The sequence below is a fragment of the Kitasatospora sp. NPDC058115 genome (assembly GCF_042884635.1).
Classification (GTDB): Bacteria; Actinomycetota; Actinomycetes; order Streptomycetales; family Streptomycetaceae; genus Kitasatospora.
Window position 1 is genome coordinate 1 of record NZ_JBHVTL010000015.1, and the last position, 111,457, is coordinate 111,457.

Genomic DNA, 111,457 nt, shown 5'->3' on the forward strand with positions numbered 1-111,457 from the left:
CCGCAGCACCGCGAGCCCCCGCAGCGCCGCGCCGAGCCGCCGCGCGAGGCGCCCCGCGAGGCGCCGCGCCGCGAGCCGCGCCCGCGCGGCCGCAACCGGATGTACATCCCGGGCCTGGGCTGCCTGAAGGGCTGCCTGATGGTCCTGCTGGTGCTGGCGCTGGCCGTGGTGGCGCTGTGGAACTTCACCCCGCTGCCGGAGTACTGGGCCGAGGTCCAGGACTGGTTCTCCAGCGCGAAGGACTGGGCGACGAACCTGTTCGACAGCGCGAAGAACTGACGGGCCGGACCCCGGGGACCCCGCGCGGGGTCCCCGGGGCCGGACCTCGCGGTGATATTGACGCTTTGTCGACAATTCACGAGAATTCCCGCCGTCCGGTACCCGCCAGGCGCCCTCAGGCGGCCCGCGGAGGGCGGTCGGGCGCGTAGGTTGGTCGCTGTTGTCCCGCCCCACCGAGCGCCCCGGACCCTCCCGGAGCGCTCCCGCCGCCCACGGAGCAGCATTGGCACGCAAGATCGGCAGCCGCTACACCGTCCACCAGGTGATCGGCCGGGGCTCGGCCGGGACGGTCTGGCTGGGCGAGGGCCCGGACGGTCCGGTCGCGGTCAAGCTGCTGCGCGAGGACCTGGCCGCCGACCAGGTGCTGGTCGGGCGCTTCGTCCAGGAACGCGCCGCGCTGACCGGCCTGGACCACCCCCGGGTGGTCGGCGTGCGCGACATGGTCGTCGACGGCAGCGACCTCGCCCTGGTGATGGAGCTCGTCCAGGGCACCGACCTGCGCTCCCGGCTGGAGCGCGACGGCGCGCTGCCCCCGCAGCTCGCCGCCTCGGTCATCGCCGACGTCGCCGACGGCCTGGCCGCCGCGCACGCGGCCGGCATCGTGCACCGGGACGTCAAGCCGGAGAACGTCCTGCTCGACCTCTCCGCCGCCCCCGGCCCCGGCGGCGCCCCGCGCGCCAAGCTGACCGACTTCGGCGTGGCCCGGCTGGTGGACGCCCCGCGCCGCACCCGCGCCACCCGGATCATCGGCACCCCCGACTACCTCGCCCCCGAGATCATCGAGGGCCTGGAGCCGCGCGCCGCCGTCGACATCTACGCCCTCGCCACCGTGCTCTACGAGCTGCTGGCCGGCTTCACCCCGTTCGGCGGCGGCCACACCGGCGCCGTGCTGCGCCGGCACGTCACCGAGCAGGTGCCGCCGATCCCCGGCCTGCCCGACGGCCTGTGGCGGATCATCGCCGAGTGCCTGGCCAAGGCCCCCGCCTCCCGGCTGCGCGCCGCCGAGCTGGCCTCCCGGCTGCGCGAGCAGCTGCCCGCCCTGGCCGGGCTGCCGGTGCTGGCCGTCCCGCAGCAGGGCCGGGCGCCCGTCGAGGAGCAGCTGACCCCGGGCGAGGCGGTGTACGCCGAGGTGGACGCCGCCCCCGGCACCCACAAGCGCCGCCGCGGCCCGGCCGTCCCGCTGGTGCCCGGCATCGCACCGGACTCCACCCGGGACACCCACACCAGCCTGCGCCGCCCCTCCGCGCACGAGCTGGCCTCCTACGCGGCCGAGTCGCGGGCCCAGCGCACCGCCCCGGGCGCGGGCCACCGCCGGGACCGCCAGGCGCTGCTGCGCCGCCGCCGGGTGCTGGCCGTGCTGCTGGCGGTGGTCCTGCTGCTGGCCGGCGCCGCCGCGGCCTGGACCGCCTTCGCGGCCACCGCCCCGGACCCCGGCTCCGGCTCCCGCCCGGCCACCGTCTCCACGGCGCCACGGGCCCCGTAGCGGGCCCGTCGGGGGCCCGCCGGCGGGTCGTGTGCGCCCCGGACGCCCCCGCGGTCGTCAGAAGCCCCCCGGGAACCATTACCCTGGGGGCGTGGCAGCCGTCGATCCTTCCGAAGAGCTCAAGAACCTCGAAACGACCATGGGGTCGATCGAGGCCGTCCTCGACCTGGACAAGATCCGGGCCGACATCGCGCGCCTGGAGGAGGAGGCAGCCGCCCCCGACCTGTGGGACGACGTCGCGAACGCGCAGAAGGTGACCAGCAGGCTCTCCTTCCTCCAGGGCGAACTGCGCAGGGTCGAGGGCCTGCGCGGCCGCATCGAAGACCTGGGCGTCCTGTTCGAGCTGGCCGAGGCCGAGGACGACGCGGACACCCGCGCCGAGGCCGAGGCCGAGCTGACGTCCGTCGCCAAGGCGGTCGAGGAGCTGGAGGTCCGCACCCTCCTGTCGGGCGAGTACGACGCCCGCGAGGCGCTGATCAACATCCGCGCCGAGGCCGGTGGCGTGGACGCCGCCGACTTCGCCGAGCAGCTGATGCGCATGTACCTGCGCTGGGCCGAGCGGCACGGGTACCCCACCGAGGTGTACGACACCTCGTACGCGGAGGAGGCCGGCATCAAGTCCGCGACCTTCACCGTCAAGGCCCCGTACGCCTACGGCACCCTCTCGGTCGAGCAGGGCACGCACCGCCTGGTCCGCATCTCCCCGTTCGACAACCAGGGCCGCCGGCAGACCTCGTTCGCCGGTGTCGAGGTGCTCCCGGTCGTCGAGCAGTCCGACCACGTCGACATCGACGAGTCGGAGCTGCGCGTGGACGTCTACCGCGCCTCCGGCCCCGGCGGCCAGGGCGTCAACACCACCGACTCGGCGGTGCGCATCACGCACATCCCGACCGGCATCGTGGTGTCCTGCCAGAACGAGCGCTCGCAGATCCAGAACAAGGCGTCCGCGATGAACGTCCTCCAGGCCAAGCTGCTGGAGCGGCGCCGCCAGGAGGAGAAGGCGGCGATGGACGCGCTCAAGGACAGCGGCAGCTCCTGGGGCAACCAGATGCGCTCCTACGTGCTGCACCCGTACCAGATGGTCAAGGACGTCCGCACCGAGTTCGAGGTCGGCAACCCGCAGGGCGTGCTGGACGGCGACATCGATGGCTTCATCGAGGCCGGCATCCGGTGGAGGAAGCAGCGGGAAACCGCGAGCTGAGCGTGAGGACGCCGGTCTCGATGAACATCAAGCACAGCATCGAGGCCGGCATCCGGTGGCGCAAGCAGCGCGAGACCGCCGCGCAGTAGTCCGCGGTCCGCACAGGACGGAACGAAGGAAGGCCCCCGACCGGTTCACCGGTCGGGGGCCTTCCCGTGTACGTACGTCTCAGGCCAGCGCCTGCCGCGCGATCAGCGCCACCGCGAGCAGTCCGGCCAGCACGGCCAGCAGCATCGCGGGGGAGAGCGCGGCGAACGGGCCCTGCTGCTCCTGCAGCCGGGCCCGGGTGGCACGGCACGCGGGGCAGCGGCCCTCGCTGACGCGGCCGTTGCAGTGGGCGCACACCAGATGGTCGCAGGTCATGCGATCTCCTCCTCGCTGCTACTGCAAACGCACCGGACCGGGCCTTGGTTCCTTCTCGTGCCCTGTGCGGCGGAGCGGTCGTGCCCGACCGCACCCTCCACTGTGCCAGGTTCCGGGCGTTCCGGCCCCCGGGCTGTGAGATGGCTCCCAATTTTCGGGGCATACCAGGGCATTTTCCCCCGGCCCCCCGCCCCTGTCGCGGCCGGACCTGCGGGCCGGGCGCCCGTTCGCGTATGGTCCCAAGCCGGGAGCGGCCGTTCCGCTCCCCTCGCCCGCCCCGGGCCGGGCATGCCGAGGGGCGGACCGACCCAGGACTGGCGCCGCCTAGGATGGCCTCCGTGATGCAGCCGTGATCAGATTCGACAACGTCTCCAAGACCTATCCCAAGCAGAACCGTCCCGCCCTGGACAACGTCTCGCTGGAGATCGAGAAGGGTGAGTTCGTCTTCCTGGTCGGCTCGTCCGGCTCGGGCAAGTCCACCTTCCTGCGCCTGTGCCTGCGCGAGGAGCGCCCCAGCAGCGGCGAGGTGCACGTGCTGGGCAAGGACCTCGGCAAGCTGTCCAACTGGAAGGTGCCGCACATGCGCCGCCAGCTGGGCACCGTCTTCCAGGACTTCCGCCTGCTGCCCAACAAGACGGTCGCGCAGAACGTCGCCTTCGCACTGGAGGTCATCGGCAAGCCGAAGAGCGCCATCGGCAAGGTGGTGCCCGAGGTGCTCGACCTGGTCGGCCTCGGCGGCAAGGAGGACCGCATGCCGGGCGAGCTGTCCGGCGGTGAGCAGCAGCGCGTCGCGATCGCCCGGGCGTTCGTCAACCGCCCCATGCTGCTGATCGCGGACGAGCCCACCGGCAACCTCGACCCGCAGAACTCGGTCGGCATCATGAAGCTGCTCGACCGGATCAACCGCACCGGCACCACCGTGCTGATGGCCACCCACGACCAGGCCATCGTCGACCAGATGCGCAAGCGCGTCATCGAGCTCGACAAGGGGCTGCTGGTCCGCGACCAGGCCCGCGGCGTCTACGGGTACCAGCACTGACCGCTCGGCGCTGACCCCGTGGGCCGCCCGCCCGCCTCGCCCGACCAGCAGTACCGACCCTGGAGTTGTTGAACGCATGCGCGCCCAGTTCGTCCTGTCGGAGATCGGTGTGGGTCTCCGCCGCAACCTGACGATGACCATCGCGGTCGTCGTCAGCGTCGCGCTCTCCCTCGCCCTCGCCGGTGCCTCCCTCCTGGTCCGCGACCAGGTCAACTCGATGAAGGGGTACTGGTACGACAAGGTCGAGGTGAGCATCTACTTCTGCACCAAGGCCGATGCCCGCAACTCGCCCCAGTGCGACAGGGGCGCGGCCACCGACCAGCAGATCGCCGACATCAAGACCCAGCTCGACAAGATGGACTCGGTGGTGCAGTCCTCGACCTTCGAGAACTCCGCCGAGGCGTACAAGCACTGGAAGGAGATGAACCCGGACAACCCGCTCATCTCCGTCCTCGGCCCGGAGGCCATCCCGCAGTCGTGGCGGGTGAAGCTCAAGGACCCGACCAAGTACGACGTCATCCAGAGCGCCTTCGCCGGCAAGCCCGGCGTGAAGTCGGTCGAGGACCAGCGCAAGATCCTGGAGAACCTCTTCGGCCTGCTGAACGGCCTCCAGACGGCGGCCTTCGTCATCATGGTGCTGATGCTCTTCGTCGCCCTGCTGCTGATCGTCAACACCGTCCGGGTGTCGGCGTACAGCAGAAGGCGCGAGACCGGCATCATGCGCCTGGTCGGCGCCTCGAACTTCTACGTGCAGATGCCGTTCATCGCGGAGGCCGCGTTCTCCGCGCTGCTCGGTGCGGTGATGGCCTCCGGCCTGCTGCTCGGCGGCCACTTCTTCGTCCAGAACTGGCTCGCCGAGCGGGTGCAGTTCATCCACTTCATCGGCCTGTCCTCGGTGCTGGCGGTGATACCGCTGCTGGTCGTGGTGGGTATGGGCATGGCCGGCATCGCGGCCTTCTTCACCCTCCGCAAGTACCTCAAGGTCTGAGTCCGCGACGACCCGGACGGCCCCGGCGGCCCCGGACGGCACTGCGCCGTCCGGGGCCGCCGGCGTTCCGCCGCCACCGCTTCCGGGCTGCGGCGTTTCCGGGAGGTTCTAGACTCCGGTCCATGCCCGTCACTCCCCGCGCGGTACGTCAGGTGGCCACCCTCAGCCTGGTGTTCGGCGTGGTCCTGCTGGCCGGGGCCGCCACCGGCGCCTGGGGCGAGCCCGGCGCGACGCCGCGTCCGCCGTCCGCCGACACCGCCCGGGCCGCCGCCGCGACCATCGGCGCCGGCCAGGACCCGGCCGGCGCCGACCTCTCCGAGCAGCAGGCCGAGCACCTGATCGGTGCCACCGGCGACCGCTGGGGCGCGTACTACAGCGCCCAGGAGTACGCCGAGTTCAGCCAGGGCCTGGACGGCCGCTACCTCGGCGTGGGCCTGTCCGTGGGCCGCGGCGAGGACGGCGTCACCACCGTCTCCCAGGTGCTGACCGCAGGCCCGGCCGCGGCCGCCGGGATCGCGGTGGGCGACCGGCTGTTGCGGATCGGCGACGACCCGGCGGACCGGCTGCCGGTCACCGAGGTGGTCGCCCGGCTGCGCGGACGCGAGGGCGCCGAGCGCCGGCCCGGCTCGGAGGTGGTCCTGGCCGTGCAGCGCGAGGAGGGCGAGGAGCGCGAGGTCCGGCTGCGCCGCGCCCTGCTGGACAGCCAGCAGGTGACCGTGGAGCACCTGGCGGGCGGCGCGGTGCGGATCGCGGTGCGGGCCTTCACCTCCGGCGTGGCCGAGCAGGTGCGCGCCGCCGTGCGCGGCGCACGGGCCGGTGTGGTGCTCGACCTGCGCGGCAACTCCGGCGGGCTGGTCGACGAGGCGGCCGGCACCGCCGGGGTCTTCCTGGACGGCGGCCCGGTCGGCTCGTACCAGGACCGCGGCGGCACCCGGGAACTGACCGCCCCGCCCGGCGGCGACCAGCGCACCCCGCTGGTGGTGCTGGTCGACGGCGGCACGATGAGCGCCGCCGAACTGCTCACCGGGGCCCTCCAGGACCGCGGCCGGGCCGTGGTGGTGGGCGGGCGGACCTTCGGCAAGGGCACCGTCCAGCAGCCCAGCCGGCTCGCCGACGGCGCGGTGCTGGAGCTGACCGTCGGCCGCTACTACACCCCGGCCGGCCGCTCCCCGGAGGGCACCGGACTGGCCCCGGACGTCCCGGCGGACGCCTCCGAGGACGCCGCGGCGCTCGCCCTGCGGGTCCTGGCCGGTCTCGGGACCCGTGCGTAAAGGGGCTGCTCGGCACGGGGCGGAGGTGCGAGAATGACCGCGCTATGGCAAAGGAAACCGGACACAAGCTGATCGCGCAGAACAAGAAGGCGCGACACGAGTACACCATCCTCGACACCTACGAGTGCGGTCTCGTGCTCACCGGCACGGAGGTGAAGTCACTGCGCGAGGGGCGGGCCAACCTGGTCGACGGCTACGCCTACATCCAGAACCACGAGGCGTGGATCGACAACGTCTTCATCCCCGAGTACACCCAGGGGACGTGGACCAACCACGCGGCCCGGCGCAAGCGCAAGCTGCTGCTGCACAAGCTGGAGATCCGCAAGATCGAGACGAAGGTCCGGGACGCCGGCCACACCCTCGTCCCGCTCTCGCTCTACTTCAAGGACGGCCGGGTGAAGCTCGAACTGGCGCTCGCGGTCGGCAAGAAGCTGTACGACAAGCGGCAGACCCTGCGCGAGAAGCAGGACACCCGCGAGACGGCGCGCGCCGTGGCGGCCGCCCGGCGACGCCAGCGTTAATCGGCTGGACCCTCGCTGGTCGCCTCGCGTACCATGGGCCCAGCACCACGGACGGGAGACCGTCCGCGCTGTTTCTCAACAAAACATGGGGATGATCGGTTTCGACAGGGGATGTTGAAACAGGGGAAGCGAGCCGAGGAACGCGGCAATGATCTCGTTAACCACGTGTCGCAAAAAAATAATCGCCAACTCTAAGCGCGATTCCCAGCAGTTCGCTCTCGCTGCCTAATAAGCACCGATAGCGCTTGGGTGTCAGACCGGGGGGTTCCCGACCCGGACCCTGGCATAATCTAGGGAACTCAACCGTCCGCCCGGGCTGCGGGGGCGGATGGGAAATCAAACAGCAGCTGGGCCTGTTGGCGGCTTGTCCGTGTGACCGCCAGGGCCGAGAAAAGCACAGCGGACTGCGCTCGGAGAAGCCCTGAATTGACTCCACTGGACCCGGGTTCGATTCCCGGCATCTCCACCACCCCATGTTGACAGTGTGAAGGCCGTCCACCGCGTTGCGGAGGGCGGCCTTCACGTTTCCCTCGGCCGGGGCGTAGGATCGTCCGTCCGCTCGTTTCCCGGAGCCGGATTCCGCCGCAACCACCGAGGCCATGCAGAGCAACACGGACACCAGCACCACGGACACCGCCGCCACCGACCACGAGACCGTGCGCGAGCGCGAGATCGCCGGCGAGCAGCGTCACCTCGACACCGTCTACCGGCGGCTGGAGGAGAAGCTCGCCGAGGCCGAGTACATCCTGGAGGACGCCGCCAAGCGCGTGCACGTCGGCACCCCCGGCGCGCTCGCCGAGCGCGACGCCCAGGTGTACCGGGCCGGCGCCCACCTCCAGCGGCTCAACAACGAGTTCGAGGACTTCCTGTTCGGCCGCATCGACCTCCAACGGGCCGACGCCCCGGAGGAGCACGGCATCCCCTCCAACACCCCGCTCGACCCGGCCGACCCGGCCGTCGCCGAGACCCTGCACATCGGCCGGCTCGGGGTGCTGGACGCCGAGTACGGTCCGCTGGTGATCGACTGGCGGGCCCCGGCCGCGGCGCCGTTCTACCGCTCCACCCCGCTGGAGCCCGGCCGGGTCGTCCGGCGCCGGGTGATCCGCTCCAAGGGCCGCAAGGTGATCGGCGTCGAGGACGACCTGCTGCGTCCCGACCTCACCCCCACCCTGGACGGCGAGGAACTGGCGGTGGTCGGCGACGGCGCGCTGATGGCCTCGCTCGGCCGGGCCCGCAGCCACTCGATGCGCGACATCGTCTCCTCCATCCAGCGGGAGCAGGACGAGGTGATCCGCGCCGCCGCGGCCGGGGCCACCCTGGTCACCGGCGGCCCCGGCACCGGCAAGACCGCGGTGGCGCTGCACCGGGCGGCCTTCCTGCTCTACCAGGACCGCCGCCGCTACGCGGGGGGCATCCTGGTGGTCTCGCCGACCCCGCTGCTGGTCTCCTACACCGAGGGCGTGCTGCCCTCGCTCGGCGAGGAGGGCCAGGTCGCCATCCGCGCGGTCGGCTCGCTGGTCGACGGCATCGAGGCCGGCACCTACGACACCCCGGAGGCGGCCCGGATCAAGGGCTCGGCCCGGATGGTCCAGCTGCTGCGCCGGGCCGCCCGGGCCGCGCTGGAGCTGGGCGCGCCGCAGGAGCTGAAGGTGGTCGCCCGCGGCGAGGTGCTGAAGCTGGACGCGGGCCGGCTCAAGGCGGTGCGCGGCAACGTCGTCGGCTCCGGCGGCACCCCGCTCAACCTGCTGCGCCCGCGCGCCCGCCGGCTGCTGCTGGACGCGCTGTGGCAGCAGGCCACCCGGCACCTGCCCAGGCCCGCCGACCACTACGCCCGCGAGCAGCGCCAGGAGGAGAAGGAGGCCTTCGACGAGTACGTCTCCGACGAGGCGCCGTTCCTGGACTTCCTGGACGCCTGGTGGCCCGCGGTCACCCCGCGCCGGGTGCTCGGCACCCTGAAGCACGCCCGGCACATCAACCGGATCGCCCGCCGCGCGGTCACCCCCGACGAGGCGAGGGTGCTGGCGGCCTCCTGGCGGCACCTGTCGCAGCGCGGTGAGGGCGCGCTGTCGGCGCACGACGTGGCGCTGGTGGACGAACTGCAGGTGCTGCTCGGCGAGCCGGCCCGCCCGAAGGTCCGCGAGGTGGACGCGGTGGACCTGCTGAGCGGCCTGGAGGAGGTCACCACCTTCGCCGACCGCTCCGCCCGGCAGCGCGAGCGCGTGCCCGTGGAACGGGTCGAGTACGCGCACGTGATCGTCGACGAGGCGCAGGACCTCACCCCGATGCAGTGGCGGATGATCGGCCGCCGCTCCCGGATGGCCACCTGGACCATCGTCGGCGACCCGGCGCAGTCCTCCTGGCCGTTCCCGGAGGAGGCGAAGGCCGCGCTGGACGAGGTGCTCTCCGGCAAGCCGCGCCGCCGCTTCACGCTGACCGTGAACTACCGCAACCCCGCCGAGATCGCCGAGGTGGCGGCCAAGGTGCTGGCGCTGGCCGCGCCGGGCACGCCGTCGCCGAGCGCGGTGCGCCGGGTGGGCGTCGAGCCGCGCTTCGCGGCCGTCACCGACCCCTCGCCGGAGGCCTTCGGCGCGGGCGCCCGGGCCGAGCTGGAGCGGCTGCTCGGCGAGGTGGACGGCACGGTGGCCGTGGTGGTGCCGATGGACCGGCGGGCCGAGGCGGCGGGCTGGGCCGAGGGGCTGGGCGACCGGGTGGTGGCGCTGGGCAGCCTGGAGGCCAAGGGCCTGGAGTACGACGCGACCGTGGTGGCCGACCCGACCGGGATCGCCGGCGAGTCGGAGGCGGGCCTGCGGGTGCTGTACGTGGCGCTGACCCGGGCGACCCAGCGGCTGACCGTGCTGTCCGGTCCGGACGACCTGCCGGACGCGGCCGGGGTGCCCGCGCTGCTGCGCGACTGACGCCGGGGCCGGGGGCGTGCGGCCGGGCCGCACGCCCCCGGCCGGGCGCGACCACGGCGCGTGACCACGGCGAAGGCCCCCCACCCGGCGGGTGAGGGGCCTTCAGAAGCTACGACACCGACCCGCCATGCTCGCCTCGCGGCAAGTGGTCCCTCGAAGGGACGAAGGTTGGGCCCGGGGGCTTGGATCGAGCCGGTGTCCCGTCCAATGTAACGCATCGGGCCGTGGAGGCAAGAAGTTGTCGGGTCCGCACACTCAATGAACGTTATTTCTGACTACGCCCCGGTTGGTGCGACCATCGATGTCTAGCATGCGCAAGCGAGGGACTTCAACGAACTGTTGACCTCGTGGACGGACGGACGGAAGAAGGAACGTCGATGGCGACGGTGCCCAGTGTCTCGAACTCGATCACGGTGCGGCTGGAGGTGCCGGCCAGAGGCAACGCCGTCAGCGCGATCACCACGGCCGTGGAGTCCTCCGGGGGCTCGGTGACCGGCCTCGACGTGACCGCCTCCGGTCTGGAGGCGCTGCGGATCGACGTGACGGTGGCCGCCTCCTCGGTGGCGCACGGCGAGGAGATCGTCGAGAAGCTCCGGGCGATCGACGGCGTCACCATCGGCAAGGTCTCGGACCGCACCTTCCTGATGCACCTCGGCGGCAAGATCGAGATGTCCTCGAAGCTGCCGATCCGCAACCGTGACGACCTCTCGATGATCTACACCCCGGGTGTCGCCCGGGTCTGCATGGCGATCGCCGAGAACCCCGAGGACGCCCGCCGCCTCACCATCAAGCGCAACAGCGTCGCGGTGGTCACCGACGGCTCCGCCGTGCTGGGCCTGGGCAACATCGGCCCGGCCGCCGCGCTGCCGGTCATGGAGGGCAAGGCGGCCCTGTTCAAGCGCTTCGCCGGGATCGACGCCTGGCCGATCTGCCTGGACACCCAGGACACCGACGAGATCGTCGCCATCGTCAAGGCGATCGCCCCGGGCTTCGCCGGCATCAACCTGGAGGACATCTCCGCGCCGCGCTGCTTCGAGATCGAGGCCCGGCTGCGCGAGGCCCTGGACATCCCGGTCTTCCACGACGACCAGCACGGCACCGCGATCGTGGTGCTGGCGGCGCTGATGAACGCGCTCAAGGTGGTCGGCAAGGAGATCGGCGACATCCGGGTCGTGATGTCGGGCGCCGGCGCCGCCGGGACCGCGATCCTCAAGCTGCTGATGGCGGCGGGCGTCGAGCACGCCACCGTGGCGGACGTGAGGGGCGTGGTCCACGAGGGCCGCGACGACCTCAACGACAGCCTGCGCTGGATCGCCGAGCACACCAACCGCTCGGGCCGCACCGGCAGCCTCAAGGAGGCCGTGGCCGGCGCCGACGTCTTCATCGGCGTCTCCGCCCCGAACGTGCTGGACGGCGACGACCTGGCCACCATGGCCCCGGACGCGATCGTCTTCGCGCTGGCCAACCCGGACCCGGAGGTCGACCCGGCGGTGGCCCGGCAGACCGCCGCGGTGGTCGCCACCGGCCGCAGCGACTTCCCGAACCAGATCAACAACGTGCTGGTCTTCCCCGGCGTCTTCCGCGGCCTGCTGGACGCCCAGAGCCGCACCGTCAACACCGAGATGATGATCGCCGCCGCCCGGGCCCTGGCCGCCACCGTCGGCGACGACGAGCGCAACCCGAACTACATCATCCCCAGCGTGTTCCACAAGGACGTCGCCAAGACCGTCGCCGCCGCCGTCCGGGAGGCCGCCCTGGCCGCCGCCTCGGAGGAGCCCGCTCCGGCCCGCCCGACCCCGGGCATCGTCGGCACGCTCGACACCGCCTCCTTCCCGGCCGTGAAGCTCTGACGCCGGACCGCGCCGCCGGATCCCTGCGCCGGACCCGGCGGCACGCCCCCGCGGCGGCCGGTCGCGATGTGTCGCGGATCGGTCAAATGTCCGATTAGCGGTCGTACCCGCCCGTTCCCGCCCCGAACCCTTGCGACACAAGGGCGAGGGGCGTGTTTGGGCTTGTCGGACCTAGGGCGTACGGTAGCCCTGCACGGGGCAGGCGTGTCCGACAAGTACGGAACGTCCCCCTGGTCTTCCGGCGCGTCCTCCCGACCGCCGCCCGCGCCCGGTCCGCCGGAGCCGACGGAGCGTCACACCTCCGGCGGGCGGGCGCTGTTCGGGTCGTGCCGCCGGGGCCCGATTGGCATTCTCGGGGCCGGTCGGGGCAGGATTCGTATCCGGGCAGGCAGGCGGGCCTTCGACGGCACGGCGCGCGGCACTGGGTGCGGACCCGGCTCGCGACCACGCATTGCCTGCATGAGCACAGTGTGCGGACCTGCGGCCCATCCGGGTGCCCCCGGTGGGAGCACCGATGGGCCCCCGTACACCGCAAGCGAACAGACCACAGGAGTACACATGAACCGCAGTGAGCTGGTGGCGGCGCTGTCCGAGCGCGCCGAGGTGACCCGCAAGGACGCCGACGCCGTTCTGGCCGCCTTCGCCGAGATCGTCGGCGAGGTCGTCGCCAAGGGCGACGAGAAGGTCACCATCCCCGGTTTCCTGACCTTCGAGCGCACCCACCGTGCCGCTCGCACCGCCCGCAACCCGCAGACCGGCGAGCCGATCCAGATCCCCGAGGGCTACAGCGCCAAGGTCAGCGCCGGCTCCAAGCTGAAGGAAGCCGCCAAGGGCGCCTGAACCACCCCTTGAACGCCCGGGAGGCCGGGTCCCCGTCGCGGGGGCCCGGCCTCTCGCCGTCGGCGGAGGGCGCCGGTCAGGCGTCGACCAGTTCCTCGCTGGACCGCTCGCTCGGCAGCTCGACGTGGGCGCCGAGGTCGCGCAGCTTGTCCATGAAGTTCTCGTAGCCGCGGTTGATCAGGTCGATGCCGTGCACGGTCGAGGTGCCCTCGGCCGCCAGCGCCGCGATCAGGTAGGAGAAGCCGCCGCGCAGGTCCGGGATGACCAGCTCGGAGCCGATCAGCTTGGACGGGCCGGAGACCACCGCGGAGTGCAGGAAGTTGCGGGCGCCGAAGCGGCACGGGGTGGCGCCCAGGCACTCGCGGTAGAGCTGGATGTGCGCGCCCATCTGGTTCAGCGCGCCGGTGAAGCCCAGCCGCGACTCGTACACCGTCTCGTGCACGATGGACAGCCCGGTCGCCTGGGTCAGCGCGACCACCAACGGCTGCTGCCAGTCGGTCTGGAAGCCGGGGTGCACGTCGGTCTCCAGCGCGATCGCCTTGAGCTCGCCGCCCGGGTGCCAGAACCGGATGCCCTCGTCGTCCACCTCGAAGGCGCCACCGACCTTCCGGAAGGTGTTGAGGAAGGTCATCATCTCCAGCTGGCGGGCGCCGCGGACGTAGATGTCGCCCTTGGTGGCCAGCGCCGCGCAGGCCCAGGAGGCCGACTCCAGGCGGTCCGGCAGCGCCCGGTGGGTGTAGCCGTCCAGCTCGTCGACGCCGGTGATCAGGATGGTGCGGTCGGTGCCCAGGGTGATGATCGCGCCCATCTTCTGCAGCACGCAGATGAGGTCGACGATCTCCGGCTCGATGGCCGCGTTGCGCAGCTCGGTGACGCCCTCGGCGAGCACCGCGGTCAGCAGCACCTGCTCGGTCGCGCCGACCGAGGGGTAGGGCAGCTCGATCTTGGTGCCGCGCAGCCGCTGCTGGGCGACCAGGTAGGTGCCCTGCGGGTGCTTCTCGATGGTGGCGCCGAACTGGCGGAGCACCTCGAAGTGGAAGTCCACCGGGCGCCCGCCGATGTCGCAGCCGCCCAGGCCCGGGATGAAGGCGTGGCCGAGGCGGTGCAGCAGCGGGCCGCAGAACAGGATCGGGATGCGCGAGGAGCCGGCGTGCGCGTCGATGTCGGCGACGTTGGCGCTCTCCACGTGCGAGGGGTCGAGGATCAGCTCGCCCTCCTCGTCCCCGGTGCGCACGGTGACGCCGTGCAGCTGGAGCAGCCCGCGGACCACCTTGACGTCGCGGATGTCCGGGACGTTGCGCAGTCTGCTGGGACCCTGCCCGAGCAGGGCGGCGACCATGGCCTTGGGCACCAGGTTCTTCGCACCGCGGACGCGGATCTCGCCTTCGAGCGGGTTTCCGCCGTGGACCAGCAGGACGTCGTCGGTCATCGTTCTCGCAATCCGGGGTGCCAGAGGAGTGGGTGGGGCTCGGCGACGAGCCATGCGGTGGAACGGTTGCACGGGCGCGTCGGGCCCCCGGCGTGACCGAATCGGCACCGTGGACGGGCGTCCACCATCAGTAGATGGTAGTGGTCGTGCCGATGGTTCCCGTGAGCCTCTCCCGTGATGGTGCTCTCCCCGGGCCGCGCGGCGCGCGCCGGTGCGTCCGTACGGGTGTTCGCGGCGCATTCCCCGGCCCGCCGGTTTTCGGGTGTCCGCCGCCGGGGGTTCTGCGGGATCATGTGGGCATGACGGCGGCCCATTCGCACGCAGGCCGGTCCCACACCGGCCGTCTGCTCGTCGCGACGCCCGTGCTCACCGACCCGAACTTCGCCCGGGCGGTGGTGCTCCTCCTCGACCACGACGCCGAGGGGGCGCTCGGCGTCGTCCTGAACCGGCCGACCCCGGTGGAGGTCGGCAGCGTGCTGGACGGCTGGGGCGTGCTGGTCGGCCGGCCGGCGGTGGTGTTCCAGGGCGGGCCGGTGGCCCTGGACTCGGCGCTCGGCCTGGCGGTGGCGCCGGGGGAGCCGGGCACCGGGGAACCGCTCGGCTGGCGGCGGGTGCATGGCGCGATCGGCCTGGTGGACCTGGAGGCGCCGCCCGAGGTGCTGGCCGGCGAGCTCGGCGCGCTGCGGATCTTCGCCGGGTACGCGGGCTGGGCGCCGGGACAGCTGGAGACGGAGATCTCCACCGGGGCCTGGTACCTGGTGGACTGCGAGCCGGGGGACATCTCCAACCCCGAGCCGGAGCGGCTCTGGCGCGCGGTGCTGCGCCGCCAGCGCGGTCCGCTGGCCCTGCTGGCGAGCTACCCGGACGACCCGACGCTCAACTGAGGCGGCCGCCGCACGCGGCATGACACGGGCCGGGGCCGCGACACTGGCCCGGTCTCGCGGGGCGCCCATAGACTTGGCACCCATGAGCACTCTTGAGCCCGAGCGCGGCCTCGGCACCGGCACCCTGGTCGAGCCCGTCCCGCAGGTGTCCCACGGGGACGGCGACCACGAGCGCTTCGCGCACTACGTCCAGAAGGACAAGATCATGGAGAGCGCCCTCTCCGGATCCCCCGTGGTGGCGCTCTGCGGCAAGGTGTGGGTGCCCGGGCGCGACCCGAAGAAGTACCCGGTCTGCCCGATGTGCAAGGAGATCTACGACGGCATCGGCAAGCCGCAGGGCGGCGACGACAAGGACAAGTAGGCCGTTCCGCTCCTCGCACCGCCGTTTTGCATAGCGCGGCGATTGCCGGGTGGTCTATGCCAGTCGTCCGGGTCGGGGGAGGATGGCGCAATGGACCTCATTCCCGCCCCCGTGAGTTCCGTCCGCCTCCCGGACCAGGACTTCCCGCTCGACTCGACGACCACCCTGACCGCGCCGCCGGAACTGGCCGGGGCCGAACGGTGGCTGCGTTCCTCGCTGACCGCCGCCACCGGCCTGCCGCTCGCCCCCGGGCGGCCCGGTGAGGGAGTCGAACTGGTCCACGACGACGCGCTGGCCGCGGAGGCGTACCGGCTCTCGGTGCGCCCCGGCCACGCCGTGATCACCGCCGGCGGCCCGGCCGGTGCGCTCTGGGGTGCCCAGACGCTGCGCCGGCTGCTCGGTCCGGACGCCTACCGGCGCGCCCCGCTGCGCTCGGAGTGGGTGCTGCCCGGCGTGGACATCGAGGACGCGCCCCGGTTCGGCTGGCGCGGCGCGCTGCTGGACGTCGCCCGGCACTTCCTGCCCAAGGCCGACGTGCTGCGCTTCGTCGACCAGCTGTCCGCGCACAAGCTGAACGTGCTGCACCTGCACCTGACCGACGACCAGGGCTGGCGGGTGGAGATCAAGCGCTACCCGCGGCTCACCGAGGCGGCCTCCTGGCGCGAGCGCTCGATGGTCGGCTACCGGGCCGCCCAGCGCCGCGACGACCGCCCGCACGGCGGCTTCTACACCCAGGCCGACCTGCGCGAGATCGTCGCCTACGCGGCCGAGCGGGGCATCACGGTGGTGCCCGAGATCGAGCTGCCGGGCCACACCCAGGCCGTCGTGGCCGCCTACCCCGAGCTGGGCAACACCGACGTGGTGGACACCTCGGCGCTCGGCGTGTGGACCGACTGGGGCGTCAGCCACAACGTGCTCAACGCCTCCGAGGCCACCCTGCGGTTCTTCGAGGGGGTGCTGGAGGAGGTCCTGGAGCTCTTCCCGTCCGAGTTCATCCACCTCGGCGGCGACGAGTGCCCCAAGGAGCAGTGGAAGGACAGCGCCGCCGCGCAGGCGCGGATGCGCGAGCTGGGCCTGGCCAACGAGGACGAGCTGCAGAGCCACATCATCCGGCACTTCGACCGCTGGCTGGCCGAGCGCGGCCGGCGGCTGATCGGCTGGGACGAGATCCTGGAGGGCGGCCTGGCCCCCGGCGCCGCCGTGTCGTCCTGGCGCGGCTACGGCGGCGGGATCGCCGCCGCCGAGGCCGGGCACGACGTGGTGATGTGCCCGGAGCAGCACGTCTACCTCGACCACCGGCAGGCGCCGGGCGAGGACGAGCCGATCCCGGTCGGCTTCGTGCGCACCCTGGAGGACGTCTACCGGTTCGAGCCGGTGCCGCCCCAGCTCGACGAGGCCGCGGCCCGCCGGGTGATCGGCACCCAGGCGAACGTGTGGAGCGAGTTCATGCACAGCGCCCGGGACATCGACTACCGGGTCTTCCCGCGGCTCGTGGCCTTCGCCGAGGTCGCCTGGTCGGCGCTGCCCACCGACCCGGCCGCGCGCGACTTCGCCGGCTTCGAGCGGCGGATGGCGGGCCACCTGGAGGTGCTGGACGCGCTCGGCATCGAGTACCGCCCGGCGGCCGGTCCGCACCCGTGGCAGACCTGGCCCGGCGTCCAGGGACGGCCGATCGAGGGGCTTCCGCCGGTCGTCTGACGGCACGCCGGGGGCGGACGGACGTCGCGCACGGGAACTTCCGAACGGGCGTCGGACGTCAAGAACAGATGAACATCCGACCCGGTCCGCCACGGACCGGGTCGGATACCGCCCGGTATCGGTCCCAATCGGGCAGTACCGTTCGCCCGTCCCGAAATGATCATCGAGCATTGTGTGCCAGAGTTGCCCAACCCGGCCCGATCGCCCGTACCCTACGGGCCAGGCCGGGCTGCCGGAGCGGACACCCGGTCCAGGGCCGCGGGCGGCAGGCGATCGATGAGCAAGTGGAGCACGGTGGGACCCAGGTGAACCGGACGATCATGCTGCCGGCCTCCCTCGACGAGGCCGTCGAAGCGCTGGCCGCTCACCCGGCCGCGGTGCCGGTGGCCGGCGCCACCGACCTGATGGAAGCCGTCAACGCCGGGCGCCTGCGCCCCGCCTCCCTGGTGGGCCTCGGCCGGATCACCGAACTGCGCGGCTGGCGCTACGAGGACGGCGGCACCGCCGTGCTGGGCGCCGGGCTCACCCACGCCCGGATGGACCGCCCCGACTTCGCCGCGCTCATCCCCGCGCTCGCCGACGCCGCCCGCACCGCGGGCCCCCCGCAGGTGCGCAACGTCGGCACCCTCGGCGGCAACATCGCCACCGCCGCCCCAGCCGGCGACACCCTCCCGGTGCTCGCCGCACTGGAGGCCAGCGTCACCCTCGCCCGGGCCGGCGCCACCCGCGAGGTCCCGGTCAGCCACCTGCTCACCGGCCTCGACCCGCTGCGCCCCGGCGAGCTGCTCACCTGGGTGCGCGTCCCGCTGCTGCACGCCCCGCAGGTGTTCCTCAAGGCCACCGGCCGCAGCGGCCCGGCCCGCGCCACCGCCTCGGTGGCGCTCGTCCTCGACCCCGCCCGGCGCGCTGTGCGCTGCGCCGTCGGCGCCGTCGCCCCGGTGCCGCTGCGGCCGCTGGAGGCCGAGGCCTGGGTGGCCGGCTGCATCGACTGGGACGGCTCGCGGGAGATCGACCCCGCCGCGACCGCCGCCTTCGGCGACTACGTGGCCGCCGCCTGCGTCCCCGACGGCTACGGCGCGGAGGGCGCCTGGGAGGCCGTCACCGAGGGGCCGAGCGCGGCCGCCGTCCGTCTGCGGCGTACCGTAGCCGTGCTGGCCCGCCGGGCACTGGGAAGGGCGCTCAAGTGACCACAGACCACCCCATCGAGGCCCTGGACGCGGGGCTGCTCGACCACGCGCACGACCACGCGCCGCAGGTCAGCCGCGAGCTGCGGCCGACCACCTCGTACACCCTGCGGGTCAACGGCTTCGAACGGCCCGTCAGCGACGCCTGGATCGGCGAGAGCCTGCTCTACGTGCTGCGCGAGCGGCTCGGCCTGGCCGGCGCCAAGGACGGCTGCGAGCAGGGCGAGTGCGGGGCCTGCTCGGTGCAGGTCGACGGGCAGCTGGTGGCCGGCTGCCTGGTGCCCGCCGCGCTGGCGCAGGACAGCGAGATCAACACCGTCGAGGGCCTGTCGGCCGGCGGCGGCGCCAGCGACGTCCAGCAGGCGCTGGCCGAGTCCGGCGCGGTGCAGTGCGGCTACTGCGTGCCCGGCCTGGCGATGGCCGTGCACGACCTGCTCCAGCGCAACCACCGGCCCACCGAGGTCGAGGCGCGCCAGGCGCTGTGCGGCAACCTCTGCCGGTGCACCGGCTACCGGGGCGCGCTGGCCGCCGTGCAGAGCGTCGCCGACGCGCGCGCGGCGGAGGCCGAGGCGGACGCCGCGTCCGCCGCCGAGGAGGGCGACCGGGCCGCCGCGGCCCCCGCCCCCGTCCCCGCCCCCGTCCCGGACCAGGCCCCCGCCGCCGCGCCCGGGCCCGCCGCGGACGAGCCCGCGACCGCCGCCGACCTGCCGGTGTACACCGACGGCGACGCCTGGATCGAGCACGTCCCGCAGCCGCCCGCCGGGCCGGCCGCCCCCGCCCCCGGCGCGCCGTACGGCACCCCCGACGGCCCGGGCGGCTACGACAGCGGGGTGTACGACACCACCGTGCTGGCCCCGGTCCGGGACGTCCCGGCGCCGCCGGCCGACGGCTCCACCGGCTTCCACCCGGCCCACCCCGGCGCCCCGTACCCGGCGGACACCACCCCGGCGCACGGCACCTACCTGCCCGGGACCGGCTACCCCGGGGCGGCCGGCCACCCGCAGCAGCCCGGTTACGACCGGGCCCGCGCCTACGACGGTCCGGTCTACGACGGCCAGGCCTACGACGGACCGGTCTACGAGACCCCGGCCGCCGGCACCCCCGCGCACGGCACCCCGCTCCCGGGCTACGACACGGCCGGCTACCCGCAGCAGCCCGGCCACGACGGCGGCACCCCCGCCCACGGCACGCCGTACATCCCCACGCCCCCGCACGGCGTCCCGGCCGAGGGCACCGCCCCCGCCGGCGTCCCGTACGGCGCCACCCCCGCCCACGGCATCCGGCTCCCCGAGGACGACCACGCATCATGACGTCGCCTACCGACATCGGCGCAGCACTCCAGCAGGACGGCGACGCGGGCGGCACGACGGAGCCGTTCGGCCTGGGCAGCTCCCCGCTGCGCAGCGACGCCCTGCCCAAGGCGCTCGGCATCTACCCGTACGCCGCCGACCTGTGGGCCGAGGGCCTGCTGTGGGGCGCGGTGCTGCGCTCGCCGCACCCGCACGCGCGCATTCGCGGCATCGACACCTCGGCCGCGCTGGCCCTGCCCGGCGTGCACGCCGTGGTCACCGCCGCCGACCTGCCGGCCGGCCCCGACGGCCTGCCGGACGGCGCGCCGACCGGCCCGATCGTCGCCGACCGTCCGGTCCTCGCCGCCGGGGTGGTCCGCCACCACGGCGAGCCGGTGGCCGCGGTCGCCGCCGACCACCCCGACACGGCCCGGCTCGCGGTCGGCCTGATCACCGTCGACTACGAGCCGCTGGACGCCGTCACCGACCCCGAGCAGGCCTTCACCGCTCCGCCGCTGCACCCGGACGGCAACCTCTTCCGCCACCTGCCGCTGCGCACCGGCGACCCGGAGGCGGCCGGCGAGATCGTCGTCGAGGGCCTGTACCAGGTCGGCCGCCAGGACCCGGCGCCGCTGGGCGCCGAGGCGGGCCTGGCCGTGCCGCGCCCGGACGGCGGGGTCGAGCTGCACCTGTCCTCCACCGACCCGCACGGCGACCGCGACCGCACCGCCGCCTGCCTGGGCCTGGAGCCGGACCGGGTGCGGCTGGTGGTCACCGGCGTGCCCGGCGCCACCTCCGACCGCGAGGACCCGTCCTTCCAGGTCACCCTGGCGCTGCTGGCGCTGCGCACCGGCCGCCCGGTGAAGATGACGCTCACCCGCGAGGAGTCCTTCCACACCCACGCCTCGCGCCACCCGGCGCTGCTGCGCTACCGCCACCACGCGGACGCCGAGGGCCGGCTGGTGAAGGTCGAGGCGCAGATCCTGCTGGACGGCGGCGCCTACGCCGACGTCTCGGCCGAGGCGCTGGCCGCCGCGACCGCCTTCTCGGTCGGCCCGTACAACTGCCCCAACGTCTTCGTGGACGCCTGGGCGGTGCGCACCAACAACCCGCCGGCCGGCCGGATGCGCGGCGAGGGCGCGGTGCAGGCGTGCTTCGCCTACGAGTCGCAGCTGGACCAGCTGGCCGCCCGGGTCGGCATCGACCCGGTGGAGGTCCGCCGCCGCAACGTGATGGCGACCGGCGACCCGCTGCCCACCGGACAGGCCGTCACCTGCCCCGCCCCGGTGGGCGCGCTGCTGGAGGCCGTCGCCGCCGAGCCGCTGCCGGCGCTGCCGGTGGACGACCCGGACGCCGAGTGGCTGCTGCCGGGCGGGCCCGGCGGCGCCGGGGACCCGGCCGCGGTGCGGCGCGGCATCGGCTACGCGCTGGGCATGGTGCACATGCTGGGCGCCGAGGGCGAGGACGAGGTCGCCACCGCGACCGTGCGGGTGAGCGGCGACCACGCCACCGTGATCTGCGCCGCGGTCGACGCCGGCCAGGGCTTCGCCACGCTCGCCCGGCAGATCGTGCAGAGCGTGCTGGGCGTCGGCGAGGTGTACATCGCCCCGGCCGACAGCGACCAGTCGGTGGCCGGGCCGTCCGCCCGCGGCCGGCACACCTGGGTGTCCGGCGGCGCGGTCGAGCGGGCCGCGCTGATGGTCCGCCACCAGCTGCTCCAGCCGATCGCCGCGAACTTCGGGATGTCGGCGGAGCTGCTGCAGATCGCCGACGGCAAGATCACCTCGTACGACGGGGTGCTCGGCATGCCGGTGGCCGAGGCCCTGGAGGGCAAGGAGCTCTGGGCGACCGCGCAGTGCCGCCCGCACCCGACCGAGCCGCTGGACGAGGCGGGGCAGGGCGACGCCTTCGTCTCCATCGCGTTCTGCGCGATGCGCGCGGTGGTCGACGTGGACATCGAGCTGGGCGCGGTCCGGGTGGTCGAGGTGACGGTGGCCCAGGAGGTCGGCCGGGCGCTGAACCCGCGGCAGATCGAGGACCGGATCGAGGCCGGGGTCGCCCAGGGCGTCGGGCTGGCGCTGCTGGAGGACCTCCGCACCGAGGGCGGTCTGCTGGCCAACCCCTCACTCACCGGCTACCGGCTGCCGACCGCGCTGGACACCCCGGAGATCCGGGTCGCCGCCCTGCTGGAGGAGCGCGACGTGGTGGCGCCGTTCGGGGCCAAGGCGGTCAGCGCGGTGCCGGCGGTGACGGCGCCGGCGGCGGTGGCCGCGGCGGTGCGCGCCGCCACCGGTCTGCCGGTGGGCCGGCTGCCGATCCGCCCGGAGGACGCCGTGACCGCCTGAGCGGCCGGTCCGGGAATTCGGCGGGAGGGCCCGCCGAATTCCCCGGGAAATGCATGACGAATTGCCGGTGGGCGCTTTTCGCGCCGACCGGCAATTCGCTTTCGGAGGCCATGACGGGAATCGAACCCGTGTACACCGCTTTGCAGGCGGTTCCCTCAACCACTCGGGCACACGGCCATGGGGGTGGAACTCGTGACAGGCTGGACTGCGGGGGCGCCTCAGGCGCGGCAGCAGCGACAGGCGCGACAACACAGGGGAGCGGGGGCGCAGGTGCGGGGCGCGGGGGCCGCCGTCTTCCTGTCCATGTCCGACTCCTGTCGTCGTTCGCCGTGTTGGTGAATTCAGTTTGGCGGAATGCCGGGCGGAACGTCAATATCCTTTTGTAAATTCCGTGTGGCGGGCTGTGTGCTACCGTCGGGGACAGGTGGTCCCGCGCGGGCCGCCCCGGACGAGCGCGTCGTACCCGGTCAGGACAAGACGGCGCAGTGACAGCGGCAACCCGGCCGCTGCCGACTGCGGAAGGTGCGACCGTCATGGCTTGGCTCGTTCTGGTTCTCTCCGGCCTCCTGGAGACCGTCTGGGCGGTTGCCCTGGAAGCCTCCAAGGGGTTCTCCCGGCTGGTCCCGACCGTGGTGTTCGGGGTGGCGCTGACGCTCTCGATGGGCGGACTGGCGTACGCGATGCGCTCGATCCCGATCGGCACCGGCTACGCGGTGTGGGTGGGCATCGGCGCGGTCGGCACCGCGCTCTACGGCATGGCGGTGCTGGGCGACGCGGTGACCCTGGCCCGGATCGGCTGCCTGCTGCTGATCGTCTCCGGCGTGGTGGGCCTCAAGGTGCTGCACTGACCCCGCACCGGCGAGGGCCTAGGTCCGTGGTCGGAGCCGGAATCCCGACCGGGGTCAGGGTTCAACGGCCCGGACGCGCCTTACGATCATACGTATGACCACAGCCTCCGCCGCCTCGGCCGACACCGGCACCGACCCCGTCCCGATACCGACCGACCCCGGCGGCGGGGTGCTGGGCGACCGCTTCCGGGCCCTGACCCTGGGCATCGTCTCGGTGGTCCTGGTGATCGCCTTCGAGGCGACGGCCGTCAACACCGCGATGCCGGTGGCCGCCCGCGAGCTGGACGGGCTCGGGCTGTACGCCTTCGCCTTCTCCGGCTACTTCACCACCACCCTGTTCGCGCTGGTCGTCTCCGGCCAGTGGTGCGACCGCAGCGGCCCGCTGCAACCGCTGTTCACCGGCATCGCGGTGTTCGGAGCGGGCCTGCTGGTGGCGGGGGCGGCGCCGGGGATGTGGATCTTCGTCGGCGGCCGGGCGATCCAGGGCCTCGGCGGCGGCCTGGTGATCGTCGCGCTCTACGTGGTGGTCGGGCGGGCCTACCCCGAACGGCTGCGGCCGTCGGTGTTCGCCGCCTTCTCCTCCGCCTGGGTGCTGCCGTCGATCGTCGGCCCGGTGGTCTCCGGCGCGGTCACCCAGCACCTCGGCTGGCGCTGGGTCTTCCTCGCCGTACCGGCGCTGATCCTGCTGCCGCTGGCCGTCATGGGCCCGGCGCTGCGCCGCTCGGAGAAGGAGCAGCCGGTGCTCAGGGGCGCCGCGTTCGACCGCCGCCGCACCGGGCTGGCCGCGATGGCCGCGCTCGGCGCCGGTCTGCTGCAGTACGCGGGCCAGCGGCTCGACCTCCTCGGCCTGCTGCCGGCCGTCGCCGGGGCGGCGCTGCTGCTCCCCGCGGTGCTCGGCCTGCTGCCGGCCGGGACGCTGCGGGCCGGGCGCGGACTGCCGACGGTGATCCTGCTGCGCGGGGTCGCGGCGGGGGCGTTCTTCGCGGCCGAGGCGTTCATCCCGCTGATGATGGTGACCGAGCGCGGACTGTCGCCGACGCTGGCCGGGCTCACCCTGACCAGCGGCGGGCTGTCCTGGGCGCTCGGCTCCTGGATCCAGGGCCGGCCGGGGGCCGAGCGGTACCGCACGCTGATGATCCGCGGCGGCTTCGTGCTGACCGCGGTGGCCATCGCGGGGGCCTCGCTGGTGCTCGTCCCGGCGGTGCCGGCCTGGGTGGCGGCGGTGGCCTGGGGCGTCGGCGGGATCGGCATGGGCCTGGCGGTCGCGAGCGTCAGCGTGCTGATGATGAAGCTGTCGACGCCGGAGGACGCCGGGGCCAACTCGGCCTCGCTCCAGGTGAGCGACGCGCTGGGCAACGTGCTGCTGGTGGGCCTGTCCGGGGTGCTGTTCGCGGCGCTGGGCGGCGGCTCGGTGGCCGCCGCCCACGACGGCGCCGCGGGCACCGGGTCGACCGGCGCGTTCGCGGTGATCTTCCTGACCATGACCGGGGTCGCGCTGCTCGGCGCGCTGGTCTCGGGGCGGGTCCGGAAGGCCGGCTGAGGCGCTGGCCGGCGGCGGGGGCCCGGCGGGCGGGGCGTCAGAAGCTCTCCCAGCCGCCGGCCGGGGCCTGGCCGGGGCCGAGGGTCTGCAGTTTGCGCAGCACCGCCGGGTCCTGGGCGTCCAGCCAGTCCACCAGTTGGCGGAAGGAGACCAGCCGGACCTCGGGCCGTCCGGCGATCGCCCCGAGCACCTCCTCGACGGCGTTCATGTAGATGCCGCCGTTCCACTCCTCGAAGTGGTTGCCGATGACGAACGGCGCGCGGTTGGTGGTGTAGGCGCGCTCGAAGCCCATCAGATAGGCGTCCCGGGCCTGGGTCTGGAAGCCGGGGTGGAGCGACGGGTCGGCCTTGGTGTTGCTGCCGCACTGGTTGAACATGATGTTGTAGTCCATCGACAGCACCTGGAAGGTGTGCCCGGGGAACGGGATGGACTGCAGCGGGAGGTCCCACAGCGCGCCGCCCTGGATCTTCTGCGGCCAGGTCTGAGTGCCGTTGCCGCTGCTGTCGTAGCGCCAGCCGCGCTTGACGGCGGTGGGCAGCAGGTTGCGCTGCCCCTCCAGGCAGGGGGTGCGGCTGCCGATCAGCTCCTTGCGGTAGTCGAACGGCAGCGCCGGCAGATCGGTGAAGCCGGTGTTGGTCCGCCAGTTCGTCACGAAGTCCATCGCCTGCTGGATCTCGCTGTCCCACTCCTCCGGGGACCACCTGCCGACGCCGGTGGCGCCGCAGAAGTGGCCGTTGAAGTGGGTGCCGATCTCGTGGCCCTCCGTCCAGGCGGCGTGCAGGTTCTCCAGGGTGTCGCGGATGTGCTGGTCGCTCAGGTAGCCGATGTCGGAGGCGCCGGCCTTGTGCTGCGGCGGGCGGTAGAGGTCCTTGCGGGACTCCGGCAGCAGGTAGAGGCCGCTGAGGAAGAAGGTCATCGAGGCGTTGTGCTCCCGGGCGAGCCGGCGGAACCGGGCGAACAGCCCGTTGTCGAGCTCGCCGGCGCCGTCCCAGGAGAAGACCACGAACTGCGGCGGGCGCCCGCCGGGCCGCAGCACGTCGGGCACGGGCTGGTGCGGCTGGGGGCCGGTGTCCGAGGTGGAGCCGTCGCCGATCAGGGTGACCGGGGGCTTGGCCGCCTCGGTCGGCACCACCGCGTGGTCCTCGGCCGGGGTGGCCGGTGCCGGCGCCGGGGCCGGAGTGGTCGCCTGCCCGTCGCCCGGGTCCCTCCGGGCCCCGCAGCCCGCCGCGAGGGCGGCGGCGCCGGCGGCGCCCGCGGCCAGCAGGGTGCGACGGGAGAGGGCGTCCATGGTCACTCCGTTCGTGGGGCGTGCGCGGGGCGGGGCACGGCAGGCGCGGCGCGCGGTCGTCCGGGCGGACCGGGGCCCGGTCGGACAAGTGCGGTGATAGGCCTGTGAACGGGGTCAGCATGGCATGCGATCGGGATCGATCAATGCCGCACCACGGACGGTCGGAACTGATCGCCCGAAGGATGCAACCGGGACGGCGTTCCTGAGTGTCCGATGAAGAGATCGTCGTCATTCCTGGAAGCCGCCGGGTGACCGGAGAGTGGCGTGACGGTGACGTCTCACCCCTTGGGGCAGGGTGATGCCCCCTTGGCCCTGCCGATCGGCGGGAGTGAGTACGACCAACGTATGAATGTGGCATAGGGTCCGATCCGGTTGCATGGTTCCCAGGAACTTCCCAGGAACCGGTGACCGGTCCGACGTCAGCAGAGGGGAGCGCCGGTGGGCGCCCAGCAGAGCAGGAGCCCGTGGCCGGGCACCCTGGCGGCCGGTGCCGCGCTCGTGCTGGGGGCGTGGCTGCTGCACGACGGCCCGTCCGCCGTGCTCCCCCCGGCCCCCGGCGCCGGGCAGGCCCTCACCGGCTTCGCCCCGGTCTCGGTGGTGCCGCCGCTCAGCCCCTCCCGGCCGACCCGGATCCGCATCCCCGCCGTCCGGCTCGACGCCCCGGTCACCGGCCTCGGTCTCGACCGGGACGGCCGCCTCCAGACCCCGCCGCAGGAGGACCGCAACCTCGCCGGCTGGTACCGGGACGGCGCCGCCCCCGGGCAGCGCGGCACCGCGATCATCGCCGGCCACGTCGACAACGACAGCGGGCCCGCCGTCTTCTACCACCTGGGCGCCCTGCACCGCGGGGACCGGATCGAGATCCTCCGCGAGGACGGCCGGACCGCCGTCTACCAGCTCTACGCCATCGAAGTGCACGACCGAAAGGACTTCCCGGACGAGCGGGTGTACCGCCAGGCCGCCGACGCCCAACTCCGGGTGATCACCTGCGGCGGAGGCTTCAGCGAGGAGCACGGCTACGACGGCAACGTCGTCGCCTACGGCTTCCTCGCCGGCACCACGCGTCCCGGGAAACCGGTATGACCTCCCTCGCCCTCACCACCGCCGCCACCGAACTCGCCGTTCGCTGGAACCCGCTCGACTGGCCGCTCACCCGCGGCCCGATCCCGTACGCCGTGCTCGCCGCCGGCTGCGCCTCGCTGGTGCTGCTGTCCCTCTCCCGCGACCGGCGCTGGCTCGGCCTGCGCCCGGCCGGTGCCGCGCTGCTCACCGCCGCCGTCACCGCCGCGATCAAGATCGTCGTGGACGGGTGGTGGCACCCCTTCCCGGAGGGCACCCCCGACTACGTGCTCGGCTGGGTCGCGCTCGCCGTCTTCGCCCTGGCCCTGGCCGGCTTCCGCGCCCCGCTGCTGCCCGGCCGGCGGCGGTTCCTGGCGGCCGGCGGTGCGGTCCTGGTGGTGCTGATGGCGGCCTCGCAGGTCAACCGCGGCTTCGACCAGTACCCGACGGCCCGCGTCATGCTGGCGCCGAGGACCCAGGCGCTGACCACCGGCAAGGCGCCCGAGGTGGTCGCCGTGCCGGCCGGCAAGGTGCTGGAGGAGGTCTGGCAGCCCCCGGCCGGCCTGCCGGAGAAGGGCACCGTCTCGACCGCGCCGATCCCCGGGAGCAAGTCCGGCTTCGAGGCCCGCGACGCCTACGTCTACCTGCCCCCCGCCTACCAGGCCAGCCCCCGGCCGCTGCTGCCGGTGCTGGTGCTGATGGCCGGCCAGCCCGGCAACCCGTCCGACTGGGTGAACTCCGGCGGCATGCAGGAGCGGCTGGACGCCTTCGCCGCCGAGCACCGGGGCCTCGCCCCGATCGTGGTGATGGTGGACCAGATCGCCACCATGTGGGGCAACAGCCTCTGCATGGACTCCAACGTCGCCCGGGCCCAGACCTACCTCGCCGAGGACGTGCCCGACTGGATCCGCGGCCACCTGCAGACCGCCGCCGGCCGCGGCGCCCTCGCCATCGGCGGCGCCTCGCTCGGCGGCACCTGCGCGCTCCAGCTGGCCGTCAACGCCCCGCACGTCTACGGGTCGTTCATCGACATCTCCGGCCAGGACGAGCCCACCCTCGGCAGCCACGGCGAGACCGTCGAGAAGGCCTTCGACGGCGACGAGAAGGCCTTCGCGGCCGTCGACCCGGCGCAGCTGATGGCCACCCGCCGGTACCCGGACACCGCCGGCGTCTTCGCGGTCGGCGCCGGTGACGACGACTTCCGCCCGCAGCAGGAGACCATGTACGCCGCCGCGCAGAAGGCAGGGATGAAGGTGGAGTTCCAGCCGATCCCCGGGGGCCACAGCTGGACGGTGTTCCGCGAGGCGCTCGACCGCAACCTGCCCTGGCTCGGCCGGCAGACCGGGATGACCCGGTGATCCGGCTCGGCGCCGCGCCCGCCCGCGGCCCGGTGGGCGAACGGACGTCGCGGCGGGACGGCGAACCGCCGGGCCCCAGGGTCCCCGAGCAGTCCCGCGGCACGGGCTCCGCCCCCGCCCCGGACGCCCCCGGCCCCGGGGCCCCCGCACCGCGCTCCCCGCGGCGCCTCGCCGGCGCCGCCGCCGGACTCGGCGCCCGGGTGGCCGTCCGGCTCGGCGAGGCCCCGCTGACCCTGGTGCTGCTGGTCGGCCTCTGGGCCGTCGGCGCCGCCACCGGCAGCCTCGGCCTCGGCCCGTCCGAGGCCCTGCTGGAGCAGGTGGGTGTCGGCACCCCCACCCTCGGCGCGGGCCGCTGGTGGACGCCGTTCACCTCGCTGTTCTGGTGCTCCGGCACCGGCGCCTACGTCTTCACCAGCCTGCTGCTGCTCCTGGTCGCCCCGGCCGCCGAGCGCCGGCTCGGCCCGCTGCGCACCCTCGGGGTGGTGGTCGCCGGGCAGCTGGCCGGCACCCTGGCCGGCACCGGCGTGGTCGCGGCCGGGGCCGCGTTCGGCGAGCAGTGGACCGCCTCGGTGGTCGGCCAGACCGCCGTCGGCCCCGGCGTCGGCCTGTTCGCGCTGGCCGGCGTGCTGGGCTACCGGCTGACCGTGCTCTGGCGCCGCCGCCTGCACCTGCTGGTGGTGCTGGTCCCGCTGGTGATGACGCTGTACGTGGGGCACCTGCAGAGCGTGCAGCGCTTCTGCGGCGCCCTGGCCGGACTGGCCGCCGGCGCGCTGCTCACCCGCGGCCGCCCGCACCTGCGCTCGCACCGTTCCTCGCACACCGAGACCCGGGTGCTGGTGGCGCTCTGCCTGGTCGCCGCCGCACTCGGCCCGCTGATCGCCTCGCTGTACGACAACGCGGCCGGCCCGTTCAACACCTTCTCGGAGATCTACCTCTCGCACCGGCTCAGCCCCGACGAGGTCGCCGACTTCTGCGCCGTCTCGGCCCACGACTGCGCCCGCGCCCACGCCGTCGAGCGGATCTTCGACACCCCGGCCCGGCTGATGGCCGCGCTCTTCCCGGCCCTGCTGCTGGTGCTGGCCGAGGGGCTGCGCCGGGGCCTGCGGCTCGCCTGGCGGATCACCGTCGCCACCGAACTGCTCTGGACCGCCATGCTGGTCTGGCTGTTCACCGAGTCCGGCACCGGCCCGGGCGGCGCCCTCCAGTACTTCGTCGAGGCGCTGCTGCTGCCGCTGCTCACCACCGGCCTGCTGCTGGCCACCCGCCAGCGCTTCCCGCTGCGGCTGCCGCGCGCGGTGCTCGGCCGGCTGGCCGCCGTGCTCGGCGGCGCGCTGGTCCTCGCCGGCGCCGCGTACACCGGGCTGGGCGTGCTGGTCTCCGGGCAGTTCGAGCCGGGCGCGACCTTCGGCGGGCTGGTCGCCGGGCTCCCCGCCCAGTACCTGCCGCCCGCCTACAACGACCTGCTGCCCGACTACCCGATCGCGGTCGGCCCGTTCGCCCGGATCCTGGAGACGTACTGCGGGCTCGCCTTCTGGGCGGTCGCGCTGGGCGCGCTGCTGATGGTCTTCCGCCGGCCGGTGGTGCACGTCGACGCCGAGGACGCCGCCCGGGCCCGCACCCTGCTCACCGAGCACGGCGGCGGCACGCTCTCCTTCATCACCACCTGGGACGGCAACCACTACTGGTTCGACGAGGACGGCCGGGCGGCCGTCGCCTACCGGGTGCTGAACACCGTGGCGCTGACCACCGGCGACCCGTTCGGCGACCCGGAGGCACGCGCCCGCGCGGTGGCCGGATTCGCCCGGTACTGCGACGCGCGCGGCTGGACGCCGTGCTTCTACAGCGTCACCCCGGAGACCAGGGCCGCCGCCGGACAGCTCGGCTGGCGCTCGCTGCAGGTCGCCGAGGACACCGTGGTCGCCCTGCCCGGCCTCGCCTTCACCGGCCGCAAGTGGCAGGACATCCGCACCGCGCTCAACAAGGCCGGCAAGCAGGGCATCACCGCCGAGTGGTGGTCCTACGACGAGGCGCCGCTCGCGCTGAAGGAGCAGATCCGGGCCATCTCCGAGGAGTGGGTCTCGGAGAAGGGGCTGCCCGAGATGGGCTTCACCCTCGGCGGCCTGGAGGAGCTGGCCGACCCGGCGGTGCGGCTGCTGGTCGCCGTCGGCGAGGACCGCACGGTGCACGGACTGACCAGCTGGATGCCGGTCTACGAGAACGGCGAGACGGTCGGCTGGACGCTGGACTTCATGCGCCGGCGCTCGGAGGGCTTCCGCGGCGTCACCGAGTTCCTGATCGCCTCCGCCGCGCTGGGCTTCAAGCAGGAGGGCGCGCGCTTCCTCTCGCTCTCCGGCGCACCGCTCGCCCGCTCCGAGAAGGAGCCGCCGACCGGGCTGCAGAAGACCCTGGACTGGCTGGGCCGGGCGCTGGAGCCGGTGTACGGCTTCCGCTCGCTGCTCGCGTTCAAGGCGAAGTTCCAGCCGGAGTACCGGCCGATGTACATGGCCTACCCCGACCCGGCCGCGCTGCCCAGCATCACCCGGGCGATCGGCAAGGCGTACCTGCCGCACCTCACGCCGGCGCAGGGCGTACGGCTGATGCGCAAGCTCTCGGCGTAGGGGGGCGCCGGAGCGGCCCGGCCACGGCCCGCCCCGGACGGCGGGTGGGCGCATCGCGGCAGCAGCAGGCGCCCGGGCCCGGTCCCGGGCGGCTGCCGACACCTCGCCGGGCCGCTCAGCCGAGCAGCTGGGCGAGGGCGCGGTCGGCGTCCAGGTGCAGGTGCTCCTCGCCCTCGGGGACGAGCAGGCGGCTGCGCCACAGGAAGCGCCGCAGGTCGGCGGTGTCGAACTGGACCATCGCGGTGCCCTCGGGCGCGCGCAGCTCGACCACGGTGCGGCGGCCGAGCGCGGGCCGGACGTGGACGTCGCCGATGCCGGTGGGCACCTCCAGGCCGGCGGCGAGCAGCGGGCGGGCGAAGACCCAGACGATGTCCTCGCAGTCCGGGCCCCCGTCGGCCGGGTCGTCCAGCGAGAACTCGGCGGGGAAGGCCATCCGGACGGCGAGCGGGTCGTCCGGGAGGTAGGTCAGGGTGACCCGCAGCCGGACGGAACGGTGGGCGGAGAGGATGAGGCGGGCCTGGACGGTCTCTTCGGCGATGGCGTGCACGGCGGTTCCCTTCTGTGGGGTGCGAGGCCGGTGGCGGCTGTGGGGTTGGGGCGGCCTCACCCGGAAGAGAGGCGGTGGAGGGGGTTCCGCTTACCGCGTTTTCCCGACTTTCCGACGTGATCCACGTCACATCGATTTCCGGCCGAACCCGCCGCCGACCGGCCCGGTCCACGCCCCGCCCGGCCCCGCCGCGGCCGCCCGAACGGCCCCGGGCCCGGTACGCTGGGCGGGTTGTCCGAACGCCGCCCGACCGTGGGACGGGGCTGCAAAACCGCCTCCGACCTGCGACGATCCCCCCTCGGAGACCGTGAGTACTGCCGCCGCCTCGATGCCGCTCTTCTCCGACGCCAACGAGCCGCACGCGCCCGTCCGGGCCGTCGGCCAAGCCGCGCCGACCTCCTCGCACCACCTGTCCCCGGCCTTCCCCGGCCGCGCCCCCTGGGGCACCGCGGGAAAGCTCCGGGCCTGGCAGCAGGGGGCGCTGGACAAGTACATCGAGAACCAGCCGCGCGACTTCCTCGCCGTCGCGACGCCGGGCGCGGGCAAGACCACCTTCGCGCTGACCCTGGCCTCCTACCTGCTCCACAACCACCTGGTGCAGCAGGTCACCGTGGTCGCGCCGACCGAGCACCTGAAAAAGCAGTGGGCCGAGGCCGCCGCCCGGATAGGCATCAAGCTGGACCCGGCGTACTCCTCCGGGCCGCTCTCCCGGGAGTACCACGGCATCGTGGTCACCTACGCCGGAGTCGGCGTGAACCCGATGCTCCACCGCAACCGGACCGAGGCCCGCAAGACGCTGGTCATCATGGACGAGATCCACCACGCCGGTGACTCGAAGTCCTGGGGCGAGGCCTGCTTCGAGGCCTTCGAGCCGGCCTCCCGGCGGCTGGCGCTGACCGGTACGCCGTTCCGCTCGGACACCAACCCGATCCCGTTCGTCCAGTACGAGGCAGGCGGCGACGGCATCCGCAAGTCGGTCGCCGACTACACCTACGGCTACGGGCACGCGCTCGCCGACCACGTCGTCCGCCCGGTGATCTTCCTCTCCTACAGCGGCAACATGCGCTGGCGCACCAAGTCCGGCGACGAGCTGGAGGCCCGGCTCGGCGAGCCGATGACCAAGGACCTCATCGCCCAGGCCTGGCGCACCGCGCTCTCCCCGCAGGGCGAGTGGATCCCCTCCGTGCTGCAGGCCGCGGACCGCCGGCTCACCGAGGTCCGCAAGGCGATCCCGGACGCCGGCGGCCTGGTGATCGCCACCGACCAGACGGTGGCCCGCGCCTACGCCAAGATGCTGCGCAAGATCACCGGCGAGAAGGTCACCCTGGTGCTCTCCGACGAGACCGAGGCCTCCAAGCGGATCTCCGACTACGCGGCCGGGACCTCGCGCTGGATGGTCGCGGTGCGCATGGTGTCCGAGGGCGTCGACGTGCCCCGGCTCTGCGTCGGCGTGTACGCCACCTCGATCTCCACCCCGCTGTTCTTCGCCCAGGCCGTCGGGCGCTTCGTGCGCGCCCGCAAGCGCGGCGAGACCGCCTCCGTCTTCCTGCCGACCATCCCGATGCTGCTGGGCTTCGCCAATGAGATGGAGCTCCAGCGCGACCACGTGCTGGACCGGCCGAAGAAGGAGGGCGAGGGCCTCTTCGACGAGGAGGACCGGCTGCTCGCCGAGGCCGAGCGGGCCAACGACGGCCCGGACGGCGCGGGCGGCGAGGAGTTCTCCTACGAGGCGCTGGGCTCCGAGGCGGTCTTCGACCGGGTGCTCTACAACGCCATGGAGTTCGGGATGCAGGCGCACCCGGGCAGCGAGGAGGAGGAGGACTACCTCGGCATCCCGGGCCTGCTGGAGCCGGACCAGGTGCAGATGCTGCTGCAGAAGCGCCAGCACCGGCAGATTCAGCGGAGCAAGGGCAAGCCGGCCGAGGAGGCCGACCTGCTGGAGCTGCCGGCCGAACAGCGGCCGGTGGTGACCCACCAGGAGCTGCGCGAGCTGCGCAAGGAGCTGAACGCGCTGGTGGCCGCCTGGCACCACCGCACCAGCCAGCCCCACGGGACCATCCACAACGAGCTGCGCCGGCAGTGCGGCGGTCCGCTGACCGCCCAGGCGACGGCCAATCAGCTGAAGGCGCGGATCGCCAGGATCCGGGAGTGGGCGAAGTAACGATCCGTCGGCGTGTCGCGGACAGCGTGACCGTAAAGGTCACATGACGTTCGGATATACGCGAAGGATTTGTGGAGACATTCGGTCGGATGATCGGCTAGTGTTCCGCGTGCCGCGCCGCCTCCGGGCCGCCGACGTCGCACGCCCCCCGTCCGGGGCCGGCCGTCGCAGCCCCCGGTGATTCCGGTCGGCACCTCACCGACCCGGGGGGACATGACGCTCCGTCGTGCGCCCGGGCCTGTCTGTCTTTCAAGGAGTACACCGAACGTGTCGTACCAGCAGCCCTACGCGCAGCAGCCCGAGCTCTCCGACAAGTCGAAGGTCGTCGCGGGCGTCCTGCAGATCCTGCTCGGCGGCCTGGGTGTCGGCCGCTTCTACACCGGCCACATCGGCATGGGCATCGCCCAGCTGCTGACCTGCGGCGGCCTCGGTGTCTGGTCGCTGATCGACGGGATCCTGTTCCTCACCAGCAACGACCGCACCGACGCCCAGGGCCGTCTGCTGCGCAGCTGAGCCTTGGTCACGTCCGCGAAGGCGCGCCGCCCCGGCCGGTCCGGCCGGGGCGGCTTCGCCGTTCCCGAGCGGCTGCGCACGGCCTGGGCACCGGTCGCGGTGCTGGCCGGCGGTGCGGCCGGTTCCGCGTACCTGTGGTCGCGCGACCCCCATCTGCCGGGGCAGGCGCTGCCGTTCTGCCCCTGGCGCAAGGTCACGGGCCTGGAGTGCCCCGGCTGCGGCGGCACCCGGATGGCCTACGACCTGCTGCACGGCGACCTCGCCGCCGCCTGGCACGACAACGCGGCGCTGCTGCTGGCGCTGCCCCTGGTGGCCGCGCTCTACCTGGTCTGGCTGCGGCACGGCCTGGCCGGCCGGAGCTGGCAGCCGCCGCTCGGCCGGCGCGGGACGGCCGTGCTGCTCGGGGTGGCGGCCGGCTGGACCGTCCTGCGCAATCTGCTCTGACCCGGCGTCCTCCCGACACGATCCGTTCCGGTACGACCCGTTCCGGCACCCTCCGGTCGTGCGCCGCCCGATCCGTCCGGAACTCGGACTGTGGTCGAACCTGCGAACGCCTGGTCGGGGTGTTCCGTCATATTTTGTCCAGGTTTGGCGAGGCGCGCGAAGTTGATCTTGCCCGAATTTTGGACAAACACTTCCGCCGCCGCAATTCCTTCACTACCTTTCCCACACGCTCTCCCGCCGGGCGACCCCCGCGAGACGGGCGCCGCAGGGCCCCAGGACGTCAAGGACGACTCTCCGCGGCCCGAGCGCGGCCACCCACCTGCGCGCGACATCCGAGTCGTGGACCGGTCAGCCGATCCGCGACCCGCCGCGGAAAGGAATTGCGTGTCGTGACTGCAGAGACCTCCCAGACCCTGGACCGCGGAGTCCGGGTCCTCAAGCTGCTCGCCGACTCGGAACGCGGGCTCACCGTGACCGAGCTGGCGGCCCGCCTCGCCGTCAACCGGACCGTCGTCTACCGGCTGCTGGCCACCCTGGAGCAGCACGGGCTGGTCCGCCGGGACATCGGCGGCCGCGCCCGGGTCGGCCTGGGCGTGCTCCGGCTCGCCCACCGGGTCCACCCGCTGCTGCGCGAGGCGGCGCTGCCCGCGCTGCGCAGCCTCGCCGAGGACCTCGGCGCCACCGCCCACCTCACCCTGGTCGACGGCAACGAGGCGCTCGCGGTGGCCGTCGTCGAACCCAGCTGGACCGACTTCCACGTCGCCTACCGCACCGGGCTGCGCCACCCGCTGGGCGAGAGCGCGGCCGGCCGGGCGATCCTGGAGGCCCGGGCCTTCCCGAGCCAGCGCCGGCCGGAACAGGGCTTCGTCATCACCCGGGCGGAGGAGCAGTCGGGAGCGTCCGGCGCGGCCGCGGCGCTGCTCGGGCTGAGCGGCATCGAGGGCAGCGTCGGCGTGGTGATGCTCAACGGGCTCGTCCCGGAGCGGGTCGGCCCCCGGGTGGTGGAGGCCGCCACCGAGGTCGCCGACGCGCTGCGCTGACCGCCCGCCGGGGCGGGGGCCGTCCGGGTGGCCGTGTGCGTGCCCGCCGGGCGGCCCGGTGTGTTTGGATGCCTCTGTGTCCGACACCAAGCTGCCCCCGGCCCTCACCTCCCCCCGGACCCGCGCCCTCGCGCTCTGCGGAGCGCTGGTTGCCGCGCTGTTCGGCGTGGCCGCGTTCGTCCCGCTGCCGTACACGCTGACCTTCCCCGGCGTGACCGCGGACACCCTCGGCAGCTACCAGGACCGGCCGGTGCTCACCATCACCGGCGCGCCGGTCCGCACGCCCCGGGGGCAGCTGCGGATGGTGACCATCTCGGCGACCAACCCGGGGGAGCGGAACACCTTCTGGCGCTCGCTGCAGGCCTGGTTCGACGAGGACGAGGCCGTGCGGCCCACCGAGACCGTCTACCCGCAGGGCGACCCGGCCAAGGCCGAGGAGGTCACCGCCCAGCAGATGACCGAGTCGCAGGACGCCGCCACCGCGGCCGCGCTCTCCTACCTCGGGCTGTCGCCCGCCCAGGTGAAGGTGAAGGTCGACCTCGGCGACATCGGCGGCCCGAGCGCCGGCCAGATGCTCGCGCTCGGCATCATCGACAAGCTCGCCGGGGACGGCAAGGGCGGCGACCTCACCGGCGGGCTGACCGTCGCCGGCACCGGGACCATCGACGACCAGGGCGTGGTCGGCCCGGTCGGCGGGGTGCCGCTGAAGACCCAGGCGGCGGCCCGGGACGGCGCGACCGTCTTCCTGCTGCCCAAGGACGAGTGCGCGGACGCCAAGGTGAACACCCCGGCCGGGCTGCGGCTGGTGCCGGTCGGGACGCTGGCGGAGTCGGTCTCGGCGCTGGAGGCCCTGCACGCCGGCGGGCCCGTCGCCACCTGCTGAGCCGCCTCCGCCGTCCGCGCGGCTCCGCCGCTACTCGGCGGCCGCCTGGTCGACCAGCGGCAGGATCCGGTACGGCACCGGGTTCTCCAGGGCGATCGCCGTCGAGGAGCGGACGATCCCGTCGAAGCCGACCACCCGGTCGATCACCCGCTGCAGATCGGCGTTCGACCGGGCCACGATCCGCACCATCATGTCGCCGTGCCCGGTGATGGTGTGCAGCTCCAGCACCTCCGGCACCGCCGATAGGTGCTCGCGCACGTCCGCGCCCTGGCCCTGGGAGATCTCCAGGGTCGCGAAGGCCGTCACCGGATAGCCCAGCGCCGCCGGGTCCACCTCCGGGCCGAATCCGCCGATCACCCCGCGCGCCTGGAGCCGGTCCAGCCGGGCCTGCACCGTGCCGCGCGCCACCTGGAGCCGGCGCGAGCACTCCAGCACCCCGATCCGCGGTTCCTCGGCGAGCAGCCGGATCAGCCGGCCGTCCAGCACGTCGATCGCGTCGTTGGTGCTCCCGGCAGGGCCGCCGGACGCTCCGGAATGTCCCTGCCCGGCAAGCGAGTTGGACGATCCGAGGGCGCCCGGGGAACTGGGGGAGTGGGCGGGGGGCATCGAGGGCTCCGTCCTCCGGTGGGCATTCTGTACAGCGGTGCGTCCGATTGTCCCGTCCCGGAGCACAGCTTGACCAGGAGGAAACGGAACAGTTGCGCGGACGTCGGCCCGGCGCCACCCTCCAGCCACAACCCCGTGCACCCGTCCCCACCCGGGGCGCCGGGGCGACCCGTGGTCCCGCACCCCGACCGGGAGAGCCGACATGACCGACACCGCCGCCGAACGCGTGCTGCTCGCCGCCGGCCCGGACCCGGCCGGCCCCGGCGCGTCCGGGCCCGTCCCGGCGGGCGCGGAGGAGCCCGGGCTGCTCCCGATGGGCCGCGCCGACGCGGTGGTCTTCGCGGTCGCCGACGCCGAGCGGGCGGCCCGCCGGTACGCGGTCGCGCTCGGGCTGCGCTGCACCGCGTACGCCGGGCCCGAGACGGGCGAGCCGGAGACGGTCTCCTACGTGCTGCGGGCACCCGGGACCAGGTTCGTGCTGACCTCGCTGGTCCGGGCGATCGGGCCGCGCGGCCGGGAGCTGGCGGGGCACCTGGCCCGGCACGGCGAGGGGGTCGTCGACCTCGCGGTGGCGGTGCCGGACGTCTGTTACGCGTACGACTACGCCGTCGACCGGGGCGCCGCCTCGCTCGCCGAGCCCTACGAGGTGCGGGACGCCTACGGCACCGTGCTGCTCGCCGCGATCGAGGTGCCCGGCGGGACCAGACACACCCTGGTCGAACGCTCCCGGTACCGCGGGCCCTACCTGCCGGGCTACGTGCCCTTCGACCGCTGGTGACCGGCCCGGTCAGCGGACGACCCGGTCGACCCTCGGCGGGTAGCCGTTCCAGGAGACGATCACCGAGTTGGCCTGGTCGTCCTTGGTGAAGTCGACCCGGAACCACTGCGGGCCGTTCCAGACCTGCATCTGCCAGCCCGAGTCCGGCGTCGCGGAGACCAGCGAGGCGTGGTCCGACTGGAGGTCCACGGCGACCCGGCCGCCCGGAACGGGATAACTGTGCACGGAGGACGTGGTGCTGGTGGCCGGTGCCGGGCGGGCCGTGGCCGTCGCGGTGGGCGACGGGGGCGCGGAGGCCGTCGCCCGGGGCGGGGGCGCCGACGCCCGGCCGGTGGACGGCGTCGCGGCCGGCTCGGTGCGGCCGGCCGGCTGCGGCTGCGTCGCCGAGGGCGTCGGCGTGGGTCTCTGCCCGTCGGCCGAGGCCGGCGAGGGCAGGGACAGCGCGGTGGGCTGTTCGAAGGCGGCGCCGGCCAGCACGGTGTGCACGCCGAGCCAGGACAGCGCCACCGCCGCCCCGGTGGCCGCCGCCCAGGCGCCGAGCTGTACCAGTCCGTTCCGCATCGTGCGCACATCCTGCCGTATCCCCCCGGCGCGCAGGCGGGCACCCCGGCACTTCCACAGGGAACTTGCACAAGTGCGGGCGGCCCCGCACAGACCGGCGCGAACCAACCCGAGGTACAGACCAATCGGGGCCGATGGCGTACCGTGCAGCCCCATGGCAACAGTGCTCGTGGTCGAGGACGACCCCTTCGTACGATCCGCCCTCATCCGCCACCTGACCGACACCGGCCACGCGGTTCGCAGCGTGGGCACGGCACTTGAGGCGCTGCGCGAGGTCGCCCAGGTCGGCTGCGACCTGGTGATCCTGGACCTCGGCCTGCCGGATCTGGACGGCAGCGAGGCGCTCAAGATGATCCGCGGCCTGACCAACGTCCCGGTCATCATCTCGACCGCCAGGGACGACGAGGCGGAGATCGTCCGGCTGCTCAACGACGGGGCCGACGACTACCTGGTGAAACCGTTCTCCGGGGAGCACCTGAGCGCCCGGATGGCCGCCGTGCTGCGCCGGCTCGGCGGCGGGGCGGCCCCGGTCAGCCAGGTGCTCCGGGTCGGCGGGCTGGCGATCGACCTCCAGCGCCGGGAGGCCTCGCTGGACGGACGGGCGCTGGACCTGACCCGCCGTGAATTCGACCTGCTGGCCTTCCTCGCGGCCCGGCCGGGCGTGGTGGTGCCGCGCAAGGAGATCCTGGCCGAGGTGTGGCGGCAGACCTACGGCGGCGACCAGACCATCGACGTGCACCTGTCCTGGCTGCGCCGCAAGCTCGGTGAGACCGCGTCCAGTCCGCGCTACCTGCACACCGTGCGCGGGGTCGGGGTCCGGCTGGAGGCCTCCGGACAGGCCACCGGGTCCGGGCCCGTCCCCGTGGAGCGCCGGACATGAGGCGGTTGCGGCACTCGCTGCGCTGGGCGCTGATCAAGGCCGCCGTGGCCGGGACCACCATGGTCGCGCTGGCCTTCCTGATCCCGCTCGGCCTGATGGTCCAGCAGACGGCCCGGGACCGGGCGTTCACGGCCGCCGAGCGGCAGGCCGCGGCGCTCGGCCCGGCGCTGGCCATCACCACCGACGAGGACGCCATCGTCCGGGCGGTGGCCTCCACGGACGCGGGCGGGCAGGGGCGGATGGCGGTGCACCTGCCGCCGCCGGAGTCCGCCGCCGGGTCGGGCACCGCCGCCGGTACGGCCGGCGCCGCGGGCGGAGTGGCCGCGGCGCCGGGCGGGACGGGGACGACGGTGGGCGCCCAGGCGCCCCGGGGCGTGCCGGGGACGGCCGCCGCCGCGGCCTCCGGGCCGGCCGCCGGCGCGACCATCGGCGAGGTCCGGGCGCTGGACGCCGACGTGGCCACCGCGGGCTTCCAGGGGCGCTCGTTCACCGTTCAGGTGCCGGGCGGCTTCGCGCTGCTCCAGCCGTTCGCCGTGGACACCGCGCGGACCGCCGTGGTCGAGGTGTTCGTGGCCGACGACGACCTCACCCGGGGCGTCGCCACCGCCTGGCAGGTGCTCTCCGGCGTCGCGCTCGGGCTGGTCGCCATCTCGGTGCTGGTCGCCGACCGGATGGGCGCCCGGATCGTCGCCTCGGCCCGCCGGCTCGCCGCCGCCGCCCGCGCGCTCGGCGCGGGCGACCTCGCCGTGCGGGTGCCGGTGGAGGGCAAGCAGGCCGCCGGCAGCCCCGCCGAACTGCACGAGGCCGCGCACGCGTTCAACACGATGGCCGACCGGGTGGTGCAACTGCTCGCCGCCGAGCGGGAGCTGGCCGCCGACCTGTCGCACCGGCTGCGCACCCCGCTGACCGTGCTGCGGCTGAACGCCGCGTCGCTCGGCGAGGGCGACGCGGCCGACGCCACCCGGCACGCGGTGTCGCAGCTGGAGCGCGAGGTCGACCAGATCATCCGCTCGGCCCGCCGCGCGCCCGAGGACGCGCCGGCCGTCACCGTCGGCTGCGACGCCGCCGAGGTGATCCGCGAGCGGGTCGGCTTCTGGTCCGCGCTCGCCGAGGACGAGGGCCGCCCCTGGCAGCTGACCGGCGCCGAGCAGGAGACGCCCGTCCCGGTGCAGCGCGGCGACCTGGCGGCGGCGGTGGACGCGCTGCTCGGCAACGTCTTCCGGCACACCGCGGTCGGCACCGCCTTCTCGGTGGACGTCCTGCCCACCGAGAGCTCGGTGATCGTGCTGGTCGGGGACGCGGGCCCGGGCTTCACCGACCCGCAGGCGGCGCTGAAGCGCGGCGAGGGCCACGGCGGCGAGGGCTCCACCGGCCTCGGGCTGGACATCGTGCGCAAGCTCGCCGAGGCCACCGGCGGCGACCTCGCGCTCGGTGCGTCGGCCGTGCTCGGCGGCGCCGAGATCCGGCTGCGGCTGCGCCTGCGCCAGGACGGCACCGCCCCGGTGCGGACCGGAAGACGCCGCGGCCGCGGGCCGCTGTTCCCGCGCTGAACGGGGTGGTCGCGGGCGAATGGCGAAAGGTTTCGGCGCCCGGACGGGGCCCCGTCGGGCCGGAAGGAGGGCTCGCGCCCCTCTTTCTTAAGCGCACCGTAAGGGAGTTCTACCCCTGGCTCAGCAGGCGGTTTCCGGCCATGGGGCGCCGTTAGCGTCATCGGCGTCGGCCACCCGGCCGCACACCTGCCAGCCCCGGAGGTACGCCCCCATGACGACCCCGCAGCCCCACCGCCGCCCCGGCGGCCGCCGTCGGCGCAGCCGCAAGGGCGTGCTGCTCGGCGCTTCCGCGGTGGCCGCCGCCCTGGTCGCCGGTGGCGTCGTCGTCCTCGCCTCCTCGGCCAGCGCCGCCTCGCTCGGCGCCGTCTACAGCCGCACCAGCAGCTGGGACTCCGGCTTCACCGGCCAGTACCTGGTCACCAACCCGGACAGCAGCGCCATCGAGGACTGGACGCTCAGCTTCGACCTGCCGGCCGGCGCGAAGATCGACTCGCTCTGGAACGCCACCTTCACCGCCGAGGGCCAGCACATCACCGTCCGGCCGGAGGCGTGGAGCAAGCGGCTGGAGCCGGGCAAGAGCATCGTGGTCGGCTTCGTCGCCCAGGGCTCCGGCGCCGCGCAGGGCGAACCGGGCAACTGCCTGATCAACCAGGCCTCCTGCAAGCCCGGTGACGGCACCGTGCCGACCCCGTCCGGCCGGCCGACCACCACCGCGACGGCCTCCCCGTCCGCCTCGGTCTCCGCCACCGCCTCGCCGTCGGCCTCGGCCTCGGCCTCGGCCACCGCGACGGCCACCGCGTCCGCCACGCCCACCGGCCGGCCGACCACCGGGGCGCCGAGCCCGACCGCCACGGCCACCACCGCGCCGACCACCCCGGCCCCGACGGCCACCGCGAGCGCCACCACCACGGCCGCCCCCACCACCCCGGCGCCCACCGCCACCGCGACCGGCACCCCCGCCCCGGCCGGCGGCGCCGGCTTCTCCCCGTTCGTCGACACCTCGCTCTACCCGCCCTACGACCTGGTCGCCACCGCCAAGGCCAGTGGCGTCAAGGACTTCAACCTGGCGTTCGTGGTCTCCGGCGGCGGCTGCACCCCGAAGTGGGGCGGCGTGAGCGACCTCGCCGCCGACGCGGTGGCCGCCCAGATCGGCGCCCTGCGCGCGATCGGCGGCGACGTCCGGGTCTCCTTCGGCGGTGCCAACGGCAGCGAGCCGGCCCTCGCCTGCACCTCGGCCGCCGACCTCACCGCCGTCTACCAGAAGACCGTCGACGCCTACGGCCTCACGAAGATCGACTTCGACGTCGAGGGCGGCGCGATCGCCAACGCCGCGGCCAACACCCGCCGTGCCCAGGCCATCGTCCAGCTCCAGAAGAACGCCGCCGCCAAGGGCAAGGCCCTGGAGGTCTCCTTCACCCTCCCCGTGCTCCCCTCCGGCCTGACCCAGGAGGGCGTCAACCTGATCGCCGACGCCAAGAACAACGGCGTGGCGATCAGCGCGGTCAACGTCATGGCGATGGACTTCGGCGACGGCGTCGCCCCCAACCCGCAGGGCCAGATGGGCAAGTACGCCATCGCCGCGGCCACCGCCACCCAGGCCCAGGTGAAGAGCGTGCTCGGGCTCGACGACGCCGCCGCCTGGCGCAAGGTCGCCGTCACCCCGATGATCGGCGTCAACGACGTCGCCAGCGAGGTCTTCACCGTCGCCGACGCCAAGCAGCTCGCCGACTTCGCGAAGAGCAAGCACCTGGCCTGGCTGTCGATGTGGTCCGGCACCCGCGACAAGGCCTGCGAGGGCGGCGCCAAGCCCTACGCCGACGCCAGCTGCAGCTCGATCGTCCAGCAGCCGCTGGACTTCACCCGGGCCCTCGGCGCCTACACCGGCTGACCCCGCCCCACCGACTCCGGCCGTCCGTGCCCCGACCGCAACGGGGCACGGCCGGCCGGCACCATGTCCGGCCGGTCACGCTGCGTGACCGAATCGATCCGGGCCGGCCGCGGGGCATCGGGTATCGTCGCTGGTTGGCCGACCGGCGGACGGAGCGAAGAGTGACAGCGGTGCAAGACGAGCGCGGCATGGTGCCCAGCGCACCGGACCGGGCGCCCGCCCCCCTGTCGGACCGGCTGCGCACCGCCCTCGGCGCACCCCTGCGCGCCCTGCGCGAGGCCCCGCGCCGCCCGCTGCTGGCCGTCTCCGCGGTCGCGTTGTTCTCGCTGCTCGCCTACGCGGTGGTCCGCCACTTCGCGCACACCTCGATGGTGGACATGATCGTCTACCGGGCCGAGGGCGCCGCCGTCGCCAACGGCGAGGACCTCTACGGACTGCGCGTCACCCAGTGGAACCTGCCCGCCACCTACCCGCCGTTCGCCGCGATGCTGTTCGTGCCGACGACCTGGTTCCCGATCCCGTTCCTGAGGGTCGCGGTCACGCTCTGCAACCTCGGACTGCTGGCGCTCTTCGCCCACCTGTCCTTCAAACTGGTCGGCTGGCCGCGCCGGGACCTGCGCGCGATCGGCGTGATCCTGGTCACCGGCGCCGGCGTCTGGCTCGAACCCGTCTACACCACGCTGCGCTACGGCCAGATCAACCTCGCCCTCGCCTGCCTCATCCTCTGGGACCTCACCCGCCCCGACGGGCGCCGCAGCAAGGGCGTCGCGATCGGCATCGCCGCCGGCATCAAGCTCACCCCCGGCCTGTTCGCGGTCTACCTGCTGCTCACCGGCCGGATCCGGGCCGCGCTCGTGGCCGGCGCGACCTTCGTCGGCACCTTCCTGCTCGGCGCGCTCGTCCTGCCCGACGCCACCTGGGGCTTCTGGACCAAGTACCTCTACGACTCCTCGCGGGTCGGCAAGACCGAGATCGTCGACAACCAGGCGCTCAGCGGCGCCGTCGCCCGGCTGCTGCACACCGCCGAACCGGGCACCGTCGCCACCCTGGCCGCCGCCGTCGTCGCGGTGGCCGGCCTCGGCGTGGCCGCCTGGGCCGCCCGCAGCGCGCGCTGGCTGTCGCGCTCCGAGGCCTGGGGCGTCTGCTGCACCGCCGTCACCGCCGTGCTGATCTCGCCGATCAGCTGGACCCACCACTGGGTCTGGTGCGTGCCGGTGCTCGTCCTGCTCGGCTGTGAGGCGGCGGTCGAACGGGCCCGTCCGGCCGCCGTCCGGAAGGTCCGCTGGCGGGCCGCCTTCGCGGCCGCACTGGTCGCCTTCCTGTCCTTCGCTATGTGGCTCGCCAAGCCGCAGGGCGCGCTGGTGCTGGAACTGTCGCCGCTGCGTCAGATCCCGACCTCGGTCTACCCGCTCGTCGGGATCTGTTTCCTGCTGGCCGCCGCGCTACGCGTGCGCGCCCGGCGCCTGGCGGCCGGTGCGCCCGCGGCGGCGCTGCCCGGCCAGCGCGGCGGCGGACGGCCGGACTCCGCGCGCGAGCGTCAGCAGGCCCCCGCGGCCCGCTGATCCGTCAGGGCCGCCGGGGGCGGTGCGGCGCCTCACGCGAGCAGGGCGGCCAGCGAGCCGTCCATGTCCAGCGCGGCCATCTCGCTGCCCGGCGGCACCAGCCGGTGCGCCCGCTCCAGCCAGGCGGCCACCGCCGGCAGCGGCGCCTCCAGCAGCGCGTCCCCGGCCGGCGAGCTCAGCGCCAGGCAGAGCACGCTGCGCCGGCCCGAGCGGGTCGGCCAGATCCGCACGTCGCCCTGGCCGCAGGGCCGGAAGGTGCCCTCCACCAGCAGCTCGCGGGCGAACACCCAGGTCACCGGCGAGCCGGTGTCCAGGTGGAAGGTGATGTGCACGGCGTAGGGGTCGTGGCTGCCGTACGACAGCCGGGCCGGCACGGGGACGCTGTGCTCGGGGGAGAGCACCAGGTTGAGCTCCAGCTCGTGCTCGACCACGCTCGTCGGGCGCTCCATGATCGGTTCCTCTCTGCCTGCGGTTCGTGCCCGGGTGCGGGCCCTGTGACCTTGGAGAGCGCGGCGGGGGAGCGCTCTTACACAGGTTTCCGGGAATTCCCGGGATTTCTTGCGAAGATCCGTCGGCGGGGGTGCGGGGAGTGGTGAACGTCGGACTTCGGGGGCGCGTGGTCGGGCGTACGCGCCGTCTTCCTTACCGTGGGCCGCCCCGGCCTGTCCGGTGATTGGCCAACTTCACGCCGTCCGCCCGCCGAGGTACTACCCTTTGTGACTGCCCGGCGACTGTCCGCCTCCTCGGCGGCACCCCTCGCGCGCCGGCGGCGGAGCCACCCGGGTCGCCCGTGCCACCGTCGCGCGCACCCTCGCCGGGCGCGCCGCATCGGCCTGCCAGGAAAGCGAGCCCCCATGACGGACCGGCCCTTCGCCGGCGGCAGCACGGACACGGCCGCCGGCCCCGCGCCGGGCTACTACCCCGACCCCTCCATCCCCGGCTACGTCCGCTACTGGGGCGGCTCGGCCTGGGTGCCCGGCACCAGCCGGCCCGCCCCGGCCGAGGGCGAGGTGCTCGAACCGCCCCGGTACGCGACCCGCCGCCCGGGGGTGGCGCCCGGCGGGGGCGGGGCGGGGCGGTACGTGCCGCCGCCGGTGGCGGTGGCCGCCGAGCCGGCGGGGGAGCCCGAGGGGCGGAGGACGCCGTCCGGCGGGGACAGCGGGCCGGTGTACCTGGACCAGACCGGGGGCGGCGCGTCGTTCACCTTCGTGGTGCCGGAGAACGGGCCGGTGTTCCGGCGCGGCGGGGAGCGGGCGCCTGCGGCGGGGGCCGGGCGGGCGTTCGAACGGGTGCCGGGGCCGGCGGCGGAGCCGGAGCCGGTGGCGGGCGCGGTGTTGCTGCCGGAGCCGTGCCCGGAGGCGGGGCCGGCGCCGGAGCCCGGACCGCGTCCGGGGCCCGAGCCGGCCGGGTGGCAGGCGGATCCCCGGGCGCAGCACGGGCTGGGCGAGCCGGGCGACGAGTCGCGCTGGGTGTCCTGGGGAGTGCTGCCGGAGGCGGCGGAGGTGCCGCCCGCCGAGGCGTCGCCCGTCCCCGGGCCGGCCGGCCCGCGGTCCGTCCCGGCCCCGGCCCCGGTGCCGTCGCAGGTGCCGTCGCCGTCGCCGCAAGCGCCTCCGGTGGAGGTGGAGGCGGAGGCCGGGGCGGACGCCGAACCCGTCCCGTCCGCCGCCCCCGCGCCCACCGCCCCCGCGCCCGCGCCCGCCGCCGTGCGGCCCCCCGCCCCCCGGCCCGCCGCCCCGCGCCGTCGCGCCGCGGCGGCGGCGGCGCAGCAGCAGCCCGCCGGGCTCGGCCGCCGCCTCGCCGCCCGGCTGGTCGACACCGCCGTGCTGGCCGTGGTCGCCGTCGCCGCGGGCGTCCCGCTCGGCCGCTCGGTCGAGGCGCACCTCCAGCGCAAGCTGGACCGGGCCCGGATGGCCAGCCGGCTCACCCACCGCCAGATCGACGTCTGGCTGGTCGACGGCACGGTGGTCGGCAAGGCCGCCGTCCTGCTCGGCATCCTGCTGTTCGTGGGCCTGCTCTACGAGGTCCTGCCGACCGCCCGCACCGGCCAGACCTTCGGCAAGCGGCTCGCCCGGATCCGGGTGGTCGCGGTGGGCCGGACGGCGGCGGGCGGCGCTCCGGCCCGTCCGGGGATCGGCCGCTCCCTGGTCCGGTGGCTGGTCCGGCAGCTCTCGATGCTGCTGCCGGCCGGGCTGTTCTGGCCGCTGTTCGACCGCCCGGCGCGGCGCGGCTGGCACGACCGGGCGGCCCGCACCCGGGTCGTCCGGCACTGAGGCTCCCTCGGCTTCACCCCCGGTGGTCCCGGTCGGACAAAACGGAGTCAATATCCCAAGTTCGTACAATGTGTGATGTTCTACTCGGGTCATGAGCACCTACGACCCCTCAGGCCCCGAGCCGGAGGGGGGCGGCAAGCCCTCCTTCGGCAAGCAGCCCCCGCAGTCGGGCGGCGGCACGCCGGAAGGTACGCCGTCGGACCCGTACGGCACCCCGCCCTCCGCCACCCCGCCGCCCGCCGGTGACGGCCCCGGCGCGTACGGCGGCACCTACGGCGGCGCTCCCTCCGGCGCTCCCTACGGGCAGAACCCCTACGGCCGGTCGCCCTACGACCAGCCCCCGCCCGGCTACGGCCCCGCCGGGTACGGTGCGCCCGGCGGCGGACCCGTCCCCGGCATGCCCCCGCTCGGCAGCTGGCCCAACCGGATCCTCGCCCGGCTGATCGACTACCTGCTGGTGCAGGCCGTCGCCCTGCTCCTGGTCCTGCCGTTCGCCAGCCTCACCGACCGCTCCGGCTCGGCCGGCGCCTTCTGGCTCGCCTGCGCGCTCTACCTCGTCTACGAGGGCGTCATGCTCGGCCGGGACGGGCAGACCCTCGGCAAGAAGGCCATGAAGATCCGGGTCGCCATGCTCGTCGACGGCAACTCCCCGACCCAGTCCGCCGCCTGGACCAGGGCGGCGGTCTTCATCCTGCCCGCCGTGCTCTGCTGCGCCGGGCTCTGGTGGCTCATCGACGGCCTGTTCGGCGTCTTCGACAAGCCCTACCGGCAGTGCATCCACGACAAGGCGGCGAAGACGGTGGTGGTCTCCACCGCCTGAACCGGCGGACCGGGCCCTCCCGTGCTCCCGGCCGGCGTGCGGCAACTCCGCGCGCCGGCCGGCCGCGTGCGGGGCATGCGGGGCGCACGGGGCGTACGCCCGCGGACGCGCCCCCGGGGCCCGTCCGCCCCGCTCGGTACGGTGGGCCCGACCGCACCACCGCTCCGCGCACCCCAGGGGGAACCGCCGTGCCCGTCCCCGCCGACTGGCCCACCACCGAGGCCGAGGCGCTTGCCGAACAGGCCCGCCTGCGCCCGCTCGTCCGTCCGACCGGCGCCATCGGCACCGCCGCCGGCCCGGACGGCGACGACCGGCTGATCGCCGGCGTCGACGTCGCCTACGACGACGCCCGCGACCTCGTCGTCGCGGCCGCCGTGGTCCTCGACCGCGACACCCTCGCCGTCGTCGAGGAGACCACCGCCACCGGACGCGTCGCCTTCCCCTACATCCCCGGCCTGCTCGCCTTCCGCGAACTCCCCGCCGTCCTCGACGCCCTCGCCGCCCTCACCCACCGCCCCGGCACCGTCGTCTGCGACGGCTACGGCCTCGCCCACCCGCGCCGCCTCGGCCTCGCCAGCCACCTCGGCGTCCTCACCGGACTGCGCACCCTCGGCGTCGCCAAGACCCCGTTCACCTTCGACCACCGCGACCCCGGCCCCGCCCGCGGCGACTCGGCCCCGCTCACCGACCCGGCCACCGGCGAGGAGGTCGGCCGCGCCCTGCGCACCCGGACCGGCGTCAAGCCCGTCTTCGTCTCGGTCGGCCACCGCATCGGCCTCGCCGAGGCCGTCGGGACCGTCCTCGCCCTCACCCCCCGCTACCGCCTGCCCGAGACCACCCGGCACGCCGACTCGCTCTGCCGCCGCGCCCTCGCCGCGATCGGCCGGACACCGGACGTGAACTGACGGCCCACCAGGGGAGCGGGTCGTGTGTTAGACATGACTCGCTCACCAGAACCGTCAACGACACACCGGCCGGACGCACGGGGGAGGCGCCGCAGTGGCAACGGGGAACGGAACGGGATCGACCGGCGGGGCGGGGCGCGGCTACCGCGTCGAAGTCGAACAGCTGCGCGCCTTCGCGGCCCAAGTGCGGCTGCTGCTCGCCGAGTTCCAGCACCACGCCGACGGCAACACGGCCCACGGCAGCAGTGGCATCGGCCCCAACGCGCTCGGCCCCTTCGCCGAGGCCGCCGAACTGCGCAGCCGCTACCAGACCATGCGCGACGGTCTGCGCGACGTCCTCAACCAGCTCCAGGACGCCGTCGACGACGCCCAGAAGAAGGCCGAGCTCACGGCGACCAACTACGAGGAACAGGAGCGCCGGACCAAGGGCGGTCTGAAGCTCGCCGACGACGGCTGGTCGGTGGCCAACCCCTCCGCCGCCAGCTACGGCGCCTACGCCCGGACCACCGCGCCGGCCCGGCACGACGACGGGAAGGGCGTCCGATGACGTACACCGACTTCGGCGCCTACAGCCACGCCGAACTCCGCCGGATGGTCCAGGCCCTCAACCCCGGCGAGGTGATGGCCGCCGCCGACCCCTGGCGCCGCGCCGCCGACACCCTCAAGGCCATCCGCGCCACCCTCACCCGCGCCAGCACCGAGGCCGCCACCTCGTGGGAGGGCAGCACCAGCGACGCCTTCCACGCCCGCATGCTCCACCTCGCCGCCACCATCAACACCACCGCCTCCTACGCCAACGACGCGGCCAACACGCTCAAGGCGGTCTCCGAGGCCATGGCGAAGGCCAAGCGCGACATGCCCGAGGAGCCCAGCGGCTGGGCGCAGGTCAAGGACGGCGTGAGTGACACCGTCTCCTCCCTCTTCGGCGCCGACGACGAGGACTCCCGCACGGCCATCGCCGACCAGCGGAAGGGCGAGGCCGCCACCGTCCTGCAGACCCTCGCCATGCACTACCGGACCGCCACCCCGATGCTGAAGCCCCCACCACCCCCGGGGCAGCCACGCCCGGGTGCGAAGGACGACTACACGGACCGGTCGGCGGACGACGCGGGCACGAGTGGCTTCGCGGGTGTGGGCGGTTTCCTCGGTGGCATCGGTGTCGGCAACGCCGGCACCGGAGCAGCACCCGTGTCGCGTCCGCGGGAAGGTGCGCCGGCGGATCCCCGGACGGGTGGTGCCGCACGGTCGGCTCCACAGATGGCCGTCCCGTCCCCGTCGAAGGAACCCCGGATTCCCGTCGAGCCCGGTGTCAAGGGCGGGGTCGCCAGGCCGTTGCCCAAGGCCACTCCGGTGAGCTTCGGTGCCGGAACGGTCGTCGACGGGGCTGCCCTCGTTCCCCCGGCCGCTCCGGCTTCCGGCGGGCAGCCGTTGTTGGGCGGGAGCGGTACGTCGATCCTCGGGGCGCCGGGGAACAGCAGCGGAAGCCAATCCGTCGCCCACAGCCCCGTCGCGCAGCCCGCTGTGCCGCAGGGTGGCCCCGGGGGAGGGACGTCCCACCAGAGCGGGATCCCGCAGTCCTTCGGCCAGGCCGGCAGACAGGGGCCGAGCGCCGTGGGGAGCGGACAGACCGGGCCGGAGGCCGTGCGCGGTGGCCGCGAGGCGGCACAGGGGCGGCCCGGAGCGGGCCGCAGTGGTACGCCCTTCGGCGCCGGGGGAATGCCGGGCGTGGTCGGCGGCGGGGCCGTCGGCGCAGGTTCGACACGGGGCAGGGGCGCCGCCGACGGCGCGGCCGGTCGGGCCGGAGGCACGGTCGTCGGTGTCGGGGATCGTTCCGGCAAGGGCGGCGGCGGCCGGGAGGCCTTCACCGAAGGTGGCTCGGGTCTGGGAGCGCGCGGACGGGTCCGGTCGGAGGGCGGCCCGGGCAGCCCGCTGACGCAGGGGCCCATGGTGCCGCTCGGCAGCACCGACCGAGGCAGGAAGGACAACGAGAAGCGGCGGCGTCCCGACTACCTCGTCGAGGACGAGGAGACCTGGGCGCCGGACGACCCGGTCAATCCGAACGTGGTGGAATGACGCCCGGCGGGCCGATCGATCGACTGCCCCGCGGCGTCTTCGGGCCGCGGGGCAGCCTCTGCACTGAGTGGGGTGGCGGGACTTGAGGAGCTGGCGTCTGATTCGCGGGGCGGCCGTGCTGCTGGCGGGCGGACTGCTGGCGGCCGTGGGCACGGGTCCCGCTCACGCCGACAGCGTGCGCGACTCGCAGTGGCCCCTCGCGGCCTATCGTGCGGACTCGGCAGTCTGGCCGGTCTCACGGGGAGAGGGCGTCACGGTCGCCGTCATCGACAGCGGTGTGTTGAAGGACCACCAGGATCTGACGGGGCAGGTGCTGGCAGGCACGGACCTCACGGGGCAGAACACCGATGGCACCGTGGACACCAGTGGTCACGGCACCGGTATGGCGAGCCTCATCGCCGGTCACGGCCACGGCGCAGGGGCCGGCATCATGGGCCTCGCTCCGGAGGCCAGGATCCTCCCGATCCGGGTCACCCTGGATGCGGATTCCCTGTCGGACCACTCCGAAATCGCCCGGGCGATCCGCTATGCCGTCGATCACGGTGCGAAGGTCGTCAACATGTCGATCGGTGGACCCTCCGGGGTGAACCCCGATGAGCGTGCGGCGGTCAAGTACGCGCTCGACAAGGATGTGGTGCTCGTCGCGAGTACGGGCAACGACGGGGACAAGGGCGGCGCAGTCGAGTACCCGGCCGCATTTCCCGGTGTCGTGGCGGTCGGCGCGGTCGACCGGAACGGGCTGCTCTGGAACAGGTCGAGCTCAGGCCCCGAGACCACCTTGGTGGCGCCGGGTGCGGACGTCCCCCGGGCCGGGGCCAAGTCCACGAGTGCGCACGGCGTCGCCAACGGCACCTCCGACGCCACCGCCTACGTCTCCGCCACCGCCGCGCTGATCCGGGCGAAGTACCCGGACCTCTCCGCCGGGCAGGTCATCACCCGGATGATCAAGTCCGCCACCCCGCCCGCGGACGGCTCGGCGGTGCCGAACAACCGCTACGGGTACGGGGTGTTGTCACCGGCGAAGGCGCTGGAGGCGAATCCGGCGGTGGACGGGGGGCCTCGGGAGAACCCGTTGGCCGGGCGGGCGGAGGCGCAGGCGGCTCCGTCCGTGCCGCCGGCCGAGGAGGAGTGGGACTCGCCGCCGCCGGTGACCGTGCCCGCGAACCAGGAGAACCGCGGTGTGACGTGGGTGCTGAGGGGTGCGGCGGCGCTCGCGGGCGTGGTGCTGGTGGGCGTCGTGGTGGGAGTGCTGCTGGTGGTGCGCGGGCGACGCCGCCGGGAGCGGGCCGCCGCCGCCGCTGCTGCGGCGGCGGGGTACCCGGGGTATCCGCCACCGCCGCAGCAGTGGCCGCCGCATCAGGGGTGAGCGGCGAGCCACTCGGGCCGCAGCGCGGCCATCCGGAGGACGTCGTGGTACTCGCCGGCCCAGTGGTGGGCCTGGCGGGCGCGGCCCTCGTGGCGGAAGCCGGCCTTCTCGTACACGCGGGTGGCGCGCGGGTTGTAGGCGTAGACCTCCAGTTCGACGCGGTGGAGGCGGACGGTCCCGAAGGCGTGGCGCAGGAGCAGGAGGGTGGCCTCGGTGCCGATGCCCCGGCCGGTGCTGTCGGGGGTGAGGGCGATCCGGTAGTGGGCGGAGGCGTTGTCGACGTCGACGTCGTTGAGGGCGAGTTCGCCGAGGAAGCGGCCGGTGGCGCGGTCCTCGACGGCGAGGTCGAGGCGGTCGCGCTGGTCGGGGCGGGTGGTGCACCAGTGGCGGATCTCGTCCTGGGTGAAGGCCCGCCGGGTGCCGGTGAGGCGGTTGGTCTCCTCGTCGTCGGTGAACCGCCACATGGCGTCGGTGTGCCGGGCGGCGAGCGGGACGAGGGTGACGGCGGCGCCGGGCAGGGTGGGCTTGCGGGCGAGCGCACCGGGGTCGAAGGCGGCCCGGGGGTCGGGGGCGGAGTTCGGCATGGTGTCCAGGGTGGACCGGACCGCTCCGCTCCCTCCACCGGTTTTACCCGCCGGGCGGCTCACTCGGCGACGGCGATCTGCTCACGGTGGCGGGCGGCCGGGCCGGTGAGCTGGTCGGTGACGGCGGCGGCGAGGTCGGCCTGGGCGATCCGCGTGCCGAGGACCTGCGGGCCGCCGGTCCGGTAGCGGCCGGTGCCGGGGGCGGTGCGGTCGAGGTCCAGGGGCGGGGTGACGACGACCCAGTCGAGGCCGGCGGGGGAGTCCCGGAGGAGGTCCAGGGCGGCGGCGTGGCCGAGGGAGAAGGCGCGGTGGGCCTCCGGGAAGGCCGGGTCGTCGTGGACGGCGACGCCGGGGGCGGTCTCCAGGGTGGTGGCGACGCCGACGTGGACGAGCCGGTGGACACCGGCGGCGGCGAGGCCGGTGACCAGGGCACGGGCCGCGGCGGGGTAGAACGCCCCGGAGGGGACGTCGGGGGTGTGGACGGTGCTGACGGCGGCGGCGTGGCCGAGGGCGGCGGTGGCGACGGCGTCGGGGTCGGTGACGTCGCAGCGGACGAGGGTGGTCCCGGGGCCGGCGAGGTCGGCGTGCCGTTCGGGGGAGCGGACGGCGGCGGTGACGGTCAGGCCGCGCCGGCGGGCCTCGGCGACCACGGCCCGGCCGACCTGGCCGCCGGCGCCGAACACGATGACATCGATGGTGGGGTTCACGGGTTCTCCGTCCGTCCGCCGGTGGCGGGGCAGGGGCGGGGGCGCCGATCGCCGCCCGCCGTCGCCGTGACGGTAGAACGGGGGGTGCCGGTTACTTCAACGGTACCGGCGGGAAAGCCCGTTCGGTTACCGTCGGGGCATGACTCGGACCGTGCCCGCACCGTTGCCGCCGGACTTCTTCGACCCGCACTGCCCGGTGCAGCGGGTCCCCGTGCTGGGCAGCAGGAAGTGGGCGTGGCGGATCGTGCGCTGCCTGGAGGGCGGTCCGCGCCGGTTCTCGGAGCTGCGGGTGCCGCTGACCGGCATCACCGCGAAGGTGCTCGCCGAGTCGCTGCGGTCGATGGAGCACGACGGTGTCGTCAGCCGGACGGAGTACGCGGAGAACCCCCCGCGGGTGGAGTACGCGTTGACGCCGCTCGGCCGGACGCTGCTGGGGCCGATGGACGCGGTGTGCGACTGGAGCCGGGCGAACCTGGCCGAGCTGCTCGCCGCCCGGGAGGCCGCGGAGGGCGCGCGGGCCCCGGAGGGCGCCGGGGAGGACGGCGCTGGCAGGATTTCGGTGCCCGCTGGCGGCGAAGCCGCTGGTGGGAGCGGTGCGGGCGCGGTCATCCTGGGCGCATGACCACTTCGGAGCAGAGCAGCGGTGCCACGGCCGGCGACGACGCGATCGTCCCCGACACCAAGGACTGGACGTGGGTGCTGGAGCGCCCCTGCGCGGACTGCGGGCTGGACGCCGGCGCGGTCGTCCGGGAGGACGTGGCCGGGATGATCCGGGCCAACGCGGCGGGCTGGGTGCGGGTGCTGGCCGGGGAGCCGGAGGCGCTGCGCCGCCGTCCGCGGCCGGAGGTCTGGTCGGACCTCGAATACGCGTGCCACGTCCGGGACGTCTTCCGGCTGTTCCACGTCCGGCTGAACCTGATCCTGGAGGAGGACGACCCGCTGTTCCCCAACTGGGACCAGGACGAGACGGCCGTCGCCGAGCGGTACGGCGAGCAGCGGCCGGCCGTGGTGGCGGGGGAGCTGGAGGAGGCGGCGCAGGTGCTGGCGGCGGCGTTCGCGGGGGTGTCGGGCGCGCAGTGGGGGCGTACCGGCAACCGCAGCGACGGGGCGCGCTTCACGGTGGAGTCGTTCGCCCGCTACCTGATCCACGACCCGGTCCACCACCTGTACGACGTCACGGGTGAGCGGGTCTGAGGGAGCCGGCGAGGGGGGGGTCACCGGCTCACGGCCGTCCCGGTCCGGGGTTCACCACCCGGAGGCCTCGCGCAGCATGGTGCGGCGGAGCCGGCCGGCCACGCTGGCGGTGTCGGTGCCGATGACGTCGGCGATCTCCGGGGCGGCGAGGCCGACGACGTAGTGCAGGATGGCGAGGTCGTCGTCGGCGGGCCGGCCCGGCCGGTCCTGGGCGCCGGGCCGGTGCGGGCCGTCGGGCTGGTCGCGCTCGTCGGCGTGGCCGGAGGGCGGGCCGCTCCGCCGGGTGTGCTCGCCGACGGTGTCGCGCAGGATCTGCCAGGCGTGCGCGGTGGGGTTGGAGCTTCCCAGCAACTCGCGCCACTGGACGGCGATTTCGGCGAACGCCTGCTGGACGGCACCGGCCGCCCGGTCCGGGTCGGGCAGCCAGACCCGGGCGTAGCTGAGGTACCGCGGTCGGTGCAGCTCGCAGAACGCCGCGAACTCCAGCGGTACGGCGGGTTCACCGGCCGCTGGCGGCGGCTCGGCGGTGCTGTCATGACGTTGGGTCATCTCGGCTTCTCGGCAAGTGAGATGGGCTTCTGACGGTCGATCATCTGTGCTCACTCTACGGTAGGCGCTCGGTGCGCTGGGTTACCAATCGACTGGATTGCCCGGAAGGCGCCGCCGCTCGGCCGGTTCCGGCGGTGGCCGGCCGGAGGGTCGGCGGGCGGTGCGGCGGTGGCGGACGGGCGGGGAGTGGTGCGCAGTGGTGTCAGAGGCGTGGGTGCGGAGCGTTGTGGCCGGTCAGCGGGGTGGCGCGGCCGACGGTGGCGGCCGGTCGGCACGCCACCGTGGAGGGTGTGATGTGCCACCGTAAGCGGTCCGGCGGTTCTCGTCCACGTCTGCGGCGCGAAGCCGCGCCCGCACCACCGGGCGCACCACCGTCCGCGCGCCGCCCCGGGGCGCGACGGGCCGTGCCGGGCTGCGGCGCAGCCGCGGGCGGGCCTGCCGGCGGGTGCCCCCGGGAGGGGGTGGGATGATGGGCCGGCCCCGTCGCACGCGTCCCGCGTGCCCGGCCCTTCGACGGCGTATCGCCGTGTGCGAGCTGAAAGTTGACGAACTATCAGGAGCTCGTGCGGCGGCTCTCCGCGGGGGTGATCCGGTCGTCCGGCGAGGTGCCCCGGGCGAGCTGGGCGGGGAACGCCTCGACCGCCCGGCGGCGGACGAGTCGCGCGGCCGCCGCAGCCGCGGCCCCTGCGGTCCCGGCCGCCTCCGTGGCGGCGGTCAGTCGCTCCCGCTCGTGCTCCCGGCCCCGGGCGTCCGCGGCCCCGTGCTCGGCGGTCGCGTGCTCCACGCCCGCCCGTCCGGCGTTCTGCCGGGTCTGTGGGATCTCCTCGGTCTGCTGGGCCTGTTGGGCCTCCTGTTCCTCGTGGACGGCGTCGTGGACGGCGTCGTGGGCGGCCGTGCGCACGGCCTCGCGGGCACCCTCGTGTGCGGCCTCGTGCGCGGCCTTGGCGGCGGTCCGGAGGCGTGCCGCCCCGGAGCCCCGCCGGGCCCGCCCGTGGGCGGTGCGCGCCGCCTGTTCCTCGGCCGCCTGTCTAGCGGCCAGGTACGCCTGGACGGCGGCCATTCCGTAGACGGGCTGGATCAGCTGGTGGCCCTTGAAGAAGGGGCGGGCGGGGGCGAACCCGGCGGCGACCACCAGGTCGCGGATCTCCGCTATCTCCGCCTCGCTGCGTGCGGTGAAGCGGACCTCCCATCCCTTCTTGTAGGTATGGCCCTGTGCGCCGCTGCGGCGGGCCGGGTCCGGCCGGCGGACGTATCCGGGCAGGCGTCCGAGGCGGAGCTGGGCCGCGCGGAGGCCGGCGGTCTCGTCACGTGACATGTACTAAGGGTAGGCAATCCGGCGGGCTGGAGTGACGCCCGGAGGTGACTTCGCCGTATGTGCTTGATCACGCAGGGTCAGACGGCCTGGTGGCCGATCGAAGATGATCAGATATGACAAGCAGCTGATCACCCATTCCTCCGAATGGGTGAGGGTATGAGGACTTTAGTGCGGCCTGATCCCGGTTTCACGACGGTTGGGTAACAGTGCGTCAGGCGGCCGCGACTCGCTCCGGGACCTTGGGGATGGTGTCGGCATGAGCTACCGCATTCCCGTGCCGCCGCCGTCCCTGGAGGAACTGGCGCGCCGTCAGCAGAACGTCCTCACCGCCGGCCAGCTGCGCGCCCGGGGTGTGCCGGCCCGGATCATCGGCGAGCACTGCCGCCGCGGCGGTCCCTGGCAGCGGCTGCTGCCTCGGGTCTACCTGCTGCAGTCCGGCGACCCCTCGCCGGAGCAGCGGATGTGGGCGGCGCTGCTCTACGCGGCGCAGAACGGCCGGGAGGAGGGCCGCCGCGCGGGGGCGGTGATCACCGGCACGGCCGCGCTCGCGCTGTACGGCTTCGCCGCGGTGCCCCGGCTGCCCGCCGTCACCGGGGTGGACGTGCTGGTGCCCCGCCAGCGCCGGCTGAAGGACGCCGGGGAGGTGCGGATCCGGCGCACCGAACGGGAGTTGGTGGCGCGCTCGGTGCACGGGCTGGCCTGCGCGCCGGTGTCCCGGGCGGTCGCCGACGCGCTGGGGGAGTGGACGTCCGGCGACCGGGACGGCGGGGGAGCGGCCGGTCCGGCCCCGGTCCGGGAGGTGCTCTGCGAGGCCGTCCGCCGCCCCGAGCTCCGCTGCCCGGTGGGCGAGCTGGCCGCCGAGCTGGCCGAGTGCGGGCTGACCGCCGACCCCCGGGTGCGGGCCGTGCTGGACGGCCTGCTGGCCGCCGAGCGGGACCGGATGCTGGAGCGGGTCGGCGAGCTGGTGGACGAGTGGCTGCTGCCCGTCCCGCTGACCGGCCCCGAGCTGCGGATGCGCGGCGGCACCTTCGTCGCCGTGCCGGACCTCTACTGGCCCTCGGCGGGGGTGGCGGTCGAGGTCGACTCGGAGCTGCGCTGCGTCGGTGACGGCGAGGCGGCCTGGGTGCGCGGCGGCCGGCACCGGATGGAGTACCTGGGGGTGCGGGTGGTCCGCGTCCGCGGCGCCCGGCTGGCCGAGGACGCGGAGGCGGTCGGCGCCGAGCTGCGCGAGGCGCTCCGGCTGGGCGGGACCGACGTGGTGGAGCTGCTGGTCACCGAGCACTGAGCCGGGAGCCGGATCCCGGCGCTCAGCCCCCGACGACCGGCGTGCCGACCAGTTCCACCCCGGCCGCCCGCAGCTCGTCCAGCGCGGCGGCGGTGGTCGGCGCGGCCACCCCGGCGGTCAGGTCGAGCAGCACCCGGGTGGTGAACCCGGCCCGCACCGCGTCCAGCGCGGTGGCCCGGACGCAGTGGTCGGTGGCGATGCCGACCACGTCCACCTCGGTGACCTGACGCTCGCGCAGCCACTCGGCGGGGCCCCGGCTGTTCTCGTCCACGCCCTCGAAGCCGCTGTACGCCGCCGCGTAGGCGCCCTTGTCGAAGACCGCCTCGATCGCGCCGGAGGTGACGGACGGGGCGAAGTTGGGGTGGAAGCCGACCCCCTCGGTGCCCGCCACGCAGTGCACCGGCCAGCTGTGCACGTAGTCGGGGTGGTCGGAGAAGTGGTCGCCCGGGTCGATGTGGTTGTCGCGGGTGGCGAGGATGTGCCGGTAGCCGGGCGCCGACTCGGCGATGAGATCGGTGATCGCGGCGGCCACCTCGGCCCCGCCGGCGACGGCCAGGCTGCCGCCCTCGCAGAAGTCGTTCTGCACGTCGACGACGATCAGTGCCCGGTGCATGGCTGGCATTCCTCGGTCTGGTGGGGTCCTGCGGAGGACGCGGAGGGGGACGTGAGGGGGTCTCACGGTCCGTACGGGGGAACTCTACGGTCGACTGTAGGCAGTGGCATCCGGGGGCGGAAGGCCCGGGGCGGGCCCGGCCCTTCCCCCGTCCACGAACGGCCGCCGCCCGTGCGGCGCCGTCACACGTGCAGCTCGGTCGCCAGCACCGGGTCGCCCTTGGAGAGCTGGGTGGCCGACAGCGGCAGCGCCGCCCGGACCCGGTCGTGCCGCTCGCGCGCGGCCTCCAGCGGCTCCCGGCCGACCACCTCGCCGGCCTTGACCAGCGGCACCTGCAGCAGGTGCGGGGCCAGCGCGTCCGGGACGGGTCCGGTGCCGACGACCTCGGCCTCGGCGACGCCGTCCGCGTCGGGCCGCCGGGCCGCCCACTTGCGCCCGCCGATGCTGGTCTTGCCGCCGGCCGCGCGCTTGGCGACCGGGACCAGCGGGCCGTCCTCGCCGGCGGCGCGGGCGACCAGCTTGTAGACCATCGCGCAGGTCGGCTCGCCGCTGCCGGTGACCAGACTGGTGCCGACGCCGTAGCCGTCCACCGGGGCGGCGGCGAGCGCGGCGATCGCGTACTCGTCGAGGTCGGAGGTGACGATGATCCGGGTGCCGGTGGCGCCGAGCTCGTCGAGCTGGCGGCGGACCCGGTGCGCGAGCAGGGTGAGGTCGCCGGAGTCGATCCGCACGGCGCCCAGCTCGGGGCCGGCCACCTCGACGGCGGTGCGCACGGCCTCGCGCAGGTCGAAGGTGTCGACCAGCAGGGTGGTGCCCCGGCCCATCGAGTCGATCTGCGCCCGGAAGGCGTCCCGCTCGCTGTCGTGGACGAGGGTGAAGGCGTGCGCGGCGGTCCCGGTGGTCGGGATGCCGTAGGTGAACCCGGCCTCCAGGTCGGAGGTGGCCGCGAAGCCGGCCACGTACGCGGCGCGGGCGGCGGAGACGGCGGCCCGCTCGTGGGCGCGCCGGGCGCCCATCTCGATCACCGGGCGCCCGCCGGCGGCGGAGGTCATCCGGGAGGCGGCGGCGGCGATCGCGGAGTCGTGATTGAGGATCGAGAGGATCACCGTCTCCAGGATCACCGCCTCGGCGAAGCTGCCCTCGACGGTGAGCAGCGGCGAGCCGGGGAAGTAGACCTGGCCCTCGGGGTAGCCGTGGATGTCGCCGGTGAACCGGTAGTCGGCGAGGAAGCGCAGCGTGTCCTCGTCGACCACCCGCCCGTCGGAGAGCCAGTCGAGCTGGGCGGAGGTGAAGCGGAAGTCCTCCACCGCGTCCAGCACCCGGCCGGTGCCGGCCAGCACGCCGTAGCGCCGGCCGGCGGGCAGCCGGCGGGTGAACACCTCGAAGACGGAGCGGCGGTGCGCCGCCCCGCTGCGCAGGGCGGCCTGCAGCATGGTGAGCTCGTAGCGGTCGGTGAGCAGCGCGGTCGAGCCGGCCGCGGGCACGGAAGTGGCGTCCATGAGGATGATGCTACTACCCCTTAGCGTCAATGTGACGATTTCTCGGGCCGGGGATCCGCCCAGCGCGTCGCGGCGGCGGGGGGCGGAATCGCCCGCCGGTCCCCCGGATGGCAGCATGGGGCTGGAGGGGCACGTGGAAGCCACGTGAAGGCCGGGTGGGAGTCACCCGGGAACCGAACTGAGCGGCAGGAGGGATCCGGCGGTGAGTGTCGCGCCCGTGGAGATCGAGCGCCCGGAGGTCGAGGGCGTACCGGTGACGGAGCCGGACACCCCGTGGGTCACCATCGTCCACAACGATCCGGTCAACCTGATGAGCTACGTCCAGTACGTCTTCCAGGCCTACTTCGGCTACCCGAAGGAGAAGGCCAGGAAGCTGATGATGGAGGTGCACACCAAGGGCCGGGCGGTGGTCTCCAGCGGCTCGCGCGAGGAGATGGAGCGCGACGTGCAGGCGATGCACGGCTACGGCCTCTGGGCGACCCTGCAGCACGACTGACCGCACGGCCGGCCGCACCGGGCGGCCGCACCCGCGGCCGCGCGGCCGCGGACCACTGGAACCGACGAGGACGGGCTGACCGATACCGATGGCTGGGTTGTTCGAGAGTGCCGGCGCCGGGGGCGCGGTGCTCGCGCTGGACGAGCTGGAGGCCTCCATCCTGCGCTCGCTGGAAGTGCAGATGCTGGAGCTGATCGGCCCCGGCCCGGGCGGCGACGGGGACGGGCCCGGCGATCCGCTGGCGGCGCTGTTCGCCGAGGGGCCGAGCAGGGCGCCCGAGGACCCGGCGCTGGCCCGGCTCTTCCCGGACGCCTACGGGGACCCGGACGGGCCGGCCGACCCGGAGGCCCGGGAGGCCGCCGGGGAGTTCCGCCGCTACACCGAGCTGGACCTGCGGGCCCGCAAGCGCGACGACGCGCTGCACGTCGTCCGGGCGCTGGACGGCCTGGGCGGCGAGGGCGGCCTGGTCACCCTGGACGCGGGCGCGTGCCTGCGCTGGCTGGGCGCGCTCAACGACCTGCGGCTGACCCTGGGCGTGCGGCTGGAGGTCACCGAGGACGACGAGCGGGGCCTGTACGACCTGCCGGACACCGACGACCGCAAGCCGCTGGTGATGGCGTACCTGTGGCTCGGCGCGCTGCAGGAGTCGCTGCTGGAGGCGATCGCCGGCTGAGCCCGCCGCCGAGGCTCCGGGGGCGCCCCCGGAGCGGGGCTCCCCCGTTCGGAGCAGGCCCCGGCCGCTCGTCCGCATGGTGGACGAGCGGCCGAGGCTTTTCCGGCCAAAACGGGCGAAACCCTATCAGGGCATGCTCAAATATCGCTCAGATGGACACCGCTATCCGGACCGTGCGTGGTACGACTGCTGCTCCCCACCCCCACGACTCCCACCCGCGACATCCCATCCAGGACGGTGCAGCATGGCCGAACAGCTCTACGACGAGGTCGTCGACGCCAGACCGGACGACGAGGGCTACCACCGGGGTCTGGGCAGCCGCCAGATCCAGATGATCGCGATCGGCGGTGCCATCGGCACCGGTCTGTTCCTCGGCGCGGGCACCGCCATCTCGAAGTCCGGCCCCAGCCTGATCCTGTCCTACGCGGTCGCCGGCGTGGTGATCTTCGCGATCATGCGGGCGCTCGGCGAACTGCTCACCTACCGCCCGGTGGCCGGCAGCTTCGCCGAGTACGCGCGGGAGTTCCTCGGCCCCTTCGCCGGCTACGTGACGGGCTGGACGTACTGGCTCTTCTGGGTTGTCACGGGCATGGCGGAAACCACCGCGGCGGCCGTCTACGTGAAGTTCTGGGCGCCGGACATCCCGCAGTGGCTGTCCGCGCTCTGCTTCCTGGTGCTGCTCTACGGGGCCAACCTGATCTCGGTGAAGATCTTCGGCGAGATCGAGTTCTGGTTCTCCATGGTCAAGGTCACCGCGATCATCGGCATGATCCTGATCGGCATCGGGGTGCTCACCCTCGGGTTCAGCGACGCCGGCGACACCGCGTCGATCACCCACCTGTGGCAGGACGGCGGCTTCTTCCCCAAGGGCATCGGCGCCACCGTGATGACCCTGCAGATCGTCATGTTCGCCTACCTGGGCGTCGAACTCGTCGGCGTCACCGCCGGCGAGAGCGAGAACCCCAGGAAGACCCTCCCGCGCGCCATCAACACCCTGCCGTGGCGGATCGCGCTGTTCTACATCGGCGCCCTGGTCATCATCCTCTCGCTTGTCCCGTGGACCGAGTTCCAGCCCGGCGTCAGCCCGTTCGTCGCCACCTTCGGCAAGATCGGCATCCCCGCCGCGGCCGGCATCATCAACTTCGTGGTGCTCACCGCCGCGCTCTCCTCCTGCAACTCCGGCATGTACTCCACCGGCCGGATGCTGCGCGACCTCGCCCTGCGCGGCCAGGCCCCCGGACGCCTCACCCGGCTCAACGCCCACCGCACCCCGGCCGCCGCGATCACCGTCTCCTCGCTGCTGATGGGCGTCGGCGTGGTGCTCAACTACCTCGTCCCGGCCAAGGCGTTCGAGTACATCACCTCGGTCGCCACCGTCTGCGGCCTGTGGACCTGGGCGATGATCCTCATCTGCCAGATCCGCTACCGCCGGGCCTGGAAGGGCGGCCACCTGCCGCCGCCCACGTTCAAGGCCCCCGGCGGCGCCTGGAGCAGCTGGGCCGCGCTGGCCTTCCTCGCGCTGGTGGTCGTGCTGATCGGCCTCGACCGCGACAACCGGATCTCGCTGTACGTCTTCCCGGTCTGGGCCGTGCTGCTGGTGGCCGGCTACCGCGGGCTCGGGCGCCGCACCCCCGCCGCGGTGCACGCCGTCGCCCACGACCACCTGCACGTGCCGGACGACGGCACCCCCGGCCCCCGCTGACCGCGCCTCGGACGCCCCGGCGATCCGTCGCCGGGGCGTGACTATCCTGGCGCCATGCTGACCATCACCCGAGAACTGCGCGACGCGATCGTCGCCCACTCCCGCGCCGACCACCCGGACGAGGCCTGCGGCGTGGTCGCGGGGCCGGAGGGCAGCGGCCGCCCCGAGCGGTTCATCCCGATGCTCAACGCGGCCCGCTCGCCCACCTTCTACGAGTTCGACTCGGGCGACCTGCTCAAGCTCTACCGTGAGATGGACGACCGGGACGAGGAGCCGGTGATCGTCTACCACTCGCACACCGCCACCGAGGCCTACCCCTCGCGCACCGACGTGAGCTACGCCTCCGAACCGAACGCCCACTACGTCCTGGTCTCGACCGCCGAGGGCAACGGCCCGGACGACCCGTACCAGTTCCGCTCGTTCCGCATCGTGGACGGCGTGATCACGGAGGAAGACGTCCAGGTCGTCGAGGCCTACCCGGCCTGACCCGCACCCACCTGGGCGAGGCCCGCCGACCGCCCGCGAGCGGTCGGCGGGCCGTTGCCTTTCCCGGCCCGTCTCGGGATGAGGGACGGACTCGTCCGCATCACGGGACGGGCATGGAGGAGCGGCCCCGGGAATCTATACGATGAGCCCATGCGTTCCGTCGATGTGAGCAACCAGGCCCCGGGCACCCGCCTCGTGGCGCGCCTGCACATCGACCTGTGCCGGCACGCCGGCGCCATCTGTCCCGGCACGCCGGCGCACTCGCGCTGAGCCGCCCGTCCGGCCCGCCCGCGGACACCACCGCCCCGGGCCGCAACGCCCTGCCGCGCCCACTGCGGCCCACCCACCTCACGACTCGCACAGGAGCGCAGCCATGGCTATCGAGGTCCGCATCCCGACCATCCTCCGCACCTACACCGACGGCGCCAAGGCCGTCGAGGGCACCGGCAGCAACCTCGGGGAACTCTTCCACGACCTCGACGCCCGCCACCCGGGCATCGCCGCCCGTCTGCTGGACGGCGGCGAGCTGCGCCGCTTCGTCAACGTCTACCTGAACGACGAGGACGTCCGCTTCCTGGAGGGCATCTCCACCGCCCTCGCCGACGGCGACAGCGTCACCATCCTGCCCGCCGTGGCCGGCGGCGCCCGCTGACCACCCGCCCGGCCCGCCCCGCGCACCGCCCGGGGTGGGCCGGGCCGCCCGCACCGAACCCCACCGCCGCCCGCCGGAGGACCCCTTGCGCTACGACAGCCCGCTCGAAGCCGTCGGCAACACCCCGCTGGTCCGCCTGCCCCGGCTGTCCGCCGCGGTACCGGGCAACACCGAGGGCCTGGTCACCCTCTGGGCGAAGCTGGAGGACCGCAACCCCACCGGCTCCATCAAGGACCGCCCCGCGCTGCACATGATCGAGCGCGCCGAGGCCGACGGCCGGCTCACCCCCGGCTGCACCGTCCTCGAACCCACCAGCGGCAACACCGGCATCTCGCTGGCCATGGCGGCCAAGCTCAAGGGCTACCGGATGGTCTGCGTGATGCCCGAGAACACCAGCGAGGAGCGGCGCGAACTGCTCCGCATGTGGGGCGCCGAGATCATCCCCTCGCCCGCCGCCGGCGGCTCCAACACCGCCGTGCGGATCGCCAAGGAGATCGCCGCCGAGCACCCCGACTGGGTCATGCTCTACCAGTACGGCAACCCCGACAACGCCGGCGCCCACTACACCGGCACCGGTCCCGAGATCCTCGCCGACCTGCCCACCGTCACCCACTTCGTGGCCGGCCTCGGCACCACCGGCACCCTCATGGGCGTCGGCCGCTTCCTGCGCGAGAAGGTCCCCGGGGTGCGGATCGTCGCCGCCGAGCCGCGCTACGACGACCTCGTCTACGGCCTGCGCAACCTCGACGAGGGCTTCGTCCCCGAGCTGTACGACGCCGAGGTGCTCACCACCCGCTTCTCGGTCGGCTCCGCCGACGCCGTCCGGCGCACCCGCGAACTCCTCCAGGAGGAGGGCATCTTCGCCGGCGTCTCCACCGGCGCGATCCTGCATGCGGCGATCGGGGTGGGCCGCAAGGCCGCCCGGGCCGGCGAGCGCGCCGACATCGTCTTCGTGGTCGCCGACGGCGGCTGGAAGTACCTGTCCACCGGGATCTACACCGCCGAGTCTACCGAGGCCGCCGTCGAGGCGCTGCAGGGCCAGCTCTGGGCGTAGGGCGGGTCCGGGGGAGCGGCCCCGGTCCGCGCGAACGGGGGATATGTCCCCGTCGTGCTTCCGGTTCGTCACGGTACGACCACGATGTCCGGTCCGGGACGGGGATTCCCGGACCGCCCGGAAAGGCTGCTCACGAACGTCCCCGCACGCACCAGCGGAGGTGACCCCCCGTGAGACCCCCCGTGAGCCGCGGCACCGACCTGTGGTCGTACGCCGAGATCGCCCGCCACATCAACGTCCAGCCCGAGACCGTGCGCACCTACCGGCGCCACGGCCTGCTGCCCGAACCGGACCTCGTCGACGCCGGCGGCCACCCCCGCTGGTACCCCCGCACCATCCGCGACTGGGCCCGCCGGCGCCCCGGCCACCGCTGACCCGCCGGCGCGGCGCCCCCGCCCCCGCCTCCCCGGCGTTCTGGTGATTCCAGCCACAGCACGGCACGGAGACGGGGGCAAAGCGCCGGTCCGCCCTTACCCTCGACACACGCGCAGGGCAGCGCCTCCGGCCGGTATCCCCGGCCCGCTGTCATGACCAGCGGCAGCCAGGACGTGTCGGGGCGGAGGGGCTCGGATGAAACTGACCGTGGTGGGGTGCTCGGGGAGCTTCCCGTCCGCCGACTCGCCGTGCTCCAGCTACCTGGTGGAGGCCGACGGCTACCGCGTCGTGCTGGACCTCGGCAACGGGGCGCTCGGCGCCCTGCAGAAGTACGTCTCGATCTACGACGTCGACGCCGTCCTGCTCAGCCACCTGCACGCCGACCACTGCGTCGACCTGTGCGCCTACTGGGTCGCCCGCAACTACCGGGCCGAGGGCTGCCCCGACCCGATGCCCGTCTACGGCCCGGCCGGCACCGCCGCACGGATGGCCCGCGCCTACGACATGCCGGAGAACCCGGGGATGAAGGAGGTGTTCGAGTTCCGCACCCTCACCCCCGGCCGCTTCGACCTCGGCCCCTTCCGGATCGACGTCGCCCAGGTCAACCACCCCGTCGACGCCTTCGCCTTCCGGCTCGAACACGGCGGCCGCAGCCTCGTCTACTCCGGCGACACCGGGGAGAGCGCCGAACTCGTCGAGCTCGCCCGGGACACCGACCTCTTCCTCTGCGAGGCCGCCTACCTCGACGGCCGCGACACCTACCGGGCCGTCCACCTCAACGGCCGCGAGGCCGGCGAGCACGCCACCGCGGCCGACGCCCGCCGGCTCGTCCTCACCCACATCCCCCCGTGGACGGACGCCGAACTCAACCGGCGGGACGCGGCCGCCGCCTACGCCGGACCGGTCGACATCGCCCGGCCCGGTGCGGTCTACGAGGTCTGACCCCTCGCCGGGCCACTGCGCCCGCCGGCCCGCCGGGCCACCGGGCCACCGCACCCCCCCGGGCTCACTCCACGAACGTCAGCCAGTGCCGGTAGCGCTCGTCCGCACCGGTCACCGCCGCCTCGTAGGCCGCCCGCAGCCGCGCGGTCAGCGGCCCCGGGGCGGCCGGCAGCTCCCGGTCGTCCAGCGAGCGCACCGCCACCACCCCGGCCGCCGTCCCGCACAGGAACACCTCGTCCGCCGCGTACAGGTCCGACCGCAGCAGCGGCTCCACCCGCACCGGCACGTCCAGGTCGCGGGCCAGCGTCAGCAGGGTGTCCTGGGTGATCCCCTCCAGGGCGCCCGCGCTCGGCGGAGGCGTGCGCAGCACCCCGCCCCGCACGACGAACACGTTCTCGCCCGTGCACTCGCCCACCGTGCCGTCCGGGCCGAGCAGCAGCGCCTCGTCGTACCCCGCGTCGGTCGCCTCCCGGCGGGCCAGCACCGCGTTCAGGTACGGGCCGGTCGCCTTCGCGGCGGGCGGCACCGTGTTCGGGTCGGTCCGCCGCCAACTGCTCGTCTTCAGCCTGATCCCGCCCTGCGCGTCCGGCAGTTGGGAGTGCCACGGCCAGCTCGCGATCGCCGTGACGGTCGGCGCGGACCGCATGTCCAGGCCCATCGTGCCGTGGCCCAGGAAGGCGAAGTGCCGCAGGTAGCAGGAGCGGTGGCCGTTGGCCCGCACCAGGTCGACGGTGGCCTTCGCCAGCTCGTCCACCCCGTAGGGCAGTTCCATCCGCAGCATCCGCGCGCTGCGGTGCAGCCGGCGCAGGTGCTCGGGCAGCCGGAACACCGCCGGACCGTCCGCCGTGGCGAACGCCCGGGTGCCCTCCAGCACCCCCGTTCCGTAGTGCAGGCCGTGGGAGAGGACGTGCGTGGTCGCCGCGTGCCACGGCACCGGCGCACCGTCCAGCCAGATCGTCGAAGCCTCGGGAAGAACCGTCATGGGCGCCATCCTGACCACCCCGGCACCCCCGGTCAGCGCCCGGAACGCTGCCGGAACCGGCCATGACCGGGAGCGGAAGCCGCCCGTCTCGCAGGCTGGAAACCCCGGGCGGACCGCCGCACGGCGTGACTACGCTGCGCCGATGGAGAGCCCCGCCGACCGGGACGCCACCCGGCTCTACGCCCGACTGCTCGCCGAACCCGGCCGCCCGCCCGCCGCGTTGCTCCCCGGCTGGGACGAGCACCGGCTCGCCGCCGCCACCGCCGAACTCCTCGCCCTCGGACTGCTGCAGCCCGCCGCGGGCGGCCCCGCCCCGGACCGCGCCCCGGACCGCGCCACCGACCGGGCCGCCGTCTCCGTGGACACCGCGGTCCGGCAACTGCTGCTCGACGCCGACCGGCAGGTCGCCGACCTGGTCGGCGCCCTGCACCGGGCCCGCGACGTGGTGGACCGGCTGCACACCGGCTACCTGCCCGTCCAGGAACGCCACCGCGCCGGCACCGCCCTCGAAGTCGTCCGCGGCGCCGACCGGATCGCCGCCCTGCTGGAGGACGCCGCCCGCGGCGCCCGCACCGAGGCGCTCTCCCTGCGCCCCGGACAGGACCTCTCCGGCCCGGCCCTGGCGGGCAAGCTCGCCCGGGAACGCCTCGCCCTCGCCCACGGCGCAGCGCTGCGCACCATCCACCCGGCCGCCGCGCTACGCCGCCCGGCGGTGCTCGGGCACGTCCGGGAGCTCACCGCGGCCGGGGCGCGGATCCGGGTGGCCCACTCGCTTCCGCTGTGGCTGATCGTGGTGGACGCCCGGCTGGCGATCCTGCCCGCCCCCGGGGCCGGGCCGGGCGGGGACGCCCCGGTCGCGGAGGCCGCCGTGGTGGTGCGCGAGCCGGCGCTGGTCGCGCTGGTCGCCGAGCTGTTCGAGTACTTCTGGTCGGCGGCCTGGACGCCCGGGGAACTCCTGCCGGGCGCGGTCGAGCCGACGGACCGCCATGACGAGGTGCTGCGGCTGCTCGCGGCCGGTCGGACCGATGCGGCGATCGCCCGCAAACTGGAGGTGTCCGAGCGCACGGTGCGCCGGCTGGTCGCCGAGCTGACCGCCGGCCTGGGCGCGGAGAGCCGCTTCCAGGCCGGCGTGCACGCCGCCCGGCTGGGCCGGGTCTGATCCGGCCGCGGTGTCAGGGCCGCCCCGGGACCGGCAGGCCGAGGTGGTCGCGCAGCGTCGGGCCGCTGTACTCGGTGCGGAACACCCCGCGCTCCTGGAGCAGCGGCACCACCCGGTCGACGAAGTCGTCCAGCCCGCCGGGGGTGAGGTGCGGGACGAGGATGAAGCCGTCCGCGACGTCGCTCTGCACCTGCTGGTCGATCTGTTCGGCGACGCTCGCCGGGGTGCCGATGAAGCTCTGCCGGCCGGTCACCTCGATCACCAGCTCGCGGCTGCTGAGCCGCTTCTCGGCGGCCACCGCCCGCCACTTGGCGGCGATCTCCAGCGGGTCGCCGAGCGAGGTGCGGCCCTGGACGAGGGAGGAGTCGCGGACCGGGTCGACGGCCGGCAGCGGGCCGTCGACGTCGTGGTCGGAGAGGTCGATGCCCCAGACCTGCTCCAGGTAGGCGATCGCGGTGGCCGGGCCGACCTGGGCGCGGCGGATCGCGGCGGCCCGTTCGACGGCCTCCTCCTCGGTGTCGCCCAGGACGTAGGTGACCCCGGGCATGATCTTCAGCTCGTCCGGCTTGCGCCCGTACGCGGCGAGCCGCCGTTTGACGTCGGCGTGGAAGGCCCGGCCGGCGGCCGGGGTGGAGTGCCGGCTGAAGATCACGTCGGCACTGGCGGCGGCGAACTCGCGGCCCTCCTCGGAGTCGCCGGCCTGGATCACCACCGGGTGGCCCTGCGGCGGCCGGGGCAGCGAGAGGGTGCCCTCGACGTCGAACTGCGGGCCCTGGTGGCGGACCGTGCCGGAGCCCGCCGCGTCCCAGAACTCCCGGGCGAGCGCGACGGACTCGGCCGCCCGGATGTAGCGGTCGGCCCGGTCGAGGTAGCCGCCGCGGCGGAAGTTCTCGCCGGTGAAGGCGTCGGAGGAGGTGACCACGTTCCAGGCGGCCCGGCCGCCGGAGAGGTGGTCCAGCGAGGCGAACCGGCGGGCCAGTTCGTAGGGCTCGTTGAAGGTGGCGTTGACGGTCGCGGCCAGTCCGAGGTGGGTGGTGACGGCGGCGAGCGCGCCGAGCACGGTGATCGACTCGGGGCGGCCGACCACGTCCAGGTCGTGGATGCGGCCCTTGACCTCGCGCAGCCGCAGGCCCTCGGCGAGGAAGAAGAAGTCGAAGCGGCCGCGTTCGGCGGTCGCGGCGAGGTGGCGGAAGGACTCGAAGGCGATCTGGCTGCCGGAGGCCGGGTCGCTCCACACGGTGGTGTTGTTGACGCCGGGGAAGTGCGCGGCGAGGTGGATCTGCTTGAGCGGGCGGTCCGTCATCGGGTCACCTCGGCGGTCGCGGCGGGGTTGCTGCCGGTGGAAGCGGCGGTGGGGGCGGTGGGAACGGTCGGGACGGCCGGGGCGGCGATGGTCGCGGCGAGCGCGTAGCGGCTGGCGGGGCGGGCCAGGCCGAGGTGCTCGCGCAGGGTGCGCCCGGTGTAGCCGGCCCGGAACAGGCCGCGCTCGCGCAGCTGCGGCACGACGTGCTCGGCGAGCGCGGTGAGGTCGCGGGCCGGCTCGGTGGGCACCAGGTGGAAGCCGTCGACCCCGCCGCTGCCCTCGGTGATCTCGGTGAGCAGGGCGGCCGCCGCGGCGGCGTCGGGCAGTGCGGCCGGTATCCGGGCCAGGACGCGCAGCGCCTCGCCGCCGCGCAGCCGCAGTTCGGTGGCGGCGGTGAGCCGGGTGGCCCGGTCGGGGGCGTCGAGCAGCACGACGTCGGCGTAGCGGGCGGCGGTGGTGACCCGGGCGCGGCCGCCGGGGCCGGCGTCCGGGGCGAGGTCGGCGGCGGTGACGGTGACCGCGACGACCGGGCGGCCCTGCGGCGGGCGCGGGGTGATGGAGGGGCCGCGGACGGAGAAGTGCGGGCCCTCGAAGTCGATGTAGTGGAGTTTGGCGCGGTCGACGAACCTGCCGGTGGCGAGGTCGCGGATCTCGGCGTCGTCCTCCCAGCTGTCCCAGAGCCGGGTGGCGACCTCGGCGGCGTCGGCGGCCTCGGCCCAGAGTTCGTCGGCCGGGGCGGCGCCCTTGCGGCCGAAGGCCCTGGCCTCGGCCTCGGTGTCGGAGACGCCGACCAGCCAGCCCGCCCGGCCCTCGCTGACCCAGTCCAGGGTGTTGACCGCGATGGAGGTGTGGAACGGCTCGGTGTGGGTGGTGGTGACGGTCGGGACCAGGCCGAGGCCGCGGGTGACCGGGGCGAGCCGGGCGAAGGTGGCGAGCGCGTCCAGCCGCCGCGGTTCGGGGGCGTAGGAGTCGTCGAGGGTGACGAAGTCGAGCGAGGCCCGTTCGGCGAGGCGGGCGAGGGCGGTGAAGTGGGCGGCGTCGACGTGGCCGGGGCTGTCGAGGGCGGCGGAAAGGTGCAGCTGGCGGGGCATGGGTGGCCTTGACTTTCCTGGGACGGAAGCGGGGCGTGCGGTGGTCGCGGAGCGGCCCGCGGTCCCCTGGTGGGGGACGGTGCGGGCGGGTGTGCGGGCACGGGCCGGCCCGCCCGGGGTGCGGGCGGTCGCGGGCGACGGGTGGTGCGCGGGCCGGGGCGCGGCGGGGACGTCAGCCGGGCGGCGGCGGGGGGAACGCTCGGGTCAGCCGCGACACGCCGCGGACCACACGCGACCGAAGTCGATGTGGCTGCGGGTCACCAGCGGGCGGGGGGCGTTCACCGCTTCAGTTGACCAGCGGGTCCGCGGATCCGTCAACCACCGTCTCAGCGGGCGGCCGTCGGGGTGGACACCCGGGCCGTCGGCCTCCGGGCACGCGAACGGCCCCGCCCCGCCACCCGGGGGAGTGGGTGGCGGGGCGGGGCCGTGAGCGGCGTGCGGTGGTGCGGGGGGTCAGGCCTTGGTGACGTCCTCGACCTCGTCGTCGTCCTCGCGGCCGGGGGTCTTCAGGTCGAACTTCACGATCGCGAAGCGGAACAGGAAGTAGTAGATCGCGGCGAAGACCAGGCCGAGCGGGATGATCATCCACGGGTCGGTGGCCTTGCTCCAGGCGAGCAGGTAGTCGATCAGGCCGCCGGAGAAGGTGAAGCCGTCGTGCACGCCGAGCGCCCAGGTCACGGCCATCGAGACGGCGGTGAGGATGGCGTGGATGACGTACAGCAGCGGGGCGATGAAGACGAAGGCGAACTCGATCGGCTCGGTGACACCGGTCACGAAGGAGGTCAGGGCCAGCGACAGCATCATGCCGGTGACGGCCTTGCGGCGGTGCGGCTTGGCGGTGTGGGCGATGGCGAAGGCGGCGGCCGGCAGGGCGAACATCATGATCGGGAAGAAGCCCGACATGAACTGTCCGGCGGTCGGGTCACCGGCGAAGAAGCGGGTCAGGTCGCCGTGCACGACGGTGCCGTCGGCCTTGGTGAAGTCACCGGTCTGGAACCAGGCGTAGGAGTTCACGAACTGGTGCATGCCGACCGGCAGCAGGCCGCGGTTGACCAGGCCGAAGGCGCCGGCGCCGAACGCGCCGGCCCCGATGAGGGTGTCGTTCAGGCTCTTGATGGCGTCGCCGATGGGGCCCCAGGTCAGGGCGAACAGGACACCGACGGCGGTGCCGACGAAGGCCATGATGATCGGGACGAGACGGCGGCCGTTGAAGAAGCCGAGCCAGTCGACCAGCTTGGTGCGGTGGTACTTCTGCCACAGCACGGCGCTGAGCAGACCGATCACGATGCCGCCGAGGACGCCGGGGTTCTGGTACGTCGCGGCGACCCACTTGCCGTCGGCGATGTGGCCCTCGGTGATCGGGAACGCGGTCAGCACGTTCTTGTAGACCAGGAAGCCGACCAGGGCGGCGAGGGCGGTCGAACCGTCGGCCTTCTTGGCGAAGCCGATGGCGATGCCCACCGCGAAGAGCAGCGGCAGGTTGTCGAAGACGCCGTTGCCGGCGGTGGCGAAGACCGCGGCGACCTTGTTCCAGCCGAGGCCGTCCTTGCCGAAGACGTCGTCCTGGCCCAGACGCATCAGCAGACCGGCGGCGGGGAGAACGGCGATGGGCAGCTGGAGGCTGCGGCCGATCTTCTGCAGACCCTGGAGCAGGTTCTGGCCGAACTTCTTCGTGGGACTGGGTGCGGCCGGAGCCGTGGCGGGCGCCGGTGCCTGCGCAGACTGACTCATGGGGGTGGCTTCCTAACGGCAAGGGCGGGTCGGTCGGGGGGAAGGTGCACAGGGGGCCGAACCGCGAACTGGTCTACACCACACGTGGTGTAGACCAGTTTTGTAGCACGGGCGGAGGGGTCGGGGAACCCTCGAAAGCACCGCAGATGGGAAGCGCTATGAAATCGAAACCTAGTTGCGGATCGACGATCTTGATTACCCGCCGTGATTGGCATTTTGGCTATTTGCGCAACAAAAAGCCGCCGCCGCCGAGGACTCCACGGCAGGTCACCGGCCGGTCACCGAGCGGCCGCGCCGCCCTGCGGGGCGGCCTCGGCGCCGGGGCCATAGGCCCGCCCGGATATGCCGAAGGCCCCCGGACCGTTGGTCCGGGGGCCTTTTCGGATTCGCGCGCGGTGACGCTCGGTTTATGCCTTGGTCACGTCCTCGACCTCGCTCTCGTCCTCCCGCCCCGGAGTTTTCAGGTCGAATTTCACGATGATGAAGCGGAAGAGCGCGTAGTACACGGCGGCGAAGCCGAGGCCGATCGGAATGATCAGCCACGGCTTGGTGGCCAGCCCCCAGTTGATCACGTAGTCGATCAGGCCGGCCGAGAAGCTGAAGCCGTCGTGCACCCCCAGCCCCCAGGTGACGGCCATCGAGGCGCCGGTCAGCAGCGCGTGCACGCCGTACAGCGCCGGGGCGATGTAGGCGAAGGAGTACTCGATCGGCTCGGTGACACCGGTCACGAAGGAGGTCAGGCCGACCGAGAGCATCAGGCCGTAGATCTCCTTGCGGCGGTGCGGCTTGGCCGCGTGGGCGATGGCCAGCGCGGCGGCCGGCAGCGCGAACATCATGATCGGGAAGAAGCCCGACTGGAACTGCCCGGCGGTCGGGTCGCCCCCCAGGAACCGCGGAATGTCGCCGTGCACGACCGTGCCGTCGGGCTTGGTGAACTCGCCGAACTGGAACCAGACGAAGGTGTTCAGCAACTGGTGCATGCCGATCAGCAGCAGGGCCCGGTTGAACACGCCGAAGATGCCCGCGCCGCCCGCGCCCAGGTCGGCGAGGTTCTGGCTGAACGTGTTGAGGCCGCGGCCGATCGGCGGCCACACCCAGACCGCCACGACGGCGAGCAGCATGCCGACCAGGGCGGTGATCATCGGCACCAGCCGGCGGCCGTTGAAGAAGCCCAGCCAGTCGACCAGCTTGGTGCGGTGGAAGCGCACCCAGAGCCAGGCCGACATCAGGCCGAGCAGGATGCCGCCCAGCACGCCCGGGTTCTGGTACGTCGCGGCCGCCGCCTTCGCCGAGGTGTAGTCCACGCACTGGTCGCTCACCAGCACCGTCGGCGGCTTGCAGTCCTCCGGGAAGGCGTGCAGCACCTTGTAGTAGACGAGGAAGCCGACCACCGCGGCCAGCGCCGTCGAGCCGTCGGCCTTCTTCGCCATGCCGATCGCGACGCCGATGCAGAACAGCATCGGCAGGCCGAGCGAGGAGTCCAGCAGCGCGCCGCCGGCCGCGGCGAAGACCTTGGCGACGTTGTCCCAGCCGAGGCCGTCCTTGCCGAAGACGTCGTCCTGCCCGAGCCGGTTGAGGATGCCGGCGGCCGGGAGCACCGCCACCGGCAGCTGGAGCGAGCGGCCCATCTTCTGGAGGCCGCCGTAGAAGGTGTGCCACCACGTGGTCCGCGGTGCCGTGGCGCCTGCCGAACTCATCCTTCGCCCTCCGAGTGCAGTGTCCGGCCGGTGGCCCCCGCCGGGAGCCTCGGGCGGGGGCCGGGAACACCCGGGGCCCTTCCTGCGTTCATCGGAGTACACATATATTGGTGTAGACCACTTTTGGGACGCAGGCCGCGCGCCGGGAGACGGCCCCACTGTTCGTCATCCTCGGACGCCCGTCCTGGGTCTGCGCGCCGGAATGGGCCGAAAGTGGACTAACGTGGCATATCGGTCCGGCTCGGGTCATGCTGGTCGCGCTGCTCCGCAGCACGCCACGGCACGACCGACCACTGACCACGCGTCACCGTGACCGAGGTCACCGCGCAGGAGACGGCACCCGGCAGAGCAGCCGACGGGCCGCGACAGAGGGAGAAAGCAATGGCCAGCAAGGCTGAGAAGATCGTCGCCGGTCTGGGCGGCATCGACAACATCGAAGAGGTCGAGGGCTGCATCACCCGCCTGCGCACCGAGGTCAAGGACGCCTCCCTGGTCAACGAGGCCGCGCTCAAGGCCGCCGGCGCCCACGGCGTCGTCAAGATGGGCACCGCGATCCAGGTCGTCATCGGCACCGACGCCGACCCGATCGCCGCCGACATCGAGGACATGATGTGAGCTGAGCCCACCAGGCTCACTCCGCCCGGCCCGCCCGCCCCTCCGGCCGGCGGGCCGCGGCACGTCCGGGCACCCCCGCCCGCCCTCCCGGGCAGACCCGGACGCCTCGGGACGTCCCGGGACGCCTCGGAACGTACCCGGAGCACCCACCGAAACCGACTACGCTCGGTGCCTATGTCACGCATCGACGGCCGCACCCCCGACCAGCTCCGCCCCGTCACCATCGAACGGGGCTGGAGCAAGCACGCCGAAGGCTCCGTCCTCATCTCCTACGGCGACACCAAGGTGCTGTGCACCGCCAGCGTCACCGAGGGCGTCCCGCGCTGGCGCAAGGGCAGCGGCGAGGGCTGGGTCACCGCCGAGTACTCCATGCTCCCGCGCGCCACCAACACCCGCGGCGACCGCGAATCCGTCAAGGGCCGCCTCGGCGGCCGCACCCACGAGATCAGCCGGCTCATCGGCCGCTCGCTGCGCGCCGTGGTCGACCACCGCGCCCTCGCCGAGAACACCATCGTCCTCGACTGCGACGTCCTCCAGGCCGACGGCGGCACCCGCACCGCCGCCATCACCGGCGCCTACGTCGCCCTCGTCGACGCCGTCACCTGGGCCCGCGAGCGCAAGCTGCTGCGCGCCAAGGGCAAGCCGATCACCGGCGGCGTCAGCGCCGTCAGCGTCGGCATCATCGACGGCGTCCCGATGCTCGACCTCCAGTACGAGGAGGACGTCCGCGCCGAGACCGACATGAACATCGTCTGCACCTCCGACGGCCGCTTCGTGGAGGTCCAGGGCACCGCCGAGGGCGCCCCCTTCGACCGCGCGCTCCTCGACCGCCTGCTCGACCTCGGCACCCTCGGCTGCGCCGAGCTCGACGAGGTCCAGCGCAAGGTCCTGGGCGAGCTGGAGGCCTGACCCTCCGGGGCCACCTACCCCCTGAGGCAACGCCTCCGCTTGGGTTTCCGGAAATCACCGGGCTCCGGGCCCGGCCGCTGTACACGCCGGGTCCGGAGCCCGTACGGTTCCCGCAGCAGCACCCGTTGCGGGAACCGCGCACCCCTCAGCGCGCGTCCTTCCCTTCCGGATACCCGCGCACCCAGGAGGACCGGATGCCCCAGAGCATCGCCCGCCCCACCATGCTCGCCGTGGCCGGCCTGATCGCCATCCTCCCGCTCAGCGCGGTCAGTTGCTCCGCCGCCCAGAAGGCCATCGACTGCGGCAACACCACCGTCAAGATCGCCGACGACATCAACGAGGTCCGCGACGCCTACGGCAACGCGAGCAACGACGCGGCGGCCGCCGGGCAGGCGATCCAGAAGCTGAAGAACGACCTCGACCAGCTGGGCAAGAACTCCGAGGACACCGACGTCGCCCAGGCCATCACCGACCTCGGCACCCAGGTCGACAAGGTCCAGCAGGCGATCAACAACAAGCAGGTGCCGGACTTCAAGCCGCTCGGCGACGCCGCCTCGAACCTCACCAAGGTCTGCGTGAGCTGACGCGAGATCATCCCTCCCGTCCGGTTTAGGGTGGGTTCATGACCACTCGACTCATCCTCGCCACCCGTAACCAGCACAAGGTCGCCGAACTGCGCGACATCCTCGGCGACGCCGGCCTGGACGTCGAACTGGTCGGCGCCGACGCCTACCCGGAGATCCCCGACGTCCCCGAGACCGGCGTCACCTTCGCCGAGAACGCCCTGCTCAAGGCGCACGCGCTGGCCCGCGCCACCGGCCTGCCGGCCGTCGCCGACGACTCCGGCCTGTGCGTGGACGTCCTGAACGGCGCCCCCGGCATCTTCTCCGCCCGCTGGTCCGGCCGGCACGGCGACGACCGCGCCAACCTCGACCTGCTGCTCGCCCAGCTCTCCGACATCGCCCCCGAGCACCGCGGCGCCCACTTCTTCTGCGCCGCCGCCCTCGCCCTCCCCGACGGCACCGAGCGCGTCGTCGAGGGCCGCCTCCTCGGCACCCTGCGCACCGCCCCCGCCGGCACCGGCGGCTTCGGCTACGACCCGATCCTCCAGCCCCTCGGCGAATCCCGCACCTGCGCCGAACTCACCCCCGCCGAGAAGAACGCCATCAGCCACCGCGGCCAGGCCTTCCGCGCCCTCGCCCCGGTCGTGAAGACCCTCCTCGGCTGAGGACCGCAGAAAGGGCAGCGGCCCGCTTGCCTTCGATCCGAAGGCAAGCGGGCCGCTCTGCTTGGTACGCCCGGTGGGACTCGAACCCACGACACTGCGATCCTAAGTCGCAGCCCTCTAGCCAGCTGGGGTACGGGCGCACGCCAGCACAAGCCTACCGGCTGTCGGGTTCGCCGATAACAGCCCTGCGGTTCCGCCCGCAGTACGTCGGCGTGACGGCATGGCAGTTCGGACAGAGCAGCCGCAGGTTCTCGCGCCGGTTGTCGAGCCAGTCGCCGTTGACGTGGTCGACCTCCAGCGTCAGCGGAAGCCCGCGCCAGAGCGGTGGGGTGCCGCAGCCGGAACAGACCTCCGGTGTGCCGATGTGGACGAGCATCGCCCGGAGCCGGTCGCCGGGAACACGGTGACTGCCGGGCGGCAGCGCCACCAGGAGCTCGTCCGGACGGACCCGTGGGCCGGTCCTCGCACCCCGGTTGTGGGCCGACCCGGTGAAGTGGCCGGTGTCCAGCCCGTGGCGGGCTATGGCGTCCTTGACGAGCTTGCGGGCGCCGCCGCCCTCGCGGAGGCCGAGAGCGCGGATCACCCCGGCGATGCTGGACTGCTCGCGGACGGCCGCGATCACCTCGTCGCCGGGACCCTCCTCGGCGACGTGCGAGGTGGTGAAGTGCGAGGTGTCGATGCCGAACTCGGCCAGCCGTCGCTTCATGTAGGAGTAGGCGCTGTCGTACGGCACGACGCCCAGCTCGCGCAGCATCGGGCCGATCCCGGTGGTCCTCGCGGCGGCCTCGGCCAGCTGCTCCCGGCTGTAGCGCCGGCGTTCGTAGGCGGGCCTGCCGCCGGTGAAGTGCGAGGTGTCGATGCCGTAGTACCGCAACCGCTTGCTCAGGTAGCTGTGGGTGCCGCCCGCCATCGGCACGCCCAGGCGTCTCATCATGTCGTTGATGCTGGACGACTCCGCGGCGACCGCCGTCAGCAGTTCGCGGGTGTACCTGACCGCCATGGCTCCCCCTCCGGGCTCGTGCGCGCCCGTCCCCGGACAGGTGAACGATCGGTGGGCCGTTCGGTCACGGGGGCGCGGCCGGCGCGGTGGGAGGTGGTGGCGAGATGGTCGGCATGCGGAGGGCCGCACGGGGGGCCGGGGCCGGTGGTGTGTCGGGGACCGTCGACAATCGGCCGTTCGACCGGGGATGTTGGGGAATTGATTACCAATTGGTACAGACCTATTGACCTATGTGGTTCAGACCACATAGCTTCGGCGCCAATCTGGTTTCCCCCACGTGCGTGCTCCCCCACAGGCACGCGCCGACACTCTGCCCGGAGGACCGAGTGTTGATCCGATCCTCGGCGGAGCGGCGTCCCACCGCTGCCCGTCGTTCCACGAGCCCGGCGGCCCGCGCCGGCCTGGCCTCGCTGGCGGCTGCCGCGATGGCCGGCCTGCTGGTGGCCACGCTGGGCGCGGCGCCGTCCCAGGCGTCCGCCACCGTCGACAATGCCGCCTGTCGCCCCGACGGCCTCTACGCCACCCCGGGCGTCGACGTCCCGTACTGCAGCGTCTACGACACCAACGGCCGCGAGAAGATGGGCGCGGACCACCAGCGCCGCATCATCGGCTACTTCACCAGCTGGCGCACCGGCAAGGACGGCACCAAGCCGTACCTGGTGAGCGACATCCCGTGGAACAAGGTCACGCACCTCAACTACGCGTTCGCCCACGTCGGTTCGGACAACAAGCTGTCCGTCGGCACCGACAACCCGGACAACCCGGCCACCGGGATGTCCTTCCCGGGCGTGCCCGGCGCCGAGCTCGACCCGTCGCTGCCCTACAAGGGCCACTTCAACCTGCTGACGAAGTACAAGAAGCAGTACCCGAACGTCAAGACGATGATCTCGGTGGGCGGTTGGACCGAGACCGGCGGGTACTTCGGCGACGACGGCAAGCGCGTCAACTCCGGCGGCTTCTACTCGATGACCGTCAACCCCGACGGCAGCGTCAACCAGGCGGGCATCGACACCTTCGCCAACTCGGCCGTCGACTTCATCAAGAAGTACGGCTTCAACGGCGTCGACGTCGACTACGAGTACCCGACCTCGATGAAGGACGCGGGCAACCCGCTGGACTGGCAGCTCGCCAACAGCAAGCGCGGCTCGCTGGCCAAGGGCTACGCGGCGCTGATGAAGACGCTGCGCGAGAAGCTGGACCGGGCCGGCGCCGCCGACGGCAAGCACTACCTGCTCTCGGTCGCGGCCCCCTCGTCCGGCTACCTGCTGCGCGGCATGGAGACCTTCCAGATCGCGCAGTACCTGGACTACGTCGACATCATGTCGTACGACCTGCACGGCTCCTGGAACAAGTACGTCGGCCCGAACGCGGCGCTGTTCGACGACGGCAAGGACGGCGAGCTGGCGGCGGCCAACGTCTACGGCACCGGTCAGTACGGCGGCATCGGCTACCTGAACGCCGACTGGTCGTACCACTACTTCCGCGGCGCGATGCCGGCCGGCCGGATCAACGTCGGCCTGCCGTACTACACCCGCGGCTTCAAGAACGTCCAGGGCGGCACCAACGGCCTCTGGGGCACCGCCGCGGCGACCACCTGCCCGGTCGGCTCCGGCCTGACCTCGTGCGGTGACGGCGCGGTCGGCATCGACAACATCTGGAACGACAAGGACGACGCGGGCAAGGAGTCCCCGGCCGGGTCGAACCCGATGTGGCACGCCAAGAACCTGGAGAAGGGCATCGTGCCCGACTACCTCTCCAAGTACGGCGTGACCGACACCGCCCTGCAGGGCAGCTACGTGCGCAACTACAGCTCCACCCTGGTGGCGCCGTGGCTGTGGAACGACGCCAAGAAGGTGTACCTGTCCACCGAGGACGAGCAGTCGATCGCCGCCAAGGCCGACTACATCGTCAACCAGGGTGCCGGCGGCACGATGATCTGGGAGCTCGCGGGCGACTACAAGTGGGACGCGACCGCCAACGGCGGCAAGGGCCAGTACGTGCCCGGTGACACGCTGACCACGCTGATGTACGACAAGTTCAAGGCGGCCTCGCCGTACGGCGCGATCCGCTCGACGGTCGCGCTGCCGCAGCAGACCCTGCCGATCGACGTGTCGTTCACCAACTTCGCGCTGGGTGACTCGAACTACCCGATCAACCCGAAGATCCACATCGTCAACAACTCGACGCAGACCCTGCCGGGCGGCACCGAGTTCCAGTTCGACTACAGCAACTCGGCCCCGGGCAACGCCAAGGACCAGTCGGGCTTCGGTCTCACCGTGATCAAGCAGGACCACCCCGGCACCGGCAACGTGGGCGGCCTCAAGGGCACCTACAACCGAGTCTCGGTGAAGCTGCCGGGCTGGCAGTCGCTGGCGCCGGGCGCGTCGATCGACATGGACTTCGTCTACTACCTGCCGGTGTCCACCCCGTCCAACTGGACGGTCAACGTGGGCGGCACGCTGTACGGCCTCAAGGGCGACCTGACCCGCGGTGCGGTGGACGGCGGCACGACGCCTCCGACCACCCCGCCGACGACGCCTCCCACGACGCCGCCGACCACGCCCCCCACCACCCCGCCCACCACTCCGCCGACCACGCCGCCCACGACGCCGCCGACCACGCCGGCCGGTTGCGCGGGTGCGCCGAGCTGGGACGCGGGCACCACCTACGCCACCCCGACCAAGGTCTCCTGGAAGGGCCACTACTACCAGAACAAGTGGTGGACCAAGGGCGACGACCCGAGCGCCAGCGGCGCCTGGGGTGTCTGGAGCGACCTCGGCGCCTGCTGATGACAGCGGTCGCCTGAGGTGAGAGACGGCGGTGGCGGTGCACCCGGTCGGGGGGTGCGCCGCCACCGCTGCTTCGTGTCCGGGCCCGCCCGGGTCTACTTCTCGATGTCGCCGCGCATCTTGGTGAACAGGGCGGCGGCCTCGGCCGGGGTGGTCTTCGGGAACAGCGCGACGCCGGCCGTGGAGGTGTCGGACCAGCCGCAGATGACGTCGGTGGTGGGCGCCTCCGGCAGCTTCAGGCACTCCAGCGAGCCGCCGAGCGGGCCGGCCGGGAACGGGGTGGCGGTGGTCGGGTCGCCGGTGGAGCCGTTCTGCAGGGCGTAGTCGATCATGCCGCGCCAGAGGTGCTCGCGGCGCTTGGCCGGGTCCTCGGGGATGTTGTCGACGGCGATCAGCAGGATCCGGCGGCCGGAGGTCTGTCCGGGGCGGTCGAAGTTGGCGAGCACCATGTGCATGTTCTCGCGCATCTCGCCCGGGTCGACGGCGACGTCGGAGACCGCGTCCTGGCCGATGGTCTTCGCCAGCCCGCCGGCCGTCCTCGCCTCGACCACCTGGCGCTTGCCGGCCGGGGCCGCGGAGGTGGGGGCGGCCGGAGCGGCGGAGGTCGGGGCGGTGGAGGTCGGCGCGGCCGGGGCGGCGGAGGTCGGTCGGGCGGACGCGGTGGCCGGCGCGGTCGCGGCGGGGGTGGTCGCGGCGGGGGTGGTCGGCGGTGCGGCGGTGTCCTCGTTCTCCGGCCCGCAGGCGGTCAGCGCGAGCGCCGCGACGATCGCGCCGGCGACGGCGACACGGGCGGTGGACACGGATCTGGCACTCTGCACGGCTCTACTCCTGTGAACAAGGACGGAACCCGGGGCGACCGGCACCCGGTGAGCAGAACGCTAGAGGGTCCCGGGCCCCCGCCGACAGGTTCCGGGCAGAGCGCGGACAGCACCGGGACACGGCGGTGACGAACCGTCACCCGCCGCCGCCGCGCCCGGACGGTGCGTCAGTCCGTCGCGACCTTGAGGTCCCGCAGCAGCTTGGCCACGTGGCCGGTCGCCTTGACGTTGTACAGCGCGTGCTCGACCTTGCCCTGCTCGTCCACGACGACGGTGGAGCGGATCACCCCGGTGACGGTCTTGCCGTACAGCTTCTTCTCACCGAACGCCCCGTAGGCCTCCAGCACCTTCTTCTCCGGGTCGGAGAGCAGGGTGACCTTGAGGTTCTCGGTCTCGCGGAACCTGCCGAGCTTCTCCGGCTTGTCCGGCGAGATGCCGATGACGTCGTAGCCGGCCCCGGAGAAGACCTCCAGGTTGTCGGTGAAGTCGCAGGCCTGCTTGGTGCAGCCGGGGGTGAGCGCGGCCGGGTAGAAGTAGACGATCACCTTGCGGCCGAGGTGGCCGGCGAGGGACACCTCGTTGCCGTCGGCGTCGGGCAGGGTGAAGGCGGGCGCGGTGTCGCCGGGCTGGAGACGCTCACTCACGGGGTTTCTCCTGGTGCTGGACGGGCGGTCGTACCACGGCAAACTTACCTCCGATGGTGGGTGGGGCCGCGCGGCCCCACGTGGCAGCTGACACACTGGGTCAGTCGCACAGGACGAACATCAGTGAATGGGGTGGCCCGAGTGGGCGAGGCGAGCAGTACGGACAAGTCGGCGCGGACGACCGCCCAGATCGAGGCGGACATCTCCCGGACCCGCACCCAGCTGGCGGCGACGCTGGACGAGCTCGCCGTGCGCGTGCACCCGACCACCATCTCCGCCCAGGTCAAGGCGAAGGCCGTGGCCGCCGTCGAGGAGAAGGCCGGCCGGGCGTACGTGGCCGCGAGCGGCCTGGTCGAGCAGGCCCGGGCGCAGTTCGTGGACGAGAAGGGGCAGCCGCGCAAGGAGCGGATCGTCCCGGCCGCGCTGGTCGGCGTCGGCCTGGTGCTGCTGGTCGCCTCGGCGCGCAAGCGCCGCAAGGGCTGACCGCCACCCGGCCCTCCCCGGGCCGGGCACCCGGTGCCCGGCCCGGGGCCGTTCGCCTGCCGGGGCGGCCGCACGCGCCGCGCCTGGGAGCGGTACCTTCGGGGTCGTGAGTACGAACGACGAACCGACCCAGCAGTCCCTCCCCGCCGAGGGCGACGCGCCGCGTCACGACCGGCTCGGCGAGAAGCTCCCGATCAAGATGCTGCACGACCGCGTCCTGGTGAAGACCGAGGCCGGCGAGGGCGAGCGCCGTTCCACCGGCGGCATCCTGATCCCGGCGACCGCGGAGATCTCCAAGCGCTGCGCCTGGGCGGAGGCGGTCGCCGTCGGCCAGAGCGTGCGCTCCGTCGAGCCCGGCGACCGGGTGCTGTACGACCCCGAGGACAAGCTGGAGGTCGAGGTCCGCGGCGCCACCTACGTCCTCCTGCGCGAGCGTGACCTGCACGCCGTCGCGGCGATGCGCTTCGGCGACACCGAGGGGTCGACCGGGCTGTACCTGTAACCGTGGGGCCCGGGTGGGCCGCCGTGCCGAGGGCGCGGCGGCCCACCGGCGTCTCCGGACGTCTCCGGCGGCATCCGGCAGGCGGGGGTGTGAAGACGAGCCCTAGGATCCGCCCATGGCGATCAACGGAGCGGGTCCGGTCGGCGACGGGCAGCGGCGGGCGCGGCTGGGGCGGCGGTTGCTGCTGGCGCCCGAGGGGCGGGCGGCGCGGGTGGAGGAGGTGGCCGACGCGGTCGTCGGGCTGCACGCCACCGATGCCGCGACGGTGTACCTGTCGGCGTGCGCGCGGCTGCGCGAGCCGTCGGCGGCCGCGGTGGAGCGGGCGCTGTACGACGACGTCTCGCTGGTGAAGCTGCTGTCGATGCGGCGGACGCTCTTCGCGGTGACCGAGGAGTTCGCGCCGTACGTGAGCGCGGCGGCGGCGCGGCAGATCGCGGCCAAGGAGCGGGCGACCCTGCTGAAGCACCTCGGGGAGTTCGCCGAGGGGTGGAGCGAGGCCCGGCTGGCGCGGACCGAGCGGGCGGTGCTGGAGGCGCTGGCGGTGCGCGGCGAGGCGACCACGGCCGAGCTGGGCGCGGACGTGCCGGCGCTGCGCGAGACGATGCTGATGGCGGTGGGCAAGCCGTACGAGGCGAAGCAGAGCGTGGGGAGCCGGCTGCTGCGGCTGCTGGCCTCGGACGGGCACGTGCGCCGGTGCCGGCCGCGCGGGTCGTGGCTGAGCAGCAGCTACCCGTGGGCGCCGGTGGCGCCCTGGCCGGAGGTGCCGGTGCGGGAGGCGAAGGCGGAGGTGGTGCGGCGCTGGCTGGCGGCGTACGGGCCGGGCACCGTCGAGGACGTGAAGTGGTGGACGGGCTGGACGCTGGGGGAGGTGCGTCGGGCGCTGGCCGACCTGGAGGCGGTGGAGGTCGCGCTGGAGGGCGGCGCGGTGGGTCTGGTGCTGCCGGGGGACGAGGGGGCGGTGGCGGAGCCGGAGCCGTGGGCGGCGCTGCTGCCGGCGCTGGATCCGGCGGTGATGGGCTGGCGGGGCCGGGGTTGGTACCTGCGGCCGGAGGACGTGCCGGCGCTGTTCGACCGGGCGGGGAACGCGGGGCCGACGGTGTGGTGGTGCGGCCGGGTGGTCGGCGGCTGGGCGCAGCGGGCGGACGGCGAGGTGGTGTGGCGGCTGTTCGAGGACGTGGGGGCGGGGGCGGTCGCGGCCGTCGCGGCGCAGGCGGAGCGGTTGGCGGGCTGGCTGGGGGAGGTCAGGGTGACGCCGCGGTTCCGGACGCCGCTGGAGCGCGAGCTGTCGGCCTGAGCGGTCACGCCGGGGGAGGGGTGACCGGCTGGACGGTGGCGGGGGGCCTGGGGGTGGCAGGCGGCGGGACCGTGGCGGGCGGGGTCGGGTCCGGGGCCTTGCCGGGGGCGGTGGTCGGCTGCGCGGCGGTGGGCCGGTCGGCGGTGGGCCGGGTGCTGGGGGCGGGCTGCGGTGGCGCGGGGTCCTGCGGGGCGGGTTCCCCGGGGGTGGACGGTTCGGGGGCGGTGGTGGTCCGGTCGGGGGCCGGCTCGGTGGTGGGCGCGGTGGTGGCCGTGGTGGGCCGCCGGGGCGCGGCCGGCGCGGCGGGGACTGCCGGTGCGGCCGGTGCGGCCGGGGCCTGGACGGTGCCGTCGCGGCCGCCCGTCGGGTCCGGGGACGGTGCGGGGGCGGTGGGGGTGGCGGTCGCGGTGGCCGTGGCGCTCGGGGTGCCGGCGGGCCGGTCGGCGGTGGGCCGGGTGTTGCCCCGGCTGGGTTCGAGGTCGAAGCCCTGGACGGCGGTGTCCTCCAGGGCGTCGGCCATGTAGGCGGTCCAGATCCGGGTGGGGAAGGCGCCGCCGTTGATCCGGGCGTAGCCGGCGGTGCCGGCCAGCGGTTCCTTGGCGTGGGTCTTCGGGTTCTCCCGGAAGAGGCCGACGGCGGTGGCGAGTTCGGGGGTGTAGCCGGCGAACCAGGCGGAGAGGTTGGCGTCGGTGGTGCCGGTCTTCCCGGCGGCGGGGCGGCCGAGGTCGAGGGCGGCGGCGCCGGTGCCGCGGGCGCTGATGACCTCGCGCAGGACGTCGGTGACGGCGTCGGCGGTGCCCCGGTCGAGGGCGGCGGCGGCCTCGTGCCCGGGCAGCTCCGGTGCGTCGACCGGGCCGGTGCCGGGGTTGACCCGTTCCAGCGCGGCGACCGACCAGGGGCGGTGGGCCCCGCCGTGGTTGGCGAGGGCGGCGTAGACGCCGGCCAGGTCGAGGGCGCTGGGGGTGGCGGTGCCGAGGGTCATCGAGGTGTTGGCCGGGTCCATGCCGGGGACGTCCGCGGGGATGCCGAGCCGGACGGCGGTCTCCCGGACGTGGTCGAGTCCGGCGTCCACGCCGACCTGGGCGTACACCGAGTTGACGGACTTCACCATGGCCTGGCGCAGGGTGATGGTGCCGTAGTCGATGTCGTCCTCGTTGGGCGGCGCGTAGGGGGTGGGGCCGTCGGTGACGGGGCGTTCGCTGGTGCCGTCGTAGCGGGTCTCGGTGGTGATCGGCAGGCCGTCGCCGTTGCTGTGGTTGGAGGTGAGGCCGGCGGCGAGGTCGACGGGTTTGAAGGTGGAGCCGATCTGGTTGTCCTGGCGCAGCGCGTCGTTGTAGGGCTGCCTGGCGTAGTCGGGTCCGCCGTAGACGGCGACGACGCGGCCGGTGGCGGGCTCGACGGAGGCGCCGGCGACCCGGACGTCGGTGTCGGTGTCGGGGCGGGCGGCGGGGTCGAGTTCGTCGGTGAGCTCGTCGTGGACGGCGCGGGCGAAGGCGTCCTGCTTCTGCTGGTCGAAGGTGGTGGTGATGCGCCAGCCGCCGGCCTTGAGGGTGGCGCTGTCCAGGATGCCGCTGCCGACCAGGTAGTCGTCGGCGACGCCGACCAGGTAGCCGGCCTGGCCGGAGAGGCCGTTGGCGGGCTGGGGGTCGATCGGGTCGGGGAAGTCGAGTGCGGCGCGTTCGCCGGCGCCGAGGAAGCCGAGCTGGACCATGCCGTCGAGGGTGTAGTGCCAGCGGGCGACGGCCCGTTCGCGGTTGGCGGGGGTGGCGGTCTTCACGTCGTAGGCGCTGGGGGCCTGGAGCAGGGCGGCGAGGTAGGCGCTCTGCGGGAGGGTCAGCTCGGAGACGTCGACGCCGTAGTAGGCGCGGGCGGCGCTCTGGATGCCGTAGGCGCCGCGGCCGAAGTAGCTGGTGTTGAGGTAGCCGGCGAGGATCTCGTCCTTGCCGCGCTGCTGGTCGACCTTGAGGGCGATGAGCAGTTCGCGGCCCTTGCGCTCGATGGTCCGGCTCTGGGTGAGGTAGTAGTTCTTGACGTACTGCTGGGTGATGGTGGAGCCGCCCTGCATGCCCTGGCCGGTCAGGGTGTTCCAGCCGGCCCGGACCATGCCGGTCAGGTCGATGCCGCGGTTCTGGTAGAAGGTGCGGTCCTCGGCGGAGACGACGGCCTGCCGGGTGCTGACCGGGATCCGGTCGATGGTGACGTCGGTGCGGTTGACGGCCCCGGTGCGGGCGATCTCGGTGACGCCGTCGGCGTAGAGGTAGACGTTGCTCTGGGCGACGGCCTGGGCGTTGGGGTCGGGCAGCGGCACGACGGCGTAGAGCACGGCGAAGGCGCCGACGGCGAGCAGGGCCGTGGTGAGGACGGCGCCGAGGGTGACCCGCCAGGTGGGCAGCAGCCGTCGCCGGAGCGGCAGGGCGCGGCGTGCCTCGCGTCGGGCGGCCCGTCTGGCCCGGCGGCGGCTGGTGCTCAGGGTCATGCGGAGATTATGTGCTATTTGACCGAGGGTCAGGCGTGCGGGCGGCTCCGGTCGGGTGATGGAAAAACCGGGTGCGGGCGGGGTCTCGCCGCAGTACGGTGAAAGGTGCAAACCAGATAGCGCAGCCACTTCGGGTTCTTCGGCCCGTTCGAGCTCCGCCCGCCGTGTCCCGGGACCCCCCCGGGCAGAGCCGGTCGGAGCCGGTTCGGCGTGCGCGGTCGCGGACAGGGGTCTCCCTGTGCCGCCATTTGTCGATAAGGAGACAATATGCAGAAGCTTGAGTCGTCGCAGGCCGAGCTCCGGCCTCCCGATCCCGGCGGCGTGCGCGCCGTCCTGGGCCTGTACGCCGCGGTCCTGCGCGGCGCGTTCCGCCGCTTCTCCACCTACCGGGCCGCCACCCTGGCCGGCGCCCTGACCAACACGGTCTTCGGCTTCATCCTCGCCTACACCTTCCTGGCCCTCTGGGAGGTCCGCCCCGGTCTCGGCGGCTACGACGAGGCCGCGGCCGTCACCTACATCTGGGTCAGCCAGGCCCTGCTGATGACGGTGGCCGTGCTGGGCGGGGGCTTCGAGGACGACGTCCAGGAGCGCTTCCGCACCGGCGACATCGCCGTCGACCTCTACCGGCCGGTGGACTTCCAGGGCTGGTGGCTGGCCACCGACCTCGGCCGGGCCGCCTTCCACCTGCTCGGCCGGGGCGTGCCGCCGGTGCTGGTCGGCGCCCTGGTCTTCCGCACCCGGATGCCGGAACACCCGCTGACCTGGGTGGTCTTCCTGCTGTCGGTGCTGCTCGCGGTCGTCGTGAGCTTCGGCGTGCGCTTCCTCGTCTCGCTCACCGGCTTCTGGCTGCACGACTCGGAGGGGGTGCGGACCCTGGCCGTGATGGTGTCGATCTTCTTCTCCGGGATGCTGCTTCCGCTCGCGCTCTTCCCCGGCTGGCTCGGCTCCCTCGCGCCGGTGCTGCCCTGGGCGGCGCTGGTGAAGGTGCCGACCGACGTCTTCCTGGAGCGGGTCACCGGCACCGGGCTGCTCGGCGCGCTGGGCTTCCAGCTGGCCTGGGCGCTGGTGCTGCTCGCGGCCGGGCGGCTGGTCCAGCTGCTCGCGACCCGCAAGGTGGTGGTCCAGGGTGGCTGACCCGACCCTGACGGCCCGTGAGCCCGCCGGGCTGAGCGGGGCCCGGGACCCGCTGGCCGCCCGGACCGCGTGGGCGCTGCGCTCCTGGTGGCTCACCGCCGCCATGTGGACCAGGGCGCTGATGACCTACCGGGCGTCGTTCGTGATGATGACCGTCGCCAACGTCCTCATCACCTTCCTCGACTTCGTCGTGATCATCCTGATGTTCCAGCACACCGACAGCCTCGGCGGCTGGAACCTGCCCGAACTCGGCTTCCTCTACGGCACCTCCGCGTTCGCCCTCGGCACGGCCAGCCTGTTCGTCGGCACCGTCGACGCCCTCGGCCAGCGCATCCGCACCGGCACCCTGGACACCATGCTGGTGCGGCCCGCACCCGCCCTCGCCCAGATCTGCGCCGAACGGTTCTCGTTGCGCCGGCTCGGCCGGCCGGTGCAGGCGGCGGCCGTGCTGGGGTGGTCGCTGTGGATGCTGGACGTCCGCTGGACCTGGGACCGGGTGCTGCTGGTGCCCGTGCTGCTGTTCTGCGGCACCCTCATCTTCGCGGCGGTCTTCATCGGCTTCGCCAGCCTGCAGTTCTGGTGGGGCGAGTCCGGGGAACTGCACCACTCCTTCACCTTCGGCGGCGCGACCGTGCTGCAGTACCCGCCGACGGTCTTCGCCAAGGAGCTGGTCGCCGGCACCGTCTTCGGCGTGCCGCTGGCCTTCGTCAACTGGCTTCCCGCCCTGCACATCCTCGACAAGCCCGACCCGCTGGGTCTGCCCGCCGCCTTCCGGTTCGCCTCGCCGCTGGCCGCCGTCCTCGCCCTGTGCGTGGCCGGCCTCGTCTGGCGGACCGGACTGCGCGCCTACCGCGGCGCCGGCAGCTGACCTCGCATCCCGTTCGTTCTAAGGAAGACCCATGGCACTGATCGAGCTCGACGACGTCCGCCGCACCTTCACCGTCCGCGCCAAGGCCGGCCGGCTGAAGCGCGAGAAGCGCGAGGTGCGCGCCGTCGACGGACTGACCTTCACCGTCGGGGCCGGCGAGTGCGTCGGCTACATCGGCCCCAACGGCGCCGGCAAGTCCACCACCATCAAGATGCTCACCGGCATCCTGGTGCCCACCGCCGGACGGCTGCGCGTCGCCGGGGTCGACCCGGCCCGCGAACGGGTCGCGCTGGCCCGCCGGATCGGCGTCGTCTTCGGGCAGCGCACCACCCTCTGGTGGGACCTCCCGCTGCGCGACTCCTACGAACTCGCCCGCCGGCTCTACCGGATCCCCGAGCACCGATATCGCGCCAACCTGGAACGCTGCGTCGAACTGCTCGACCTCGGCGCGCTGCTCGACACACCGGTGCGCCAGCTCTCGCTCGGCCAGCGGATGCGCGGCGACCTCGCCGCCGCCCTGCTGCACGACCCGGCCGTGCTGTACCTGGACGAGCCGACCATCGGCCTGGACGTGATCAGCAAGGGCCGGGTGCGCGACTTCCTGCGCGAGGTCAACCGCGACCTCGGCACCACCGTGCTGCTGACCACGCACGACCTCACCGACATCGAGCAGCTGTGCGGCCGGGTGATGGTGATCGACCACGGCCGGGTGGTCTACGACGGCGGTCTGGAGGGCCTGCACGCGGTCGGCGACAGCGAGCGGACGCTGGTCGTCGACCTGGCCGAGGCCCGCCCGCCGATCGACGTGCCCGGCGCCCGGGTGGTCCGGGTCGAGGGCCCGCGCCAGTGGCTGGCCTTCCCGGCCCAGCAGAGCGCGGCCCCGGTGGTCGCGGCCGTCGCGGCCCGCTACCCGCTGGTCGACCTCTCGGTGCGCGAGCCCGCGATCGAGGACGTGATCGCCCGGATGTACGCGGAGGTCGCCATCGGCTGAGGGCCCGGCGGGCGCCGCACCGTCCGTACCGTCTGTACCGTCCTGCGCCGCGCCGCCCGCGCCGCCCCGTTCCCGGGGCGGCGCGGTGCCGGCGGCGGGGCGTCCGACGGGCTGATCCCCCGGCAGATCGGCGCCCGCCGCGCCCCGGTCCTCGGCGTCCGGACCGGCCCGCGCGGGCGGCTGCGGCACCGGACCGGCGCGCGACAGCCGGGCGCGCCGTCCGTTCGCGCCGGCTACCGGGCAGACTGGCGGGGTGAGCGACGAAGCCTTCAGCGGGACCGGCCCCGGGATGCGGTTCACCGCGGCCGACGAGGAGAAGAGACGCGGCGTCCGCCGGATGAAGACCATCGCGACCGGCCTGCTGGCCCTCGCGACCCTGGTCTTCGCCCTGGCCACCTGGGCGAAGGCGGCCGGCGCCGGTGCCTGGGCGGGCTATCTGGCCGCCGCCGCCGAGGCCGGCATGGTCGGTGCGCTGGCCGACTGGTTCGCGGTGACGGCGCTGTTCCGGCGTCCCTTCGGCCTGCCCATCCCCCACACCGCGATCATCCCGACCAAGAAGGACGCCTTCGGCCGCTCGCTCGGCGACTTCGTCGGCGAGAACTTCCTCTCCGGCCAGGTGGTGCGCGGCCGGCTCGCCGCGCTCGGCATCGCCCGGCGGCTCGGCGAGTGGCTGGCCGCGCCCGGCAGCGCGGAGCGGGTCACCAAGGAGGCCTCGGCGGCGCTGCGCGGGGTGCTCGCGGTGCTGCGCGACGACGACGTGCAGGCGGTGGTCGCCGAGGCGGTCACCCGGCGGGCCGCCGCCACCTCGGTCGCCGAACCGGCCGGCCGGATGCTCGGCAAGGTGGTCGCGGACGGCGGCCACCACGGGGTGGTCGACCTGATCACCGTCCGGGCGCACGACTGGCTCACCGAGAACCACGCCGAGGTGGTCGAGCGGGTCACCCGGAAGACCCCGGGCTGGACCCCGAAGTTCATCGACCACCAGGTCGGCGAGCGGGTCCACAAGGAGCTGATGCGCTTCGTCACCGACATACGGGACGACCGGCAGCACCCGGCGCGCGGCGCGATCGACAAGTTCCTCGCCGACTTCGCCACCGAACTGCAGACCGACCCGGAGACCATCGCCCGGGTCGAACGGGCCAAGGGCGAACTGCTCGCCCGGCCCGAGGTGCAGGACCTCATCGCCTCCACCTGGGCCGCCGTCCGCTCGCTGGTGCTGAACGCGGCCGAGGACGAGGAGAGCGAGCTGCGCCGGCGCATCCGCGAGGGAGTACGCAGCTTCGGCGAGCGCCTGGCCACCGACGCCAAGCTCCAGGCCAAGGCGGACGGCTGGCTCCAGGACGCCGCCCAGTACCTGGTGGACACCTACCGGGCCGAGATCACCTCGCTGATCTCCGAGACGGTGGCGGGCTGGGACGCCGAGGACGCCTCGCGCAAGATCGAGGCCAACGTCGGCCGGGACCTCCAGTTCATCCGGATCAACGGCACGGTGGTCGGCGCGCTGGCCGGGCTGCTGATCCACACCGCGGCGGTCGCGCTCGGCGGCTGAGCCCGGTCTGCTTATCCTTGCGAACACTGCCGAAACGCGCGTAGAAACCAGAGAAGGGCACCACCGTGGTCCAGCCGGACGGAAGTCGGATCGGAACCCCCAGCGCCAGCACCCCCGCGGCCCCCGCGGACCGCTCGATCGAGGCGTTCATCGCCGCGATGCCGAAGGCGGAGCTGCACGTCCACCACGTCGGGTCGGCCTCGCCGCGCGTGGTCGCCGAGCTGGCCGCCCGCCACGAGGGCCGGGCCAGGGTGCCCGCCGACCCGCAGGCGCTCGCCGAGTACTTCACCTTCACCGACTTCGCGCACTTCATCGAGGTCTACCTGAGCGTCGTGGACCTCGTCCGCGACGCCGAGGACGTCCGCGCCCTGACCTACGGCGTCGCCGAGGACATGGCCCGGCAGAACATCCGCTACGCCGAGCTCACCGTCACCCCCTACTCCTCGGTCAGCCGGGGCATCCCCGACGTCGCCTTCATGGAGGCCATCGAGGACGCCCGGCTGCGCGCCGAGAAGGACCTCGGGGTGGTCCTCCGCTGGTGCTTCGACATCCCCGGCGAGGCCGGTCTGGCCGCCGCCGAGGAGACCGCGCGGCTCGCCGTCGACCTGGCCCCGGAGGGCCTGGTCAGCTTCGGTCTCGGCGGACCGGAGATCGGCGTCCCGCGCCCGCAGTTCAAGCCCTACTTCGACCGGGCGCGGGCGGCCGGCCTGCGCAGCGTCCCGCACGCGGGCGAGACCACCGGGCCGGAGACGGTCTGGGACGCGCTGCGGGTGCTCGGCGCCGAGCGCATCGGCCACGGCACCCAGGCGGTCCACGACCCGGCGCTGCTCGACCACCTGGGCGAGCACCGGATCCCGCTGGAGGTCTGCCCGACCTCCAACATCGCGACCCGCGCGGTGGAGCGGATCGAGGACCACCCGATCAGGCGGATGGTCGACGCCGGGCTGCTGGTGACCGTCAACAGCGACGACCCGCCGATGTTCGGCACCGACCTCAACACCGAGTACGCGGTGGCGGCCCGGCTGCTCGGCCTGGACGAGGCCGGGGTGGCGGCGCTGGCGAAGAACGCGGTGGAGGCCTCCTTCCTCGACGCCCCGGGCAAGGCCCGGCTGGCGGGCGAGATCGACGCCCACCTGGCGCGGTGGCGCCAGGTCTGACCTGCGGTTCCCGCTCCGCCGGGGCCTCGTCGGCGGGTGCCGGCGGGGCCCCGGCGCCTGTCCGGGGCGCCCCCGCACCGCCGGTGGCGCCCCTCACTCGTTCGAGTGGTGCCATCGTGTGGCGCCAAAAAGGCTCGACATGGCGCCATGAATGTGCCATTCTCGGGTCATGGATCTCACGCCGTACGTCGACAACCTCCGGCACGAGCTCGCGGTGGCCGCGGGCGCGGGCGGGGACGAGGCTCGCGCCCTGGCCGAGCGCCTGACCCTGCCCTTGGAATCGGCCGCCCGGCTCACCCTGCTGAACGCGCTCTCCGACGCCATGGGGGAGGTGACGCGGGAGCTGGCACCGGGCTCGGTGGACGTCCGGTTGCGCGGCCTGGACCCGGAGTTCGTGGTCTCGGTGCCGGTGGGCGCCGACTCCTTCCACGACGCGGAGCCGGCCGGAGCGGGGTTGGCGCCGCCGGTGCCACCGATGGCGCCAAGCATGGCGTCGGCCGGCTCCTCCGGCGGCCCGGGCGAGGCGGCCGACGACGGCAACACCGCCCGGATCAACTTCCGGCTTCCCGCCCACCTCAAGGCCCGGGTCGAGGAGGCCGCCGGGCAGGAGGGCCTCTCGGTGAACGCCTGGCTGGTCCGGGCCGTGGCCGCCGCGCTGGACCCGGGCGCGCCCGCACGGCCCGAGCCGCGGACCAGGCGCGTCGCCGGCCAGGGGTTCACGGGCTGGGTCCGCTAGCCCGTCGGCCCGCCGCGCCGGCCCTCCGCCATCCACTCGCCATCCGCTCACTCTCACCTTCTTCCACCTGCGAAGCCGCAGGACAGAGCCACGAGGACGGGACAGCCATGCCTTCTTTCGACACCCTCGACCCGATCGGCGTCATCCTGGAGTTCGACATCGGCTCGGTGCGGATCACCGCGGCCAAGCGCACCGACACGGTCGTCGAGGTGCGCCCGGCCGACCCGGCGTCCGAGGCGGACGTCCGGATCGCCGAGCAGACCAAGATCACCTGCGCCAACGGCAGGCTGGTCCTCAAGGCCCCGAAGAAGCGGTCGATCTTCGGCCGGACGGGATCGATCGACGTCACGATCGAGGTGCCGGCCGGCTCCGAGGTCCGCGGCGACGTCCCGATGGGCGACTTCCTGCTGGAGGGCGTCTTCGGCGACTGCCGGCTGAAGACCTCGGTCGGCCGGATCCAGGTCGACGAGGCGGCCACCGTCCACCTGCGGAGCGACCACGGGGAGGTCCGGCTGGGGCGGGCCGACGGGGACGCCGAGGTGCTGTCCTCGGGGCGGGTCGAGATCGACAGCGTCGCGGGCGCCCTGACGGTCAAGAACCTCAACGGCGAGACGGTCGTCGGCCAGGTCGGCGGCGAGCTGCGGGCCAACTCCTCCAACGGCGCCATCACCGTCGGCACCGCGCTGGCCGGCGTCGACGCCAAGTCCGCCCACGGCACCATCCGGATCGGCGAGGTGGTCCGCGGCCGCACCGTCCTGCAGACCTCCATCGGTGACCTTGAGATCGGCATCCGGGAGGGCACCGCCGCCTGGCTCGACGTGCACACCAAGGTCGGCGGCGTCCGCAACACGCTGGAGGCCTCGGACGCGCCGGGCGAGGCCGCCGAGACGCTTGAGGTGCGGGCCCGGACGCAACTCGGCGACGTCGTGATCCGGCGGGCCTGACCGGCACCGGCCGGCCGCCGGACAGGGGGAGTGGCCGGCATGACCGCCGCCGCCGGCCCGCCCGGGCCGGGTGCGGCGATCCCCGCCGTGGGGCTGACCGGGGCCCACGGCGGGCGGACGGTCCTCGACGACGTCCTTCCGGCCCTGACCGCGCGGGGGACCGGCCGGGGGGAGCCGCGGCGCTGTCCGGCCGTGGACCCTAGCGCGGCAGGCGCAGTGCCAGGCCGTCGAGGATGACGTTCAGACCGTAGGAGAACTTCTCGTACCGCAGGACGGCCGGGTCCGTGGCGGCGTTGGCCTCGGCCTCGGCGAAGGCCCCGGCCAGGAACTCGTGCCCGGCCACCGCCTCCTGGGTGGAGGGCATGAGGCGGGCGATGAACTCGGCCTCGCTCTGGCCGCTGCGCTGGACCGTGGTGAGGAAGGCGGCCTCGGTGGTGCTCATCCCGAGCACGAAGGAGAGCACGGTGTCGATCGCCCGGGACGGCTCCGGGAAGCCGGCGGCCGAGAAGAGCGCGGCCATCCGCTCGGAGACGGTGATCAGGTTGGGGCCCAGGTAGACCAGCCCGGCCTGGCCGATGACCGACCCCAGCCAGCGGTGGCGCAGCGTGGTGGCCCGGAAGGCGTCGCAGGTCGCGAAGACGTCGGCCCGCCAGTCGGACGCGCCGGGGTCCGGGACGGGGATCTCGCCGAAGACCTCGTCCACCGCGAGTTCGATCAGCTCGTCCTTGGTGGCGACGTGCCGGTAGAGGGAGGTCGCGCCGGCGTTGAGGCGGGCGCCGAGCTTGCGCATCGAGAGCGCCTCGGCCCCCTCGGCGTCGAGCATGGCGACCGCCTCGCGGACGATCGCCTCCCGGCTGAGCGTGGGCTGTTCGGCCTCGCGCTGCCGGCGCGCCCACACGGACGGGATCGGGTTCGTGATGTCGGCCATCGGCCGGTCCTCCCTCAAAGGGAATCGGCGCAAGGACATCCCTGCGTACAACGTTCGCAGGAAGCGTACAGGAAACAGAATTGCGCACACTGTTCCGCACTGCGTACAGTGTGCGCGTTGACGGAACGTCGTGCGCACCGTCGCACCGTCGGAGGGGAAGAACGCATGGAAGGCCGTAATCCGCGGCGCTGGATGATCCTGATCGTGCTGTGTCTCAGCACGCTCGTCCTGGTGGTCGACGGCATGGCGCTGACCGTGGCGGTGCCGTCGATGACCGAGGACCTGAACGCCACCGCGCAGGACACGCAGTGGATCCTCGACTCCTACATCCTGGTCTTCGCCGGCCTGCTGCTGACCTCGGGGAGCCTCGGCGACCGGTTCGGCCGGCGGAAGGTCATGATCGTCGGCCTGCTGCTCTTCGGGGCGGCCTCGCTGGCGGCGACGCTCTGCACCGACCCCGGTGAGGTCATCGCGAGCCGGGTGGCGATGGGCGTCGGCGGCGCGCTGATCATGCCCTCGACCCTGTCGATCCTGATCACCGTCTTCGAGGAGGACGAGCGCGGCAAGGCCATGGCGGCCTGGGGGTCGGTCTCGATGCTCGGCCTGGTCGGCAGCCCGGTGCTCGGCGGTGTGCTGATCGACCACTTCTCCTGGCACTCGATCTTCTTCATCAATGTGCCGGTGGTGGTGCTGGCGATCACCGCCGCGCTGGTCCTGATGCCCGAGTCCCGGGGGCCGTGGCAGAAGCCGGACCCGCTGGGCGCCGTCCTGTCGGCGGTCGGCATGACCGCACTGATCTGGTGGATCATCGAGATCCCCAAGCACGGCGCGTTCGGCGGCACCTCGCTGGTCTCCCTGGCGGTGGCGGTCGTGGCCCTCGGCGGCTTCGCGCTCTGGGAGAACGTGGTGGCGGAGCCGATGGTCCCGCTGGCGCTCTTCCGGCAGCGCAACTTCAGCGGCGGCTCGCTCTCGCTGACCCTGGTGCAGATCGGCAACGGCGGTCTGCTGCTCGTCCTCACCCAGTACCTGCAGTTCGTGCTGGACTACTCGCCCATCAAGGCGGGCCTGGCCTTCGTGCCGATGGCGGTCGCCGCGCTGATCGGCAACGGCGCCGGCGCCGGCCTCACTGCCAGGATCGGCTTCCGCCCGCTGGTCCTGGTCGGCATGGGGCTGATGGCCGGCTCCTTCGTCCTGCTGAGCACCGTCGACGCGGACACCGGCTTCACCGTCCCGGCGGTGGCGCTGGCCCTGCTCGGCCTGGGCGCCGGCCTCGCGATGCCGGCCGCCGTCGGCGCGCTGATGGGCGAGATCCCGCCGGAGAAGGCGGGTGTCGGCTCGGCCCTGAACGACACCATCCAGCAGGCCGGTACCGCGCTCGGCATCGCGATCCTCGGCTCGCTGCTGGCCAGTGGCTACGCCGACAGGATGCCGGCGGGCTCCTCCGAACAGGCCCGGCAGTCGATCCTCGGCGCGCTCGTCGAGGCCGGCGCCAAGGGCGACCCGGGGCTGGCCCACGAGGCCCGGGAGGCGTTCACCTCGGCGATGTCCACCACCCTCACGGTGAGCGCGGTGGGCGTCCTGGCGGCGGCGCTGCTGGCGGCGGTGGTGCTGCGGAACCGGAAGCCGTCCGCGCCGGTGGCCCCGCAGGCCCCGCAGGCCCCGCAGGAGGACATCGCCGAACTGGCGGTGTGACCCGGGCTCCCGGGCGGCGGAACACGACGGAGGCCGGCACCCCGGGGAGGGGGGCCGGCCTTCGGGCGTCGCGGCGGTCGCGGGCTACAGGTTGATGTAGTCCACCTTGTCGTTCCAGTTGCCGCCGTACGGGTAGCCGAGGCCCGTGAAGTCGTAGCAGTAACCGTTCGACAGGTTGAGCGAGGGGTCCGGCTGCAGGGTCCGGTCGTCGTAGATCTGCATGTCGCCGACGGAGCGGTACACGCACGCGGAGCTGGCCATGTCGCGGAACGACCAGTCGGAGAGGTACTTGGTGCCCGGCTGCGACCAGCGCAGCAGGGTGCCGGAGAAGGTGGAGTGCTCCCAGAGGCAGGCCCAGCCGTAGCCGCAGTCGGAGGTCGCCTGCGGGGTCAGCACGACGCCGGAGGCCGCCGCCGGTGCGGCCTTGGCGGTCCTGGCGGCCTCGGCGAGCGCCGGGTCGATGACGGCGAGCGCCGCGTCGGCCTCGGCGACGCTGTCGTGGCAGTAGACGGCACCGCCGGTCACCTCGGTGCACACGCGCGCGCCGTTCCAGCCCTTGCCCAGGTCGATCTTCTCGCCCTTGTAGGTGGCGATCACCGGCTTGGACGGCGTTGCCCCCGTCGAACCGGCGGACTGCCGGGCGTCGGCGGACGGGGCCGTCGGCGCGGACGGCACGGGCGTCGCCGTGGCCGCCGGGGCCGCCAGCGCGAGCGCGCCGGCGGCCGCGGTGACGACGGCGAGCATGCGGAAGGAACGCACGGTCAACTTCTCCCCTGATGAGTCGTGGCAGGACTGTGCTGCCACGAACCCAACGCCGGATCGGCCGTTCGCACAATAGTTCCGACGAGGACCGGTCAATGGCTGGCCGAATTGGCTCAATGGCTTGATTCCACGGTTTCCGCCGGAGCCGTCGTACCGGGGACGTCGACGATGCCCCGGGCGAGGACGGCGGTGGACTCCACCTCGTCGCCGGACCTGCCCCAGGGGCCGTCCTTCACCAGGACGGTGCGGGTGCCGAGCAGTCCCAGGGTCGTCCGGTCGAAGATCCACTCGAAGCGCCGGCCGTCGTTCACCCGGGCCACGGCCACCCCGTGCCGTCCGGCGGCGTCCACCGAGTCGTCCACGGCCACCACCCCCGGGATGCGGGCGGCGGCGCGGTAGAGCGCCGAGCCCGTCTGGGGCGGGACGACCGAGTCGCGCAGGAGGTCACCGATGGCGATGAAGGCCTCGTGGTCCGCTCCGGCGGTCGAGCCCGACCCGGTGCCGTGGTTCGGCCCGGCGTCGGTGTAGATCAGCTTCAGCAGGGCGTCGGGATCGGCCGGCAGGGTGGTCAGCAGACGGTAGGTGGGGGAGTCCAGCGAGCCGCGGGGAACGGCGGGCAGCGAGGTGTCGGCGCCGTCGCGGCGCACCAGGCCGGGGCTGCTGCCGTCCACGGCGGTCCAGCGCTCGGTCTCCGTGGTGGCGTCGGTGCGCGCCATGGCACCGTCGGAGGCCTCGGTCATCGTGCTGGTGTGGGCGACTGTCCGGAGGTAGGTGAACTGGCCGTCCCGGGCCGGGGGCTGGGGCTGGGCGTAGGCGACCTTGGCGATCCGGTCGAGGAGTTCCACGGAGGCCGCGGTGGCCGGCGGCCGCGGGTCCTGGGAGGAGGAGGGCTCGGGGGCCAGCGTGACGGCCGTGATGGCGGCGGCGGTGGCGATGGCGGTCACCGCGACGAGGCCGCGCCAGCGGGCGGTGAGGGCGGAGAAGGGGCGGGGCCGGGCGAACTCGGCGAGCAGGAGGTCGCGGCGGAGGGCCAGCTGCGAGGGGGAGGGTTCCGGGTGGGGCGGCGGGGGGAGCAGCCGGGCGAGTTCACGGCGCTCGCTGTGTTCGTTCCACTCGGACTGGTCGGTGCGTGTGGTGCTCATGGCCGCCTTTCCTGGTGGTGGCCCACGGACTGATGGCTGATGGCGAGGCCCACCCGGGGTGGTGCGGGGGGATCCTCGGCGTCGACGATCCGGCGGAGCTTGTCCCGCACGCGCGAGAGCCGGGAGCGCACGGTGCCGACGGGTATGCCCAGGGCCCGGGCGGCCTCGGCGTAACCGAGCCCGGACCAGACGACGAGGGTGAAGACCTCGCGCTCCGGCCCGCCGAGCTGGTCGAGCGCGCGGACGGCGGCGGCCGCCGTGTTGGCGTCGGTGATCCGGCTGACCACTTCGTCGGCGAAGTCGGGGATCGGATCGCGCCGGGGCAGGCGGGACATCGCGTCCCGGTGCCGGCGGGCCGTGCGGGCGGTGTTGCGGAGCACATTGGTGGCGATGGCCAGCAACCAGGCACGGGGGTGGAGGACCTCGTCACGGAGCTTTCTGCGGAGCCGCCAGGCTTCGAGGAAGGTGAGGGAGACGATGTCGTCGGCGAGGTCGCGGTCCCCGGTGGACCTGTACGCGTGCGCGAAGACCGTGCGAGCGTGCTGATCGTAGAGCTCGGCGAACAGCTGGCGCTCGCCGGCCTGCGTCTGCTTACTGGACAAGGAGGACTCCACGCAGATCTGGTGTCCGCAGGACGGAGGTGGTTCCAGAGAAATTCGGGAAAGGGCGGGAGAGGACGGGGAGGCCGGCCCGCGGCCCCGGAACGGGGACCGGCCCGGGCGATCGGGTTGAGTTCGCCCATAGGCGAATGTCTAGCGTCGACGTCATGACAGAAGACAACGCCAAGGACCTGACCGAGGACCGGATCCGGGTCGCCGTGGTGATCGGGAGCGTGCGCAGGCCCAGGATGGCCGATCCCCTCGCCGCGTGGTTGGAGCGCGAGCTCGCCGCGACCGACTGGCTCGACCTCGACGTGATCGACCTCGCCGAGGTCCCGCTGCCGATGCACGAGATGCAACCGGGAGGGGCGGCCGCGTCCCCGATCGCCGGCCGGCTCGCGGAGGCCGACGGATTCGTGTTCCTCGTACCGGAGTACAACCACAGCTTCCCGGCGCCGGTGAAGAACCTGATCGACTGGCACTTCACCGAGTGGGCGTACAAGCCGGTCGCGTTCGTCGGGTACGGGGGTTCCGGCGGGATCAGGGCCGTCGAGCAGTTGCGGACGGTCTTTCCGGAACTGCGCGCCACCACGGTCCGGGAGGCGGTGCTGCTGCCGATGCCGTGGGAGCACCTCGACGCCGACGGCCGTTTCGTCGCTCCGCCCGGTACGGCGCGGGCGCTGGGCGCGACGATGAACGAACTGCGCACGTGGGCCGTGGCCTTGCGCCCGGTCCGGACCGCGGGCCCGGCCGCCCGGACATGAGCAGGCGGCCACCGCCGCGCCCCTGGGACACTGGACCGGCAGGATCCACCCTCGGACGCGGGACGTATGCCATGACCACCACCGGGCACTCCGGCCACGAAGCCGGCCATGCCACCCTGACGGTCGGCCAGCTGGCGAGGGCTGCGGGGGTGACGCCCAACGCGGTCCGCTTCTACGAGCGCTACGGCGTGATCAGCGGGTACCGCAGCAGCGGCAACGCCCGCCGTTTCACCGTCGACGCGATCTGCCGGGTCAAACTCGCCCTCGCCGCGCAACGCGTCGGAATCACCCTCAAGGAGAGTGCCGACATCCTCGCCGGCATCCCTCCCCTCTCCCCCGATCTCGACCGGTGGGCCGCCGCGGGGGAGGAACTCGTCCGGATCGGCCGGGACCGGATCAGCCGGCTGCAGTCGACGGTGAACGAACTGGCCACGCTGGAGTTCCTGCAGGCGGACCCCCGGGCCGATCGCCGCGAGGTGCCGTCCGGAGCCGTCGGGGGCGGGTGAGGCCGCGGGCGGGTTCGAGCGCCTGCCCGCCTGCCCGCCTGCCCGCCTGCCCGCTCGGCCGGTCGTGCCCGGCCGCGCGTCCGGCCTGACCGGCTGCCCGGTCGGCCAGGTCGGACGCACCTGCCGCGGCCGGCGTCATGGCACCGGGCCGCGCTCCACGGGTGGGGCCGACGTCTCCCGGACGTCGGCCCCGCCCTGACCCGAGCTCAGTGCAGCGCCCTGAGCCCGGCCGCCGCGTCGGTCCGAGTGGTCGGCCGGCCGTCGCACAGGGTCTTGACCGCCACGTCGACCACCGCCGCGTCGAGGCCCGACGGGTCCGTGCCCTCGTACGGGTTGTACGACAGCGCCACCTGCCGCGTCCCGTCCGCCGTGCCGAACAGCAGGGTGCCCCAGCCCGGCAGGCCGCCGTCGTGGCCCCACAGCGGGCCGCAGCCGAAGTCGGCCTGGGCCACGCCGAGTCCGTAGAACGAGGTGCCCGAGCCGGTCGGCACCGTCCGCTTCAGTTCCGCCTGCTCGGCGGGCCGCAGCAGCTTGCCGCCGAACAGGGCGGCGTGGAAGCGGTTGAGGTCGGCGGGGGTGGAGATGCCGTTGCCCGCCGCGTCGGCGACGGTCGTGTTGAGCCGGGTGATGTCCGCCGGACCCTCCGGCAGCTTGGCGTACGCGTGGGCGTGCGGGCCGCGCAGGCCGGTCTCGGAGGCCGGGAACACCGTGTCGTCGAGGTGCAGCGGCCTGACGATCCGCCGTTCGACCTCGCTCTGCCAGCTGTTCCCGGTGAGCTTGCGGATCACCATCCCGGCGAGGACGTAGTTGGTGTTCGAGTACTTCCAGCCCTGGCCCGGGGCGAAGTACGGCGCGTGCGCGACGCCGACCGCGACCAGCTGCTCGGGCCGGTGGTCCTGCCAGCGGCGCGACCCGTAGGCGTAGTCGCGCAGGCTCGCCTCGTCCTGGTAGAAGAACTGCGGGTCCTCCAGGTAGTCGTACAGGCCGCTGGTGTGGTTGAGCAGTTGGCGCACGCTGATCGCCCCGCCGTTCGGGACGACGCCCGGCAGGTGGCGCTCCACCGGGTCGTCCAGCCGCAGCCTGCCCTCGGCGACCAGCTGGAGCACGACCGTCGACACGAACGCCTTGGTGACGCTGCCGATCCGGAACCGGCCGTCCGGCCGGACCGGCTGCCCGGTGGCCAGGTCGGAGGTGCCGGCCGCGCCCCGCCAGATCCGGCGGCCGTCCTGCCGCACCTCGGCGAACGCGGCCGTCGAGGAGCCGTCCGTGATGAACGCCTGCAGCTGGGCCTGGGCGTCGACGCCGGCCGGCGTGGCCGGCTTGGCCGCCGTCGCCGCCGTCGCCGCCGTCGCCGCCGTCGCCGCCGTCGCCGCCGTCGCCGCCGTCGCCGCCGGGGCGAGCGTGACGACCGCCGCCCCGGCCAGTGCGACGGCCGCCGTCCGCATCCCCGGCCGCCGGCCGCGCCTGCGCGGAGCCCGATCCTGAACGAACGCCATGGTGAACCACCCTCCCCGGCCCGGACCTCGGGCCCTCGGAACCCAGGCTCGCATCCGTCCGGGCCGCCCCGCGTCGTCCTGCGGACCGGCCTCCGAGGCCCCGGCCGTCCGTCAGGGGTATCCCGGGACCCGGCCGAACGGCGGGGGTCGGGTGCCGGCCGACCGGTCTCACCGGGCTCGGCACCGCACCCGCCCCGCCGTCCGGCCGGTCGCTCAACGCAGGAGCTTCAGCGGCGAGTTCGCCGCGGCGCCCGGCGTGCTGGCCGCGGCCGGGCCGCACGAGGCCTTCTCGATGAAGGCGTTCAGCGTGGTGAAGGTCTCGCTCGTCTCGGACCCCTGCGAGAGGTTGAAGGAGAGCGAGAACTGCCGCGTTCCGTCCTTCGCCCCGAGCCATATCGTGTTGTAGCCCGGTATCCCGCCGGTGTGGCCCCAGATCTCGCCGCAGGGCAGGTCGTAGCGGATCAGGCCCAGCCCGTAGTGCGCGCCGAGCATCGGCGCCGGGACGGCCGTCGTCATCTCCGCGAACCGGGCCGGGGAGAGCAGCCGCCCGCCGAACAGGGCGGCGTGGAAGCGGTTGAGGTCGGCGGTGGTGGAGATGCCGTCGCCCGCCGCGTCGCCGAAGCTCGGGTTGATCCGGGTGAGGTCGGCCGGGCCCTCCGGCAGCCGGGCGTACCCGTGGGCGTGCGGGCCGGGGATGCCCGTCCGGGCGCCTGCGAACACCGTGTCGTCGAGGTGCAGCGGCCTGACGATCCGCCGGTCCACCTCGGTCCGCCAGTTGTTCCCGGTGACCTTGCGGATCACCTCGCCGACGAGGACGTAGTTGGTGTTCGAGTAGTGCCAGCCCTGCCCGGGCGGGAAGTAGGGCGTCCCCTGCACGCCCACCTCGATCAGCTGGGCCGGGGTCCAGGTCGTCCAGCGCCGCCGGTCGAGGTACGAGCGCAGGCTCGGCTCGTCCTGGTAGAGGAAGCGCGGGTCGTCCAGGTAGTCGTACAGGCCGCTGGTGTGGTTGAGCAGTTGGCGGACGCTGATCGCCCCGCCGTTCGGGACGACGCCCGGCAGGTAGCGCTCGACCGGGTCGTCCAGCCGGAGCTTCCCCTCGTCGACGAGCTGCAGCACGACCGTGGACACGAAGGTCTTGGTCACGCTGCCGATCCGGAACCGGCCGTCGGCGCGGGCCGGCCGCTGCGAGTCGAGGTCGTTGACCCCGGCCGCGCCGCGCCAGACCCGGCGGCCGTTCTCGCGCGCCTCGCCGAGCGCGGCCGTCGCGGAGCCGCGCTCGACCAGGGCCCGCAGCTCGGGATCCAGACCGGCCCGGGCGGCGGCGTCGGCCGACACGGCGGGGGACCCGCTCGCGGCGTCGGCCGCGACGGCCGCCGTCGGAGCGAGCGTGAGGACGGTGGCGCCGGCCAGCGCGACGGCGGCGAGCCGGGCGGTGCGGGCAGTGCGGGTGGTTCGGGTGGTGCGAGCGGTGCGGGTGACGTTCATGACGATCCCTCCCCGGGGCCCGAACTCCGGTCCCCTGCAGCCACGTTCGCACGTGTAGGGGTGGTCCGCGTCGTCCTGCGGGCCGGTCTCGGTGGCCCTCCCGGGGAGGGTGCGACCCGGTCGAACGGCGGGGGCGGCGGGAAGGCCGATCGGCGTCGGCGGGGTTGACGGCGGGTCCCGGCCGACGCCGGGCAGCACCGCGGCCGGGTGTCCCGGGAACGCGCGACGGCGCGCCGACCCGCAGGCCGGCGCGCCGTCGCGCGCCCGGTTCGGTCCCGGGCCGGCGTCCGCTCAGCGCAGGCGCGAGGAGGACAGGATCGACGCCAGGTGCGCGACCACCATGCCCCAGGTGATCACGGTGATCGCGGCGACCGTCGCCTGCGTCGGATCGGTGTGGCCGACCACCGCGTCCACGACCGCCGCCGCCAGCAGCACCAGCGAGGCCTCGATCCCGTTGGTCACCCGGTGGATCTTGAAGACCGACGCCAGCCGGCGTGCCGTCGCGATGCCCTGGGAGCGCGGCTGCGTCGACTCCTCGTCCGCCGGCGCCATCCCGCTGCGCGCCCGCGCCACGTCCACCAGGTCCGTCGACGCCTTCAGCAGCACCACGCCCAGCGCGGCCGCCAGACCCACCGACACCCACAGCTCCGACCCGCCCCGGGCCGCCCGGACGCCCGCGCCGATCATCAGCGCCGCGTCGGCCAGGTACGCGCCGAGCCGGTCGACGTACACCCCGGCCATGCTGAACTGCTTCTTCCAGCGGGCCACCTCGCCGTCCACGCAGTCGAACAGCAGGAAGCCCTGCATCAGCACCACCGCCAGCACCGCGCCCGGCAGCCCCGGGATCAGCAGCGCGGCCCCCGCGCCCACCCCGCAGACCACCATCACCCAGGTCAGCGTGTTGGGCGACACCGGGGTCCGCACCAACTGGCGGGTGACCCGCAGGGAGACGGCGCGCATGTAGAGCCGCCCCGCCCAGTGCTCCCCGTTGCGGCTCGCCAGCTTCGCCTGCGGCTGGCAGACCTCCCGCAACTCGGCCAACGCCGGAGCAGCGACCGTCATGGTCCGACCCTTCCCTTCGCCTGTCTGGTCCCACCTGTGTGATCGTCCGGCCGACCGGCCCAAACGATCACACAGGCTAGAGGAGGTCCGGCGCCGGCTCCGACCCGGGCGTCACACCAGCGCGACGCCGCCCGCCGGCTCCGGTGCGCCGTCCCGGTGCAGCCAGGCGCGTTCGGCGGCGGACCAGGCGGTGGTGGTCAGCAGGTAGACCCCGGCCGCCAGCGGCACGAGGGCGGCGAACAGCACCGTGCCGAAGGACAGGTACGGCAGCACCGCCGACCCGGGCGGCGGCGGCGCGCCCCCGTCCCCCGCCGCCTTCGCCGCCTGCTCCGCCTGCGCGCGCCGGGCCCGCCGGAAGCCGGTGTACGCCACCGCCGCCAGGCCGGCGTGGAGCACGGCGAACACCGTCCACTGCCCCGCGCCCTGCGCCGCGCCCACGTGCAGGCCGAGCGGGGCGCCGAACAGGGTGTGGTCGAGCAGGTCGTTCGGGGTGGTGAACAGCCGGTACATCACCGAGAAGAAGGGGATCTGCACCAACATCGGCAGGCACCCCGCGAACGGCGAGGCCTTCTCCTCCCGGTACAGCTCGGCGAGCGCCGCCCGGAGCTTCTCCGGGCGGCCCTTGTGCTCGCGGTTCAGTTCGGCGATCCGCGGCGCCAGCCGGGCGCGCGACTTTTCGCCGCGCGCCGCCGCCCGCGCCAGCGGGTGCAGCGCCAGCCGGACGCAGACGGTGAACAGGACGATCGCCAGCGCCGTCGGAACGACCTGCGCGAGTGCGGCGACGGCATCGTGGGCCAGGGTGACGGCCGGGTCGAGCACAGCGAAAACGGACATGGTGGAGCGAGCCCTCCGGGGTCTCGGGGTACGAGTGGTCGACGGAGGGCGGCCGCGCGGGCGGATCTTCGAGGGGTTACGCGGCCGCCGGGGCCGCTCCCGGCGCCCTCGGGCGCCGCCGGCCCCGGGCGTCCGGATCGCGCTGCGGGAGGAACGCCGTCCGGAACGCGCGCCTGCGCAGCATCCCGTCCCGCACGTTCGCCGGCGCCCGCGCCCCCAGCAGCCGGGCGACGACCAGCGCCCCCGCGACCGCCCCGGCCACCAGCACCACGGCGGCCGCTGCCGCCACCGAGGTCAGCGACCCGCCGCCCTCGGCGAGCCACCCGCCCCCGCTCAGCACCCGGAGCACACCGAGCAGCATCGCGACCACCGTCACGTCCCCGCCCTCCTCCCACGCCCCGGATCGGGCCTTCGGACCAGGAAGACGACCGGGCCCCCGCCCGGGTTCCCGGTTCAGGAGGTCTGGAAGGCCCTGACCCACACCTGGCTCGTCCCGTCCGGGTGCGGAGCGAGGCACACGCGGGTGGCGATCCGTTTGGCCGGCGCCGGGGAGAGGAAGCCACCGCAGGTCAACGGACGCGCGTCCGACGGGACCGGTGCACCGGCGTGCTGGAAGCCGTCCGCGTCGAGGACCGGCTGCTGCCCGCCGTCCGTCCACTCGGAAACCGGGAGGCCGCTCTTGAAGTCCTCCAGGCCGGTCTGCGGCAGCCGGAACGCGAGGAAGGCGAGGTCGTCCTGGAAGCCGTTCTGGTAGGCCCACCGGACATCGACCGCCGCCACCGGGATCCCCACGCGGGTGAACCGGGACACCTCCTCCGAGCTCACGGTCGTCCACGCCCCCGGCCGCCCGCTGTCGGGCTTCGGACGGCGGTCCTGCTCGTAGGCCCAGGTCAGCAGAGCCACTCCGGTCGCCAGCAGGACCAGGGGGCCGACGACCAGGATCCCGATCAGCCGCCGGCGGCTGATCGGACGGCGACCGGAGGAGGGCGGCCTCCCGCTCATCGGGTCTCCCGTCCGGGGTTCGAACGCTCGGCATCGCGGGCGCCGTCCTGCCCAGTGCCACCGCCGGGCGGGGAGGACGGCGTGCCGGGAAGCGCGACGGTCACCGGAGTGCTCCGGCCGGTCAGGTCGAACTCCCTGGCCAGGCCGGTCCGGTGGAGCTCGGCCAAGTCGCTGTCCTTGATGTTGGTGAAGGCGATCGGTGTGCTCTTGCCGGGATCCCAGTTGTAGCGGTCCCAGACGTTGACCTGGTACTGGACCGAGACCACGGGCCGCCCGTCCGGGCCTGGACGGGCGGTCACCACACCGGAGGTGGCGTACGGGTGGCTGCCGATCGCCAGGAACCAGTTGCGCTGGGCGGACGCGTCGATGTTGCGGTGTGCGACGGCCTCGACGGGGACGGCCACCGGGGCCCCGCCCGACCGCTCGAAGGCGTCGAGCGCCAGTTGCCGCCACTGCGCCTGGTGGTCGGAGATCTGCTGGGCCACCCGCAGGCGGAAGTCCGGGTCGTCGTCCAGCATCCGGTCCACCTCGACGGCGAGCGGTTCACCCGTCGCGGTCAGGAAGTGCTGCAGGTGGCGTGCGGCGTCGGTGTACCCGACCAGGTTCCCGCCACCCACCAGCAGCGCTTCGGCGGCAGCTCCGTTGGCATAGTCGCCCGCGCCGGGCGGCCGCTGGGCGTAGTCGCCCGCTCCGGCGTCCGGGGCGTGCCATTCGTACTCGACCGGGCCCAGCACGCCCGCCGCGAGCAGCCGCTCGCCGTCCGCCGCCAGCAGCCCGGCGCGGACGGCCGGGTCGAGCGCACCCCACCAGGTCCGCAGCGCCTTCGGGTCGGAGGGCATGCCCGCCGCCCGGACGAGGTCACCACCCGCATGCGCCACCGCGTCCGGCCGGGTCGCCGGGTCGACCTCGGCAGGGTCGAGGGCGCGCAGTGCGGCCGCGGCGGCGGCGTCGGCCGCGGTGGCGGCGGACACCGCCTTGCCCATGGCCTCGACGTACTGCTGGAGCTCGTCCCACTTCCGCCGCTGGTACGCGATCGCGTCCGGGTCGTTGCGGTCCTCCGGCGGCAGGGGCGGCAGCGTCACCGTGCCGTCGGTGGCCACGGTGGCGCCGAGGGCCTCGGCGTCGCCGACGGCGCGCAGCAGGTTCTGCCGGGCCTGCGCGAACGCGGATCCGGCCCGGCGCAGGGCGGCGGTGACGGCGAGCGCCTCGTAGTGGAAGGCGGTCAGCTCGTCGGAGAGCAGTCCGATCTCGCGGGTGGCCTCGTCGGCGGCCGTGCCGGTCCAGGTGCGGCCGCCGCCGGGGGCGAGGGAGCCCGGCGAGGCCCCGGTGAGCGGGTGCAGGACGCCGGAGCGCACCTGGCCGGCGATCTGTTCAGTGCGTCCGGCGACGCCGTTCCAGGTGTCGCCGGCCTTGTCCAGCGACTCGAAGGAGGCGTGCCGGAGCTGCGCGAAGGTCACCATGGCTCACGGCGCCCTGAACGCGGAGGCGGAGGACGTGTCGGTCGACCGGTAGGCGGCGGCGGTGGCCTCCAACCGGTCCGCCGTCATGCCCAGACGGTTGTCGAGGCTGGTCCACCGGGCCTTCCACCGGACGAGGACCTGCGTGAGCGCGGCGCCGGAGGAGAAGCAGTCGGCGGACAGGGCTCGGGCGGCCGCAGCGGTGTCCGGCTCGGCGTGGCCGACCGTGGACCGCAGCTCGCCCTGGAGGCGGCGGGACGCCCCGGCCGCCCGGCGCAGTGCGGCGGGCTCCACCCGGACCGGGGCGCCGGCCGAGGGGCCGCTCGCCCAAGCGCCGGAGGCGCTGCCCGGGTGCGGAATTCCGGGAGGCGGCCCGTCCTGGCCGTAGATCCACGGGTTCTGCTGTGCCTCGGTGGTGGTATCGGCCATGATCGGAGCCCCCCAGCATGATTGGTCGACCGTCGTACGGTAGCGCGGCGACGGTCCGTAGGCGGTTGATTCCGGTGAATGCCGCACGGGTGTAGCCGTGGGTGCTACGCGGGGCTACCTTGGGGGGATGAAGACGATTACCCAGCGGGAGTTCCGGAACAACTCCGCCGCGGTGATGGACGCCGTGGAGGCGGGGGAGATCTTCCACATCACCAGGAACGGGGTCGAGGTCGCGGAGCTGCGGCCGGTGGCGGGGCGGCGCAGGCTCACCGCGGAGGAGTTGGTGGCGCGGCACGTGAAGCTGCCGCGGGTGGACTACCAGCAGATGCGCAAGGAGGCCGAGGACTACTTCGGGCCCGAGGAACTGGTCGGGGACGAGGACGGCGACCCGTTCGAGCGACCGCGTGGCTGAGCGGCGCAGGGCGCCCCGGCGGCGGCCGGCCGGGGTGCTGGACACCTGTGTCTACATCGACCTGGCCCTGCTCAGCCCGGCCGACCTGCCGGCCGTGCCGGAGCTGACCGCGATCACCTTCGCCGAACTGCAGCAGGGCGTCTCGATGGCCCGCGACCCGGTCAGCCGGGCGGCCCGGATGGAGGTGCTGGGCGCGGCCATGGCGGACTTCGAGCCGCTGCCCTTCGACGCGGCCGCCGCCGCCCGGTACGGCACCCTGGTCACCCTGACCATCGCCGCCGGGCGTCAGCCGCGTCCGCGCCGGATCGACCTGATGATCGCCGCGATCGCCTCCGCGCACGGCCTGCCGCTGTACACCCGCAACCTCGCCGACTTCAAGGGCCTGGGTTCGGCCGTCGAGGTCATCGGCGTCTGACCGGGGTCGGACCGGGGTCGGGCGGGTGCGCGGCGGCGGGCCGGCGCGGGGTCAGCCGAGACGGACCGTGGTGCCGGTGGCGGCGGAGGCGCGGGCGGCCTCCAGGACGGCGAGGGTGGCGACGGCGTCGCGCGGGTCGACCGGGGGCGGGGTGCCGGGGGCGGCCAGGGCGGCGGCGACGCCCGCGTAGAAGGCGGGGTAGTCGCCGGGCTCGGTGGGCACGGTGACCGACGACTCGTCGGTGCCGAGCACGCCGTCGCGGGCCGGGTCCTCGGCGCCCCAGGGGGTCGCGGCGTCGGGGCGCAGGCCGGAACGCAGGGCGGCCTCCTGGGGGTCCATGCCGGACTTGACGTACCCGGCGGTGTCGCCGAGGACCCGCAGGTGGGGGCCGACCAGCGGGGCGAGGGCGCTGGTCCACAGGTGGGAACGGGTGCCGTCGGCGTGGGTGAGGGCGACGAAGGCGTCGTCGTCGACCACCGCGCCGTCGCGCCGGACGTCGATCTCCGCGTACACGGTGTCGACCGGCCCGAAGAGCGTGAGCGCCTGGTCGACGAGGTGGCTGCCGAGGTCGTAGAGGGTGCCGCCGACCTCGGCCGGGTCGGCGAGCTCGCGCCAGCCGGGCTTGGGCTTGGGGCGGAAGCGCTCGAAGCGGGACTCGAATCGGTGCACCCGGCCGAGCGCGCCCTCCCGGACCAGCCGGGCGGCGGTGAGGAAGTCGCCGTCCCAGCGGCGGTTCTGGAAGACGGTGAGCAGGGTGCCGCCCGCCTCGGCGAGCGCGCAGAGCTCGGCCGCCTCGGCGGCGGTCCCGGCCAGCGGCTTGTCGACCACGGTGGCCAGTCCGGCGGCCAGCGCGGCGCGGGTGAGCGGGGCGTGGGTGCGGTTGGGGGAGGCGATGACGACCAGGTCGAGCGCCTCCGGGTCGGCGAGCAGCTGCTCGGGGGTGTCGACGGCGCGGGCGCCGGGGTGCTCGCGCCGCAGCTGCTCCCGGCGCTCCGGGTTGGCGGTGACCACCGCGTCCAGCCGGAGCCCGGGGGTGGTGGCGATGAGCGGGGCGTGGAAGGCGGAGCCGGCCAGGCCGTAGCCGATCAGACCGACGCGGAAGGGCGGGTGGTTGCCGGAGGGGGTGGCCGGGGCTCGGCGCGCGGAGGTCGTCATGCGCCCTACTCAACCACGGCGCGCCCGTCCGGCCCGGGTTTCGGCGCCGGGCGCGGGGGGCGGGTCCGCCGCGGGGACGTGCGGAGACGCGCGGGGCCGTGCGGGGCTGTGCGGCGACGTCCGGGGGGACGTCCGGGAGGACTGTGCCGCCGCCGCGGTGGGGGACGCGGCGGCGTGGCGTTCACGGTAGCCGTGCCGGGCCGCGCTGCCGAGGGGCATCGCTGCGGTTAGGGACGCCTTAAGGAGCCCTTGAGGAGGGCATGTCGACCGGTGCGGGAGGGGCCGGGGCCGTTCCGTCCAGCGGGACGTACTGCCGTCGACCAGGTGTGCGGATTAGGCTGTGGCCGGTTGGGGCAGCCAGCAGTACCCCCGGCGGTCCGGTGTCCCGAGGAGGGTCCGGCCGGTGGGAGGCGCAACGGTGACGGCGATGCGCCGCAATTTCGTACGACCATCGCATGACATGGCAAGACTTCGGGAGACACGCACGTGGCAGACCGCAAGCCCATCGAGTCCTGGCTGACCGACATGGACGGTGTCCTCATCCACGAGGGCACCCCCATTCCCGGCGCGGAGGAGTTCCTGCGCCGGCTGCGGGAGTCCGGCAAGCCGTTCCTGGTCCTCACCAACAACTCCATCTACACCCCGCGCGACCTCAGCGCCCGACTGGCCGGCATGGGCCTGGAGGTGCCGGAGGAGTGCATCTGGACCTCGGCCCTGGCCACCGCCAAGTTCCTCAAGGGCCAGCGCCCCGGCGGCACCGCCTACGTGATCGGCGAGGCGGGGCTGACCACCGCGCTCTACCAGGCCGGCTACGTGCTGACCGACAACAACCCGGACTACGTCGTCCTCGGCGAGACCCGGACCTACAGCTTCGAGGCGCTCACCAAGGCGATCCGCCTGATCAACCAGGGCGCCCGCTTCATCTGCACCAACCCGGACGAGACCGGCCCGTCCACCGAGGGCGTGCTGCCGGCCACCGGCTCGGTCGCGGCGCTGATCACCAAGGCCACCGGCGTCGAGCCGTACTTCGTCGGCAAGCCCAACCCGCTGATGATGCGCGAGGCGCTCAACACGGCCGGCGCCCACTCGGAGACCGCCGTCATGATCGGCGACCGGATGGACACCGACATCGTGGCCGGCATGGAGGCCGGCATGGAGACCATCCTGGTGCTCACCGGCCTCACCGCCGCCGCCGACGTGGAGCGTTTCCCGTACCGGCCGACCCGGGTGGTCAAGTCGATCGCGGACCTGGTCGAGCTGGTCTAGCCTCGGCACTGCTGTTTGCGGGCCCCGCCCCGGCCATGACGGCCCGGGGCGGGGCCCGTTCGCCGTGCGCGTCGGGGAGGACGAATGGGCAGCGCGGGGGAGCCGGCGGGTGAGCCGGTGGAGAAGCGGGTCACCTGGGCGGAGCTGTACTTCGACCTGGTGTTCGTGTTCGCGATCACCCAGGTGTCGGGGCTGTTGCACCACCACCACGACTGGGCGGGCGTCGCCCGGGCGTTGGTGGTGTTCGTCCCGGTCTACTGGTGCTGGGTCGGCACCACCGTGCAGGCCAACATCCGGGACGTGGACAACGCGCGGGACCGGCTCGGC

Annotated in this window: 106 protein-coding genes, 2 tRNA genes, 1 other RNA gene, 1 pseudogene and 1 riboswitch (1 of these 111 cut by a window edge); of the genes and pseudogenes, 73 read left to right on the forward strand and 37 right to left on the reverse strand. The window is 73.9% G+C overall.

What is annotated here, in order from left to right:
- From ACFVVL_RS17435 to prfB, 3 genes and pseudogenes are all read left to right on the forward strand, one after another.
- Positions 1-279, forward strand: a pseudogene (locus ACFVVL_RS17435) (serine/threonine protein kinase); the annotation flags it as partial.
- Positions 280-502: 223 nt separating this feature from the next.
- Entirely contained in the window at positions 503-1,762 is a 1,260-nt protein-coding gene (locus tag ACFVVL_RS17440; RefSeq protein ID WP_380297590.1) for a serine/threonine-protein kinase, read from the forward strand.
- A gap of 91 nt (positions 1,763-1,853) precedes the next feature.
- Positions 1,854-2,963 (forward strand): peptide chain release factor 2, encoded by a 1,110-nt coding sequence (gene prfB, locus ACFVVL_RS17445; RefSeq protein ID WP_380297592.1) that lies wholly within the window; start codon positions 1,854-1,856, stop codon positions 2,961-2,963.
- Between the two features lie 168 nt (positions 2,964-3,131).
- Here the strand turns inward: prfB and ACFVVL_RS17450 are convergent, their stop codons facing one another.
- A complete protein-coding gene (locus ACFVVL_RS17450; RefSeq protein ID WP_344325125.1) occupies positions 3,132-3,326 on the reverse strand; it encodes a hypothetical protein in 195 nt (64 codons plus the stop codon).
- Positions 3,327-3,675: 349 nt separating this feature from the next.
- On the opposite strand from ACFVVL_RS17450, the gene ftsE reads away from it, so the two are divergent.
- The 8 genes from ftsE to ACFVVL_RS17490 all read left to right on the forward strand — a co-directional run bounded on the left by ftsE (position 3,676) and on the right by ACFVVL_RS17490 (position 12,750).
- The gene (gene ftsE / locus ACFVVL_RS17455) at positions 3,676-4,365 is read left to right on the forward strand and encodes a cell division ATP-binding protein FtsE (protein WP_380297594.1); all 690 of its coding nucleotides are present in this window, start codon (positions 3,676-3,678) and stop codon (positions 4,363-4,365) included.
- Between the two features lie 76 nt (positions 4,366-4,441).
- Positions 4,442-5,353 (forward strand): permease-like cell division protein FtsX, encoded by a 912-nt coding sequence (gene ftsX, locus ACFVVL_RS17460; RefSeq protein ID WP_387676012.1) that lies wholly within the window; start codon positions 4,442-4,444, stop codon positions 5,351-5,353.
- A gap of 122 nt (positions 5,354-5,475) precedes the next feature.
- Positions 5,476-6,624, forward strand: a complete 1,149-nt coding sequence (locus ACFVVL_RS17465; protein WP_380297596.1) for a S41 family peptidase — start codon at positions 5,476-5,478, stop codon at positions 6,622-6,624.
- A 44-nt stretch (positions 6,625-6,668) separates the two neighbouring features.
- On the forward strand, positions 6,669-7,145 hold the full coding sequence (smpB, locus tag ACFVVL_RS17470; RefSeq protein WP_350544683.1) for an SsrA-binding protein SmpB: 477 nt from the start codon (positions 6,669-6,671) through the stop codon (positions 7,143-7,145).
- Positions 7,146-7,232: 87 nt separating this feature from the next.
- Positions 7,233-7,614, forward strand: a transfer-messenger RNA (tmRNA) gene (gene ssrA, locus ACFVVL_RS17475).
- A 130-nt stretch (positions 7,615-7,744) separates the two neighbouring features.
- The gene (locus tag ACFVVL_RS17480; protein ID WP_387676017.1) at positions 7,745-10,060 is read left to right on the forward strand and encodes a HelD family protein; all 2,316 of its coding nucleotides are present in this window, start codon (positions 7,745-7,747) and stop codon (positions 10,058-10,060) included.
- Positions 10,061-10,437: 377 nt separating this feature from the next.
- Positions 10,438-11,910, forward strand: a complete 1,473-nt coding sequence (locus ACFVVL_RS17485) for an NAD-dependent malic enzyme (protein ID WP_387676020.1) — start codon at positions 10,438-10,440, stop codon at positions 11,908-11,910.
- 558 nt (positions 11,911-12,468) lie between these two features.
- Positions 12,469-12,750 carry an HU family DNA-binding protein gene (locus ACFVVL_RS17490; RefSeq protein WP_030308200.1) on the forward strand — a complete coding sequence of 94 codons (282 nt, stop codon included), beginning with the start codon at positions 12,469-12,471 and terminating at the stop codon, positions 12,748-12,750.
- Between the two features lie 76 nt (positions 12,751-12,826).
- On the opposite strand, the gene murA is transcribed toward ACFVVL_RS17490, so the two are convergent.
- Positions 12,827-14,179 (reverse strand): UDP-N-acetylglucosamine 1-carboxyvinyltransferase, encoded by a 1,353-nt coding sequence (murA, locus tag ACFVVL_RS17495; protein WP_380292851.1) that lies wholly within the window; start codon positions 14,177-14,179, stop codon positions 12,827-12,829.
- A gap of 299 nt (positions 14,180-14,478) precedes the next feature.
- Between murA and ACFVVL_RS17500 the strand changes: the two genes are divergently transcribed.
- From ACFVVL_RS17500 to ACFVVL_RS17525, 6 genes are all read left to right on the forward strand, one after another.
- Complete coding sequence (locus tag ACFVVL_RS17500) at positions 14,479-15,063, forward strand: YqgE/AlgH family protein (protein WP_380292853.1); 585 nt, start codon at positions 14,479-14,481, stop codon at positions 15,061-15,063.
- 82 nt (positions 15,064-15,145) lie between these two features.
- Entirely contained in the window at positions 15,146-15,424 is a 279-nt protein-coding gene (locus ACFVVL_RS17505) for a DUF3039 domain-containing protein (RefSeq protein ID WP_380292855.1), read from the forward strand.
- A 90-nt stretch (positions 15,425-15,514) separates the two neighbouring features.
- Entirely contained in the window at positions 15,515-17,122 is a 1,608-nt protein-coding gene (locus tag ACFVVL_RS17510) for a beta-N-acetylhexosaminidase (protein ID WP_380292857.1), read from the forward strand.
- A gap of 320 nt (positions 17,123-17,442) precedes the next feature.
- Positions 17,443-18,309 (forward strand): FAD binding domain-containing protein, encoded by an 867-nt coding sequence (locus ACFVVL_RS17515; RefSeq protein WP_380292898.1) that lies wholly within the window; start codon positions 17,443-17,445, stop codon positions 18,307-18,309.
- Positions 18,306-19,616 carry a 2Fe-2S iron-sulfur cluster-binding protein gene (locus ACFVVL_RS17520; protein ID WP_387676026.1) on the forward strand — a complete coding sequence of 437 codons (1,311 nt, stop codon included), beginning with the start codon at positions 18,306-18,308 and terminating at the stop codon, positions 19,614-19,616. Before ACFVVL_RS17515 ends, ACFVVL_RS17520 begins: the two co-directional genes overlap by 4 nt.
- Positions 19,613-21,940, forward strand: coding sequence for a xanthine dehydrogenase family protein molybdopterin-binding subunit (locus ACFVVL_RS17525; protein WP_380292861.1), 2,328 nt, complete (start codon positions 19,613-19,615; stop codon positions 21,938-21,940). The genes ACFVVL_RS17520 and ACFVVL_RS17525 overlap by 4 nt, the downstream gene beginning before the upstream one ends.
- A gap of 105 nt (positions 21,941-22,045) precedes the next feature.
- On the opposite strand, the gene ACFVVL_RS17530 is transcribed toward ACFVVL_RS17525, so the two are convergent.
- Positions 22,046-22,117 (reverse strand) — tRNA-Cys (locus tag ACFVVL_RS17530).
- A gap of 244 nt (positions 22,118-22,361) precedes the next feature.
- A riboswitch (guanidine-III (ykkC-III) riboswitch) is annotated at positions 22,362-22,427 on the forward strand.
- Positions 22,428-22,473: 46 nt separating this feature from the next.
- Here ACFVVL_RS17530 and ACFVVL_RS17535 point away from each other — a divergent pair.
- Positions 22,474-22,788: a DMT family transporter gene (locus ACFVVL_RS17535; RefSeq protein WP_380292863.1), complete on the forward strand. Its 315-nt coding sequence runs from the start codon at positions 22,474-22,476 to the stop codon at positions 22,786-22,788.
- A 94-nt stretch (positions 22,789-22,882) separates the two neighbouring features.
- Positions 22,883-24,328: an MFS transporter gene (locus ACFVVL_RS17540; protein ID WP_387676030.1), complete on the forward strand. Its 1,446-nt coding sequence runs from the start codon at positions 22,883-22,885 to the stop codon at positions 24,326-24,328.
- A gap of 37 nt (positions 24,329-24,365) precedes the next feature.
- On the opposite strand, the gene ACFVVL_RS17545 is transcribed toward ACFVVL_RS17540, so the two are convergent.
- On the reverse strand, positions 24,366-25,616 hold the full coding sequence (locus tag ACFVVL_RS17545) for a hypothetical protein (protein ID WP_387676033.1): 1,251 nt from the start codon (positions 25,614-25,616) through the stop codon (positions 24,366-24,368).
- A 438-nt stretch (positions 25,617-26,054) separates the two neighbouring features.
- Between ACFVVL_RS17545 and ACFVVL_RS17550 the strand changes: the two genes are divergently transcribed.
- Genes ACFVVL_RS17550 through ACFVVL_RS17560 form a run of 3 tightly spaced genes read left to right on the forward strand, consistent with a single transcriptional unit; the run spans position 26,055 to position 30,651 of the window.
- The gene (locus ACFVVL_RS17550) at positions 26,055-26,699 is read left to right on the forward strand and encodes a class F sortase (RefSeq protein WP_387676036.1); all 645 of its coding nucleotides are present in this window, start codon (positions 26,055-26,057) and stop codon (positions 26,697-26,699) included.
- Positions 26,696-28,033, forward strand: a complete 1,338-nt coding sequence (locus ACFVVL_RS17555; RefSeq protein WP_380292871.1) for an alpha/beta hydrolase — start codon at positions 26,696-26,698, stop codon at positions 28,031-28,033. Before ACFVVL_RS17550 ends, ACFVVL_RS17555 begins: the two co-directional genes overlap by 4 nt.
- Positions 28,030-30,651, forward strand: a complete 2,622-nt coding sequence (locus tag ACFVVL_RS17560; RefSeq protein WP_387676039.1) for a bifunctional lysylphosphatidylglycerol flippase/synthetase MprF — start codon at positions 28,030-28,032, stop codon at positions 30,649-30,651. Before ACFVVL_RS17555 ends, ACFVVL_RS17560 begins: the two co-directional genes overlap by 4 nt.
- A gap of 115 nt (positions 30,652-30,766) precedes the next feature.
- Here the strand turns inward: ACFVVL_RS17560 and ACFVVL_RS17565 are convergent, their stop codons facing one another.
- Entirely contained in the window at positions 30,767-31,198 is a 432-nt protein-coding gene (locus ACFVVL_RS17565; protein WP_380292875.1) for an SsgA family sporulation/cell division regulator, read from the reverse strand.
- A 328-nt stretch (positions 31,199-31,526) separates the two neighbouring features.
- Here ACFVVL_RS17565 and ACFVVL_RS17570 point away from each other — a divergent pair, with 328 nt between their 5' ends.
- The 5 genes from ACFVVL_RS17570 (at position 31,527) to ACFVVL_RS17590 (ending at position 36,239) form a co-directional block, all read left to right on the forward strand.
- The gene (locus ACFVVL_RS17570) at positions 31,527-33,359 is read left to right on the forward strand and encodes a DEAD/DEAH box helicase (RefSeq protein WP_387676325.1); all 1,833 of its coding nucleotides are present in this window, start codon (positions 31,527-31,529) and stop codon (positions 33,357-33,359) included.
- 267 nt (positions 33,360-33,626) lie between these two features.
- A complete protein-coding gene (locus ACFVVL_RS17575; protein ID WP_380292877.1) occupies positions 33,627-33,872 on the forward strand; it encodes a TM2 domain-containing protein in 246 nt (81 codons plus the stop codon).
- A 3-nt stretch (positions 33,873-33,875) separates the two neighbouring features.
- Positions 33,876-34,316, forward strand: a complete 441-nt coding sequence (locus ACFVVL_RS17580; RefSeq protein WP_380292879.1) for a DUF2752 domain-containing protein — start codon at positions 33,876-33,878, stop codon at positions 34,314-34,316.
- 389 nt (positions 34,317-34,705) lie between these two features.
- A complete protein-coding gene (locus ACFVVL_RS17585) occupies positions 34,706-35,356 on the forward strand; it encodes an IclR family transcriptional regulator (protein ID WP_270146684.1) in 651 nt (216 codons plus the stop codon).
- 76 nt (positions 35,357-35,432) lie between these two features.
- Complete coding sequence (locus ACFVVL_RS17590) at positions 35,433-36,239, forward strand: S16 family serine protease (protein ID WP_387676044.1); 807 nt, start codon at positions 35,433-35,435, stop codon at positions 36,237-36,239.
- A 30-nt stretch (positions 36,240-36,269) separates the two neighbouring features.
- On the opposite strand, the gene ACFVVL_RS17595 is transcribed toward ACFVVL_RS17590, so the two are convergent.
- Positions 36,270-36,845 (reverse strand): Lrp/AsnC family transcriptional regulator, encoded by a 576-nt coding sequence (locus tag ACFVVL_RS17595; RefSeq protein WP_380292883.1) that lies wholly within the window; start codon positions 36,843-36,845, stop codon positions 36,270-36,272.
- Positions 36,846-37,047: 202 nt separating this feature from the next.
- On the opposite strand from ACFVVL_RS17595, the gene ACFVVL_RS17600 reads away from it, so the two are divergent.
- Positions 37,048-37,623, forward strand: coding sequence for a VOC family protein (locus tag ACFVVL_RS17600; RefSeq protein ID WP_380292885.1), 576 nt, complete (start codon positions 37,048-37,050; stop codon positions 37,621-37,623).
- Between the two features lie 9 nt (positions 37,624-37,632).
- On the opposite strand, the gene ACFVVL_RS17605 is transcribed toward ACFVVL_RS17600, so the two are convergent.
- Positions 37,633-38,184 (reverse strand): hypothetical protein, encoded by a 552-nt coding sequence (locus ACFVVL_RS17605; protein WP_380292887.1) that lies wholly within the window; start codon positions 38,182-38,184, stop codon positions 37,633-37,635.
- Positions 38,185-38,338: 154 nt separating this feature from the next.
- On the opposite strand from ACFVVL_RS17605, the gene ACFVVL_RS17610 reads away from it, so the two are divergent.
- The 4 genes from ACFVVL_RS17610 to ACFVVL_RS17625 all read left to right on the forward strand — a co-directional run bounded on the left by ACFVVL_RS17610 (position 38,339) and on the right by ACFVVL_RS17625 (position 44,064).
- Positions 38,339-39,064: a response regulator transcription factor gene (locus ACFVVL_RS17610; protein ID WP_380292889.1), complete on the forward strand. Its 726-nt coding sequence runs from the start codon at positions 38,339-38,341 to the stop codon at positions 39,062-39,064.
- A gap of 17 nt (positions 39,065-39,081) precedes the next feature.
- The gene (locus ACFVVL_RS17615; protein WP_387676328.1) at positions 39,082-40,614 is read left to right on the forward strand and encodes a sensor histidine kinase; all 1,533 of its coding nucleotides are present in this window, start codon (positions 39,082-39,084) and stop codon (positions 40,612-40,614) included.
- A 211-nt stretch (positions 40,615-40,825) separates the two neighbouring features.
- Complete coding sequence (locus tag ACFVVL_RS17620; protein WP_387676049.1) at positions 40,826-42,502, forward strand: cellulose binding domain-containing protein; 1,677 nt, start codon at positions 40,826-40,828, stop codon at positions 42,500-42,502.
- 161 nt (positions 42,503-42,663) lie between these two features.
- Positions 42,664-44,064, forward strand: coding sequence for a glycosyltransferase 87 family protein (locus ACFVVL_RS17625; RefSeq protein ID WP_380292893.1), 1,401 nt, complete (start codon positions 42,664-42,666; stop codon positions 44,062-44,064).
- 32 nt (positions 44,065-44,096) lie between these two features.
- Here ACFVVL_RS17625 and ACFVVL_RS17630 read toward each other — a convergent pair whose 3' ends face one another.
- Positions 44,097-44,513 (reverse strand): SsgA family sporulation/cell division regulator, encoded by a 417-nt coding sequence (locus tag ACFVVL_RS17630; protein WP_380292894.1) that lies wholly within the window; start codon positions 44,511-44,513, stop codon positions 44,097-44,099.
- 405 nt (positions 44,514-44,918) lie between these two features.
- On the opposite strand from ACFVVL_RS17630, the gene ACFVVL_RS17635 reads away from it, so the two are divergent.
- The 6 genes from ACFVVL_RS17635 (at position 44,919) to mycP (ending at position 51,498) form a co-directional block, all read left to right on the forward strand.
- On the forward strand, positions 44,919-46,334 hold the full coding sequence (locus tag ACFVVL_RS17635; protein WP_387676053.1) for an RDD family protein: 1,416 nt from the start codon (positions 44,919-44,921) through the stop codon (positions 46,332-46,334).
- 91 nt (positions 46,335-46,425) lie between these two features.
- On the forward strand, positions 46,426-47,154 hold the full coding sequence (locus tag ACFVVL_RS17640) for an RDD family protein (RefSeq protein WP_380294211.1): 729 nt from the start codon (positions 46,426-46,428) through the stop codon (positions 47,152-47,154).
- A 188-nt stretch (positions 47,155-47,342) separates the two neighbouring features.
- Positions 47,343-48,059, forward strand: a complete 717-nt coding sequence (locus ACFVVL_RS17645) for an endonuclease V (RefSeq protein ID WP_387676056.1) — start codon at positions 47,343-47,345, stop codon at positions 48,057-48,059.
- A 94-nt stretch (positions 48,060-48,153) separates the two neighbouring features.
- The gene (locus ACFVVL_RS17650) at positions 48,154-48,606 is read left to right on the forward strand and encodes a hypothetical protein (RefSeq protein WP_380294213.1); all 453 of its coding nucleotides are present in this window, start codon (positions 48,154-48,156) and stop codon (positions 48,604-48,606) included.
- The gene (locus tag ACFVVL_RS17655) at positions 48,603-50,132 is read left to right on the forward strand and encodes a WXG100 family type VII secretion target (RefSeq protein WP_387676060.1); all 1,530 of its coding nucleotides are present in this window, start codon (positions 48,603-48,605) and stop codon (positions 50,130-50,132) included. Before ACFVVL_RS17650 ends, ACFVVL_RS17655 begins: the two co-directional genes overlap by 4 nt.
- Positions 50,133-50,247: 115 nt before the next feature.
- Positions 50,248-51,498: a type VII secretion-associated serine protease mycosin gene (gene mycP / locus ACFVVL_RS17660; RefSeq protein WP_387676063.1), complete on the forward strand. Its 1,251-nt coding sequence runs from the start codon at positions 50,248-50,250 to the stop codon at positions 51,496-51,498.
- On the opposite strand, the gene ACFVVL_RS17665 is transcribed toward mycP, so the two are convergent.
- Both ACFVVL_RS17665 and ACFVVL_RS17670 read right to left on the reverse strand, forming a co-directional pair.
- On the reverse strand, positions 51,489-52,082 hold the full coding sequence (locus ACFVVL_RS17665) for a GNAT family N-acetyltransferase (protein WP_387676066.1): 594 nt from the start codon (positions 52,080-52,082) through the stop codon (positions 51,489-51,491). The genes mycP and ACFVVL_RS17665 overlap by 10 nt on opposite strands.
- Before the next feature lie 59 nt (positions 52,083-52,141).
- Entirely contained in the window at positions 52,142-52,789 is a 648-nt protein-coding gene (locus ACFVVL_RS17670) for an NAD(P)-dependent oxidoreductase (protein WP_387676069.1), read from the reverse strand.
- Positions 52,790-52,928: 139 nt separating this feature from the next.
- Between ACFVVL_RS17670 and ACFVVL_RS17675 the strand changes: the two genes are divergently transcribed.
- Positions 52,929-53,411: a winged helix-turn-helix transcriptional regulator gene (locus tag ACFVVL_RS17675; protein ID WP_387676072.1), complete on the forward strand. Its 483-nt coding sequence runs from the start codon at positions 52,929-52,931 to the stop codon at positions 53,409-53,411.
- Positions 53,408-53,983, forward strand: coding sequence for a DinB family protein (locus ACFVVL_RS17680; protein ID WP_387676075.1), 576 nt, complete (start codon positions 53,408-53,410; stop codon positions 53,981-53,983). The genes ACFVVL_RS17675 and ACFVVL_RS17680 overlap by 4 nt, the downstream gene beginning before the upstream one ends.
- A 51-nt stretch (positions 53,984-54,034) precedes the next feature.
- Here the strand turns inward: ACFVVL_RS17680 and ACFVVL_RS17685 are convergent, their stop codons facing one another.
- The gene (locus tag ACFVVL_RS17685; protein ID WP_380294221.1) at positions 54,035-54,532 is read right to left on the reverse strand and encodes an RNA polymerase sigma factor; all 498 of its coding nucleotides are present in this window, start codon (positions 54,530-54,532) and stop codon (positions 54,035-54,037) included.
- A gap of 553 nt (positions 54,533-55,085) precedes the next feature.
- Positions 55,086-55,847, reverse strand: a complete 762-nt coding sequence (locus ACFVVL_RS17690) for a hypothetical protein (protein ID WP_387676078.1) — start codon at positions 55,845-55,847, stop codon at positions 55,086-55,088.
- Between the two features lie 256 nt (positions 55,848-56,103).
- Between ACFVVL_RS17690 and ACFVVL_RS17695 the strand changes: the two genes are divergently transcribed.
- The gene (locus tag ACFVVL_RS17695) at positions 56,104-57,132 is read left to right on the forward strand and encodes a hypothetical protein (protein WP_387676081.1); all 1,029 of its coding nucleotides are present in this window, start codon (positions 56,104-56,106) and stop codon (positions 57,130-57,132) included.
- Between the two features lie 22 nt (positions 57,133-57,154).
- Here the strand turns inward: ACFVVL_RS17695 and ACFVVL_RS17700 are convergent, their stop codons facing one another.
- On the reverse strand, positions 57,155-57,745 hold the full coding sequence (locus ACFVVL_RS17700) for an isochorismatase family protein (RefSeq protein ID WP_380294224.1): 591 nt from the start codon (positions 57,743-57,745) through the stop codon (positions 57,155-57,157).
- Positions 57,746-57,927: 182 nt separating this feature from the next.
- Positions 57,928-59,244, reverse strand: coding sequence for a nicotinate phosphoribosyltransferase (locus ACFVVL_RS17705; RefSeq protein WP_387676084.1), 1,317 nt, complete (start codon positions 59,242-59,244; stop codon positions 57,928-57,930).
- A gap of 202 nt (positions 59,245-59,446) precedes the next feature.
- Here ACFVVL_RS17705 and clpS point away from each other — a divergent pair, with 202 nt between their 5' ends.
- The 9 genes from clpS to ACFVVL_RS17750 all read left to right on the forward strand — a co-directional run bounded on the left by clpS (position 59,447) and on the right by ACFVVL_RS17750 (position 65,624).
- Positions 59,447-59,740, forward strand: a complete 294-nt coding sequence (gene clpS, locus ACFVVL_RS17710) for an ATP-dependent Clp protease adapter ClpS (RefSeq protein ID WP_350544761.1) — start codon at positions 59,447-59,449, stop codon at positions 59,738-59,740.
- Positions 59,741-59,828: 88 nt separating this feature from the next.
- A complete protein-coding gene (locus ACFVVL_RS17715) occupies positions 59,829-60,413 on the forward strand; it encodes a DUF2017 domain-containing protein (protein ID WP_380294226.1) in 585 nt (194 codons plus the stop codon).
- A gap of 244 nt (positions 60,414-60,657) precedes the next feature.
- Positions 60,658-62,115 (forward strand): amino acid permease, encoded by a 1,458-nt coding sequence (locus ACFVVL_RS17720; RefSeq protein WP_380294227.1) that lies wholly within the window; start codon positions 60,658-60,660, stop codon positions 62,113-62,115.
- A gap of 54 nt (positions 62,116-62,169) precedes the next feature.
- Complete coding sequence (locus ACFVVL_RS17725; protein WP_380294228.1) at positions 62,170-62,601, forward strand: Mov34/MPN/PAD-1 family protein; 432 nt, start codon at positions 62,170-62,172, stop codon at positions 62,599-62,601.
- 150 nt (positions 62,602-62,751) lie between these two features.
- On the forward strand, positions 62,752-62,871 hold the full coding sequence (locus tag ACFVVL_RS17730; protein ID WP_380294229.1) for a putative leader peptide: 120 nt from the start codon (positions 62,752-62,754) through the stop codon (positions 62,869-62,871).
- Positions 62,872-62,974: 103 nt separating this feature from the next.
- Positions 62,975-63,253, forward strand: a complete 279-nt coding sequence (locus tag ACFVVL_RS17735; RefSeq protein WP_350544771.1) for a MoaD/ThiS family protein — start codon at positions 62,975-62,977, stop codon at positions 63,251-63,253.
- An 85-nt stretch (positions 63,254-63,338) separates the two neighbouring features.
- Positions 63,339-64,307 (forward strand): PLP-dependent cysteine synthase family protein, encoded by a 969-nt coding sequence (locus ACFVVL_RS17740; protein WP_387676091.1) that lies wholly within the window; start codon positions 63,339-63,341, stop codon positions 64,305-64,307.
- A gap of 170 nt (positions 64,308-64,477) precedes the next feature.
- On the forward strand, positions 64,478-64,681 hold the full coding sequence (locus ACFVVL_RS17745; protein ID WP_380294231.1) for a MerR family transcriptional regulator: 204 nt from the start codon (positions 64,478-64,480) through the stop codon (positions 64,679-64,681).
- 196 nt (positions 64,682-64,877) lie between these two features.
- On the forward strand, positions 64,878-65,624 hold the full coding sequence (locus tag ACFVVL_RS17750; protein ID WP_387676094.1) for an MBL fold metallo-hydrolase: 747 nt from the start codon (positions 64,878-64,880) through the stop codon (positions 65,622-65,624).
- A gap of 64 nt (positions 65,625-65,688) precedes the next feature.
- On the opposite strand, the gene ACFVVL_RS17755 is transcribed toward ACFVVL_RS17750, so the two are convergent.
- The gene (locus tag ACFVVL_RS17755) at positions 65,689-66,606 is read right to left on the reverse strand and encodes a branched-chain amino acid transaminase (RefSeq protein WP_380294233.1); all 918 of its coding nucleotides are present in this window, start codon (positions 66,604-66,606) and stop codon (positions 65,689-65,691) included.
- A gap of 142 nt (positions 66,607-66,748) precedes the next feature.
- Between ACFVVL_RS17755 and ACFVVL_RS17760 the strand changes: the two genes are divergently transcribed.
- Positions 66,749-67,765, forward strand: coding sequence for a LuxR C-terminal-related transcriptional regulator (locus ACFVVL_RS17760; protein ID WP_387676097.1), 1,017 nt, complete (start codon positions 66,749-66,751; stop codon positions 67,763-67,765).
- 13 nt (positions 67,766-67,778) lie between these two features.
- On the opposite strand, the gene ACFVVL_RS17765 is transcribed toward ACFVVL_RS17760, so the two are convergent.
- The 4 genes from ACFVVL_RS17765 to ACFVVL_RS17780 form a co-directional block, all read right to left on the reverse strand.
- Entirely contained in the window at positions 67,779-69,068 is a 1,290-nt protein-coding gene (locus tag ACFVVL_RS17765) for an LLM class flavin-dependent oxidoreductase (RefSeq protein ID WP_380294235.1), read from the reverse strand.
- The gene (locus tag ACFVVL_RS17770) at positions 69,065-70,159 is read right to left on the reverse strand and encodes an LLM class flavin-dependent oxidoreductase (protein ID WP_387676101.1); all 1,095 of its coding nucleotides are present in this window, start codon (positions 70,157-70,159) and stop codon (positions 69,065-69,067) included. Before ACFVVL_RS17770 ends, ACFVVL_RS17765 begins: the two co-directional genes overlap by 4 nt.
- 453 nt (positions 70,160-70,612) lie before the next feature.
- On the reverse strand, positions 70,613-71,890 hold the full coding sequence (locus ACFVVL_RS17775; RefSeq protein ID WP_380294237.1) for a PTS transporter subunit EIIC: 1,278 nt from the start codon (positions 71,888-71,890) through the stop codon (positions 70,613-70,615).
- Between the two features lie 407 nt (positions 71,891-72,297).
- Positions 72,298-73,587, reverse strand: a complete 1,290-nt coding sequence (locus tag ACFVVL_RS17780; protein WP_387676104.1) for a PTS transporter subunit EIIC — start codon at positions 73,585-73,587, stop codon at positions 72,298-72,300.
- A 381-nt stretch (positions 73,588-73,968) separates the two neighbouring features.
- Here ACFVVL_RS17780 and ACFVVL_RS17785 point away from each other — a divergent pair, with 381 nt between their 5' ends.
- From ACFVVL_RS17785 to rdgB, 4 genes are all read left to right on the forward strand, one after another.
- Positions 73,969-74,202 carry a glucose PTS transporter subunit EIIB gene (locus tag ACFVVL_RS17785; RefSeq protein ID WP_063349220.1) on the forward strand — a complete coding sequence of 78 codons (234 nt, stop codon included), beginning with the start codon at positions 73,969-73,971 and terminating at the stop codon, positions 74,200-74,202.
- 174 nt (positions 74,203-74,376) lie between these two features.
- A complete protein-coding gene (gene rph / locus ACFVVL_RS17790) occupies positions 74,377-75,111 on the forward strand; it encodes a ribonuclease PH (RefSeq protein ID WP_380294239.1) in 735 nt (244 codons plus the stop codon).
- A 194-nt stretch (positions 75,112-75,305) separates the two neighbouring features.
- Complete coding sequence (locus ACFVVL_RS17795) at positions 75,306-75,695, forward strand: hypothetical protein (protein ID WP_380294240.1); 390 nt, start codon at positions 75,306-75,308, stop codon at positions 75,693-75,695.
- Between the two features lie 38 nt (positions 75,696-75,733).
- On the forward strand, positions 75,734-76,339 hold the full coding sequence (gene rdgB, locus ACFVVL_RS17800; protein ID WP_380294241.1) for an RdgB/HAM1 family non-canonical purine NTP pyrophosphatase: 606 nt from the start codon (positions 75,734-75,736) through the stop codon (positions 76,337-76,339).
- 62 nt (positions 76,340-76,401) lie between these two features.
- Here the strand turns inward: rdgB and ACFVVL_RS17805 are convergent.
- Positions 76,402-76,479: transfer RNA gene (locus ACFVVL_RS17805), tRNA-Leu, on the reverse strand.
- A gap of 14 nt (positions 76,480-76,493) precedes the next feature.
- Complete coding sequence (locus tag ACFVVL_RS17810) at positions 76,494-77,339, reverse strand: HNH endonuclease (protein ID WP_387676109.1); 846 nt, start codon at positions 77,337-77,339, stop codon at positions 76,494-76,496.
- 425 nt (positions 77,340-77,764) lie between these two features.
- Here ACFVVL_RS17810 and ACFVVL_RS17815 point away from each other — a divergent pair, with 425 nt between their 5' ends.
- Complete coding sequence (locus ACFVVL_RS17815) at positions 77,765-80,128, forward strand: chitinase C-terminal domain-containing protein (RefSeq protein ID WP_380296978.1); 2,364 nt, start codon at positions 77,765-77,767, stop codon at positions 80,126-80,128.
- A gap of 95 nt (positions 80,129-80,223) precedes the next feature.
- Here ACFVVL_RS17815 and ACFVVL_RS17820 read toward each other — a convergent pair whose 3' ends face one another.
- Positions 80,224-80,928 carry a hypothetical protein gene (locus ACFVVL_RS17820; RefSeq protein ID WP_387676112.1) on the reverse strand — a complete coding sequence of 235 codons (705 nt, stop codon included), beginning with the start codon at positions 80,926-80,928 and terminating at the stop codon, positions 80,224-80,226.
- Between the two features lie 185 nt (positions 80,929-81,113).
- The gene (gene bcp / locus ACFVVL_RS17825; RefSeq protein WP_380296970.1) at positions 81,114-81,590 is read right to left on the reverse strand and encodes a thioredoxin-dependent thiol peroxidase; all 477 of its coding nucleotides are present in this window, start codon (positions 81,588-81,590) and stop codon (positions 81,114-81,116) included.
- A 141-nt stretch (positions 81,591-81,731) separates the two neighbouring features.
- On the opposite strand from bcp, the gene ACFVVL_RS17830 reads away from it, so the two are divergent.
- The 3 genes from ACFVVL_RS17830 (at position 81,732) to ACFVVL_RS17840 (ending at position 83,869) form a co-directional block, all read left to right on the forward strand.
- Positions 81,732-82,073, forward strand: a complete 342-nt coding sequence (locus tag ACFVVL_RS17830; RefSeq protein ID WP_350544813.1) for a DUF3618 domain-containing protein — start codon at positions 81,732-81,734, stop codon at positions 82,071-82,073.
- A 199-nt stretch (positions 82,074-82,272) separates the two neighbouring features.
- Positions 82,273-82,575: a co-chaperone GroES gene (locus tag ACFVVL_RS17835; RefSeq protein ID WP_078881937.1), complete on the forward strand. Its 303-nt coding sequence runs from the start codon at positions 82,273-82,275 to the stop codon at positions 82,573-82,575.
- Positions 82,576-82,690: 115 nt separating this feature from the next.
- Positions 82,691-83,869 carry a winged helix DNA-binding domain-containing protein gene (locus ACFVVL_RS17840; protein WP_387676115.1) on the forward strand — a complete coding sequence of 393 codons (1,179 nt, stop codon included), beginning with the start codon at positions 82,691-82,693 and terminating at the stop codon, positions 83,867-83,869.
- 4 nt (positions 83,870-83,873) lie between these two features.
- On the opposite strand, the gene ACFVVL_RS17845 is transcribed toward ACFVVL_RS17840, so the two are convergent.
- On the reverse strand, positions 83,874-86,345 hold the full coding sequence (locus ACFVVL_RS17845; protein WP_387676118.1) for a transglycosylase domain-containing protein: 2,472 nt from the start codon (positions 86,343-86,345) through the stop codon (positions 83,874-83,876).
- Positions 86,346-86,678: 333 nt separating this feature from the next.
- Between ACFVVL_RS17845 and ACFVVL_RS17850 the strand changes: the two genes are divergently transcribed.
- The 7 genes from ACFVVL_RS17850 (at position 86,679) to ACFVVL_RS17880 (ending at position 93,724) form a co-directional block, all read left to right on the forward strand.
- A complete protein-coding gene (locus tag ACFVVL_RS17850) occupies positions 86,679-87,479 on the forward strand; it encodes an ABC transporter permease (RefSeq protein WP_380296979.1) in 801 nt (266 codons plus the stop codon).
- Positions 87,472-88,347 carry an ABC transporter permease gene (locus tag ACFVVL_RS17855; RefSeq protein WP_387676121.1) on the forward strand — a complete coding sequence of 292 codons (876 nt, stop codon included), beginning with the start codon at positions 87,472-87,474 and terminating at the stop codon, positions 88,345-88,347. Before ACFVVL_RS17850 ends, ACFVVL_RS17855 begins: the two co-directional genes overlap by 8 nt.
- A 31-nt stretch (positions 88,348-88,378) precedes the next feature.
- Positions 88,379-89,338, forward strand: coding sequence for an ATP-binding cassette domain-containing protein (locus ACFVVL_RS17860; protein ID WP_380296976.1), 960 nt, complete (start codon positions 88,379-88,381; stop codon positions 89,336-89,338).
- Between the two features lie 289 nt (positions 89,339-89,627).
- Positions 89,628-90,887 carry a DUF445 domain-containing protein gene (locus tag ACFVVL_RS17865; RefSeq protein ID WP_380297103.1) on the forward strand — a complete coding sequence of 420 codons (1,260 nt, stop codon included), beginning with the start codon at positions 89,628-89,630 and terminating at the stop codon, positions 90,885-90,887.
- An 89-nt stretch (positions 90,888-90,976) separates the two neighbouring features.
- Positions 90,977-92,044: an adenosine deaminase gene (locus ACFVVL_RS17870; protein WP_387676333.1), complete on the forward strand. Its 1,068-nt coding sequence runs from the start codon at positions 90,977-90,979 to the stop codon at positions 92,042-92,044.
- 169 nt (positions 92,045-92,213) lie between these two features.
- Complete coding sequence (locus ACFVVL_RS17875; protein ID WP_387676124.1) at positions 92,214-92,780, forward strand: hypothetical protein; 567 nt, start codon at positions 92,214-92,216, stop codon at positions 92,778-92,780.
- A gap of 107 nt (positions 92,781-92,887) precedes the next feature.
- Positions 92,888-93,724: a DUF4097 domain-containing protein gene (locus ACFVVL_RS17880; RefSeq protein ID WP_387676127.1), complete on the forward strand. Its 837-nt coding sequence runs from the start codon at positions 92,888-92,890 to the stop codon at positions 93,722-93,724.
- A gap of 199 nt (positions 93,725-93,923) precedes the next feature.
- Here ACFVVL_RS17880 and ACFVVL_RS17885 read toward each other — a convergent pair whose 3' ends face one another.
- Entirely contained in the window at positions 93,924-94,652 is a 729-nt protein-coding gene (locus tag ACFVVL_RS17885; RefSeq protein WP_387676130.1) for a TetR/AcrR family transcriptional regulator, read from the reverse strand.
- A gap of 165 nt (positions 94,653-94,817) precedes the next feature.
- On the opposite strand from ACFVVL_RS17885, the gene ACFVVL_RS17890 reads away from it, so the two are divergent.
- A complete protein-coding gene (locus tag ACFVVL_RS17890; protein WP_380297091.1) occupies positions 94,818-96,344 on the forward strand; it encodes an MFS transporter in 1,527 nt (508 codons plus the stop codon).
- A gap of 84 nt (positions 96,345-96,428) precedes the next feature.
- Here the strand turns inward: ACFVVL_RS17890 and ACFVVL_RS17895 are convergent, their stop codons facing one another.
- The 3 genes from ACFVVL_RS17895 to ACFVVL_RS17905 all read right to left on the reverse strand — a co-directional run bounded on the left by ACFVVL_RS17895 (position 96,429) and on the right by ACFVVL_RS17905 (position 98,850).
- Complete coding sequence (locus tag ACFVVL_RS17895) at positions 96,429-97,103, reverse strand: peptidase inhibitor family I36 protein (protein WP_380297092.1); 675 nt, start codon at positions 97,101-97,103, stop codon at positions 96,429-96,431.
- 116 nt (positions 97,104-97,219) lie between these two features.
- A complete protein-coding gene (locus ACFVVL_RS17900; protein ID WP_387676134.1) occupies positions 97,220-98,248 on the reverse strand; it encodes a CU044_5270 family protein in 1,029 nt (342 codons plus the stop codon).
- A complete protein-coding gene (locus ACFVVL_RS17905) occupies positions 98,245-98,850 on the reverse strand; it encodes an RNA polymerase sigma factor (RefSeq protein WP_380297096.1) in 606 nt (201 codons plus the stop codon). The genes ACFVVL_RS17900 and ACFVVL_RS17905 overlap by 4 nt, the downstream gene beginning before the upstream one ends.
- Positions 98,851-99,014: 164 nt before the next feature.
- Between ACFVVL_RS17905 and ACFVVL_RS17910 the strand changes: the two genes are divergently transcribed.
- Both ACFVVL_RS17910 and ACFVVL_RS17915 read left to right on the forward strand, forming a co-directional pair.
- The gene (locus tag ACFVVL_RS17910; protein WP_380297098.1) at positions 99,015-99,611 is read left to right on the forward strand and encodes an NADPH-dependent FMN reductase; all 597 of its coding nucleotides are present in this window, start codon (positions 99,015-99,017) and stop codon (positions 99,609-99,611) included.
- 71 nt (positions 99,612-99,682) lie between these two features.
- Complete coding sequence (locus tag ACFVVL_RS17915) at positions 99,683-100,117, forward strand: MerR family transcriptional regulator (protein WP_387676138.1); 435 nt, start codon at positions 99,683-99,685, stop codon at positions 100,115-100,117.
- A 206-nt stretch (positions 100,118-100,323) separates the two neighbouring features.
- Here the strand turns inward: ACFVVL_RS17915 and ACFVVL_RS17920 are convergent, their stop codons facing one another.
- From ACFVVL_RS17920 to ACFVVL_RS17955, 8 genes are all read right to left on the reverse strand, one after another.
- Positions 100,324-101,613: a serine hydrolase domain-containing protein gene (locus tag ACFVVL_RS17920; RefSeq protein WP_387676141.1), complete on the reverse strand. Its 1,290-nt coding sequence runs from the start codon at positions 101,611-101,613 to the stop codon at positions 100,324-100,326.
- Positions 101,614-101,826: 213 nt separating this feature from the next.
- Positions 101,827-103,098, reverse strand: a complete 1,272-nt coding sequence (locus ACFVVL_RS17925) for a serine hydrolase domain-containing protein (protein ID WP_387676144.1) — start codon at positions 103,096-103,098, stop codon at positions 101,827-101,829.
- 291 nt (positions 103,099-103,389) lie between these two features.
- Positions 103,390-104,160: a CDP-alcohol phosphatidyltransferase family protein gene (locus tag ACFVVL_RS17930; RefSeq protein ID WP_380290378.1), complete on the reverse strand. Its 771-nt coding sequence runs from the start codon at positions 104,158-104,160 to the stop codon at positions 103,390-103,392.
- 111 nt (positions 104,161-104,271) lie between these two features.
- Positions 104,272-104,994, reverse strand: coding sequence for a YidC/Oxa1 family membrane protein insertase (locus tag ACFVVL_RS17935; protein ID WP_387676147.1), 723 nt, complete (start codon positions 104,992-104,994; stop codon positions 104,272-104,274).
- 76 nt (positions 104,995-105,070) lie between these two features.
- Positions 105,071-105,370, reverse strand: coding sequence for a DUF6412 domain-containing protein (locus tag ACFVVL_RS17940; protein ID WP_387676150.1), 300 nt, complete (start codon positions 105,368-105,370; stop codon positions 105,071-105,073).
- A gap of 77 nt (positions 105,371-105,447) precedes the next feature.
- Positions 105,448-105,996 (reverse strand): hypothetical protein, encoded by a 549-nt coding sequence (locus ACFVVL_RS17945; RefSeq protein WP_387676153.1) that lies wholly within the window; start codon positions 105,994-105,996, stop codon positions 105,448-105,450.
- Complete coding sequence (locus tag ACFVVL_RS17950; protein ID WP_387676155.1) at positions 105,993-107,456, reverse strand: hypothetical protein; 1,464 nt, start codon at positions 107,454-107,456, stop codon at positions 105,993-105,995. Before ACFVVL_RS17950 ends, ACFVVL_RS17945 begins: the two co-directional genes overlap by 4 nt.
- A gap of 3 nt (positions 107,457-107,459) precedes the next feature.
- Positions 107,460-107,882, reverse strand: a complete 423-nt coding sequence (locus tag ACFVVL_RS17955) for a hypothetical protein (RefSeq protein ID WP_387676158.1) — start codon at positions 107,880-107,882, stop codon at positions 107,460-107,462.
- A gap of 127 nt (positions 107,883-108,009) precedes the next feature.
- Between ACFVVL_RS17955 and ACFVVL_RS17960 the strand changes: the two genes are divergently transcribed.
- Both ACFVVL_RS17960 and ACFVVL_RS17965 read left to right on the forward strand, forming a co-directional pair.
- Positions 108,010-108,294 (forward strand): type II toxin-antitoxin system Phd/YefM family antitoxin, encoded by a 285-nt coding sequence (locus tag ACFVVL_RS17960; RefSeq protein WP_380290384.1) that lies wholly within the window; start codon positions 108,010-108,012, stop codon positions 108,292-108,294.
- On the forward strand, positions 108,287-108,709 hold the full coding sequence (locus ACFVVL_RS17965) for a type II toxin-antitoxin system VapC family toxin (protein WP_387676161.1): 423 nt from the start codon (positions 108,287-108,289) through the stop codon (positions 108,707-108,709). Before ACFVVL_RS17960 ends, ACFVVL_RS17965 begins: the two co-directional genes overlap by 8 nt.
- Positions 108,710-108,760: 51 nt before the next feature.
- On the opposite strand, the gene ACFVVL_RS17970 is transcribed toward ACFVVL_RS17965, so the two are convergent.
- Positions 108,761-109,864 (reverse strand): Gfo/Idh/MocA family oxidoreductase, encoded by a 1,104-nt coding sequence (locus ACFVVL_RS17970; protein WP_387676163.1) that lies wholly within the window; start codon positions 109,862-109,864, stop codon positions 108,761-108,763.
- 486 nt (positions 109,865-110,350) lie between these two features.
- Between ACFVVL_RS17970 and ACFVVL_RS17975 the strand changes: the two genes are divergently transcribed.
- Together ACFVVL_RS17975 and ACFVVL_RS17980 are read left to right on the forward strand one after the other, a co-directional pair.
- The gene (locus ACFVVL_RS17975; RefSeq protein ID WP_380290390.1) at positions 110,351-111,130 is read left to right on the forward strand and encodes an HAD-IIA family hydrolase; all 780 of its coding nucleotides are present in this window, start codon (positions 110,351-110,353) and stop codon (positions 111,128-111,130) included.
- An 84-nt stretch (positions 111,131-111,214) separates the two neighbouring features.
- Positions 111,215-111,457, forward strand: the beginning of a protein-coding gene (locus ACFVVL_RS17980; protein ID WP_387676166.1) for a low temperature requirement protein A. The gene runs 984 nt beyond the window's last position; the window shows 243 of its 1,227 coding nt (coding positions 1-243); the start codon lies at positions 111,215-111,217; its stop codon lies beyond the right edge, outside the window.

Coding starts and splice junctions, on each gene's coding strand:
- ACFVVL_RS17665 (WP_387676066.1), bottom strand. CDS start 52,082: ATGCCGAACTCCGCCCCCGACCCCCGGGCCGCCTTCGACCCCGGTGCG.
- ACFVVL_RS17945 (WP_387676153.1), bottom strand. CDS start 105,996: ATGAGCGGGAGGCCGCCCTCCTCCGGTCGCCGTCCGATCAGCCGCCGG.
- ftsX (WP_387676012.1), top strand. CDS start 4,442: ATGCGCGCCCAGTTCGTCCTGTCGGAGATCGGTGTGGGTCTCCGCCGC.
- ACFVVL_RS17955 (WP_387676158.1), bottom strand. CDS start 107,882: ATGGCCGATACCACCACCGAGGCACAGCAGAACCCGTGGATCTACGGC.
- ACFVVL_RS17770 (WP_387676101.1), bottom strand. CDS start 70,159: ATGCCCCGCCAGCTGCACCTTTCCGCCGCCCTCGACAGCCCCGGCCAC.
- ACFVVL_RS17500 (WP_380292853.1), top strand. CDS start 14,479: ATGACGGCGGCCCATTCGCACGCAGGCCGGTCCCACACCGGCCGTCTG.
- ACFVVL_RS17760 (WP_387676097.1), top strand. CDS start 66,749: ATGGAGAGCCCCGCCGACCGGGACGCCACCCGGCTCTACGCCCGACTG.
- ACFVVL_RS17880 (WP_387676127.1), top strand. CDS start 92,888: ATGCCTTCTTTCGACACCCTCGACCCGATCGGCGTCATCCTGGAGTTC.
- ACFVVL_RS17795 (WP_380294240.1), top strand. CDS start 75,306: ATGCCCCAGAGCATCGCCCGCCCCACCATGCTCGCCGTGGCCGGCCTG.
- ACFVVL_RS17920 (WP_387676141.1), bottom strand. CDS start 101,613: ATGGCGTTCGTTCAGGATCGGGCTCCGCGCAGGCGCGGCCGGCGGCCG.
- ACFVVL_RS17815 (WP_380296978.1), top strand. CDS start 77,765: ATGGCCGGCCTGCTGGTGGCCACGCTGGGCGCGGCGCCGTCCCAGGCG.
- ACFVVL_RS17485 (WP_387676020.1), top strand. CDS start 10,438: ATGGCGACGGTGCCCAGTGTCTCGAACTCGATCACGGTGCGGCTGGAG.
- ACFVVL_RS17515 (WP_380292898.1), top strand. CDS start 17,443: ATGCTGCCGGCCTCCCTCGACGAGGCCGTCGAAGCGCTGGCCGCTCAC.
- ACFVVL_RS17480 (WP_387676017.1), top strand. CDS start 7,745: ATGCAGAGCAACACGGACACCAGCACCACGGACACCGCCGCCACCGAC.
- ACFVVL_RS17510 (WP_380292857.1), top strand. CDS start 15,515: ATGGACCTCATTCCCGCCCCCGTGAGTTCCGTCCGCCTCCCGGACCAG.
- ACFVVL_RS17680 (WP_387676075.1), top strand. CDS start 53,408: ATGACCACTTCGGAGCAGAGCAGCGGTGCCACGGCCGGCGACGACGCG.
- ACFVVL_RS17490 (WP_030308200.1), top strand. CDS start 12,469: ATGAACCGCAGTGAGCTGGTGGCGGCGCTGTCCGAGCGCGCCGAGGTG.
- smpB (WP_350544683.1), top strand. CDS start 6,669: ATGGCAAAGGAAACCGGACACAAGCTGATCGCGCAGAACAAGAAGGCG.
- ACFVVL_RS17875 (WP_387676124.1), top strand. CDS start 92,214: ATGGATCTCACGCCGTACGTCGACAACCTCCGGCACGAGCTCGCGGTG.
- ACFVVL_RS17545 (WP_387676033.1), bottom strand. CDS start 25,616: ATGGACGCCCTCTCCCGTCGCACCCTGCTGGCCGCGGGCGCCGCCGGC.
- ACFVVL_RS17780 (WP_387676104.1), bottom strand. CDS start 73,587: ATGAGTTCGGCAGGCGCCACGGCACCGCGGACCACGTGGTGGCACACC.
- ACFVVL_RS17810 (WP_387676109.1), bottom strand. CDS start 77,339: ATGGCGGTCAGGTACACCCGCGAACTGCTGACGGCGGTCGCCGCGGAG.
- ACFVVL_RS17450 (WP_344325125.1), bottom strand. CDS start 3,326: ATGACCTGCGACCATCTGGTGTGCGCCCACTGCAACGGCCGCGTCAGC.
- murA (WP_380292851.1), bottom strand. CDS start 14,179: ATGACCGACGACGTCCTGCTGGTCCACGGCGGAAACCCGCTCGAAGGC.
- ACFVVL_RS17730 (WP_380294229.1), top strand. CDS start 62,752: ATGCGTTCCGTCGATGTGAGCAACCAGGCCCCGGGCACCCGCCTCGTG.
- ACFVVL_RS17970 (WP_387676163.1), bottom strand. CDS start 109,864: ATGACGACCTCCGCGCGCCGAGCCCCGGCCACCCCCTCCGGCAACCAC.
- ACFVVL_RS17845 (WP_387676118.1), bottom strand. CDS start 86,345: ATGACCCTGAGCACCAGCCGCCGCCGGGCCAGACGGGCCGCCCGACGC.
- ACFVVL_RS17910 (WP_380297098.1), top strand. CDS start 99,015: ATGACAGAAGACAACGCCAAGGACCTGACCGAGGACCGGATCCGGGTC.
- ACFVVL_RS17785 (WP_063349220.1), top strand. CDS start 73,969: ATGGCCAGCAAGGCTGAGAAGATCGTCGCCGGTCTGGGCGGCATCGAC.
- ACFVVL_RS17915 (WP_387676138.1), top strand. CDS start 99,683: ATGACCACCACCGGGCACTCCGGCCACGAAGCCGGCCATGCCACCCTG.
- ACFVVL_RS17570 (WP_387676325.1), top strand. CDS start 31,527: ATGCCGCTCTTCTCCGACGCCAACGAGCCGCACGCGCCCGTCCGGGCC.
- ACFVVL_RS17765 (WP_380294235.1), bottom strand. CDS start 69,068: ATGACGGACCGCCCGCTCAAGCAGATCCACCTCGCCGCGCACTTCCCC.
- ACFVVL_RS17835 (WP_078881937.1), top strand. CDS start 82,273: ATGCTGCACGACCGCGTCCTGGTGAAGACCGAGGCCGGCGAGGGCGAG.
- ACFVVL_RS17735 (WP_350544771.1), top strand. CDS start 62,975: ATGGCTATCGAGGTCCGCATCCCGACCATCCTCCGCACCTACACCGAC.
- ACFVVL_RS17540 (WP_387676030.1), top strand. CDS start 22,883: ATGACCACAGCCTCCGCCGCCTCGGCCGACACCGGCACCGACCCCGTC.
- ACFVVL_RS17700 (WP_380294224.1), bottom strand. CDS start 57,745: ATGCACCGGGCACTGATCGTCGTCGACGTGCAGAACGACTTCTGCGAG.
- ACFVVL_RS17635 (WP_387676053.1), top strand. CDS start 44,919: ATGACGGACCGGCCCTTCGCCGGCGGCAGCACGGACACGGCCGCCGGC.
- ACFVVL_RS17535 (WP_380292863.1), top strand. CDS start 22,474: ATGGCTTGGCTCGTTCTGGTTCTCTCCGGCCTCCTGGAGACCGTCTGG.
- rph (WP_380294239.1), top strand. CDS start 74,377: ATGTCACGCATCGACGGCCGCACCCCCGACCAGCTCCGCCCCGTCACC.
- ACFVVL_RS17620 (WP_387676049.1), top strand. CDS start 40,826: ATGACGACCCCGCAGCCCCACCGCCGCCCCGGCGGCCGCCGTCGGCGC.
- ACFVVL_RS17720 (WP_380294227.1), top strand. CDS start 60,658: ATGGCCGAACAGCTCTACGACGAGGTCGTCGACGCCAGACCGGACGAC.
- ACFVVL_RS17840 (WP_387676115.1), top strand. CDS start 82,691: ATGGCGATCAACGGAGCGGGTCCGGTCGGCGACGGGCAGCGGCGGGCG.
- ACFVVL_RS17925 (WP_387676144.1), bottom strand. CDS start 103,098: ATGAACGTCACCCGCACCGCTCGCACCACCCGAACCACCCGCACTGCC.
- ACFVVL_RS17525 (WP_380292861.1), top strand. CDS start 19,613: ATGACGTCGCCTACCGACATCGGCGCAGCACTCCAGCAGGACGGCGAC.
- ACFVVL_RS17705 (WP_387676084.1), bottom strand. CDS start 59,244: ATGGACGCCACTTCCGTGCCCGCGGCCGGCTCGACCGCGCTGCTCACC.
- rdgB (WP_380294241.1), top strand. CDS start 75,734: ATGACCACTCGACTCATCCTCGCCACCCGTAACCAGCACAAGGTCGCC.
- ACFVVL_RS17935 (WP_387676147.1), bottom strand. CDS start 104,994: ATGTCCGTTTTCGCTGTGCTCGACCCGGCCGTCACCCTGGCCCACGAT.
- ACFVVL_RS17600 (WP_380292885.1), top strand. CDS start 37,048: ATGACCGACACCGCCGCCGAACGCGTGCTGCTCGCCGCCGGCCCGGAC.
- ACFVVL_RS17860 (WP_380296976.1), top strand. CDS start 88,379: ATGGCACTGATCGAGCTCGACGACGTCCGCCGCACCTTCACCGTCCGC.
- ACFVVL_RS17465 (WP_380297596.1), top strand. CDS start 5,476: ATGCCCGTCACTCCCCGCGCGGTACGTCAGGTGGCCACCCTCAGCCTG.
- ACFVVL_RS17950 (WP_387676155.1), bottom strand. CDS start 107,456: ATGGTGACCTTCGCGCAGCTCCGGCACGCCTCCTTCGAGTCGCTGGAC.
- ACFVVL_RS17690 (WP_387676078.1), bottom strand. CDS start 55,847: ATGTCACGTGACGAGACCGCCGGCCTCCGCGCGGCCCAGCTCCGCCTC.
- ACFVVL_RS17505 (WP_380292855.1), top strand. CDS start 15,146: ATGAGCACTCTTGAGCCCGAGCGCGGCCTCGGCACCGGCACCCTGGTC.
- ACFVVL_RS17960 (WP_380290384.1), top strand. CDS start 108,010: ATGAAGACGATTACCCAGCGGGAGTTCCGGAACAACTCCGCCGCGGTG.
- ACFVVL_RS17885 (WP_387676130.1), bottom strand. CDS start 94,652: ATGGCCGACATCACGAACCCGATCCCGTCCGTGTGGGCGCGCCGGCAG.
- ACFVVL_RS17685 (WP_380294221.1), bottom strand. CDS start 54,532: ATGACCCAACGTCATGACAGCACCGCCGAGCCGCCGCCAGCGGCCGGT.
- ACFVVL_RS17695 (WP_387676081.1), top strand. CDS start 56,104: ATGAGCTACCGCATTCCCGTGCCGCCGCCGTCCCTGGAGGAACTGGCG.
- ACFVVL_RS17555 (WP_380292871.1), top strand. CDS start 26,696: ATGACCTCCCTCGCCCTCACCACCGCCGCCACCGAACTCGCCGTTCGC.
- ACFVVL_RS17675 (WP_387676072.1), top strand. CDS start 52,929: ATGACTCGGACCGTGCCCGCACCGTTGCCGCCGGACTTCTTCGACCCG.
- ACFVVL_RS17655 (WP_387676060.1), top strand. CDS start 48,603: ATGACGTACACCGACTTCGGCGCCTACAGCCACGCCGAACTCCGCCGG.
- ACFVVL_RS17930 (WP_380290378.1), bottom strand. CDS start 104,160: ATGACGGTCGCTGCTCCGGCGTTGGCCGAGTTGCGGGAGGTCTGCCAG.
- ACFVVL_RS17605 (WP_380292887.1), bottom strand. CDS start 38,184: ATGCGGAACGGACTGGTACAGCTCGGCGCCTGGGCGGCGGCCACCGGG.
- ACFVVL_RS17630 (WP_380292894.1), bottom strand. CDS start 44,513: ATGGAGCGCCCGACGAGCGTGGTCGAGCACGAGCTGGAGCTCAACCTG.
- ACFVVL_RS17755 (WP_380294233.1), bottom strand. CDS start 66,606: ATGACGGTTCTTCCCGAGGCTTCGACGATCTGGCTGGACGGTGCGCCG.
- ACFVVL_RS17715 (WP_380294226.1), top strand. CDS start 59,829: ATGGCTGGGTTGTTCGAGAGTGCCGGCGCCGGGGGCGCGGTGCTCGCG.
- ACFVVL_RS17640 (WP_380294211.1), top strand. CDS start 46,426: ATGAGCACCTACGACCCCTCAGGCCCCGAGCCGGAGGGGGGCGGCAAG.
- ACFVVL_RS17865 (WP_380297103.1), top strand. CDS start 89,628: ATGCGGTTCACCGCGGCCGACGAGGAGAAGAGACGCGGCGTCCGCCGG.
- ACFVVL_RS17900 (WP_387676134.1), bottom strand. CDS start 98,248: ATGAGCACCACACGCACCGACCAGTCCGAGTGGAACGAACACAGCGAG.
- ACFVVL_RS17775 (WP_380294237.1), bottom strand. CDS start 71,890: ATGAGTCAGTCTGCGCAGGCACCGGCGCCCGCCACGGCTCCGGCCGCA.
- ACFVVL_RS17725 (WP_380294228.1), top strand. CDS start 62,170: ATGCTGACCATCACCCGAGAACTGCGCGACGCGATCGTCGCCCACTCC.
- ACFVVL_RS17750 (WP_387676094.1), top strand. CDS start 64,878: ATGAAACTGACCGTGGTGGGGTGCTCGGGGAGCTTCCCGTCCGCCGAC.
- ACFVVL_RS17610 (WP_380292889.1), top strand. CDS start 38,339: ATGGCAACAGTGCTCGTGGTCGAGGACGACCCCTTCGTACGATCCGCC.
- ACFVVL_RS17890 (WP_380297091.1), top strand. CDS start 94,818: ATGGAAGGCCGTAATCCGCGGCGCTGGATGATCCTGATCGTGCTGTGT.
- ACFVVL_RS17595 (WP_380292883.1), bottom strand. CDS start 36,845: ATGCCCCCCGCCCACTCCCCCAGTTCCCCGGGCGCCCTCGGATCGTCC.